96 protein-coding genes and 1 pseudogene (1 of these 97 only partly in view) are annotated in these 114720 nt (G+C 72.7%); 45 read left to right on the forward strand and 52 right to left on the reverse strand.

Annotated elements, in window-relative coordinates:
* Window positions 1–162 precede the first annotated feature (162 nt).
* The 4 genes from ACFYZR_RS29115 to ACFYZR_RS29130 all read right to left on the reverse strand — a co-directional run bounded on the left by ACFYZR_RS29115 (window position 163) and on the right by ACFYZR_RS29130 (window position 4354).
* Entirely contained in the window at window positions 163–1647 is a 1485-nt protein-coding gene (locus tag ACFYZR_RS29115; RefSeq protein ID WP_391915563.1) for an MFS transporter, read from the reverse strand.
* A 537-nt stretch (window positions 1648–2184) separates the two neighbouring features.
* Complete coding sequence (locus tag ACFYZR_RS29120) at window positions 2185–2676, reverse strand: NUDIX domain-containing protein (protein ID WP_391915565.1); 492 nt, start codon at window positions 2674–2676, stop codon at window positions 2185–2187.
* Between the two features lie 189 nt (window positions 2677–2865).
* Complete coding sequence (locus tag ACFYZR_RS29125; protein ID WP_391915568.1) at window positions 2866–3477, reverse strand: hypothetical protein; 612 nt, start codon at window positions 3475–3477, stop codon at window positions 2866–2868.
* 79 nt (window positions 3478–3556) lie between these two features.
* The gene (locus ACFYZR_RS29130; RefSeq protein ID WP_391915570.1) at window positions 3557–4354 is read right to left on the reverse strand and encodes a glutamate racemase; all 798 of its coding nucleotides are present in this window, start codon (window positions 4352–4354) and stop codon (window positions 3557–3559) included.
* Window positions 4355–4413: 59 nt separating this feature from the next.
* On the opposite strand from ACFYZR_RS29130, the gene ACFYZR_RS29135 reads away from it, so the two are divergent.
* A complete protein-coding gene (locus ACFYZR_RS29135) occupies window positions 4414–5583 on the forward strand; it encodes a glycosyltransferase (RefSeq protein WP_391915572.1) in 1170 nt (389 codons plus the stop codon).
* 91 nt (window positions 5584–5674) lie between these two features.
* On the opposite strand, the gene ACFYZR_RS29140 is transcribed toward ACFYZR_RS29135, so the two are convergent.
* Entirely contained in the window at window positions 5675–6937 is a 1263-nt protein-coding gene (locus tag ACFYZR_RS29140) for a TerD family protein (protein ID WP_391915574.1), read from the reverse strand.
* Window positions 6938–7104: 167 nt separating this feature from the next.
* Between ACFYZR_RS29140 and ACFYZR_RS29145 the strand changes: the two genes are divergently transcribed.
* The 5 genes from ACFYZR_RS29145 (at window position 7105) to ACFYZR_RS29165 (ending at window position 12922) form a co-directional block, all read left to right on the forward strand.
* A complete protein-coding gene (locus tag ACFYZR_RS29145; protein ID WP_391915576.1) occupies window positions 7105–7650 on the forward strand; it encodes a DUF6643 family protein in 546 nt (181 codons plus the stop codon).
* A gap of 76 nt (window positions 7651–7726) precedes the next feature.
* On the forward strand, window positions 7727–8563 hold the full coding sequence (locus tag ACFYZR_RS29150) for an MOSC domain-containing protein (RefSeq protein ID WP_391915578.1): 837 nt from the start codon (window positions 7727–7729) through the stop codon (window positions 8561–8563).
* 178 nt (window positions 8564–8741) lie between these two features.
* Window positions 8742–9401: a hypothetical protein gene (locus ACFYZR_RS29155; RefSeq protein ID WP_391915580.1), complete on the forward strand. Its 660-nt coding sequence runs from the start codon at window positions 8742–8744 to the stop codon at window positions 9399–9401.
* A gap of 110 nt (window positions 9402–9511) precedes the next feature.
* Window positions 9512–11923 (forward strand): right-handed parallel beta-helix repeat-containing protein, encoded by a 2412-nt coding sequence (locus tag ACFYZR_RS29160; RefSeq protein WP_391915583.1) that lies wholly within the window; start codon window positions 9512–9514, stop codon window positions 11921–11923.
* A 153-nt stretch (window positions 11924–12076) separates the two neighbouring features.
* Window positions 12077–12922, forward strand: coding sequence for a DeoR/GlpR family DNA-binding transcription regulator (locus ACFYZR_RS29165; RefSeq protein ID WP_391915586.1), 846 nt, complete (start codon window positions 12077–12079; stop codon window positions 12920–12922).
* 34 nt (window positions 12923–12956) lie between these two features.
* Here ACFYZR_RS29165 and ACFYZR_RS29170 read toward each other — a convergent pair whose 3' ends face one another.
* Window positions 12957–14066 (reverse strand): PLP-dependent cysteine synthase family protein, encoded by a 1110-nt coding sequence (locus ACFYZR_RS29170; RefSeq protein WP_391915589.1) that lies wholly within the window; start codon window positions 14064–14066, stop codon window positions 12957–12959.
* A 138-nt stretch (window positions 14067–14204) separates the two neighbouring features.
* On the opposite strand from ACFYZR_RS29170, the gene ACFYZR_RS29175 reads away from it, so the two are divergent.
* Complete coding sequence (locus ACFYZR_RS29175) at window positions 14205–14543, forward strand: hypothetical protein (protein WP_391915592.1); 339 nt, start codon at window positions 14205–14207, stop codon at window positions 14541–14543.
* A gap of 197 nt (window positions 14544–14740) precedes the next feature.
* A complete protein-coding gene (locus ACFYZR_RS29180) occupies window positions 14741–15346 on the forward strand; it encodes an ATP-binding protein (protein WP_391915595.1) in 606 nt (201 codons plus the stop codon).
* A 28-nt stretch (window positions 15347–15374) separates the two neighbouring features.
* Here ACFYZR_RS29180 and ACFYZR_RS29185 read toward each other — a convergent pair whose 3' ends face one another.
* Window positions 15375–16595 (reverse strand): ROK family protein, encoded by a 1221-nt coding sequence (locus ACFYZR_RS29185; RefSeq protein WP_391915597.1) that lies wholly within the window; start codon window positions 16593–16595, stop codon window positions 15375–15377.
* A 17-nt stretch (window positions 16596–16612) separates the two neighbouring features.
* Here ACFYZR_RS29185 and ACFYZR_RS29190 point away from each other — a divergent pair, with 17 nt between their 5' ends.
* On the forward strand, window positions 16613–17920 hold the full coding sequence (locus ACFYZR_RS29190; RefSeq protein WP_391915599.1) for an MFS transporter: 1308 nt from the start codon (window positions 16613–16615) through the stop codon (window positions 17918–17920).
* Between the two features lie 43 nt (window positions 17921–17963).
* Window positions 17964–18851 carry a DUF2797 domain-containing protein gene (locus ACFYZR_RS29195; protein ID WP_391915602.1) on the forward strand — a complete coding sequence of 296 codons (888 nt, stop codon included), beginning with the start codon at window positions 17964–17966 and terminating at the stop codon, window positions 18849–18851.
* 130 nt (window positions 18852–18981) lie between these two features.
* Here ACFYZR_RS29195 and ACFYZR_RS29200 read toward each other — a convergent pair whose 3' ends face one another.
* On the reverse strand, window positions 18982–20169 hold the full coding sequence (locus ACFYZR_RS29200; RefSeq protein ID WP_391915824.1) for a geranylgeranyl reductase family protein: 1188 nt from the start codon (window positions 20167–20169) through the stop codon (window positions 18982–18984).
* Between the two features lie 193 nt (window positions 20170–20362).
* On the opposite strand from ACFYZR_RS29200, the gene ACFYZR_RS29205 reads away from it, so the two are divergent.
* Window positions 20363–21748 carry a dipeptidase gene (locus ACFYZR_RS29205; protein WP_391915605.1) on the forward strand — a complete coding sequence of 462 codons (1386 nt, stop codon included), beginning with the start codon at window positions 20363–20365 and terminating at the stop codon, window positions 21746–21748.
* Between the two features lie 105 nt (window positions 21749–21853).
* Here ACFYZR_RS29205 and ACFYZR_RS29210 read toward each other — a convergent pair whose 3' ends face one another.
* Both ACFYZR_RS29210 and ACFYZR_RS29215 read right to left on the reverse strand, forming a co-directional pair.
* Window positions 21854–22891 (reverse strand): NUDIX domain-containing protein, encoded by a 1038-nt coding sequence (locus ACFYZR_RS29210; protein ID WP_391915608.1) that lies wholly within the window; start codon window positions 22889–22891, stop codon window positions 21854–21856.
* Between the two features lie 207 nt (window positions 22892–23098).
* Window positions 23099–24097 carry an ROK family protein gene (locus ACFYZR_RS29215; RefSeq protein ID WP_391915610.1) on the reverse strand — a complete coding sequence of 333 codons (999 nt, stop codon included), beginning with the start codon at window positions 24095–24097 and terminating at the stop codon, window positions 23099–23101.
* A gap of 321 nt (window positions 24098–24418) precedes the next feature.
* On the opposite strand from ACFYZR_RS29215, the gene ACFYZR_RS29220 reads away from it, so the two are divergent.
* A complete protein-coding gene (locus ACFYZR_RS29220; RefSeq protein WP_391915826.1) occupies window positions 24419–25408 on the forward strand; it encodes a LacI family DNA-binding transcriptional regulator in 990 nt (329 codons plus the stop codon).
* A 90-nt stretch (window positions 25409–25498) separates the two neighbouring features.
* Here ACFYZR_RS29220 and ACFYZR_RS29225 read toward each other — a convergent pair whose 3' ends face one another.
* Window positions 25499–26776, reverse strand: coding sequence for a DUF6986 family protein (locus ACFYZR_RS29225; protein ID WP_391915612.1), 1278 nt, complete (start codon window positions 26774–26776; stop codon window positions 25499–25501).
* A 143-nt stretch (window positions 26777–26919) separates the two neighbouring features.
* Window positions 26920–27132 (reverse strand): hypothetical protein, encoded by a 213-nt coding sequence (locus ACFYZR_RS29230; RefSeq protein ID WP_391915615.1) that lies wholly within the window; start codon window positions 27130–27132, stop codon window positions 26920–26922.
* Between the two features lie 284 nt (window positions 27133–27416).
* On the opposite strand from ACFYZR_RS29230, the gene ACFYZR_RS29235 reads away from it, so the two are divergent.
* The 5 genes from ACFYZR_RS29235 (at window position 27417) to ACFYZR_RS29255 (ending at window position 42334) form a co-directional block, all read left to right on the forward strand.
* On the forward strand, window positions 27417–28667 hold the full coding sequence (locus tag ACFYZR_RS29235; RefSeq protein WP_391915617.1) for a neprosin family prolyl endopeptidase: 1251 nt from the start codon (window positions 27417–27419) through the stop codon (window positions 28665–28667).
* 148 nt (window positions 28668–28815) lie between these two features.
* Window positions 28816–29325, forward strand: a complete 510-nt coding sequence (locus tag ACFYZR_RS29240; protein WP_391915619.1) for a BMP family ABC transporter substrate-binding protein — start codon at window positions 28816–28818, stop codon at window positions 29323–29325.
* Window positions 29326–29486: 161 nt separating this feature from the next.
* Window positions 29487–40505 (forward strand): LamG-like jellyroll fold domain-containing protein, encoded by an 11019-nt coding sequence (locus ACFYZR_RS29245; protein ID WP_391915621.1) that lies wholly within the window; start codon window positions 29487–29489, stop codon window positions 40503–40505.
* Window positions 40502–41071: a hypothetical protein gene (locus ACFYZR_RS29250; RefSeq protein WP_391915623.1), complete on the forward strand. Its 570-nt coding sequence runs from the start codon at window positions 40502–40504 to the stop codon at window positions 41069–41071. The genes ACFYZR_RS29245 and ACFYZR_RS29250 overlap by 4 nt, the downstream gene beginning before the upstream one ends.
* Window positions 41072–41215: 144 nt before the next feature.
* Window positions 41216–42334 (forward strand): hypothetical protein, encoded by a 1119-nt coding sequence (locus ACFYZR_RS29255; protein WP_391915626.1) that lies wholly within the window; start codon window positions 41216–41218, stop codon window positions 42332–42334.
* A gap of 62 nt (window positions 42335–42396) precedes the next feature.
* On the opposite strand, the gene ACFYZR_RS29260 is transcribed toward ACFYZR_RS29255, so the two are convergent.
* The 4 genes from ACFYZR_RS29260 to ACFYZR_RS29275 form a co-directional block, all read right to left on the reverse strand.
* Entirely contained in the window at window positions 42397–43359 is a 963-nt protein-coding gene (locus ACFYZR_RS29260) for an electron transfer flavoprotein subunit alpha/FixB family protein (RefSeq protein ID WP_391915630.1), read from the reverse strand.
* Window positions 43360–43453: 94 nt separating this feature from the next.
* A complete protein-coding gene (locus tag ACFYZR_RS29265; protein ID WP_391915634.1) occupies window positions 43454–44242 on the reverse strand; it encodes an electron transfer flavoprotein subunit beta/FixA family protein in 789 nt (262 codons plus the stop codon).
* Window positions 44243–44431: 189 nt separating this feature from the next.
* A complete protein-coding gene (locus ACFYZR_RS29270; protein WP_391915637.1) occupies window positions 44432–44938 on the reverse strand; it encodes a flavin reductase family protein in 507 nt (168 codons plus the stop codon).
* A gap of 72 nt (window positions 44939–45010) precedes the next feature.
* Window positions 45011–45352, reverse strand: a complete 342-nt coding sequence (locus ACFYZR_RS29275) for a TlpA family protein disulfide reductase (RefSeq protein WP_391915639.1) — start codon at window positions 45350–45352, stop codon at window positions 45011–45013.
* Between the two features lie 245 nt (window positions 45353–45597).
* Here ACFYZR_RS29275 and ACFYZR_RS29280 point away from each other — a divergent pair, with 245 nt between their 5' ends.
* Entirely contained in the window at window positions 45598–46326 is a 729-nt protein-coding gene (locus ACFYZR_RS29280) for a lysophospholipid acyltransferase family protein (protein WP_391915642.1), read from the forward strand.
* Between the two features lie 82 nt (window positions 46327–46408).
* On the opposite strand, the gene ACFYZR_RS29285 is transcribed toward ACFYZR_RS29280, so the two are convergent.
* The 4 genes from ACFYZR_RS29285 to ACFYZR_RS29300 form a co-directional block, all read right to left on the reverse strand.
* On the reverse strand, window positions 46409–47500 hold the full coding sequence (locus tag ACFYZR_RS29285) for a low specificity L-threonine aldolase (protein ID WP_311614157.1): 1092 nt from the start codon (window positions 47498–47500) through the stop codon (window positions 46409–46411).
* Window positions 47479–48243, reverse strand: coding sequence for an SDR family NAD(P)-dependent oxidoreductase (locus ACFYZR_RS29290; RefSeq protein ID WP_391915645.1), 765 nt, complete (start codon window positions 48241–48243; stop codon window positions 47479–47481). Before ACFYZR_RS29290 ends, ACFYZR_RS29285 begins: the two co-directional genes overlap by 22 nt.
* Before the next feature lie 26 nt (window positions 48244–48269).
* Window positions 48270–49745: a DUF6421 family protein gene (locus tag ACFYZR_RS29295; RefSeq protein WP_391915647.1), complete on the reverse strand. Its 1476-nt coding sequence runs from the start codon at window positions 49743–49745 to the stop codon at window positions 48270–48272.
* Between the two features lie 187 nt (window positions 49746–49932).
* Window positions 49933–50484, reverse strand: coding sequence for a GNAT family N-acetyltransferase (locus tag ACFYZR_RS29300; protein ID WP_391915650.1), 552 nt, complete (start codon window positions 50482–50484; stop codon window positions 49933–49935).
* Window positions 50485–50608: 124 nt separating this feature from the next.
* Here ACFYZR_RS29300 and ACFYZR_RS29305 point away from each other — a divergent pair, with 124 nt between their 5' ends.
* The 3 genes from ACFYZR_RS29305 (at window position 50609) to ACFYZR_RS29315 (ending at window position 52848) form a co-directional block, all read left to right on the forward strand.
* Window positions 50609–51001, forward strand: a complete 393-nt coding sequence (locus ACFYZR_RS29305) for a VOC family protein (protein WP_391915652.1) — start codon at window positions 50609–50611, stop codon at window positions 50999–51001.
* Window positions 51002–51206: 205 nt separating this feature from the next.
* Window positions 51207–51797, forward strand: coding sequence for a DUF5134 domain-containing protein (locus ACFYZR_RS29310; RefSeq protein ID WP_391915654.1), 591 nt, complete (start codon window positions 51207–51209; stop codon window positions 51795–51797).
* 109 nt (window positions 51798–51906) lie between these two features.
* Window positions 51907–52848, forward strand: coding sequence for a M56 family metallopeptidase (locus tag ACFYZR_RS29315; protein WP_391915657.1), 942 nt, complete (start codon window positions 51907–51909; stop codon window positions 52846–52848).
* 22 nt (window positions 52849–52870) lie between these two features.
* Here the strand turns inward: ACFYZR_RS29315 and mtnK are convergent, their stop codons facing one another.
* A complete protein-coding gene (gene mtnK / locus ACFYZR_RS29320) occupies window positions 52871–54115 on the reverse strand; it encodes an S-methyl-5-thioribose kinase (RefSeq protein WP_391915659.1) in 1245 nt (414 codons plus the stop codon).
* Between the two features lie 58 nt (window positions 54116–54173).
* Window positions 54174–55712, reverse strand: coding sequence for a flavin monoamine oxidase family protein (locus ACFYZR_RS29325; protein WP_391915662.1), 1539 nt, complete (start codon window positions 55710–55712; stop codon window positions 54174–54176).
* A gap of 112 nt (window positions 55713–55824) precedes the next feature.
* On the opposite strand from ACFYZR_RS29325, the gene ACFYZR_RS29330 reads away from it, so the two are divergent.
* Both ACFYZR_RS29330 and ACFYZR_RS29335 read left to right on the forward strand, forming a co-directional pair.
* The gene (locus ACFYZR_RS29330) at window positions 55825–56493 is read left to right on the forward strand and encodes a hypothetical protein (RefSeq protein WP_391915664.1); all 669 of its coding nucleotides are present in this window, start codon (window positions 55825–55827) and stop codon (window positions 56491–56493) included.
* On the forward strand, window positions 56493–57560 hold the full coding sequence (locus tag ACFYZR_RS29335) for a hypothetical protein (protein ID WP_391915667.1): 1068 nt from the start codon (window positions 56493–56495) through the stop codon (window positions 57558–57560). The genes ACFYZR_RS29330 and ACFYZR_RS29335 overlap by 1 nt, the downstream gene beginning before the upstream one ends.
* A gap of 3 nt (window positions 57561–57563) precedes the next feature.
* Here ACFYZR_RS29335 and ACFYZR_RS29340 read toward each other — a convergent pair whose 3' ends face one another.
* Together ACFYZR_RS29340 and ACFYZR_RS29345 are read right to left on the reverse strand one after the other, a co-directional pair.
* The gene (locus ACFYZR_RS29340) at window positions 57564–58988 is read right to left on the reverse strand and encodes an APC family permease (protein WP_391915669.1); all 1425 of its coding nucleotides are present in this window, start codon (window positions 58986–58988) and stop codon (window positions 57564–57566) included.
* Window positions 58989–59012: 24 nt separating this feature from the next.
* Window positions 59013–59978, reverse strand: a complete 966-nt coding sequence (locus tag ACFYZR_RS29345) for a pirin family protein (protein ID WP_391915671.1) — start codon at window positions 59976–59978, stop codon at window positions 59013–59015.
* A gap of 195 nt (window positions 59979–60173) precedes the next feature.
* On the opposite strand from ACFYZR_RS29345, the pseudogene ACFYZR_RS29350 reads away from it, so the two are divergent.
* The 3 genes and pseudogenes from ACFYZR_RS29350 to ACFYZR_RS29360 form a co-directional block, all read left to right on the forward strand.
* Window positions 60174–60299: pseudogene (locus ACFYZR_RS29350) on the forward strand (agmatine deiminase family protein); the annotation flags it as partial.
* A gap of 184 nt (window positions 60300–60483) precedes the next feature.
* Entirely contained in the window at window positions 60484–60795 is a 312-nt protein-coding gene (locus ACFYZR_RS29355) for a hypothetical protein (RefSeq protein WP_391915674.1), read from the forward strand.
* Entirely contained in the window at window positions 60776–62194 is a 1419-nt protein-coding gene (locus ACFYZR_RS29360; RefSeq protein ID WP_391915677.1) for a hypothetical protein, read from the forward strand. The genes ACFYZR_RS29355 and ACFYZR_RS29360 overlap by 20 nt, the downstream gene beginning before the upstream one ends.
* Here the strand turns inward: ACFYZR_RS29360 and ACFYZR_RS29365 are convergent.
* The 9 genes from ACFYZR_RS29365 to ACFYZR_RS29405 all read right to left on the reverse strand — a co-directional run bounded on the left by ACFYZR_RS29365 (window position 62145) and on the right by ACFYZR_RS29405 (window position 73717).
* Window positions 62145–62543, reverse strand: coding sequence for a hypothetical protein (locus ACFYZR_RS29365; RefSeq protein ID WP_391915680.1), 399 nt, complete (start codon window positions 62541–62543; stop codon window positions 62145–62147). The genes ACFYZR_RS29360 and ACFYZR_RS29365 overlap by 50 nt on opposite strands.
* Window positions 62544–62686: 143 nt before the next feature.
* Complete coding sequence (locus tag ACFYZR_RS29370) at window positions 62687–63235, reverse strand: glycoside hydrolase family 25 protein (RefSeq protein WP_391915682.1); 549 nt, start codon at window positions 63233–63235, stop codon at window positions 62687–62689.
* Window positions 63236–63367: 132 nt separating this feature from the next.
* Entirely contained in the window at window positions 63368–64195 is an 828-nt protein-coding gene (locus ACFYZR_RS29375) for a RimK family alpha-L-glutamate ligase (RefSeq protein WP_391915685.1), read from the reverse strand.
* Entirely contained in the window at window positions 64192–65076 is an 885-nt protein-coding gene (locus ACFYZR_RS29380; RefSeq protein WP_391915687.1) for a RimK family alpha-L-glutamate ligase, read from the reverse strand. Before ACFYZR_RS29380 ends, ACFYZR_RS29375 begins: the two co-directional genes overlap by 4 nt.
* Before the next feature lie 240 nt (window positions 65077–65316).
* Window positions 65317–66306, reverse strand: coding sequence for a methylmalonyl Co-A mutase-associated GTPase MeaB (gene meaB / locus ACFYZR_RS29385; RefSeq protein ID WP_391915690.1), 990 nt, complete (start codon window positions 66304–66306; stop codon window positions 65317–65319).
* A gap of 4 nt (window positions 66307–66310) precedes the next feature.
* Window positions 66311–68512 carry a methylmalonyl-CoA mutase gene (scpA, locus tag ACFYZR_RS29390; protein ID WP_391915693.1) on the reverse strand — a complete coding sequence of 734 codons (2202 nt, stop codon included), beginning with the start codon at window positions 68510–68512 and terminating at the stop codon, window positions 66311–66313.
* Window positions 68512–70395 carry a methylmalonyl-CoA mutase family protein gene (locus ACFYZR_RS29395; RefSeq protein WP_391915696.1) on the reverse strand — a complete coding sequence of 628 codons (1884 nt, stop codon included), beginning with the start codon at window positions 70393–70395 and terminating at the stop codon, window positions 68512–68514. Before ACFYZR_RS29395 ends, scpA begins: the two co-directional genes overlap by 1 nt.
* 82 nt (window positions 70396–70477) lie before the next feature.
* Window positions 70478–71506, reverse strand: a complete 1029-nt coding sequence (locus tag ACFYZR_RS29400) for a CinY protein (RefSeq protein WP_391915698.1) — start codon at window positions 71504–71506, stop codon at window positions 70478–70480.
* Window positions 71507–71629: 123 nt separating this feature from the next.
* Window positions 71630–73717 carry a SpoIIE family protein phosphatase gene (locus ACFYZR_RS29405; protein WP_391915700.1) on the reverse strand — a complete coding sequence of 696 codons (2088 nt, stop codon included), beginning with the start codon at window positions 73715–73717 and terminating at the stop codon, window positions 71630–71632.
* A gap of 114 nt (window positions 73718–73831) precedes the next feature.
* Between ACFYZR_RS29405 and ACFYZR_RS29410 the strand changes: the two genes are divergently transcribed.
* On the forward strand, window positions 73832–75262 hold the full coding sequence (locus ACFYZR_RS29410) for a lipase maturation factor family protein (RefSeq protein ID WP_391915829.1): 1431 nt from the start codon (window positions 73832–73834) through the stop codon (window positions 75260–75262).
* Between the two features lie 233 nt (window positions 75263–75495).
* Here the strand turns inward: ACFYZR_RS29410 and ACFYZR_RS29415 are convergent, their stop codons facing one another.
* Entirely contained in the window at window positions 75496–76917 is a 1422-nt protein-coding gene (locus tag ACFYZR_RS29415) for an NAD(P)/FAD-dependent oxidoreductase (RefSeq protein WP_391915703.1), read from the reverse strand.
* A 160-nt stretch (window positions 76918–77077) separates the two neighbouring features.
* Between ACFYZR_RS29415 and ACFYZR_RS29420 the strand changes: the two genes are divergently transcribed.
* Both ACFYZR_RS29420 and ligD (ACFYZR_RS29425) read left to right on the forward strand, forming a co-directional pair.
* On the forward strand, window positions 77078–78109 hold the full coding sequence (locus ACFYZR_RS29420) for a PHP domain-containing protein (RefSeq protein WP_391915705.1): 1032 nt from the start codon (window positions 77078–77080) through the stop codon (window positions 78107–78109).
* A 35-nt stretch (window positions 78110–78144) separates the two neighbouring features.
* Window positions 78145–79068: a non-homologous end-joining DNA ligase gene (ligD, locus tag ACFYZR_RS29425; RefSeq protein WP_391915831.1), complete on the forward strand. Its 924-nt coding sequence runs from the start codon at window positions 78145–78147 to the stop codon at window positions 79066–79068.
* Window positions 79069–79183: 115 nt separating this feature from the next.
* Here the strand turns inward: ligD (ACFYZR_RS29425) and ligD (ACFYZR_RS29430) are convergent, their stop codons facing one another.
* Window positions 79184–80089: a non-homologous end-joining DNA ligase gene (gene ligD, locus ACFYZR_RS29430; RefSeq protein ID WP_391915708.1), complete on the reverse strand. Its 906-nt coding sequence runs from the start codon at window positions 80087–80089 to the stop codon at window positions 79184–79186.
* A gap of 32 nt (window positions 80090–80121) precedes the next feature.
* On the opposite strand from ligD (ACFYZR_RS29430), the gene ACFYZR_RS29435 reads away from it, so the two are divergent.
* On the forward strand, window positions 80122–81114 hold the full coding sequence (locus ACFYZR_RS29435) for a Ku protein (RefSeq protein ID WP_391915711.1): 993 nt from the start codon (window positions 80122–80124) through the stop codon (window positions 81112–81114).
* Between the two features lie 81 nt (window positions 81115–81195).
* On the opposite strand, the gene ACFYZR_RS29440 is transcribed toward ACFYZR_RS29435, so the two are convergent.
* The gene (locus ACFYZR_RS29440; RefSeq protein ID WP_391915713.1) at window positions 81196–83991 is read right to left on the reverse strand and encodes an ATP-binding protein; all 2796 of its coding nucleotides are present in this window, start codon (window positions 83989–83991) and stop codon (window positions 81196–81198) included.
* A 386-nt stretch (window positions 83992–84377) separates the two neighbouring features.
* Between ACFYZR_RS29440 and ACFYZR_RS29445 the strand changes: the two genes are divergently transcribed.
* The 5 genes from ACFYZR_RS29445 to ACFYZR_RS29465 are packed head-to-tail and all read left to right on the forward strand — an operon-like array spanning window position 84378 to window position 88721.
* Window positions 84378–85895 carry an ATP-binding protein gene (locus ACFYZR_RS29445; protein ID WP_391915715.1) on the forward strand — a complete coding sequence of 506 codons (1518 nt, stop codon included), beginning with the start codon at window positions 84378–84380 and terminating at the stop codon, window positions 85893–85895.
* 28 nt (window positions 85896–85923) lie between these two features.
* The gene (locus ACFYZR_RS29450) at window positions 85924–86310 is read left to right on the forward strand and encodes a roadblock/LC7 domain-containing protein (RefSeq protein ID WP_229353828.1); all 387 of its coding nucleotides are present in this window, start codon (window positions 85924–85926) and stop codon (window positions 86308–86310) included.
* Complete coding sequence (locus tag ACFYZR_RS29455; RefSeq protein WP_391915717.1) at window positions 86307–86681, forward strand: DUF742 domain-containing protein; 375 nt, start codon at window positions 86307–86309, stop codon at window positions 86679–86681. Before ACFYZR_RS29450 ends, ACFYZR_RS29455 begins: the two co-directional genes overlap by 4 nt.
* Entirely contained in the window at window positions 86662–87285 is a 624-nt protein-coding gene (locus tag ACFYZR_RS29460; protein ID WP_391915720.1) for an ATP/GTP-binding protein, read from the forward strand. The genes ACFYZR_RS29455 and ACFYZR_RS29460 overlap by 20 nt, the downstream gene beginning before the upstream one ends.
* 35 nt (window positions 87286–87320) lie before the next feature.
* Complete coding sequence (locus tag ACFYZR_RS29465) at window positions 87321–88721, forward strand: cytochrome P450 (protein WP_391915835.1); 1401 nt, start codon at window positions 87321–87323, stop codon at window positions 88719–88721.
* Window positions 88722–88835: 114 nt separating this feature from the next.
* Here the strand turns inward: ACFYZR_RS29465 and ACFYZR_RS29470 are convergent, their stop codons facing one another.
* Window positions 88836–89879 carry a hypothetical protein gene (locus ACFYZR_RS29470; protein ID WP_391915723.1) on the reverse strand — a complete coding sequence of 348 codons (1044 nt, stop codon included), beginning with the start codon at window positions 89877–89879 and terminating at the stop codon, window positions 88836–88838.
* A 939-nt stretch (window positions 89880–90818) separates the two neighbouring features.
* On the opposite strand from ACFYZR_RS29470, the gene lnt reads away from it, so the two are divergent.
* On the forward strand, window positions 90819–92363 hold the full coding sequence (gene lnt / locus ACFYZR_RS29475) for an apolipoprotein N-acyltransferase (protein ID WP_391915726.1): 1545 nt from the start codon (window positions 90819–90821) through the stop codon (window positions 92361–92363).
* Here lnt and ACFYZR_RS29480 read toward each other — a convergent pair.
* Window positions 92312–93532, reverse strand: coding sequence for an FAD-dependent monooxygenase (locus tag ACFYZR_RS29480; protein ID WP_391915729.1), 1221 nt, complete (start codon window positions 93530–93532; stop codon window positions 92312–92314). The genes lnt and ACFYZR_RS29480 overlap by 52 nt on opposite strands.
* Window positions 93533–93631: 99 nt before the next feature.
* Here ACFYZR_RS29480 and ACFYZR_RS29485 point away from each other — a divergent pair, with 99 nt between their 5' ends.
* The 3 genes from ACFYZR_RS29485 (at window position 93632) to ACFYZR_RS29495 (ending at window position 95582) form a co-directional block, all read left to right on the forward strand.
* Window positions 93632–94243 (forward strand): TetR/AcrR family transcriptional regulator, encoded by a 612-nt coding sequence (locus tag ACFYZR_RS29485; protein ID WP_391915731.1) that lies wholly within the window; start codon window positions 93632–93634, stop codon window positions 94241–94243.
* Between the two features lie 41 nt (window positions 94244–94284).
* Window positions 94285–94800: a DinB family protein gene (locus tag ACFYZR_RS29490; protein ID WP_391915734.1), complete on the forward strand. Its 516-nt coding sequence runs from the start codon at window positions 94285–94287 to the stop codon at window positions 94798–94800.
* A gap of 83 nt (window positions 94801–94883) precedes the next feature.
* The gene (locus ACFYZR_RS29495) at window positions 94884–95582 is read left to right on the forward strand and encodes a hypothetical protein (RefSeq protein WP_391915737.1); all 699 of its coding nucleotides are present in this window, start codon (window positions 94884–94886) and stop codon (window positions 95580–95582) included.
* Between the two features lie 31 nt (window positions 95583–95613).
* On the opposite strand, the gene ACFYZR_RS29500 is transcribed toward ACFYZR_RS29495, so the two are convergent.
* The 5 genes from ACFYZR_RS29500 to ACFYZR_RS29520 all read right to left on the reverse strand — a co-directional run bounded on the left by ACFYZR_RS29500 (window position 95614) and on the right by ACFYZR_RS29520 (window position 99533).
* The gene (locus tag ACFYZR_RS29500) at window positions 95614–96300 is read right to left on the reverse strand and encodes a uracil-DNA glycosylase (protein WP_391915740.1); all 687 of its coding nucleotides are present in this window, start codon (window positions 96298–96300) and stop codon (window positions 95614–95616) included.
* 88 nt (window positions 96301–96388) lie between these two features.
* Window positions 96389–97186 carry an SDR family oxidoreductase gene (locus tag ACFYZR_RS29505; protein WP_391915743.1) on the reverse strand — a complete coding sequence of 266 codons (798 nt, stop codon included), beginning with the start codon at window positions 97184–97186 and terminating at the stop codon, window positions 96389–96391.
* Window positions 97187–97228: 42 nt separating this feature from the next.
* Window positions 97229–97990 carry a 3-oxoacyl-ACP reductase FabG gene (fabG, locus tag ACFYZR_RS29510; protein ID WP_391915746.1) on the reverse strand — a complete coding sequence of 254 codons (762 nt, stop codon included), beginning with the start codon at window positions 97988–97990 and terminating at the stop codon, window positions 97229–97231.
* Window positions 97991–98292: 302 nt separating this feature from the next.
* Entirely contained in the window at window positions 98293–98709 is a 417-nt protein-coding gene (locus ACFYZR_RS29515) for a DUF3037 domain-containing protein (protein ID WP_391915749.1), read from the reverse strand.
* Window positions 98706–99533: a HipA family kinase gene (locus ACFYZR_RS29520; protein ID WP_391915752.1), complete on the reverse strand. Its 828-nt coding sequence runs from the start codon at window positions 99531–99533 to the stop codon at window positions 98706–98708. Before ACFYZR_RS29520 ends, ACFYZR_RS29515 begins: the two co-directional genes overlap by 4 nt.
* A gap of 104 nt (window positions 99534–99637) precedes the next feature.
* On the opposite strand from ACFYZR_RS29520, the gene ACFYZR_RS29525 reads away from it, so the two are divergent.
* Window positions 99638–100201, forward strand: coding sequence for a Rieske (2Fe-2S) protein (locus ACFYZR_RS29525; RefSeq protein WP_391915755.1), 564 nt, complete (start codon window positions 99638–99640; stop codon window positions 100199–100201).
* Here ACFYZR_RS29525 and ACFYZR_RS29530 read toward each other — a convergent pair.
* Entirely contained in the window at window positions 100188–100889 is a 702-nt protein-coding gene (locus tag ACFYZR_RS29530) for a cysteine hydrolase (RefSeq protein WP_391915757.1), read from the reverse strand. The genes ACFYZR_RS29525 and ACFYZR_RS29530 overlap by 14 nt on opposite strands.
* Window positions 100890–101071: 182 nt before the next feature.
* Between ACFYZR_RS29530 and ACFYZR_RS29535 the strand changes: the two genes are divergently transcribed.
* On the forward strand, window positions 101072–101539 hold the full coding sequence (locus ACFYZR_RS29535; RefSeq protein WP_391915760.1) for a pyridoxamine 5'-phosphate oxidase family protein: 468 nt from the start codon (window positions 101072–101074) through the stop codon (window positions 101537–101539).
* 97 nt (window positions 101540–101636) lie between these two features.
* On the opposite strand, the gene ACFYZR_RS29540 is transcribed toward ACFYZR_RS29535, so the two are convergent.
* Complete coding sequence (locus ACFYZR_RS29540; protein WP_391915763.1) at window positions 101637–102542, reverse strand: LysR family transcriptional regulator; 906 nt, start codon at window positions 102540–102542, stop codon at window positions 101637–101639.
* A gap of 75 nt (window positions 102543–102617) precedes the next feature.
* On the opposite strand from ACFYZR_RS29540, the gene ACFYZR_RS29545 reads away from it, so the two are divergent.
* Window positions 102618–103640, forward strand: a complete 1023-nt coding sequence (locus ACFYZR_RS29545; RefSeq protein WP_391915766.1) for a DMT family transporter — start codon at window positions 102618–102620, stop codon at window positions 103638–103640.
* On the opposite strand, the gene ACFYZR_RS29550 is transcribed toward ACFYZR_RS29545, so the two are convergent.
* Entirely contained in the window at window positions 103631–104962 is a 1332-nt protein-coding gene (locus ACFYZR_RS29550) for an aminotransferase class I/II-fold pyridoxal phosphate-dependent enzyme (RefSeq protein ID WP_391915770.1), read from the reverse strand. The two genes, ACFYZR_RS29545 and ACFYZR_RS29550, sit on opposite strands and share 10 nt — an antisense overlap.
* A 35-nt stretch (window positions 104963–104997) precedes the next feature.
* Here ACFYZR_RS29550 and ACFYZR_RS29555 point away from each other — a divergent pair, with 35 nt between their 5' ends.
* On the forward strand, window positions 104998–105690 hold the full coding sequence (locus ACFYZR_RS29555; RefSeq protein WP_391915772.1) for a pyridoxamine 5'-phosphate oxidase family protein: 693 nt from the start codon (window positions 104998–105000) through the stop codon (window positions 105688–105690).
* On the opposite strand, the gene ACFYZR_RS29560 is transcribed toward ACFYZR_RS29555, so the two are convergent.
* The 4 genes from ACFYZR_RS29560 to ACFYZR_RS29575 all read right to left on the reverse strand — a co-directional run bounded on the left by ACFYZR_RS29560 (window position 105677) and on the right by ACFYZR_RS29575 (window position 110887).
* Window positions 105677–106750 (reverse strand): DMT family transporter, encoded by a 1074-nt coding sequence (locus tag ACFYZR_RS29560; protein ID WP_391915774.1) that lies wholly within the window; start codon window positions 106748–106750, stop codon window positions 105677–105679. The two genes, ACFYZR_RS29555 and ACFYZR_RS29560, sit on opposite strands and share 14 nt — an antisense overlap.
* 347 nt (window positions 106751–107097) lie before the next feature.
* Window positions 107098–107625 (reverse strand): Clp protease N-terminal domain-containing protein, encoded by a 528-nt coding sequence (locus ACFYZR_RS29565; RefSeq protein ID WP_391915776.1) that lies wholly within the window; start codon window positions 107623–107625, stop codon window positions 107098–107100.
* Between the two features lie 125 nt (window positions 107626–107750).
* A complete protein-coding gene (locus tag ACFYZR_RS29570) occupies window positions 107751–110144 on the reverse strand; it encodes a glycoside hydrolase family 3 N-terminal domain-containing protein (protein WP_391915778.1) in 2394 nt (797 codons plus the stop codon).
* Between the two features lie 113 nt (window positions 110145–110257).
* Window positions 110258–110887, reverse strand: coding sequence for a PadR family transcriptional regulator (locus tag ACFYZR_RS29575; RefSeq protein ID WP_391915780.1), 630 nt, complete (start codon window positions 110885–110887; stop codon window positions 110258–110260).
* Between the two features lie 142 nt (window positions 110888–111029).
* Here ACFYZR_RS29575 and ACFYZR_RS29580 point away from each other — a divergent pair, with 142 nt between their 5' ends.
* Both ACFYZR_RS29580 and ACFYZR_RS29585 read left to right on the forward strand, forming a co-directional pair.
* A complete protein-coding gene (locus tag ACFYZR_RS29580; RefSeq protein WP_391915782.1) occupies window positions 111030–111464 on the forward strand; it encodes a VOC family protein in 435 nt (144 codons plus the stop codon).
* 115 nt (window positions 111465–111579) lie between these two features.
* Entirely contained in the window at window positions 111580–112395 is an 816-nt protein-coding gene (locus tag ACFYZR_RS29585; RefSeq protein ID WP_391915784.1) for a PhzF family phenazine biosynthesis protein, read from the forward strand.
* A gap of 104 nt (window positions 112396–112499) precedes the next feature.
* Here the strand turns inward: ACFYZR_RS29585 and ACFYZR_RS29590 are convergent, their stop codons facing one another.
* Window positions 112500–113294 carry a CPBP family intramembrane glutamic endopeptidase gene (locus tag ACFYZR_RS29590; protein ID WP_391915838.1) on the reverse strand — a complete coding sequence of 265 codons (795 nt, stop codon included), beginning with the start codon at window positions 113292–113294 and terminating at the stop codon, window positions 112500–112502.
* Between the two features lie 145 nt (window positions 113295–113439).
* Window positions 113440–114720, reverse strand: the 3' portion of a protein-coding gene (locus ACFYZR_RS29595) for a glutamate--cysteine ligase (RefSeq protein ID WP_391915788.1). 225 nt of this gene lie beyond the right edge of the window; 1281 of the gene's 1506 nt are visible here — the last part of the coding sequence; its start codon lies off the right edge, out of view; the stop codon is at window positions 113440–113442.

The following is a 114720-nucleotide window of genomic DNA, read 5'->3' on the forward strand; positions in this document are numbered from 1 at the left end:
CCCGCCGGCGCCGCCCCTGGGCTACCCGGCCCGGGGGGGCCCGCGCCCCCCTGTGGGTGGGGGGGCGGGGGGGGGCCCGGGGGGGCCCCCCCCCGGGGGGGGGGGGGGGCGCACCGTCCCCCCACACCACCCTCAGGCTTCTCTCCCGCTATCTCGGCCCCGCTATCTCGGCGGCTGGTCGGAGGCCTCGTCGGTGGCTCTGGACGGGCCCGGCAGCCGGGCCGGGTCGTGCGGCCGGAGGGCGTCGTTCGCCGGGGCCGCGGCCTCCCGGCCGGGTACGGGGGTGCCGGCGGCCTGCGAGCCGGAGGGGGCCACGGGGACCACGGGTGCCGCCGCGCGCTTGATGACGGCACCACCGGAACCCTTGGCCACCACCGGCCCTTCCACCACCGGCGCTCCGGACGGCACCTGCAGTCCCGGCAGCATGCCGCCGCGCTGGAGCAGGGCCACCGAGGCCGCCGAGGACAGCCCGAAGGCGAGGCAGACCAGCCAGGGCACCCACCACAGACCGGTGCGCCCGCCGAAGTCCATGGCCCGGCCGACCACGGCGTTGCCCGCGGTGGCCGCGAGACCCGAGAAGACGTAGAAGAGCCCGAAGTACGTACCGGTCAGGCTCTCCCGCCCGAACAGCGGCACCATCTCCAGCACGGTCGGGTGGGCGACCATGATGCCGAAGAAGAGCAGCACCGAGCCGACCACCATCACGGTCATCCGTGCCACCGCCTCGCTCGTACCGGCCGGGGCCTCGCCACCGCAGACGAGCAGCGGGGGCAGGAAGCTGAGGCCCATCACGACCAGGCCGGAGCTGATCCACCGGGTGCCGCCCCCGTTGCGCTGGAGCGCTCTGGTGATCCGCAGCTGGAACAGCATGTTGGCGAGGGCGCCGGCGGCCAGCAGCACCCCGGCCGAGCCCTTCCAGCCCGAGGCGCTGAGGGCTCCTTCGGGCAGGAGGAGGTAGAGCTGGTTCTCCATCGTGAACATGCCGATCGTGGAGAACGAGAACAGCAGGAACCGGCGGTTGCAGAAGGCTTCGCGCCAGTCGCCGAGGACGGTGGCGGAGGGTCCGCGGGGCGGCTCCCCCTTTGTGGGCAGGACCAGCGCCTGGGCGACCGTCAGTGCCCCGAAGGCGGCCGCGGCCACCACGGCGCACAGCCGGAAGTCCGTCAGGAACAGCACGCTCCCCAGCAGCAGCCCCATCAGCGAGCCGATGGTGGCGTAGACGTTGAGGAGCGCGAACGACTCGGCCTTGCGGTCGCCCGATTCGAAGGCGACGTAGGTGCGTACGGCCGGGTAGAAGAGCGCCGCCGCCAGCCCGGTGAGCACGGAGGCGCCGAGCAGCAGAGGCAGCGAGTTGCCGAAGGCGAAGAGGGAGAAGCCCACGGTGCGCAGGGCACAGCCGGTGATGATCACCACGCGTGGCCCCAGCCGGTCGGTGGCGGAGCCACCGAGGATGAACAGGCCCTGCTGGCTGAGATTCCGCGCCCCGAGCACCAGCCCGATGAGCGCGGCCGACATTCCCAGGCCCTGCTCCAGATATGCCGCGAGAAACGGCATCAGGAGGTAGAAGCCAATGTCGATCCCAAACTGATTGAGCAATAGCAATCGCAATGCGAGTGGAAACTCGCGCGTCGCCCGAATGTTTCTCATGCGCGTTCCTGAATCCAGCCCGGGCAGGCTGAAGCACCCTGAACCAAGGTGCGCCACGCTCCGGGGGTTTGACTGTGCGTCAAGCGGCAGGGACGGCGGCCAGGGGGCTACCCTTGGACTTCTTCCTGATCAGAAGCCTGATCAAGGGCCAGAGCGCCCCGGCGTCCAGATCGTCGGCTCGCTTTCCCGTCCATGGGAACGGTCGCACTCGCTGACGGTGAGAGGGCGGTCGATCATATGCTTTTGCGATGCATCCTCACTGACCCCCGACTGCTCTCGGAAGAATGAGCAGGGGACACTTTAGCAAAGCAGCCTCTTTCCCAACAGTGCGCGCGTACAGCCTGGACGAACGCCTGGATCAAAGGATCTGGAGCGAATTCACCACCCCGGCTTTTTCTTCGAGCGCTGGAACGAGGGTGCTGACGAACTGACCTACGATCACACCGGGCCGCGCCCCGGAGCGCACGCCGGGGGGCGGACTGCCTGACAGGACGTCAGGTGCCTGACAAGGCATCAGGGGCAGTGAATGACGAGCCGTCAGCCATCGCCCAACTCCCCGCCGCACCCCGCGAACCACGTCGGCTCGTCCATCGCGGCCTGCTTGATCCGCGCCACCGCGAACGGCTCCATCGGCGGCAGCGCGTCCACCGCGAACCAGCCGACCTCCAGCGACTCGTCGTCGTTGACGCGCGCCTCCCCGCCCACCGCGCGGGCCAGGAAACAGATGTCCATGAACTGGCAGACGTCCCCATTGGGATAGACGACCCGTTGCAGGGCCTCGACCAGGAGCACCCGCTCCGGCACACACCGGACCGAGGTCTCCTCGAACACCTCGCGCACGATCGCCGCGGCGGGCTGCTCCCCCGGCTCGGGAATGCCCCCGATGATCGACCACTCCCCGGTGTCGGAACGCAGCCCGAGCAGCACCCGGCCCTCCTCGTCGAGGACGACGGCGCTCGTTCCGGGCATCCACAGCAGCCTGTCGCCGATGAGGGTCCGGAGCTCGCGGATGAAGTCGGGGATCGCCATGCGCCGAGGCTAACCAACGGGACCGGGACGGGACGCGTCCACCCCGCGAACGCACCCATGGGGGCGCGCACAGGGGGCGCCCGGGACCGTCCGCGCGCCGGGCCGGGTCGGCGTCAGCCGGGCCGGGTCAGCGTCAGCCGACCCGAGTCACGCGTGAGCCGGGCCGGGTCACGCCTGAGCCGGGCCGGCTCACGCGTGCGCGGAGCGGCCGCCCAGCATCCGGAGCCGGTCGCGGATCACACGCACGGCGGCCTCGGCGTCGTCCACGGTGACCGTGTACATACGACCGTCCCCGAGCCGGACCACAAAGCCCTCGCCCCGCCGGACGACCACACCCGTGCCCTTCTCCGGACGCCAGCGATAACCCCAGCCGCCCCACTGGCGCGGTGTGACACGGGGATCGAAGTCCGCGCCGACCACATGGGTCAGCGGAATGCGGGTGCGCGGTACGCCGATGTGACCACAGCGGATCTCCAGGGTGTCCTTGTCGACGCGCACGGCCACATGCACGAAGGCGATGGTGCCGTACAGCATCAGCAGGCCCGCCGCCACACAGCCGACGACGGCCATCACCAGGGGGGCGAGCCCGGACGTCCACGCGCTGTCGACGGCGAGGTCGACGCCGAGCGCCACGCACGCGGCGCCGGCGGCGGCCAGCAGCCACTGGACGCGATTGGTCGCGCGCCCCGTCCAGACGGCGGGCGTCGCGGGACCGGGCTGCCCGGGCGCTTCCGGCCGCTCGTCGCCACCGGGGCTCGACGCGCCCGCCGGCTCCCGCGGGTCCTCGCAGTGGTCCCTCATACCGGGCAGCCTACTCACGTTCCGCCACGGCGGCAGGGGTGCGCGCGGACTCGACGCGAACGGGACGTAAAAGGGCGAGTCAGGAGCGCGCGGCGCTCACGGGGCCGAGCGAGCGGCCCTCGGCGTAGCTCAGCGAGGCCGCCCCCAGCTCCCCCTCGCGGCCGGTGAGCAGCACGGTCAGGCCGCCCGTGGGCGCGGCGTCGGGGTCGGGCGCGGTGCCGGCGCGGCGCAGCGCCTGGGCGGCGACGGCCATGGCGGAGCCGTACAGCTCCACCGGCCGGGCACCGGGGCCCTGGATCTCGGCGACGGCGGCGCGGATGCGCTCGGCGACCAGCTCGTAGTGGGTGCAGCCCAGGACGAGGCCGCGCACGTCGGCGGGTGTGTTGGCGGCGGCGGCGCGCACCGCGGCGGCGATGGCGTCGGCGTCGGCGTGCTCCACGGCGTCGGCGAGGCCGGGGCAGGGCACCTCGGTGACCTCGACCCCGGAGGCGAAGTCACGGATCAGACCGCGCTGGTAGGGGCTGCCGGTGGTGGCGGGGGTGGCCCAGATGGCGACGGGGCCGCCGTCGGCCGCGGCGGGCTTGATCGCGGGGACGGTCCCGATGACGGGGAGGCCGGGCTCCAGCTCGGCGCGTATGGCTTCCAGCGCGTGGACCGAGGCGGTGTTGCAGGCGACGATCAGCGCGTCGGGCCGGTGCGCGGCGGCCGCGCGGGCGCAGGCCAGGGCGAGCCGGGTGAGGTCCTCGGGGGTCCGGGGGCCCCACGGCATGCTGGCGGGGTCGGAGGAGAGGACCAGATCGGCGTCGGGACGCAGCCGGCGCACGGCGGCGGCCGCTGCCAGCAGGCCGTTTCCGGAGTCGATGAGCGCGATCTTCACCCGGTCACTTTAATCGATGTGCCCGGCGGGCCCGGCCCCGCTGCGGCAGACTGCGGCGGGTGAGCGCGCTGACGTGGATCGCGACGGGTTCCCTGGCCGCGTGGGGCTGGCTGCTGCTGGGGCAGGGTTTCTTCTGGCGTACGGACGTCCGGCTGCCGCCCCGCACCCCGCCCGCGGACTGGCCCGCCGTCGCGGTCGTCGTGCCCGCCCGGGACGAGGCGGAGGTGCTGCCGATGAGCCTGCCGTCCCTGCTCGCACAGGACTATCCGGGCCCGCTGGAGGTCTTCGTCGTCGACGACGGGAGCACCGACGGCACGGGCGATCTGGCCCGGGCCCTCGCCGAGGAGCACGGCGGGCCGCCGCTGACCGTGGCCTCGCCCGGGGATCCCGCCCCCGGCTGGACCGGGAAGCTGTGGGCCGTGCGGCACGGCATGGCGCTCGCCCTGGACCGCACCGACGCCGAGTACCTGCTGCTCACGGACGCGGACATCGCCCACGGCCCGGACAGCCTGCGGGAACTGGTGGCGGCGGCCCGCTCCCGGGGGCTGGACCTGGTCTCGCAGATGGCCCGGTTGCGGGTCACCACGTTCTGGGAGCGGATGGTCGTCCCGGCCTTCGTGTACTTCTTCGCCCAGCTGTACCCCTTCCGCCGGGTCAACCGCCCCGGCGGGCGGACGGCCGCGGCGGCGGGCGGGTGTGTGCTGCTGCGCCGCGAGGCCGCGCTGCGGGCCGGGGTGCCGGAGAGCATCCGGCAGGCGGTGATCGACGACGTGTCCCTGGCGCGGGCGGTGCGGCGCTCGGGCGGCCGGATCTGGCTGGGGCTGGCGGACCGGGTCGACAGCGTCCGGCCGTATCCGGGGCTGGGGCCGCTGTGGCGGATGGTCTCGCGCAGCGCCTACGCCCAGCTGCTCTACAGCCCGCCGCTGCTGGCGGCCACGGTCGCCGGGCTGGGGGTGGTGTACCTCGCGCCGCCGGTGGCCGTCGTGGCGGGCGCGCTGACCGGCGCCGTCGTACCGCTGGTGTGCGGGGGCCTGGCGTGGGCGGTGATGGCGGGGACGTACGCGCCGATGCTGCGCTACTACCGGCAGCCGCTGTGGCTCGCCCCGCTGCTGCCGGTCACGGGGCTGCTGTACCTGCTGATGACCGTGGACTCGGCGGTCCAGCACCACCGGGGCCGGGGCGCGGCCTGGAAGGGACGGACGTACGCCCGCCCGGAGGCCGCGCCCTGACCGGACGGCGCCGGCGGACGGCCCGGATATCGGCTTGGACGACCCGGGTGCCGGCTCGGACAGCCCGGGTGCCGGCTCGGGCGGCCCGAGGTCATTTGCGGCCCGGGGTCCAGTTCAGGCCCCAGTCGTAGGCGCGGTCCAGGGTGCGCTGGGGGCTGACGCCACGGTCGGGCACGAGATAGCGGGCCTCGCGCTGGACGACGAGCTCGCCGCCGCTGTTGGTGATCAGGGCGAGGGCGCAGACGTTGGAGGCGACGACGCACTCGTCGAGCGAGAAGTCGACCGGTGCGCCGTGCTGCGGCTGGAGGGTGACGGTGGCGTGCAGGCCGGCGAAGCTCGTGGCGCCCTCGTAGATCGTGACGAAGACGAGGATGCGCCGGAAGGCGGCCGCCTTGTCGAGGTTGACGGTCAGGTTCTCCCCCGATTCCACCGCCCCGGTCCGGTCGTCGCCGTCGAGGTGGATGTACGGGGGCCGGTGCAGCGAGCCGAAGGAGTTGCCGAGGGCCTGCACCACGCCCTTGGTGCCGTCGGTGAGCTCGAAGAGGGCGCCCAGGTCGAGGTCGATCCCGGGCTGGAACGCCATGCCCAGCCGCCGTCCCCAGGTCCTGGTCTGCTGTCGCGTCGTCCAGTTGAGATTGACCCGCAGCGCGCCGGACGTGCCGCCCTGCTTGGCGAGGGAGACCCTCGGGGCCTCCTTGGTGAGCGTGACCTTGGTCAGCCGCACGGGCCGCTCGGGCGCCGGCGCGGTCACGGGGGCCGGCGCGGGTGCAGGAGCCTGGGCCTGGGCCGGGGCTTGAACCGGGGCCGGGGCCGGGGGCACCGGGGCGGCCGGCCGGTCGACGGTGATGCCGTAGTCCGTCGCCAGGCCCTCCAGACCGCTGCTGTAGCCCTGCCCCACCGCGCGGAACTTCCACTCCCCCTGCCGCCGGTAGAGCTCGCCCAGTACGAAGGCGGTCTCGACGGTCGCGTCGCGGCTCTCGAAGCGCGCCAGCTCCGTACCGGCCGTCGCGTCCAGGACGCGGATGCCCAGCCCCGGCACCCGCCCGAAGGCACCGCCGTCGGCGGAGGCCGCGAGCACGACCGACTCGACGGCGGGCTCCAGGGCGGCCAGATCGACGGTGAGGGTGTCGCTCACCGACCCGTCCGCCGTGCGCTTGCCGTCGTGCCGCACGGCGCCCGAGGGATGGACCGGCTGGTTGTAGAAGACGAAGTCCGCGTCCGACCGGACCCGGCCCGCCGAGAGCAGCAGCGCCGACGCGTCGACGTCGGGCACTCCCGGGCCCGTACGCCAGCACAGCTCGATCCGTACCACCTGCGAAGGTATCCGGACATTGGCACCTTTGAGCATTTCCATCCTCAACCCCTCCGAAATGACCCGGCTCTTTACACGATCCCAACGTACCTTGACGACCGATTTCCCCAGGTTCGATGGGATTGGCAAAGCGCCACCCCTCCGGGCATCGCGAACAACCCCCGTACCCGTCTCCCCAACCGGCACAGCATGGGCTTAACTTATGGGCTATGACCTCCCCCCGCAGCACCTACGGCGGTGGCTACTACGCCTCGTCGTCGTTCCCGGACACCCCCATCTACGACAGCCTCGTCGCCGAGCGGGGCACCCCGCAGATCGCGCCGATCCGGGTGTCCTCCCCGTACGACTTCGGTGGCGCGCCCGCCCCGGTCCAGAGCAACCTGCCCGCGCTGCCGGCCCTGCCCTCCGGCCCCTCCTCCCACCAGGCCCCGCCCGCCGGCTACGCCGCGCCCGCGCCCGCCCCGCAGTACGGCGGCCAGCCCATGGGCATGAGCCAGCCCGCGCCCGCACCCGCTCAGGGCCCCGGCCCCGGTCTCCAGCAGACGCCCGCGCCGTACATTCCGCAGCAGGCCGCCACGCCGCGCGCCGGCTACGCGGGGCAGGCGCCGCAGCCGGCGCAGCAGCGCCCGGGTGCCGCGTCCATGAGCCCGGCCGGGTTCGACGCGATGCGTCCCGTGGCGCCCCGCCCGGCGCAGGCGCAGTACGAGGACCCGTACGGCGGCGGCCGCCCGTACCCGGAGCAGCGCGGCTACTGACCCGCGCTCGACCCGCGCCCCGGGCGCCGGTCCACCGGGGCGGCCAACTGTCATATCCGGCTGGCAAGATGGACGCATGTCCACTTCCGTGCTGTCCTCGGTCCATTTCTACCCGGTGAAGTCGATGGCGGGGTGTGCTCCCGGCGAGGCGGCCGTGGAGCCTTGGGGGCTCGCCGGGGACCGCAGATGGCTCGTGGTGGATCCGGATCACCGGATGATCACCCAACGTCAGGAGCCGCGGCTCGCGTTGGCCGCGGCCGAGCCGCTGCCGGGCGGCGGGGTGCGGCTGACCGCCCCCGGCGCCGGGCCATTGGAGGTGGCCGTGCCCGCCCCGGCCGACGGGCCGGGCGGCACGGTCGTCGCGGAGATCTTCCGCGACAAGGTGGAGGCGGTGCCCGCGGGCGGGGCCGCCGAGGCCTGGCTGACGGCGTTCCTGGGCACCGGCGCCCGGCTCCTGCACATGGACGACCCGGCCCGGCGCCGCCCGATCGACCCGGACTACTCGCGCCCGGGTGAGACGGTCAGCTTCGCCGACGGCTATCCGCTGCTGGTCACCACGACCGCCTCGCTGCGCGAGCTCAACTCCCTCATCGCCCGGGGCGACCGCGCCGCCGAGGGGCCGCTCCCCATGAACCGCTTCCGCCCCAACCTGGTCGTCGACGGCACCGCGCCCTGGGCCGAGGACGAATGGCGCCGGGTGCGCATCGGCGAGGTGACCTTCCGCGCGGTCAAGCCCTGTGCCCGCTGCATCGTGACCACCACCGACCAGGGGACGGCCGAGCGCGGCAAGGAGCCCCTGCGCAGCCTGGCCCGGCACCACCGCATCGGCGGCAAGGCCGTGTTCGGCAAGAACCTGATACCCGAGCACACCGGGACCCTCCGGGTCGGCGATCCGGTCGAGATCCTCGACTGAAAAGCCCTTCCCGTCCCGGCCTGTCCGGCTCGCCCGTCCCGTCCGGCTCGTCCTTCGTCGTCCCGTCTTCCGTCAACGTGCCGCCGCGCACAGCAGCCGCGGGGGGTGATTTTCCGCTCTCCGCCGCCTTCTTCCGCATGCGGCGCCCGGTGTGAGGTATTTACGGACGCGTAAGGGGGTGAACACCATACGTGCGACGCTTTCCTTCTGGTTGTCCCTGTGGCGCCGGCGGCGCAGTCCGCTGCGGCGCCGGAGCGATGTCCTCGAGGCCTGGGCGGGGGTGGCCGCCGTGGTGCTGATGCTGCTCGTGGGTCCGGCCCTCGGCTGGACGGCGGGCTCCCTCGCCCACGAGGCGCTCCGGGAGACCGTCCGGGACCAGCACCTGCACCGCCATCTGGTGACGGCCACCGCCCTGGCCCCGGCCTCCGGGAGCGCCGAAGGCGACGGCCACGAGGCCGGGGCCGGGCGGGAGGCCGGTGCGGGGCGCGACGGTGGTGCCGGGCGCGACGGCTACCGGCGGGTCCTCGCCCGCTGGCGGGGCCCGGACGGCCTGGAGCGCACGGGCCTGGTGGCCGTCCGTCAGTACGCGCGCCCCGGCGAGCCGTTCCCGCTGTGGACCGACGACCGAGGCGCCGCCGCGAGCCGTCCCATGGACGGCGCGGCCGCCGCCGTCCACGCGGTGCTCGCGGGCCTGGGGGCGGCGGGCGCCGCCGCCGGCCTGGTCGAGGGGGCCCGCAGGCTGGTCGTCTGGCGGCTCGCGCGCCGCCGGTACGCGGAGTGGGACCGGGCCTGGGAACGCGCCGGGCACACCTGGGGACGGGCCGACGCGGGAAGCTGACGAGGGTCCCGGACAGCCAACTCCCGTGCCCCACGCGCGCTACGGTGGTGCGGCCGGTACTCCTCCGTCCCGGATGCACACACACGCGAACGTGGGGGCACAGCAGCACCATGGCACAGGGTTCGAGCACGGGATCGGTCCAGGTGACGCACACGGGCACATCGCGCTGGCGGCGGCGTACGGGCGAGTACGACTCGCTGGCCTCCGCCCTGGAGGCGGCGGCCGACGGCGATGTGCTGTCCGTCGCCCCGGGGACATACCGGGAGAATCTCATCGTCTCCCGGTCCGTCACCCTGCGGGGCGGCGAGGGCGGGCGCGGCGCGGTGCGGATCGCCCCGACCGAGGGCGTCGCGGTGACCGTGCGCGCCTCGGCGACGCTGCGGGATCTGCTGATCGAGGGCCATGACGCGTCCGCGCCGGCGCTGCTCGTCGAGGACGGGGCGCCGGAGCTCGCGGACCTGCGGGTGGTGACGCGCTCGGCGGCGGGCATCGAGGTGCGCGACGGGGCCCGGCCGACGGTGCGCCGCTGTTCGGTCGACAATCCCGGGGGCGTCGGCATCAGTGTGCTGGACGGCGCGGCCGGGCTCTTCGAGGACTGCGAGGTGGTGGCGGCGGGCCAGTCGGGGGTCACGGTGCGCGGCGGCGCCGCGCCGCGGCTGGAGCGCTGCCGGGTGCACCACACCCGGGGGGCGGGTCTGTCGCTGACGGGCGAGGGCAGCACCCTGGAGGCCGTCGGCTGCGAGGTGTACGAGATCCAGGGGACGGGCGTCCAGCTGACCTCGCGCGCCACCGGGCTGCTGACGGACTGCCGGGTGCACCGCACGTCCGCCGACGGCGTGACCCTGGACACCGACGCCGTGCTGTCCCTGACGGACTGCGACATCCATGACGTCCCGGAGAACGCGATCGACCTGCGCTCCCGCTCGGTGCTGACGATGACGCGCTCGGCGGTGCGCCGCTTCGGCCGCAACGGCCTGTCGGTGTGGGATCCGGGCACGCGGGTGGAGGCCGGGAGTTGCGAGATCCACGACAGCACCGGCGACTACCCGGCGGTGTGGGTGAGCGACGGCGCGGGCGCCGAGCTGGTCTCCTGCCGGGTGCACGACGTGCCGGACGCTTTGTTCGTCCTGGACCGGGGGTCCAGCGCGGATGTCACCGACAGTGATCTGGCGCGGGTGCGCGGTACGGCGGTCTCGGTGAGCGGCGGGGCGACCGCGCGGCTGGCCGACTGCCGGATCCGGGAGGCGACCACGGGCGTCTGGTTCCGGGGCCACGGCAGCGGGGGCACCCTGAGCGGCTGCGCCGTCGACGCGACGTCGACCGGCGTCATCGTCACCAAGGGCGCGGACCCGGTCGTCGAGCGCTGCACGGTGACCTCGCCCCGGGAGGCGGGCTTCTACGTCTCCGCAGAGGGGCGCGGCACCTTCGACGGCTGCCGGGTGACGGGCAGCGCCGGCTACGGCTTCCACGTCATCGACGGCTGCCGGTCGACGCTGACGGCCTGTCGCACGGAGCGGTGCGCGCGCGGCGGCTACGAGTTCGCCGAGGACGGCCCGGTCAGCCAGGGCTGCACCAGCGACGAGGACGCCGTGCGGCACCGGGCCGCGGTGCCCGCCGTGGAGAAGGCGGCGCGGCCGCCGGAGCGGGCGGTGCCGGGAGTGCCGGCGCAGCGTTCCCCCGCCGTCGCCGACCCGCCGCCCGCCGGGGCCTCGCGCACGGCTTCGGCGGCGCTGGCCGAACTGGACGCGCTGGTGGGCCTGGAGAGCGTCAAGCGCGAGGTGCGGGCCCTGACGGACATGCTGGAGGTCGGGCGGCGGCGCCGGCTGGCCGGGCTGAAGGCCGCCTCGCCCCGCCGGCATCTGGTCTTCACCGGCTCTCCGGGCACGGGGAAGACCACCGTGGCCCGGCTCTACGGGGAGATCCTCGCCTCCCTCGGGGTGCTGGAGCGCGGCCATCTGGTGGAGGTGGCCCGGGTGGACCTGGTGGGCGAGCACATCGGCTCCACGGCCCTGCGCACCCAGGAGGCCTTCGACCGGGCGCGGGGCGGGGTGCTGTTCATCGACGAGGCGTACGCGCTGTGCCCCGAGGACTCCGGGCGGGACTTCGGCCGTGAGGCGATCGACACGCTGGTGAAGCTGATGGAGGACCACCGGGACGAGGTCGTGGTCATCGTCGCCGGCTACACGGCCGAGATGGACCGCTTCCTGACCGTCAACCCCGGTGTGGCGTCCCGGTTCTCACGCACCATCACCTTCGGCGACTACGAGCCGGAGGAGCTGCTGCGCATCGTGCGGCAGCAGGCCGACGAGCACGAGTACCGGATCGGCGAGGAGGCGGCCGGGGCGCTGCTGCGGTACTTCACCGACATCCCCAAGGGGCCGGCCTTCGGCAACGGCCGTACCGCCCGGCGGACCTTCGAGGCGATGGTCGAGCGGCACGCGGGCCGGGTGGCGCAGCTGACCGCGCCCAGCACGGACGACCTCACCCTGCTGTACGCGGAGGATCTGCCCGAATTGCCGTGAGCCGGGGCGCCGGGGCAAGCAGGGTGGCACCGAGGGGTGATGGGCGAAAAAGGGGAAGACGGAAGGGGCTTGAGCGAAACCGATCGCTGTCGTTCGCGCGTGGGAGTATGTGTGCGCATCAAGGGCGGCGGTCGACCGGAAAGGAGGGGCCGCGTGAGTGACCAGCAGAATCTCCTGGCGGAGCAGCGGCGTGCCCTGATCCTCGACGAGGTCAGGCGGCGCGGTGGGGTACGGGTCAATGAGCTGACGCGGCGTCTCAACGTCTCGGACATGACGGTCCGCCGCGATCTGGACGCGCTGGCCCGGCAGGGCGTCGTGGAGAAGGTGCACGGCGGCGCGGTGCCGGTCGCGGAGGCGACCACGCACGAGCCCGGCTTCGAGGCGAAGTCGGCGCTGGAGCTCAGCGCCAAGGAGGACATCGCCCGGGCGGCGGCCCGGATGGCCGCGCGCGGCGCGGCCATCGCGCTCGCGGGCGGGACGACGGCCTTCGCCCTGGCCCAGCATCTGGTGGACATCCCGGATCTGACGGTCGTCACCAACTCGGTACGGGTGGCGGAGGTGTTCCACACCTCCCAGCGCACGATGTCGGCGTCCGGGCCGCAGGCCCGCCCGGGCGCGGCCACGGTCGTCCTGACGGGCGGGGTGCGCACCCCCTCGGACACGCTGGTGGGGCCGGTCGCGGACGCGGCGATCCGGTCGCTCCACTTCGACGTGCTGTTCATCGGGGTGCACGGCATATCCGTGGAGGCGGGGCTGTCGACGCCGAACCTCGCGGAGGCGGAGACCAACCGCCACTTCGTACGCTCCGCCCGGCGCGTCGTGGTGCTGGCCGACCACACCAAGTGGGGCACGGTGGGGCTCAGCTCGTTCGCCGCGCTGGACGAGGTCGATGTGCTGGTGACCGACGCGGGCCTGCCGCCGCGCGCCCGCGCGGAGATCGCCGAGCGGCTGCCGGAGCTGGTGGTGGCCGGCGCCCGGGGCAACGGCGCGGACGTCTGAGCGGTACGGGGCGTCGTACGGGCCCGGCCCGTGCTCAGTCGGGCCAGCGGCCGGTCGCCAGGAAGGCGTCGATGGCCATCGCGTAGGGCTGGATGTCCAGCCCCTCCGCCGCGAGCCAGGCGTCGGAGTAGTACTTGTCGAGGTAGCGGTCGCCGGGGTCGCAGATGAGGGTGACGACGCTGCCCGCGCGGCCCTCGGCGACCATCTCCGCGACGATCTTCAGCGCGCCCCACAGGCCGGTGCCGGTGGAGCCGCCGGCCTTGCGGCCGAGGGCCGTCTCCAGGGCGCGTACGGCCGCGACGGTGGCGGCGTCCGGGACCTTCATCATCCGGTCGATCGCGGCGACCAGGAAGCTGGGTTCCATGCGGGGCCGGCCGATGCCCTCGATGCGGGAGCCGCGCTCGCTGGTCGCGTCGGGGTCGTGGTCCCGCCAGCCCTCGAAGAAGCAGGAGTTCTCCGGGTCGGCGACGCACACCCTGGTGTCGTACTGCATATAGCGCGTGTAGCGGGCGATGGTCGCGGAGGTGCCGCCGGTGCCCGCGGTGGCGACGATCCAGGCGGGCTCGGGGTGGCGCTCCAGCCGCAGCTGGCTGTAGATCGACTCGGCGATGTTGTTGTTGCCGCGCCAGTCCGTGGCCCGTTCGGCGTAGGTGAACTGGTCGATGTAATGTCCGCCGGTCCGCTCCGCGAGGGCCGCGGCCTCCGCGTACATCGTCCGGGGGTCGTCCACGAAATGGCACCGGCCGCCCTGGAATTCGATCAGCCGGCACTTCTCCCGGCTCGTCGTGCGCGGCATGACGGCGACGAAGGGGACGCCGATCAGCTGGGCGAAATAGGCCTCGGAGACGGCGGTGGAGCCGCTGGACGCCTCGATCACCGAGACCTCGGGGCGGATCCAGCCGTTGCAGAGCCCGTAGAGGAAGAGGGAGCGGGCGAGGCGGTGCTTGAGGCTGCCGGTGGGGTGCGTGCTCTCGTCCTTCAGATAGAGGTCGACGCCCCACTCCCCGGGCAGCGGGAATCGCAGCAGATGGGTGTCGGCGGAACGGTTGGCGTCCGCCTGGACCTTGCGGACCGCCTCCTTCAGCCAAAGGCGGTAGGACGCGTCGCCGCGGTCCACGTCGATGGTGCGCACGGTGCCGGTCACACGCCGCTCCTCATGGTTCCGGATGGGGACTCACACGGATCACCCGGGCGTTTCGATCATAAAGGGGCACTGGTGCGCGGGCCTGCTCACGGGCAGACTGCGCACGGGACAGCGATTTCGGCCGAGAGGCGGTGCACCGTGACGGAACCGGAGTTCAGCGCGACAGGGGTGCGGATAGAGCGCGCGCACCGCAATCTGACCCGGGCCGGCCAGGTGAGGATCCAGGACGGCCGGCTACGGCTGCTGACCAGCTACGGCCGGGAGATCGACAGCGCGCCGGTGGACTCGGTGCGGGCCGGCAAGCCGTGGTTCGCCGCCCGGGACCGGGCCCGCGCGACCGTCAACGGCAATCGCTACGTACTCACCCTGGGCGGCCCCGAGGACGCCGGGGAGCCGGGCTCTACCACGGGCGAGGCGGAGGTCAACCGCTTCCTCGAGGTGGTGCGGTCGGCGCACGGAAGCACGGTGAAGCACTGACGGGTGCAGGAGTTGCGAACACGGCCGCGAGAGTCGACCCTTGACTCATATTGGCATCACCGAGGGTCCATCGGCGGTCACCCAAGCGGTCCGGGCCGCCGGGCGGGCCTGCCGGAGGCGCCACCGGACCGCGTCGGGCGTGTGTCGCACCGTCCATCGGAATCAGGCTAGCCCTACTTCTTCAGGGAGTCGCAGCCGTGATCAGCCGAGTGAACAAGCACTGCACCGTTGAGCTCCAGGCCCTCCCACCGCGCATCGGGCAAGTGCGCAGAATCGTATCTGCGCAGTTGCGGTACTGGCATCTCGACGCCCTCATCGACCTTGCCGCGCTCGGCGTCACCGAGCTTCTGACCAATGTTCACCAGCATGCCGAACCGGACAAACGCTGCACCGTGGAGATCGACCTCGTACCGTCCCGGCTGACCGTCTCCGTACGGGACCACGATCCCCGGCTGCCCTCCCTCGGCGATGCCGACGCCGGCAGCACCCATGGCCGGGGGCTGGCGCTCGTCGCGGCGCTCAGCTCCAGCTGGGGGGTGCAGCAGCGGCAGGACGGCGGGAAGGTCGTCTGGTTCACCCTCGCCGTTCCGGCCGCCGCCCCGGCGGCGGCGCCGCGCTCCGCGCGGAGCGCGGGCACCGTCACCCCCTTCGCACGGCCCGGGCACGCGCGGCCGGTCCGGGGCGGGCCCGTCCTGGAGGATCTGGACGAGCTGGAGGACCCCGCGTTCACGGGGACGGCGGCCGGGCAGCGCCGCGCGGCGCTGCGCGAGCACTCCCCCGTACGGTCCGCCGTCCCGGGCTGAGGCGCGGGACGGCCGGCCGGACGGGCCGTCAGCCGAGCAGGGCCAGCGGGTCGTCGAGGACGGGCTGCCAGGCCGCTTCGGCCGCGCCGATGAGGCTGTTGAAGTCCAGGGTGCAGGGGAGGATGGGGACGCCACCGCTGCGACCCCACAGGCTGCGGTCCGCGACGACCGCGCGCAGCCGCTCGGGGTCGGCCTCCAGCAGCTCGCGGTGGAGTCCGCCGAGGAGGATGCGGTCGGGGTTGAGGATGTTCACCAGCCCGGCCAGGCCCAGGCCCAGCCGGTCGACGATCAGCTCGGCGGCGGCCCGCACGGACGGGTCGTCGTACTCCGAGCGCAGCAGGTCACGGGCCTGCTGGAGCAGCGAGACGGTGGGACCCGGGGTGCGCCCGGCGGCGCTGAGGAAGGCCAGCGGATCGGTCTCGACGTCGAGGCAGCCGCGGCTGCCGCAGTGACAGGGCAGACCCGCGGGGTTGACGGTGAGGTGCCCCACCTCCAGGGCCAGTCCCGAACTGCCGCTGTGCAGACGGCCGTCGAGGACGAGCGCGCCGCCCACGCCCCGGTGGCCGGTGGCCACGGTCAGCAGATGGCGGGCGCCCCGGCCCGCGCCATGGCGGTGCTCGGCGAGGGCCGCGAGATTGACGTCGTTGCCCGTGACGCCCGGGACGGGTGAGGCGTCCGGGCCCAGTACCCCGGACTTGGCGAGGGCCTCGGTGAACAGCTCGCGCACGGGGGCGCCGACGGGCCAGGACAGATGCAGCGGGTTGAGGGCCGTGCCCTCGGGCTCCGCGACGGCCGACGGCACGGCGAGCCCGGCGCCCAGACAGCGCCGCCCGGACTCCTTGAGCAGCCCGGCCCCGGCCTCGACCACGGCGTCGATGATGTGCGAGGGATCGGCGGGCACGTCCATGCAGCCGGGCGCCGTGGCGACCATCCGGCCGCCCAGGCCGACCAGCGCCGCGCGGTAGCCGTCGGCGTGGATCTGCGCGGCGAGCACCACGGGCCCGTTCGGCGCGATGGACAGCCGGTGGGAGGGCCGCCCCTGGGAGCCGGCGGCCACCGGACGCGGGTCGACCTGGATCAGGCCGAGCGCCTCCAGCTCCGCGGCCACGGCACCGGCGGTCGCCCGGGTCACCCCGAGTTCGGTGGTGAGCACCGCGCGCGTGGGAGCGCGACCGGTGTGTACGAGCTCCAGGGCGGGGCCGAGGGCGCCCCGTCCCCGCTCCAAACGTGTTGTCCGAGTCTGCGTCACGCCTCTATTCTGACTTTGTGCCGACGCTAAACAAAATACGGACGGCCATCCTCGGAGGACCGCGAGTAACCTCCGGCACCGACGCCCTCCGTCCCCTTCGTTCCTCCCTGACCCTTTTCTTCGCCCTGGACGGCTTCCTCTTCGCCGGCTGGGTGGTCCGCATTCCCGCCATCAAGCAGCAGACGGGCGCCTCCGAAGGCGCTCTGGGCCTCGCTCTGCTCGGCGTGTCGGCCGGAGCGGTCGCCACGATGACACTGACCGGACGGCTGTGCCGGCGCTTCGGCAGCCACCCGGTGACCGTCGCCGCCGCCCTGCTGATGTCCCTCGGCATCGCCCTGCCCCCGCTGACGCGCTCCACGCTCGCCCTCGGCCTGGTGCTGCTGGTCTTCGGCGCCGCCTACGGCGGTCTCAACGTCGCGATGAACAGCGCGGCCGTCGATCTCGTCGCGGCACTGCGCAGACCCGTGATGCCCAGCTTCCACGCCGCGTTCAGCGTCGGCGGCATGCTCGGCGCCGGGCTCGGCGCCCTGCTCGCCGGCCGGCTGTCCGTGACCGCCCACCTGCTGCTGCTCACCGCGACCGGCCTGGTCGTGGCCGCCGCGGCCGGCCGCACCCTGCTCGCCCACACGCTGCCGCCCCTCAGGGGGCCCGAGGAACCGCGCCGGAACACAGGCCGCCCCGAAAGGGGCGCGGGGAACTGCGCGACCAGCCGCCGACGGCCCGCACCCGTCGTCACACAGACCGACTCCGGGCGACGCGGGAAACCGCGCGAACGGCGCCTCGTGACCGTCTTCGGCCTGATCGCCCTCTGCACCGCCTACGGCGAGGGCGCGCTCGCGGACTGGGGCGCGCTCCATCTGCGGCAGGACCTCGCCGCCCCGGCCGGGCTCGCCGCCCTCGGCTACTCCGTCTTCGCGCTCGCCATGACGCTCGGCAGGCTGAGCGGCACCGCCCTCCTGGAACGGCTGGGGCAGACGAGGCTGCTGGTGGCCGGCGGTACGACCGCCGCGCTGGGCATGCTGCTGGGCTCGCTGGCCCCGTCGCTCTGGGCGGCCCTCGCCGGATTCGCGATCACCGGGCTGGGCCTGGCCAACATCTTCCCGGTCGCGGTCGGCAGGGCCGGGGAACTGGCCGGTCCGGGCGGTGTCGCCGCCGCCTCCACCTTCGGCTACGGCGGCATGCTGCTGGGACCACCGGCCATCGGGATCCTCGCCGACCGCTTCTCGCTGCCCCTGGCGCTCACCACGGTCGCCGCGCTCGCGGGCGTCTCGGCGCTCGTCGCCCACGTCACCCGCCGGACGGGCACCACTGTCAGTGCCGGCTGACACCATGGAGGACGACACTCGGCGACCGAAGGGGGTGGGCGCGATGAGCGGCCGGGACGAGGGCTGGCTCTGCGCCGGCCCGCGGTGGAGCGCCTCGGGCCCGGCGCTGGTCTGGCGGCATCCACGACACGGGGAGCGGCTCTCCCCCCTGCCGCCGGACCGGCCGCTGGCCTTCACCACCGGCGACGAAAGACGCTGCGTCGGCGTGCGCAGAGGCGGCCTGCACACCCCCTGCCCGACCGGCGCCGCGATCTCCGAATCGGCGGTCTCGGCGCAATGCCAGGAATGCGCCCGGCTGGACCGCGCCCACTCGGTGGCGGCGGACACGATCGCCGACGACCCCCGCCCGTACGACCTCTATCTCGCCTGGTTCGCCCCCGGCCTGATCAAGGTCGGCATCACCGCCGCCGAACGGCAGGGGGTCCGCCTCCTGGAGCAGGCGGCGCTGTCCTCCGCGCTGCTCGCCCGCGGCCCGCTGATGGCGGCGCGCCGGGCGGAGGCGGTGCTGGGCGCGGCGCTCGCGGTCCCGGACCGCTTCCCGTACGCGGCGAAACGAGCGGCACGCCATCCCGTGCCGCCCCAGGAGTCGCGCACGGCGGAGCTGGCCCGGCTGCACGGCCGGGCCTCGGCCCTGCTGCCGGAGTCCCTGACACCCCGCCCGTTCTCCCCGGCGCACCACGACACGACGTACCACCTCGACCGGATACGCCCGGGCCAGGCGGTCGTCGAGCTCGCCCCCGGCCGCACGGTCGCGGGCCGGGTGGCGGCGGTCGCCGGCCCGGACGTCTACCTGGAGGCGACGGACGGGCGCTCCCTGCTGCTGGACACCCGCCGGCTGGCGGGCTGGCCCCTCACCGCCGCGGATCCGTCCGCCCCGACGACGGCGACGGCCCGGCCGGGGACGGCGGGCCCGCAGGGAGCCCTGTTCTGACGCCCCGCTCCACGACCGCTCCAAGGGCCGGGGACACCTCCGAAGCCGGGGACACCTCCGAAGAGCCATCCCCGGCGCCTACCTCCCCGCCGGGAAACCGGATCAGCCCCGATCGACGGCGCTCACCGGGTCAGCCCCGGTCGACGGCACTCAGCACCCGCCGGGCCACGGGGTGCGTCCGTACGATCTCGGCGAGGGTGGTCGAGCCGCGGGTGATCCTGGCGAACGCCTGCCAGGCCGGGCGGAATCCGGTGACGGCGGCGTGGATGAGACCGGGGCGGCGCTCGAAGACCGCGAGCATCCGGCGTCCCACACCCATCTCCACGCCCAGCCCCGCCTTGATGGCGAAGGCGTAGTTGAGGGCCTGGCGGCGGGCGTCCACTGCGTCCTGCGCCTCGGCGATCCGCACGGCCCACTCCCCCGCCAGCCGCCCGGAGCGCAGGGCGAAGGAGATGCCCTCGCGCGTCCACGGCTCCAGCAGCCCCGCCGCGTCGCCGCAGACGAGCACCCGGCCCCGGGACAGCGGCGAGTCGTCGGCCCGGCAGCGCGTCAGGTGCCCGGACGAGATGCTGGGCTCGAAGCCGGCCAGCCCCAGCCGGGCGATGAAGTCCTCCAGATACCGCTTGGTGGCCGCGCCCTCGCCACGCGCCGAGATCACCCCGACCGTGAGGGTGTCCCCCTTGGGGAAGACCCACCCGTAACTGCCGGGAATCGGGCCCCAGTCGATCTGGACGCGCCCGGCCCAGTCCTCGGCGACCGTCGCGGGCACCGGGATCTCGGCCTCCAGGCCCAGGTCCACCTGCTGGAGCTTCACCCCCACGTGTGCCCCTATGCGCCCCGCGCTGCCGTCGGCGCCCACCACCGCGCGGGCCAGCACGGTGCTCCCGTCACCGAGCACGACGGCCACGGTGCGCCGGTCGGGCACGGCCGGGCCGTGCTGCTCCACCCGGGAGACGGTCACGCCCGTGCGCACCTCGGCCCCGGCGGCCTTGGCGGTCTCGACCAGGGCGGCGTCGAACTCGGGCCGGCTGATCAGCCCGAACAGCATGTGCCTGGACCGCCGCGTCCGCGTCATCCGCCCGTTCAGCGAGAACGTGACGGCGTGCACGCGATCGCGCAGCGGCAGCTCGAAACCGGGCGGCAGCGCGTCGCGCGAGGGGCCGATGATGCCGCCTCCGCAGGTCTTGTAACGCGGCAGCTCGGCCTTCTCCAGGAGCAGCACCCGGCGTCCCTCGGAGGCTGCGGCCCGCGCGGCCGAGGCTCCGGCGGGCCCCGCTCCGACCACCACGACGTCCCACACCGGCCCGCTGTCCCCCATGGCTTCCCGGGCTGCGTTGTCGCTGCTCACCTGTGCTTCTGCTCCCCTCGAACACCGGCTAAGGCTGTCGCCCGCATCCTAAGGCCCGCCATCGGGCGGCCCACCGGCCGGACCCGGCCGACCGCCATGGGAGGATCGGGGACGATATCGCCCGTACGTACGGACTCAACGCCGCGCCCCCAAGGAGCGTTCCATGGACACGTCCCCGACCCGCCAGCCGGACCCGGCCGCGCTCGCGGCGACCGTCGCCGGCCTGCAGGCCCGCGCCCGGACCGAGCTGGCCGAGCTGGTCGCCTTCAAGTCGGTCGCGGACGAGGCGCAGTTCCCCAAGAGCGAGTGCGAGGCCGCCGCCCGCTGGGTGGCCGACGCGCTGACCGCGGAGGGCTTCCAGGACGTCGCCACCCTCGACACCCCCGACGGCACCCAGTCCGTCTACGGCTACCTCCCCGGCCCGGCCGGCGCCCCGACGGTGCTCCTCTACGCGCACTACGACGTGCAGCCGCCGCTGGACGAGGCCGCCTGGATCTCTCCGCCGTTCGAGCTCACCGAGCGCGACGGCCGCTGGTACGGGCGCGGCGCCGCCGACTGCAAGGGCGGCCTGATCATGCACCTCACCGCCCTGCGCGCCCTCAAGGAGCACGGCGGCATCCCGGTCAACGTCAAGGTCATCGTCGAGGGCTCGGAGGAGCAGGGCACCGGCGGCCTGGAGCGCTACGCCGAGGCCCACCCGGAGCTGCTGACCGCCGACACCATCGTCATCGGCGACGCGGGCAACTTCCGCCTCGGGCTGCCCACCGTGACGGCGACCCTGCGCGGCATGACGCTCGTCCAGGTCCGGATCGACACCCTTGAGGGCAACCTCCACTCCGGCATGTTCGGCGGCGCCGCCCCGGACGCGCTCGCCGCGCTGATCCGCGTCCTGGACTCGCTGCGCGCGGAGGACGGCTCCACGACCGTCGCCGGCCTGGAGGCACAGGGCACCTGGGAGGGCCTCCAGTACCCGGAGGAGGACTTCCGCCAGGACGCGAAGGTCCTCGACGGCGTCGGTCTCATCGGCGACGGCACGGTGGCCGACCGCCTGTGGGCCCGCCCGGCCGTCACCGTCCTCGGCATCGACTGCCCGCCGGTCGTCGGCGCCACCCCGTCCGTCCACGCGAGCGCCCGCGCCCTGCTCAGCCTGCGCGTCCCGCCGGGCGTGGACGCCGCCGAGGCGACGAAGCTGCTGCGGGCGCACCTGGAGCGGGCGACGCCGTGGAACGCCCGGGTGACCACGGAACAGGTCGGCCAGGGCCAGCCCTTCCAGGCCGACACGGACAGCCCGGCGTACACGTCGATGGCCGAGGCCATGCGCATCGCGTACCCCGGTGAGGAGATGCAGGCGGCGGGCATGGGCGGCTCGATCCCCCTGTGCAACACGCTCGCCACGCTGTACCCGGAGGCGGAGATCCTCCTCATCGGCCTGAGCGAGCCGGAGGCGCAGATCCACGCGGTGAACGAGAGTGTCTCTCCGCAGGAGCTCGAGCGGCTTTCCCTCGCGGAGGCGGTCTTCCTGACGAAGTACGCGGAGAGCAGGGCGTAGCCCTGCCCTCCGGGGGGCGCCGGCTTTCCGGTTGCCCGCCGGTGGGGGTGCCCGCGCCTGACGGCGCGGGATTTCGCCCACCCACCGAACCAACCGGTCAGGCCGTCACCCCACCGGCACCCCCGCCTCCAAATTCATCACCCGCCCCGTCTCCCGCGCCCGCAACGCCCACCTGAGCCGCCGCAACCGCACCGGCGGCAACATCGTCGACGCCTCGTCCTCCGTAACGAACCGCCACCCCCGCAACTCCGCCCCCGGCAGCAACAACCGCCGCGCGTCGGCCGAATTCAGCCGCCCCCCGTCGAACAGAAACCGCAGCCCCCCAAAACCGGGCGGCTTCGGCGGCTCCCAGTCGACGACCAACAACCGCGGCACGGCGCTGAGCTCGATCCCGATCTCCTCCGCCACCTCCCGCATCCCGGCCCGCGCGGGCGCCTCCCCCTGCTCGACGACGCCACCGGGAAACTCCCACCCCGGCTTGTACGTGGGGTCGACGAGCAGCACCCGGTCCTCCTCGTCGAAGAGCAGCACCCCCGCCGCGAGCGTCGCCGCCTTCGGCTCGGGCGTCTGGACGATCGGGCAGTACCCGGCGGAGCCGTCGCGCACGGCCTCGGCGATGCGCTCGGCCGTCTCGAGCGGGGTCAGCCCCCCGTTGTCGACGACGAGCGCGTCCCCCCGCAGCCACGCCAGCGCTTCCCGGTACGGAACAACATGGTCGCGCGCCCACTGCCGCACGGACTCACTCCGCACGGCGTCGTCCGGAAACTCGACACGGCTTTCGATCCGCGCCCGAAGGATCGTTTCCTCAGACGTCAGCACCACATGCCGCACCCGGATCGCCCGCGAGGCCAGCGCCCCGAAGATCTCGTCCCGGTACTCCTGCCGCAGCAGCGTCATGGGCACGATGAGCACCCCGCCCACCTCGGCCAGCAGCGCCGACGCGGTGTCCACGACCATCCGCCGCCAGATCGGCAGGTCCTGGTAGTCGCAGACCTCGCTCAGTCTCTTCGGCGGCAGCAGATACCGCAGCGCCCCGCCGGTCACTTCGGGGTCGTAGAGGGTGCTGCCCGGGATGAGCCGGGTCAGTTCCTTCGCCGTGCTGGTCTTGCCCCCACTGAACGCGCCGTTCAGCCAGACGATCACGGTTCCCCCTCCTCCGTAGCCCCCGGTGACGGCCCCGGCCCCGTAGCCCCCTGTGACGGGCTCGGGAACACAGTGCCCGCACCACCTTGCCACGGAAACGTGTACGAGCGGCATGGGGCGCGGTCCCGGCCACGGGCTGCCGGCGGGGTGCCGGGGGACCACCGGCGGCCCCCACGGCGAGCCACCGGACCGGGGCCTGAGCAGCCGTCACATGCCGCTGGCGGTTCCCGGGCCCGTTCCCCCCGTTCCCCCGGCCGGCCCCCACAGCCCCGCCGCCGCGGCGGCCGCGGCGGCCGCGCCCACCACGCCCGCGTCGGAGCCGAGCCGGGCCGGGAGCACCTCGACGCCCGAGGCGAAGGACAACGCCGCGTAGTCACGCAGGTGCGCACGGAGCGGCGCGAAAAGGACGTCGCCGGCGCCGGCGACACCGCCGCCTATGACCGCCACCTCGATCTCCACGAGCGTCGCGGTGGCGGCGATGCCCGCCGCGAGCGCCCGCGCCGCGCGGTCGAAGGAGGCCAGCGCGACGGGGTCGCCCGCGCGGGCGGCCGCCGCGACGCCGGCAGCGCTCGGATCCCCGCCGGATCCGGGCCGCCAGCCGGCCTCGAGGGCGCGGCGGGCGATGTTCGGACCACTGGCGATGCGCTCCACGCACCCCCGCGACCCGCACGGACAGGCATCCCCGTCCAACTCAACACTGATATGCCCGATATGGCCGGCGTTACCGGTGGGCCCGGACCGCAGCCGCCCGCCGAGCACCAGTCCCCCGCCGACCCCCGTGGAGACCACCATGCAGAGCGCGTCGGCCCGTCCCCGGGCGGCGCCCTGCCAGTGCTCGGCGGCGGCCATCGCGACCCCGTCGCCCACCAGCGTCACCGGCAGTCCGCCCACCCGCCGGGTTACCTCGGCGACCAGCGGAAACCCGCGCCACCCGGGCACGTTGACGGGGCTGACGGTCCCCGCGGAGGCGTCGACCGGGCCCGCGCTGCCGATGCCCACCGCCCGGACCAGCGGCCACTCGGCGGATCCGGCCAGTTCGTCGAGGACGGCCGCCACGGCGGCCATGACCGTTCCGCCGTCCTCCCGCGCCGGGGTGGGCCGACGGGCACGGACACGCAGCCGCCCCGCACCGTCGACCAGCGCCCCGGCGATCTTGGTGCCGCCGATGTCGAGAGCGGCGACGAGGTCGCCGGAGTCGGTGTGCACGGTGCCGGTCTCTCTCCTGTTCCACGGATCCTGTAACGACCCTCACCCACACGAGTCCTGACACACGAGGAATGAAGGGGTTCACCGCAAGGCTGCCGCAATCGCGACCGGGTCGACGCGACCGCCACAAGCTCGCCGCAAGGCCGCCGCAGGGTTTTCGGGACGTCAGTCTCTCCAGCGTTGACAACGTTGTCCAGGCCCTATGCTCGACGTCACTCCGCACATCGGACGCATGGCTCAGCCGCCCCTCCGCGCAAAGGACCAGCGATTGTGAACGACGCCGCCACCGGCCGGCTCCCCCGCTACGGCACCCGGCCCACCATGAAGGACGTCGCGGCCCGCGCCGGGGTGGGCCTGAAGACCGTCTCCCGCGTGGTGAACGGCGAGCCGGGCGTCACCCAGGAAACCGAGCGGCGCGTCCAGGAGGCGATCACGGCGCTCGGCTTCCGGCGCAACGACAGCGCCCGTGTCCTGCGCAAGGGCCGCACCTCGTCGGTGGGCCTCGTCCTCGAGGACCTCGCCGACCCCTTCTACGCGCCGCTGAACCGTGCCGTCGAGGAGGTCGCCCGCGCCCACGGCGCCCTGCTCATCAACGGCTCCAGCGCCGAGGACCCCGAGCGGGAACGGGAGCTCGCCCTGGCGTTCTGCGCCCGCCGTGTCGACGGCCTGATCGTCATCCCGGCGGGCCACGACCACCGCTATCTCGAACCCGAGATCGCCGCCGGCGTCGCCACGGTCTTCGTCGACCGCCCGGCCGGGCGGATAGCCGCCGACGCGGTGCTCTCCGACAACCACGGCGGCGCCCGCGCCGGAGTCGCCCACCTGATCGCCCACGGCCACCGCCGTATCGGCTTCATCGGCGACCGGCCGCACATCCACACGGCCGGGGAGCGACTGCGGGGGTATCACGCCGCGATGGCCGACGCCGGGCTGCCCGTCTCCGATGCCTGGGTGTCCCTCGGCCCGACCACCCCCGAGCGCGTACGGGCCGAGGCGGAGCGCATGCTCTCGGGCGAGCATCCGGTGACAGCGTTCTTCACAGGAAACAACCGGGTGACGGTCACGATCCTGCGTGTCGTCGCGCAGCTGGCCCACCCCGTGGGGCTCGTCGGCTTCGACGACCTCGAACTGGCCGACCTGCTCTCCCCCGGTGTCACGGTCGTCGCACAGGACGCGGCCCGCCTCGGCCGCACGGCGGCGGAGCTGCTGTTCCGCCGGCTGGACGGCGCGGAGGACACGCCCCGCCACGTCGAACTGCCGACCCGTCTGATCGTCCGGGGCTCGGGCGAACTCCCGCCGGTCGAGCGCTGATCCGCCGGGACCGCGGAATCGGGACCGCGGAAACGGAAGCGGGGCCGAAAGACAAAGCTCTCCGTCATCCCCGTCAGACGGCCCGCCCTGTCAGACAGCCCGCCCCGTCAGCCGCTCCAGCGCGGCCCGGTCCAGCCCGGTGAGCCCGGTCACCTCCGCGGTGTCCACGGCCCCGCAGTCCAGGCCGCGCAGCAGATGGCCGCTGAGCGCCCGGGCGGTGGCGGGCTCGTCGAGCACGTCGCCCCCGGCCCGTTCCGTCGTGTACGCCACGAGGCGGGCGGCCGCCCGCTCCAGCCCCTCGCGGTAGTAGGAGTACACGGCGGCGTAGCGGGTCGGCAGGTGTCCGGGGTGCATGTCCCAGCCCTGGTAGTACGCGCGGGCCAGCGACCGGCGGACGAGCCCGTGGTGCAGCCGCCACGCCTCGTGGACGCGCGCGGTCGTGCCGACGGGCAGCACGTTCGTCGAACCGTCCGAGAGGCGGACGCCCGTGCCGGCGGCCGCGACCTGCATGACGGCCTTGGCGTGATCGGCCACCGGGTGATCGGGGGCCTGGTGGGCGGCGCCGACACCACAAGCCGCGCTGTAGTCGAAGGTGCCGTAGTGGAGCGCGGTGACGCGTCCGCCGCCGGCGTCTATCAGCCGGGCGACGGTGGCCCGGCCGTCGGCCCCGAGGACGGCCTGGGTGGTCTCGATCTGTATCTCGAAACGGATCCGCCCCTCCGGCAGCCCGTGCGCCGTCTCGAACTCCTCGGCCAGCCGCGCCATCGCGACGACCTGTTCGGGATAGGTGACCTTGGGCAGGGTGAGCATCAGCCCGTCGGGCAGTCCGCCGGCCTCCATCAGCCCTGTGAGGAAGATGTCGAGGGTGCGGATGCCCCGTTCGCGGACGGCGGCCTCCATGCACTTGACGCGCACACCCGTGAAGGGGGCCGCCGTACCGTCGGCGTACGCCTGCGCCACCAGCCGGGCCGCGCGGGCGGCGGCCGCGTCCTCCTCGGCGTCGGGGCGCGGCCCGTACCCGTCCTCGAAGTCGATCCGCAGGTCCTCGACGGGCTCGCGCTCCAGCTTGGCCCGCACCCGCTCGTACACGGGCCCGGCGAGTTCGCCGGGCAGCCCGAGCACGCCGGCGAACGCCTCCGCGTCGGGGGCGTGCTCGTCGAGGGCGGCGAGCGCCCGGTCGCCCCATTCGCGGACGGTACCGGCGGTGAAGGTGTCGGCCGGGACGTAGACGGTGTGCACGGGCTGGCGGGTGCCGGCGTCGCCCGGATAGCGCCGGGCGAGCTCGGCGTCGACCGCCGCGAGGGAGTCGCCTACGCTCTCCCGCACCGCGCTGGTGAAGGTCGTCGCGACCGTCGTCCGCTGCCCCATGGATGCCCTCCCCGACCACCGTGACCCGCCACCGCGACCCGCCACCGCGACTTCCGCTGCGCGGAATCGACCATCCGTGTCGCGAAGTTAGCCAGCGGAACGCCGGCGGGTCAACACCCCTGCGCACCGGGGCGGTCCGTCGCTCAGAAGTAGTCCCGGACCACGTGCTCGGCGGCCCTGTTCTCCGCCGTGGCCGGGTCCAGTTCGCTCAGCGACAGCAGATCGGTGTCGTCGCGCAGGTATCGCTCCCACTCCTCGGCCATCTTCTCCTGCTGCTCGCGCGGGAGCTGTTCGACGTCTTCTCGGCTCGCGGGGCTCAGGGCATGGAGGAACCGCGTCAGGCTGTCAGTCTGCATGCCGTATCTCTTCCAACGCCCGGTCACGGCGGACACCCCGGCCTCCGCCCACATCACCCGAACGGCGGCGGACCCGGCGACGGAGCGGCCCCGACGACGGCACGGACCCGGAGCGGACTGGACCGTTCGGGTGAACTTTCCACTGAACGGGTGATTCCAGGGGGATCGCCTCAGCAGAGGCCGCGCGCTGCGCGCCCGCACAGATCAAAACGGATCGGAACGCATCGGAACGCATCGGAACGAATCAGAACGCATCGAAACAGATCGGAACGGAGAGCCCGGTCATGTCTCCTCGCAACGAGCCGCATTTCCCCGACTTCTCCACCTTCATCGGCGGCGTGCGCGCCATGGATCACACGCTGTTCAGCGCCGCCCGCCCCACCACACCCGTGGGCGCCGAGGAATTCGACGCGATGAGGGCGCACATCCAGTCGCTGTACGCCGGCATCGAGGACGTCCCCCATACCTTCGTGGACGACAACGGCCAGATCTTCGACTGCGTCCCCGTCGAGAGCCAGCCCGCCCTCCGGGGCGTCACCGAGCCCCCGGCCGCCCCGGTCGACGCCCCACCCGCCCCCGGCCCCGGCGTCACCCCGCAGAGCCTTCCGCTGCCGCCACAGCTGCGATCGGACCGCATCGACAAGTTCGGGCACGCGATGGCGTGCCCGCCGGGCACGGTCGCGCTGCGCCGGATCACCCTCGACGAGCTGGCCCGGAGGGGCACCCTCGGGGACTTCTTCCGGAAGAGCCCCCTGGGCACCGGCCGCCACCCCCGGCTCAGTCCGCCCGCCGTGCAGGCGGGTGTCCACAAGTACGCCCATGCCTATCAGGTGGCCGGCAATCTCGGTGGCCACAGCTTCATCAATGTCTGGGACCCGAATGTCGGCTCGCAGGTCTTCTCGCTCTCCCAGCAGTGGTACGCCGCGGGTTCGCCGGTGCAGACGGTCGAGTGCGGCTGGCAGGTCTTCCCGGGGAAGTACGGCACCACCCAGCCGTGCCTCTTCATCTACTGGACGGCCGACGGCTATCAGCGCACCGGCTGCTACAACCACGACTGCTCCGCCTTCGTCCAGACGAACCCCAACTGGGCCTTCGGCGGCACGCTGGGCCCGGTGAGCGTGCTGGGCGGCGCGCAGTACGAGCTGGAGGTCACCTGGTACTTCAACGGCGGCAACTGGTGGCTCTACCTCGGGGGCACCACGGCGGGCAACGCCGTGGGCTACTACCCGGGCTCGCTGTTCGGCAGTGGCCCGCTCGCCTCCGGCGCGGCCTCCGACGTGGACTACGGCGGCGAGGTCGTGGACAGCACGGCCTGGCCCCCGATGGGCAGCGGCCTGTTCGCCTCGGCGGGCTGGCAGTACGCCGCGTACCACCGCGACGTCGTCTACTACCCCACCGCGGGCGGCGCGGTGCAGGCCTCCCTGACGGCGTCCCAGCCCTCCGCGAACTGCTTCACCTGCGAGGTGCGCCACGCCGCTCCGCCATGGAACGAGTACTTCTTCCACGGCGGCCCGGGCGGCACGGCCTGCACCTGACGGTGGCGGTACGGCCTGCACATGACGACCTGACCGCCTGACGACCTGACGGCTCCCCCGGCCGGAGCAGCGGATTCCCTTTGTGTCTATGCTCGCGCGGATCCATGACCGGGCAGCGGGCCCGGTCCCACGCGAGAGGAAGCGCGCGATGCGTCGCACATCATGGCTGGCCACCGGGGCCGGAGCGGTGCTGCTGGTGGGAGGGGTGATCGCGGCCGTCGTGCTGAGCGGGGACGATGACGAGGCCCCCGCGCCGAGAGCCCGTCAGTACAGCGCCCACAGCGCCTGTCTGCTGACCGACGAGCACGGGGTGGCGGGAAGCGAGGCGGCCCCGGTCTGGGCGGGCATGGAGGACGCCTCCCTCGCCACCAAGGCGAAGGTGATGAATCTGCCGGTGTCCGGCCCGGACACCGTGGCGAACGCCGTGCCCTATGTGAACACCCTCGTCCAGCGGCGCTGCGATGTCGTGATCGCGGTCGGCGGGACGCAGGTGGCGGCGACGCGTGACGTCGCCGGGCGGACGCCGAAGACGCGGTTCGCGGTCGTCGGGGAGGGCGACGCCAAGGGCAATGTGACGGTGATTCCGCGGACGGAGGGCACCCGGGCCGCCGTCGCGCGGGTGGTGAAGGACGCGGTGAAGGACAAGCCGGAGGAGTGACCGATTGGTGTAGACCACGTCTGAAAGATCCTGTTTTCGCAGGTCACCCCAGGTTTTGGAGAGATAAAGAAAGCTTAAGATCATGTTCATGACTCTGGCTTGAAACAACCTCCATCGAGGAAAGTTCGGCTTGTTTTTTAGTTGATCTTCGATGGAGACCCATGCTTTCCCGTCCCTACCGCCGTTCCACACGGTGGAGACGTCTGTACGACAGCCTCACCCGCGGCCTGGCCGTGGTCGCGCTGGCGACCCTGGCCATGGCCCTGACCTGTGGTCAGGCCGCCGCGACCGGCGCGACCCTGACGCCCGTTCCGCTCCCCTCCCTCGGCTCCCTGGCCTCCTGGCTCACCGGCCACAAGGCACCCGACTGGGGCCGCCTGCCGCACCAGGCCACGGGCAGCGCCGCCGACCGCGGCCACAACGCCTCGACGGGCTCGACCCGGGCGGGGCACGGAGCCGGGCAGCGACCCGCTCCGGGCAAGGGCGAGCTGCCCGCCTACGAGCCCTACGCGCGCAAGGCCACCAAGGGACCGAGCGCGGGCGGGCTGGGCTTCAACGCCAGGACCAGCAAGCGCGTCGCCTCGAAGTCCACGGCCACCTCGGACTACTACCAGAACGAGGACGGGTCCTACACGAAGAGCCTGTCGCCCGTCCCCGTCAATTTCCGCGACGGCGGGGGTGACTGGCAGCGCATCGACACCACGATCCACAAGGGCTCCGACGGGCGCCTCCACCAGGAAGCGAACTCCTTCGCGGTCGACTTCGCACCCCGCGCGGCCGACTCCGCGCTGGCGCGTGTGGCCCCGGACGGCAAGCACGCGGTCGCGTACGGCCTCCAGGGGGCGGCCGCCGTGGAGCCGGAGGTCTCCGGCTCCACGGCGCAGTACCGCGGTGTCCTCCCGGAGACCGACCTCGAACTCCACTCGGTGCGGTCCGGCCTGAAGGAGTCGGTCGTCCTCCACTCGGCGAAGGCCGGCAACGAGTGGACGTTCCCCCTGGACACCCAGGGCCTGCGGCCCGTCCTGGCCAAGGACGGCTCCGTCCAGCTGCTGGACGGCTCGGGCAAGGCCTCGGTGGTGATCCCGCCCGCCTACGCGTACGACGCCGGCGTGGACCGTGCCTCAGGTGACCACGCCACCACTCACGCGGTCAGCTACAGGCTGGTGGAATCCGGCGGGAAGACGACGCTCCGGATGACGTTGGACGCGTCCTGGCTGCACGCCAAGGAGCGCGTCTTCCCCGTGGTCGTGGACCCGTCGTACCACAACGTGCAGCCCGGCAGCACGTACGCGGAGTCCGGTGAGCCGGGCGACCACTCGATGGAGCTGACCACGAAGGTCGGCTCCTGGGACTCCGGCCCGCACTCCGCGGTCTCCTACTTCCAGTTCCCCACCCTCGGCCTGGACAACTCCCAGGTCACGGTGACGGCGGCGGAGCTCGACCTCTACGCCGTCTGGTCGTCCACGTGCACCCCGCAGCGCTTCGACGTCGCGCCGGTCACCAAGGCGTGGACGCCCCAGCAGGTCACCAGCTGGCCGGGGCCGTCCTACGGCTCGTCGATCGGCAACCTGACGCCGAACGTGCCCGTCAGCTGCAACAACAAGGCCGGGGACCTGTCCAAGGGCGACTACCTGAAGGTGCCCCTGTCGACGGCGGTGTTCAACAAGTGGGCTTCCGCCACCGGAGCCACTGACGACTACGGTCTGGCCGTCTCGGCGTCCACGTCGGACAACCTGCACTGGAAGCAGTTCGGGTCGGTCAACAACCCGGACGCGATGCCGAACCTGTTCCTCACCTACACCGGAGCGCTGCTGCCGCAGGTGCTCTCGACGTCCCCGGCGAACAACGCGCCGGTGAACACCCTGACCCCGCAACTGACGGCGGTCGGGTCCCTCGACACCCATCTCGGTACGCGTCTGAAGTACGACTTCCAGGTCTACGACACCGACGGCAACAAGCTCGCGGACTCCGGCCTCACGACCACCGACTACTTCAACGTGCCCGCCGGCAAACTGAAGTGGGGCAAGTCGTACTACTGGGAGGTGCAGTCGTACGACGGCACCAACTACTCGGCCGGCCCGAACTGGCAGCTGATGACCACACAGGTGCCACAGCCCGCCGTCACGTCGAGCCTCTCCCAGAACACGGACGGCCACGGCTACAGCCCGGCCATCGGCAACTACACCACCTCGGCCGTCGACGCGAACGTCTCGACCCCCGGCCCGTCCCTGACGGTCACCCGGGACTACAACTCCCGTGACCCCCGGGTCACCGGCGCCTTCGGAGCGGGCTGGTCCAGCGTCTTCGACGCCAAGGCCGCCGAGCAGTACGACGCCACCGGCGCCGTGACCAGTGTCCAGGTGACCTACCCCGACGGATCCGCCGTCGGCTACGGCAAGAACCCGGACGGCTCGTTCGCCCCACCGCAGGGACGTTTCGCCACCTTCGCGCCCGTCTCCGGCGGCGGCTACACCCTCACCGACAAGAGCGCCACGGTCTACGCCTTCACCCAGGCCCTGGGCTCGGGCGCGTACGGTCTGACGTCGATCACGGACGCCAACGGCCGCACCACGAAGCTCGTGTGGTCCTCGGGGCGCGTCACCACGATGACCTCGGCGGTCTCCGGCCGGTCCCTGTACCTGACCTGGTCCACGCCCTCGGGCGCCACGGCCGCGCACGTCGCGACCGTCGCCACCGACCCCGCGACCGCCGGACAGGCGTCGACCGCGTCGACCTGGACGTACTCCTACACCGGCGACCAGCTGAACCAGGTGTGCTCCCCGGTCGACACCAGCGGCTGCGCCCGCTACGGCTACGCTTCGGGCTCCCAGTACCACAACCAGGTGCTCGACCAGGGCCCCAGCTCGTACTGGCCGCTCGCCGAGAGCTCCGGCACCACGGCCGCCAGTTCCGTGCTCGCCCGCGCCGGCGCGGACAACGCCACCTACAGCAACGTCACCCTCGGACAGCCGGGCCCGCTGGCGGGCAGCGGCATGACCGCCGCCGACTTCAACGGCACGTCCTCGTCCGTCAAGCTGCCGAACCTGGGCATCGGGTCCAGCACGGCCCAGTCGGTCTCGCTGTGGTTCAAGACGTCGACCACCGCGGCCGGCGTCCTGTTCTCGTACTCCGACATGCCGGTCAAGGACACGGCTACCAAGGGCGACTTCATGCCGTCGCTGTACATCGGCAGCGACGGCAAGCTCATGGGCCTGTACTGGTACGGCCCCGAGAATCCCGTGCCGATCACCACGTCCGGGGCGGTGACCGACGGCAAGTGGCACCACGTGGTGCTCGCCGGTTCCTGGTCCGCGCAGACCATGTGGCTGGACGGCAACAAGGTCGGTACCGCGCCGGGCTCCGGGACGGTCGGTCCCGAGGGAACCATGCCCTGGCTGTACCGCAATGTGTACCTGGGTGCCGGCTATCTCGGGGCCAACTTCCCCGACCAGCCCCACTACGGTTCGCAGACCCTCTACGGCACCTACTTCAAGGGCTCCATCTCCAGCGCCTCCTACTTCGAGAAGCCGCTGACCCAGGCCAACGTCACCGACCTCTACCGCGCCGGCACCAAGCCCGCCGGCCTGCTGAGCTCGGTCACGCGCCCCTCCGGCAAGACCTTCGCCTCGGTCTCGTACGACCCGGTCACCGCCGACGTCACCCGGCTGACCGACTCCAACGGCGGCACCTGGACCATGGGCGCTCCCACGGTGCAGGGCTCCAGCGAGGTCTACCGCGCGTCGGTGCTCGGCACCGCCCCGGCCGCCTACTACCGGCTCGGTGACCCGGCGGGCGCGGGCCAGGCGGTCAACGAGGTGAACTCCGGCGCGGCGACGTACGCCAACGCCACCCTCGGCTCCGAGGGACCCTTCACCGACACGACCGGGGCGGCCTTCAACGGCTCGTCCTCGTTCGTCCAGCTCCCCGCGAGCCAGCAGGTGCAGACCGGGCCCAACTCCGTCGAGATGTGGTTCCGGACCCCGGCCGGCAGCACCGCCGGCGGTGTGCTCTTCAGCCAGTCCGGCGCGGCCGTGAACGGGCCGAACCCCACCGCCAACGACTGGACGCCCGCGCTCTACGTCGGCACCGACGGCAAGGTCCACGGCAAGTTCTGGGACACCAACGGCGTCGCGGGCGGCATGGTCTCGTCCGCGCTCGTGAACGACGGCAAGTGGCACCACACCCTGCTGACCGGATCCGCCAAGGGCCAGCACCTGTACGTCGACGGCGTGCAGGCCGGCTCCACCACCGCCGCGCTCAAGGGCTCGGCCGCCGGCTACAACTACATCGGCGCGGGTGAGTCCAACGGCTGGCCCGCCCGTCCCACCAACGCGCTCGGCTATTTCTCCGGTTCGATCGCGGAAGCCGCCTTCTACCGGTCCGAGCTCAGCGGCGGCGACGCGGCGGCCCACTGGTCCGCCGGGCGCAGCTCCAACGGGCTGTCCCCGCTGAAGGTCGTCAAGGTCACCGACCCCGGTACCAGGACGGTCACCTACCAGTACGACCTGTGGAACGGCAACCGCGCCGTCGCGCAGATCGACGGCCGTGGGTACAAGACCACCTACGGTTACGACACGGCCGGTTTCCAGCACACGGTCACCGACCCCAACGGCAACGTCGTCACCACCGGCCACGACGTGCGGGGCAACGAGGTCGCCAGGACCACGTGTCAGAACCAGGCGGCGCAGGCCTGCTCGACCACGTACACGACCTATCTGCCCGACGACACCAGCACTCAGCTGACGCCGAACCCGCAGAACGACCTGCCGGCCACCGTGCGCGACGGGCGCTCGTCCTCCGCGACGGACAACACGTATCTGACGTCATTCTCCTACGACGCGGCCGGAAACCAGACCGGTGTGACGACCCCGGCCGTGCCGGGTTCCCCGAACGGTCGCACGACCACGATCGCGTACACCGACGGCACGTCGATCGCGGCGGCCGACGGCGGTTTCGCCCCCAAGGGCCTGCCGTACAAGACGGTCTCCCCGGGCGGCGCCACGACGACGATCACCTACTTCAAGAACGGTGACGTCGCCTCCACCACCGACCCGAACGGTCAGGTCACCGGCCTCACCTACGACAACCTCGGCCGGCCGGTCAGCAAGAAGGTCGTCTCGGACACCTTCCCTGGCGGCCTCGTCACGCAGTACAAGTACGACGCCGAGTCACAGGTCGTGGAGCAGACCGATCCGGCGGTGACCAACCGCGTCACCGGTGCCGTCCACCAGGCGAGGACCAGTACGGTCTACGACGCGGACGGACTGGTCACGTCCCAGACCGTCGCCGATCTCTCCGGCGGTGACGCGTCGCGCACCGTCTCCTCCACGTATAACCAGTACAACCAGCTGGAGACGAACACCGACGCGACGAAGTCGACGACGTCCTTCACCTACGACGCGTACGGCAACAAGGCCACCGAGCGCGACGCGCTCGGCACCACCCTCGCCTTCGCCTATGACGCCGAGGGTCACCTGCTCACCCAGACCCTCAAGGACTACACGGGCGACCCGGCCAACCCCTCGCCGGCTAAGGACCTGGTCCAGTCCTCCCGGGCCTACGACCCGGCCGGGCGGCTCCAGTCCATCACCGACGCGATGGGCAACACCACGTCGTACACCTACACGGACAACGACCTCACGGCGACGATCACCAAGTCCGACCCGTCGGGGAAGAACACCTTCGTCCAGCAGGCCAACACCTATGACGCCGCCGGCAACCTGATCGAACAGGCGACCAACAACGGCGCCACGGTCACGAAGTCCACCGTCGACGCGGCCGACCGCGTGGTCGCGACGACCATCGACCCGACGGGTGTCAACCGCACGACCACCGTGTCGTACACGCCGGACGACAGGGTCGCCACCAGCACCCTGAGCGACGGCAGCGGCACCACGCACACCACCAGCTCGGCCTATGACGCGATGGGCAACCTGACCAGCCGCTCCGTACGGCAGGACGGCGTCGGCCGTCCGACCGGCTGGTGGCCGCTGAACCAGACGTCCGGCACCACCGTCACCGACGCCTCCGGCACCGGCAACACCGCCGTCGCCAAGGACGTCACCTGGAACGACGGAGCGGCCTCGTTCAACGGGACCACCAGCGTGATCGGCGCCAACGGTCCCGTGCTCGACACGGCGTCGTCGTACTCCGTCTCCACCTGGGTCAAGCTGAACAGCCAGACGGCCGACAGCCAGACCCTCATCGGTCAGGGCGGTGCCGACCACCAGTCCTTCTACCTCAACTACAGGGCGAGCACCAAGGCCTGGGCCTTCGTCACCAGCACCAACGACGGCTCCACCGCCGACTACCCGGTCGCGTTCTCGCCGGCGGGCAGCGCGGCCGCCGGAACCTGGACGCATCTGGTCGCGACGTTCGACTCGGGCACGGGTGCGATGAAGCTCTACGTGAACGGCCAGCCGGCCGGCACGGCGACGAACTCCAGCCCGTGGAACGCCCCCGGTCAGACGACCTTCGGCGCGGTCCACACGACCAGCGGCGGCCTGTACAACCAGTTCAGCGGCGCCCTCGACAACGTCCAGACCTACCCGCGTGCCCTCTCCGGCGACGAGGTCGCCCGCCTCTACGGCGCCGACCGCTCCGGCGGCACCACCGCTTCCAGCGGCCAGGCGACCACCAGCTGGAAGCTGGACAAGCGGGGTCTGCCGGTCAGCATGACCGACGCCGACGGCAACGTCACCGGCTACGCCCACGACGAGGCCGGTCACCAGACCGTCACCGTCGCTCCGGCGGTCAACGCGGAGATCAACGGCGGGGCGCCGGCCCTGGTGCACCCGACCACCACGGTCGGCTACAACACCTTCGGCGACCAGTCGGAGGCGCAGGACCCGAACGGCAACACGGTCACCACGGCCTATGACGCCGAGGGCCGCAAGACGGCCCAGACCCTGCCCGACTACACACCGCCCGGTGGCGGCACCCCCATCGCCGGCGCCACGACCAACTGGACGTACGACGCGCTCGGCAACGTCACGCTGGTCACCGACCCGCTGCGGCACACCACCGGCTACGTCTACGACCAGCTCAGCGACGTCGTGCAGGTGACGGACGCCAACAAGGGCGTCACGCGCACCGTCTTCGACGCCAACGGCGACGCCCTGTCGGTGACGTCACCGTCGGGCGCGCAGACGCAGGCGACGTACGACTTCATGGGCCGCAAGCTCACCACGACGACCCTGGAGCGCTTCCCCAGCCCGGTCACGTCGACCACGACCCACTCGTACGCGGCCTCGGCGGCGAACCCGGGCGGTGCTTTCCTGGCGTCGACCACGACCCAGAACGGTGTGACCACCAGCTACGGCTACAACCGGGTCGGCGAGATCACGCAGGTCACCGACGCGGCGGGCAACACCACCCAGAACACCTACGACCTGAAGGGACAGAAGACGGCCGTCGGCCTGCCCGACGGCACCTGGAACACCGTCACCTACGACCAGCTGGGCAACCCCGTCCGGACGCAGTCGCTGGACACCGACAAGCAGACGGTGCTCTCCACGCGCTCGGCGACGTACAGCGCCGCCGGTCAGCTGCTGTCCTCCACGGACGCCAACCAGCACACCACCACCTTCACGCGCGACGCGCTCGGCCAGGTCACCGGTGAGGTGCAGCCGGTCGACGCGACGCACTCGATCACGACCGGCTTCGGCTACGACCAGGCCGGCCACCGCACCCGTTTCACCGACGGTCGCGGCAACGCCCGCTACTACACCTTCAACTCCTGGAACCTCCCGGAGTCGGTCATCGAGCCGCCGGTGTCGACGACCGCGTACTCGTACACGAGCGCGGCGGACTCGACGTTCACCACGTCCTACGACGCGGCGGGCCGCGCGGTGACGCACACCGCGCCCGGCGGGGTGAAGGTCACCTCCGACTACGACGCGCTGGGCAGCCTGACCACGCAGTCCGGCAGCGGGGCCGAGATCGGCACGGCGACCCGTAGCTTCGGCTACGACGCCGAAGGCCGCATGACCTCCGCCGCGACCAGCGCGATATCCGGGACGCCCGTCCCCGCGACATCGAACACCTTCACCTACAACGACCGGGGCCTGCTGCTGACCGCTGCCGGAACGTCCGGCTCCAGCTCCTTCGCCTACAACGGCGACGGCCTCGTCACAACCCGCACCGACGCCGCCGGCACCACCGGCTACGGCTACGACAACGCCGGCCGTCTGTCCACCCTGACCGACCCGGCCACCGGCACGCAGCTCACCTACACCTACAACAACCTCTCCAAGCCGACCCGTATCCAGTACACGCAGGGCGGCAAGGACGGCAATGTCCGGAGCTTCGGCTACGACAAGCTGCACCGGCTGACCAACGACACCCTCAAGACCGCCGCGGGCAACACCGTCGCCTCCATCGGCTACGGCTACGACACCAACGGCAACCAGACGAGCAGAACCACCACCGGCCTGGCCGGCCCGTCGAACCACACCTACACCTACGACTGGGCCGACCGCCTCACCTCCTGGAACGACGGCAACACCACGACCGCGTACGGCTACGACGACTCGGGCAACCGCGTCCGGGTCGGCTCCAACGTCTACGCGTACGACGCCCGCGACCAGCTGACCAGCGACGGAGTCAACACCTACCGGTACAGCGCCCGAGGCACCCTGACCCAGCAGTCGACGGCCACCGGCACGCCGACCGTGTTCGCCTCCGACGCCTTCGACCAGCAACTCACGCAGGGCACCCAGACGTACGTCACCGACGCCCTGGGCCGGGTCGTCACCGCGAATGGAGCGGGCGGAGCCAAGCTCTCCTTCGCCTACACCGGCACGGGCAACACCCTGGCCTCGGACGGCGGCAACACCTACACCTGGACCCCTGACGGCGGCCTGATCGGCATCGGCACCCCCGGCGGCTCCGTCCCCGGCGCGCTCGCCCTGACCGACCAGCACGACGACGTCATCGGCAACTTCACGGCCGCGGGCACGGATCTGAGTGGCTCCACCGCCTACGACCCCCTGGGCAACCCCACCGGCACGACCGGCGCCCCACTCGGTCACCTCGGCTACCAGTCGGGCTGGACGGACAACACCACGGGCAAGGTCAACATGGCCGCCCGCTGGTACAACCCGGCCGCCGGCCAGTTCATGAACCGCGACACGATGGCCTTCGACCCGGTCCCGAACTCGGTCACGGCCAACCCGTTCGCGTACGTGGACGACAACCCGCTGAAGGGCACGGACCCGTCGGGCCACGGCTTCTGGGGCAACCTCAAGAGGTCTTTCTCCAGCGGCCTGCACAGCGTGACGTCATACGCGTCGAGCGCCTACGACTCGTTCTCGTCGTGGACGTCCAGCGCGTACGACACCGTCTCGTCGTGGGCGTCCAGCGCCTACGACACCGTCTCCAGCTGGAGCTCCAGCGCGTACCACGCCACGACGTCGTACGTGAAGCGCGCGTCCCACGTGGTGTCGCACTACGTGCACAGGGCGGTCTCCCGGGCCAGCCGGGCGATCCATGACGGCTACCGGCACATCAGACGCGCCGCCGGCCACGCCTACCACGCGACGAAACATGTGGTGAGCCACGCGTACCACCACACCGTCCAAGCGGTGAAGACCGCGTACCACGCGACGGCCAAGGCGGTGAACACGGCTGCGGCGTACGTCAAGAAGCACGCGGGGGCGATCGCTTCCTTCGTGGCTTCGGCCGCTGTCTTCGCCGGCTGCGAGGCCGCACTCGGTGCCGCTACCGGAGGCGTCGGCGCGGTCGTCGGCGCGGCGGGCTGTGGCGCGCTGGCCGGCGCGGTCGGCGGCGCGATCAACCAGGGCGCGAAGTGCATGTCCGGCCAGTCCGGTGGCTGCTCGGTCGGCGCATTCGCCGGCGCGGTGGGCATCGGTGCCGTCGGCGGCGCGATCGGTGGTGCGCTGGGCGGCGCGCTCGGCGGCAAGCTCGCCGAGTCGGCCCTGGGGAAGGCCCTGCCGAAGGTGGTCACCGGCGCGCTGGAGGGCGCCGCCATAGGCGGCATGACCGGCGGGGCCGTCGGCGCCGCGGGCTACGGCATCGCCTGCTCCCGCAGCGGAGCAGGCTGTTCCTGGTCCGGTGCGGGCAGGGCGGCTGCCGAGGGCGTGCGGGAAGGCGCGGTCGACGGTGCGGCCATGGGCGCCGTCGCGGGCGCCATGCGTCATTCGACCTGCGGGGACCAGGCGCACAGCTTCACGGGCGAGACCCGCGTGGCCATGGCTAATGGTTCGTCCAAGCGCATCGACGAGGTCAAGGCCGGCGACGAGATCAGGAACGCGGTACCGGGCAAGCCCGGCGCCACGGAGACCCACAAGGTCGACAAGGTCATCGTCACCCGCACCGACCGCGACTTCGTGGACGTCACGGTCGCCCCGACCACCAAGACCGGTGGCCTGGGTGCCCGTGCCCTGAAGAAGGCCGCCGCAGGCCTGACCGCCGCGGCCGCGGCCGCGGCGGTCCTGGCCCCGACCACGGCCACCGCGTCGACGCCTTCGGCGTCGACCATCACCACCACCTACCACCACCCCTTCTACGACCAGACAAGGTCCGCCTTCGTCGAGGCCAAGGATCTCCACGAGGGCGACCTTCTGGAGACCGAGAACGGCAGCGTCGAGGTCAAGACGGTCCGGCTGTACCACGCGGACGCCGTCACGTACGACCTCACGGTCGACGGGCTGCACACGTACTACGTGCTGGCCGACACCACCCCGGTGCTCGTACACAACTGTGAACTCAGTGATCGAGCCCAGGACATCAGGAATGTCATCCATGACGGGTCCAAGGGCGGTGGCCGACCGTACAAGAATCAGACGGTTGCCGTCATTCGCGCCGACAAGGGTGACGGAACACCGGTAGATGTGGTTGCTGCCAGTGGCGACGGCCTGACCAGTGCCCAGCTCGGGGCCCTGAAGTCCGGTGAAGAAGCCGCCGTGAATGACCCCTCACTGCACGCGGAAACCAACGCGATGCAGCACATCAGCAACAACAACTGGACTCTTTGGAACGGCGGTGCGAGCAGAAACGTCTGCCCCTACTGCGAGAATTCGATTCGGAGCGAAGGCGGAGAATTGACCGGTCCATCCGCCTGGAAGGGCAGAGTCAACTACACTCTCGACGAGAAAAACCGGTTCCAGTTCCGGTGGGGACAACGTTCATTCACATTTGGAGGAGGTGGGGGCGAATGACCGGTTCCCCAGAACTCTCGCAACGGATCCAGCGCGCACGCCTCGCGATTGCCCGATTCGGCCCGATTGTGAATTCTGATCTGTCGGACGGATGGATCGACACTGTGTCAGGCGAACCGGGGTGGCTGGCCTGGAACGAACTGGTGCCGACGGCCGTCGATGAGACCAAACCGATGGATGCAGGAGAAATCACACGTCTGCTTGACAGTGTGTCCAGTCTCCTCGACCTCTTCGATGAGGAGCCCATGGGGCCCGACTACTACCCGTTCAAGGCTGCGGAACTCATCGAGCTGCACTGCCGCATGGTGACCGGGGATCTTCCGGACGACGCGCCGGTCGGGCTCGACGAATGGGTACGTCGCTTCGCCGACCATGTCGACTGGCAGCTCGACAAGAGCGGCGTCACTGCCGGGGGGCCGCAGCACTTCAGAAGTCGGGAGGCCCAGCTGGCGCTTCGGCAGCAACAGCTCACCGGGCCTGATGGCCCGACTCTGCACGAAGTGATGGCAGACGCCAAGAGCGTTGGATCCCTTTACGTGGAAGCGCTTGTGACTGCACTCGCATAGCACCCCGACATCAATGGGAACTTCGAAGCCCCGCCGAGAGCACTCGGCGGGGCTTCCTGGGTCCTGCGGACCAGGACCCGAACTTCATCCGCACACCCGCACCAGGTCCGCACACAAGCCGGGCCCGCATCACCCGAGGAACATATGGAACCCCTCACCCTCATAGGCGGCGGCGTACTCGCCTCATCGCTGATCACCGTCCCCGTCATGGCCGTCAAGAACCGCCACCTGCACGGAGAGAAAACCTCCGACGCCGTCCTCAGCGCGCGCAGGGCCATCGACCCGGCCAAGTACGGCCTGGTGCCGGCCGGGCAGCTCGACGCCCGGTACGCGGGGCCCGATCCGGAGGCGGACGCGGTCAGGGAGGCCGTCCTCGCGGGGGATTGGCGGACCGCCGCCGGGTGGTTCGCCCAGACCGGGCGGGACGACTGGGATCTGCGGTGGTACCGGCTGGGGGTCCTCGCGTACGCAGCCGCCGAGGACGACCGCTGGCTGCGGGCCTGGTACGCCGAGTGCCCGGGCGATCCGGCGGCCGCTCTGGTGTACGCCGACATGCTCGTCGTGCTGGCCGGGCAGGCCCGTGGCGCCGCGCGGGCACGGCACACGAGCGCCCGGCAGTTCGCGGGCTTCCACCGGCTTCTGGAGGAGGCGCTGCCCGCCTGCCGGGAGGCGGCACGGCTGGCGCCGGACGACCCCAGCCCCTGGGTCGTACAGATCACCATCGCCCAGGGACTGGGTTGGTCACACCAGGGCTTCCACGCTCTGTGGGCGCAGATCACCGCCCGCGATCCCCACCATTTCGGAGCGCATATGTCCGCGCTTCAGTACTGGTGCGCCAAGTGGCGGGGCTCCCGGGAGGCGATGTTCGGCTTCGTCGATCAGGCCGCCGCCTCGGCCCCTTGGGGCAGCCTGCTCCCCGCGCTGCGGTTGTACGCGGTGGTCGAGCAGGAGCTCGCGGACAACAGCTTCCGGATCTATCTGAAGCCGTACACCACGGCCGCCGTGGACGCCACCCTGCGCGCGCTCGATCAGGCGCCGCCCGGGCATCACCGGATTCCGATGGTCAGACACCTCTTGGCGCAGTGCTTGTTCATGACGCGCCGATACGCGGAGGCGGTCGAGCAGTTCCGCGCCGTCGGCGGGTACGTCGGCGGCGTGCCCTGGACGTACTCCGCCGACCCGGTCAAGGCGTTCGTCCACGCACGGACCCACACCTTCCACAGGTGGGAGAAGGCGGGACGGCCCAACCCGCCTCGCCGGTAACGGCGCAGGGCCCTCGTCCCGGCGCGCGGCCGGGGCGAGGGCCCTGTCAGGAGCAGGTGGGATCAGCCCTTGCGGGCCTTGATCTCCTCCGTCAGCTGCGGGACGACCTCGAAGAGGTCGCCCACGACGCCGTAGTCGACGAGCTCGAAGATCGGGGCCTCGGCGTCCTTGTTGATGGCGACGATCGTCTTCGAGGTCTGCATGCCGGCGCGGTGCTGGATGGCACCGGAGATGCCCGCCGCGATGTAGAGCTGCGGCGAGACGGACTTGCCGGTCTGGCCGACCTGGTTGGTGTGGGGGTACCAGCCGGCGTCGACCGCGGCGCGGGAGGCGCCGACCGCCGCGCCGAGGGAGTCGGCGAGGGCCTCGACGATGGTGAAGTTCTCGGCGCCGTTGACGCCGCGGCCGCCGGAGACCACGATCGCGGCCTCGGTCAGCTCGGGGCGGCCGGTGGACTCGCGCGGGGTACGGGAGACGACCTTGGTGCCGGTGGACGCGCTGCCGAAGGAGACGGCCAGCTGCTCGACGGCGCCGGCGGCCGGGGCGGCCTCCGGGGCGGCGGAGTTGGGCTTGACGGTGATGACCGGGGTGCCCTTGGTGACACGGGACTTGGTGGAGTACGAGGCCGCGAAGACGGACTGCGTGGCCACCGGGCCCTCGTCGCCGGCCTCCAGGTCGACGGCGTCGGTGATGATGCCGGAGCCGATGCGGACGGCCAGGCGGGCCGCGATCTCCTTGCCCTCGGCGGAGGACGGGACGAGCACGGCGGCCGGGGAGACGGCCTTGTACGCGGCCTCGAGCGCGTCCACCTTCGGTACGACGAGGTAGTCGGCGAACTCGGGGGCGTCGGCGGTGAGGACCTTGACCGCGCCGTACTCGGCGAGCGTCGCGGCGGCGGTGTCCGCGCCGGCGCCGAGGTGCACGGCCACGGGCTCGCCGATGCGGCGGGCGAGGGTCAGCAGCTCGAGGGTGGGCTTGCGGACGGCGCCGTCCACGTGGTCGACGTAGACGAGAACTTCAGCCATGGTGTTGCTCTCCTGCAAGTACGAAGGAAGGAACGGTGGGCGTTCGGGCTCAGACGCTGTGCCGGCCCGGGGGTGACCCCCGGACCCCCAGCCGTCAGACGAACTTCTGGCCCGCGAGGAACTCGGCGAGCTGCTTGCCGCCCTCGCCCTCGTCCTTGACGATCGTGCCGGCGGTACGGGCCGGGCGCTCCGTGGCCTCGTCGACCGTGGTCCAGGCGCCGTCCAGACCGACCTCGTCGGCCTCGATGCCCAGGTCGGAGAGGTCCAGGGACTCCACCGGCTTCTTCTTGGCGGCCATGATGCCCTTGAAGGACGGGTAGCGGGCCTCGCCGGACTGGTCCGTGACGGACACGACGGCCGGGAGGGACGCCTCCAGCTGCTCGCTCGCGGCGTCGCCGTCACGACGGCCCGTCACCTTGCCGCCCTCGACGGCCACCTCGGAGAGCAGGGTCACCTGCGGCACGCCCAGGCGCTCGGCGAGCATCGCCGGGACGACACCCATGCCGCCGTCGGTGGAGGCCATGCCCGAGATCACCAGGTCGTAGCCGACGTGCTCCAGAGCCTTGGCCAGCACCAGCGAGGTGCCCAGCGCGTCGGTGCCGTGGAGGTCGTCGTCCTCGACGTGGACGGCCTTGTCCGCACCCATGGACAGCGCCTTGCGAAGGGCGTCCTTGGCGTCCTCGGGGCCGACGGTCAGAACGGTGATCTCCGCGTCGTCGTCGGCCGCTTCCTTGATCTGGAGGGCCTGCTCGACCGCGTACTCGTCGAGCTCCGAGAGCAGACCGTCCACGTCGTCGCGGTCGACGGTCAGGTCTTCGGCGAAGTGCCGGTCGCCCGTGGCGTCAGGCACGTACTTCACAGTGACAACGATCCTCAAGCTCACGCCGGCTCTCCTACTGCATCGTCTCTATCAAAGCTGCCTTCGCAGGCAGCATAGGCGCCTGGTGGGGCGGACCCCGATCGGTACGGCTCCCGCCCTCGACCGGAATGTTACTCGTCAGTACATCGAGGCTGTTCACCGAACGCAAGGCCGGTCGACTGTGATCTGCCCAACGCGGGGAGAAGGGATTCCTCAGTCGCGCAAACCGTTGAAGCGACCCTGGTGGTACAGCAGTGGCCGGCCCGTACCCGTGGGGTCTCCGGCGACCGCCTCGGCGAGCACCAGGCGGTGGTCCCCGGCCGGCACCCGGGCCACGACGCGGCAGACCATCCAGGCCAGGACACCCTCCAGCAGCGGCACTCCGTGCGGGCCGGTCCGCCAGCCCGTGGCCGCGCCGAACCGGTCGGCGCCGCTGCGCGCGAAGGTGGCGGCCAGCTCCCGCTGGTGCTCGCCGAGTATGTGGACGCCGACGTGCTCGGCCTCCGCCAGCACGGGCCAGCTGGAGGAGCCGGTGCCCACGCCGAAGGAGACGAGCGGGGGCGTCGCCGCCACCGAGGTCAGGGAGGTGGCGGTGAAGCCGACCGGGCGGGCGCCCTGCGCGGTGATCACCGCCACACCGGCCGCGTGCCTGCGGAAGACCGAGCGCAGCAGCTCGGGACCGGCGGGATCCGCGGCGTCGAGTCCGGGAGAGACCGTCATGGGGTTGCCCTTCTGCCGAAGCGGGCGGAGTGGATGGAGCGGACGGAGTGGATGGAGCGGAGCACGGCGTGTTCAGACCGCCGCGCCCAGTGCCGCGATGACATCGGCCCGCCGCGGCTGCCCGGCGGCACGCCGTACGACGCGTCCCGCGCCGTCCAGGACGAGCGTGGTGGGGGTGGCCGTGACGCCCAGGGCGCGGACGAGCTCCAGCCGGGCCTCCGCGTCGACCTCGACGTGCGCCACGCCGTCGACCATGGCCGCGACGTCCGCGAGGACGCGCCGGGTCGCACGACACGGCTGACAGAAGGCGCTGGAGAACTGGACGAGCGTGGCCCGCTCCCCCAGCTCCGCCACTCCGATCTCGGCGGCGCTCAGCCGCTCCGGCGCGCCTTGCCGTTCGTCCCCTGCGGGCACGCTCACCCTCCCTCGTCCATAACCGGTGTCCACCTCCGGTCGCTGCTTGCAGCATCATCGCCCACCGGGAAATTTCCCGACGTGACGAGGATCTCGTGGACCCCGGGGGCACCCGGCTGGCTCCTCGGCGGGCATTCAGGCACGATCTGGCGAAAGCCAACCCTACGTACGCGTAACTTAGGCGCTTCAGCACATCAGCGTTTCAGCCGGGAGCACCCTCCCCAGGCCGGAAGGATCTTCCCGATATGGCAGAGCTCGTCTACCCCCCGGTGATCGGTATGGCACGCACCATGTTCAAGGCGCTCGACCTGCGCTTCGACATCCAGGGCAGCGAGCACGTCCCGTCACGTGGCGGGGCGGTCCTGGTGAGCAACCACATCGGCTACCTCGACTTCGTCTTCGCCGGGCTGGCCGCCCGGCCCGCCAAGCGGCTGGTGCGCTTCATGGCCAAGGAGTCCGTCTTCCGCCACAAGGTCTCCGGGCCGCTGATGCGGGCGATGAAGCACATACCCGTCGACCGCTCGGCCGGCCTCGACGCCTACAAGCACGCGCTCACCGCCCTGCGGTCGGGCGAGATCGTCGGCGTCTTCCCCGAGGCGACGATCTCCACCTCCTTCACGCTGAAGAACTTCAAGTCCGGCGCGGCCCGGCTGGCCCAGGAGGCCGGGGTGCCGCTGGTGCCGGTGGCGCTGTGGGGCACCCAGCGGCTGTGGACCAAGGGCCACAAGCGCGATCTGCGCCGCAACCACATCCCGGTGACCATCCGGGTGGGCGAGCCGGTGACCGCGGATCCGGCCGAGCCCGCCGAGCAGGTCACCGCGCGCGTCCGCGCCCGGGTCCAGGACCTCCTGGAGGCCGCCCAGCGCGCCTATCCGGTGCGTGCGGAGGGCCCCGGCGACAGCTGGTGGATCCCCGCCCACCTCGGCGGCACGGCCCCCGCCCCGGCGGTCGCCGCGGCGGACGGACGGCGCTGACCGGAAGACCTACGCGAATGGGTGCGGGGTACGTACGTCACCGTACGTACCCCGCACCCGTAGGTACCGATGGCGCCGACCGCTACCGCTTGGCCATTTCCTCCGCGATCGCGGCGGTGAAGGCGTCGATGTCGGCCTCTGTGGTGTCGAAGGAGCACATCCAGCGGACGTCCCCGGCGGCCTCGTTCCAGAAGTAGAAGCGGTAGCGCTTCTGGAGGCGCTCGCTCACGTCGTGCGGCAGCCGGGCGAAGACGGCGTTGGACTGCACCGGGTGGAGCACCTCGACGCCCTCGATGCCGCGGACGCCCTCGGCCAGCCGCGCCGCCATGGCGTTGGCGTGCCCGGCGCTGCGCAGCCACAGGTCGCCGGAGAGCAGCGCCTCGAACTGCACGGAGACGAAGCGCATCTTCGACGCGAGCTGCATCGACATCTTGCGCAGGTGCTTCATCGCCCGCACCGCGTCCGGGTTGAGGACGACGACGCACTCGCCGAAGACCATGCCGTTCTTGGTGCCGCCGAAGGAGAGCAGGTCGACCCCGGCGTCCGTGGTGAACGCGCGCAGGGGCAGGCCCAGGGAGGCCGCCGCGTTGGCGATCCGGGAGCCGTCCAGGTGGACCTTCATGCCCCGCTCGTGGGCGTGGTCGCAGATCTCCCGGATCTCCTCGGGGGTGTAGCAGGTCCCGAGCTCGGTGGTCTGGGTGATCGAGACGATCTGCGGCTGGGCCCGGTGCTCGTCCTCCCAGCCGAACGCCTCACGGTCGATCAGCTCCGGGGTGAGCTTGCCGTGCTCGGTGGGCACGTGGAGCAGCTTCAGCCCGCCGACGCGCTCGGGCGCCCCGCACTCGTCGACGTTGATGTGCGCGGAGGAGGCGCAGACGACCGCGCCCCACCGCTCGGTCGCGGCCTGGAGGGCGACGACGTTGGCACCGGTGCCGTTGAAGACGGGGAAGGCCTGGGCCGTGGGCCCGAAGTGGGCCCGCATCACGTCCTGGAGATGGGCGGTGTAGTCGTCCTCGCCGTAGGCGACCTGGTGGCCGCCGTTGGCGAGGGCGAGCGCCGCGAGGATCTCGGGGTGCGCGCCCGCGTAGTTGTCGCTGGCGAAGCCGCGCACCTCGGGGTCGTGCCGGCGTATCGCGTCGGTCACGGGCGGGGTCACGGTTGCGGGGTCAGCCACTGACGGGTTCCGTTCACTTCCTGGGCGGGCTTGTCCCAGACGCCGGCGATGGCCTGGGCCAGGTCCTTGACGTCGGTGAAGCCCGCGAATTTCGCGGTGGGTCGTTCGGCGCGCATCGCGTCGTGCACCAGCGCCTTGACCACCAGGACCGTGGCGGCGGCCGGCGGGGCGTCCTCGCCGCCCGCCTTGCGGAAGGAGTCGGCGAGGGCCAGGGTCCAGGCCTCGGCGGCGGCCTTGGCGGCGGAGTAGGCGGCGTTCCCGGCGGTGGGCTTGCTGGCGCCCGCGGCGCTGATCAGCACGTAGCGGCCGTTGCCGCTGCGGGCCAGGGGGGCCTCGAAGGCCAGCGAGGTGTGCTGGACGGTCTTGACGAGCAGCTTCTCCAGCACCTCCCAGTCGGCGAGGTCGGTCTCGGCGAAGGTCGCCGAGCCGCGCCAGCCGCCGACCAGGTGGACCAGGCCGTCGATCCGCCCGAACTCCTTCTCGGTGCGGTCCGCCCAGGCCCGGGAGGCGCCGAGGTCGAGCAGGTCCACGGTGTCGCCGGTGACGGTGGCGCCGCCGTGGGCGTAGCGGGCGGCGTCCACGGCCTCGGCGAGGCGCGCGGCGTCCGCGTCGGCGGCGACGACGATCGCTCCGGCCTCGGCGAGCCGCAGCAGGGTCGCCCGGCCCGCCGGGCCGGCCGCTCCGGCCACCGCCACGACGGCACCGTCCAGCGGTCCGCCGTTCCCGTTCGTCGCAGTGCTCATGCCCGTCGCCTCCTTCTCGCGCTCACTCACGCCGCCACCTGCTCAGCGCCGGCCGCGGTGATCCCCTTGGTCGAGGCGATCACGCCGCGCAGCTTCTTGGCAAGGGCCTCGAAGAACATGCTGAGCGGGAATTCGTCCGAGAGCACCTCGTCCACCAGCTTGCGCGGGGGGAGGGTGAGGTCGAGGGCGTCGGGGCCCTTGGCCCACACGGAGCCGGGGTGCGGCGCGAGGTAGGTCGAGACGAGCTCGTAGGCGGCGAACCAGTGGACGAGCTTGGGGCGGTCGATGCCGTCGCGGTAGAGCTTCTCGATCTCGCCGCACAGCTGGTTGGTGACCTGCGGGGCACGGTCCCAGTCGATGTGCAGGGTGTTGTCCGTCCAGCGTACGACGTCGTGCTTGTGGAGGTACGCGAAGAGCAGCTGGCCGCCGAGGCCGTCGTAGTTGCGGACGCGGTCGCCGGTGAGCGGGAAGCGGAACATCCGGTCGAAGAGGACGGCGTACTGCACGTCACGGCCCTGGGCGTAGCCGTCGCCCTCCAGCTTCACGGCCTCCTTGAAGGCGGTGAGGTCACAGCGCAGCTCCTCCAGGCCGTACATCCAGAACGGCTGCCGCTGCTTGATCATGAAGGGGTCGAAGGGCAGGTCGCCGTGGCTGTGGGTGCGGTCGTGGACCATGTCCCACAGGACGAAGGCCTCCTGGCAGCGCTGCTGGTCGTGCAGCATGGCGGCGATGTCGTCGGGGAGCTCCAGCTTGAGGGTCTCCACGGCGGCCTCGGTGACCCGGCGGAAGCGGGCGGCCTCGCGGTCGCAGAAGATGCCGCCCCAGGTGAAGCGCTCGGGGGCCTCGCGCACGGCGATGGTCTCCGGGAAGAGGACGGCGGAGTTGGTGTCGTAGCCCGAGGTGAAGTCCTCGAAGGTGATGCCGAGGAACAGCGGGTTGTCGTAGCGGGTGCGCTCGAGCTCGGCGAGCCACTCCGGCCAGACCACGCGCAGCACGACCGCTTCGAAGTTGCGGTCGGGGTTGCCGTTCTGCGTGTACATGGGGAAGACGACGAGGTGCTGGAGGCCGTCGGCGCGCTGGGCGGCGGGCTGGAAGGCCAGCAGCGCCTGAAGGAAGTCCGGGACGCCGAAGCCGTCGTCGGCCCAGCGGCGCAGGTCGGCGACGAGCGCGGCGTGGTACTCCGCGTCGTGCGGCAGGAGCGGCGAGAGCTGCTCCACGGCGGCTATGACCACCTCGACCTCGGCGCGGACCGTCTCGCCCGGTGGTGCGCCCTCCGCGGCGAGGTCGATGGAGCCGTCGGCGGACTGCCAGGGCCGGATTGTCTCCACGGCGCTCTTGAGGGCAGCCCACGCGGGATGCTCGACAACACGATCCACAGACAAAATGTCGGCTTGCGTTGCCGTCGACGCAAAGATTTCCGTCACGACTAACCCTCCTCTGGAGAACCTGGCGTTAAGACACCGTATCCATGCGAGGTTCTCCGGCTCAAGAGGTGCAGCCATAAATTATCCTGCCGACCCCCCGGTGACGCCGCTGTTTTTCCTGTCGGCCTCCTCCGTCCGGGGCATCAGCTCCGATCATCCGTCTCTCCGGCCTCTGCCGCCACCGGGGCCGTTCTAGGCGTGTTCCGGCCATCTTCGGGTGCGGCCCCCGGTGATCGCCAGGGGCCGTGCGCCGGGGCCGCGGCACTCAGGCGGCGAGTTCCTTGATCAGCAGCTCGAACTCCAGGTCGTCGCGCTGCGGGACGCCGAAGCGCTCGTCGCCGTAGGGGAACGGGCTCATCTCGCCGGTGCGCCGGTAGCCGCGGCGCTCGTACCAGGCGATCAGCTCGTCACGCTGCCTGATCACGGTCATGTGCATGGCGAGGGCGCCCCACTCGGCGCGGGCGACGCGCTCGGCCTCCGCCATGACGAGCTTGCCCAGTCCGCCGCCCTGGGCGGTGGGCCGGACCGCGAACATGCCGAAGTAGACGTGGTCGCCCCGGTGCTCCAGCTGGCAGCAGGCGAGCAGCTCGCCGTCGCGCTCCGCGATCATCAGCCGGCTGTTCCCGTCGGTGATCACGGCGAGCACGCCCTCGGGGTCGGTCCGCTGGCCGTCGAGCAGATCCGCCTCGGTCGTCCAGCCGGCCCGGCTCTCGTCGCCCCGGTAGGCCGACTCGACCAGCCGGACGAGCGCCGGTACGTCATCGGCGGTCGCGATCCGGAAGGCCGGCTCGGTGGTGGGGCGGCTGGCGGTCTCCATGGGCTCCCTGATCCTCTCCTGCGGTTCCCCGACCGTCCGGTGCGCGCGCCCTGATACGCGCGTCCTGGTGGGTTTCGGGCGTATGAACGACCCTAACGGAGGGGGTGTGCGTACAGTCGCGGGCATGGTGCATGTACTGAGCAGCAGGTTGTTACTGAGACCGACCGATCCCGAGCGGTCGCGGCGGTTCTACGGCGAGACCCTGGGGCTCGCGGTCTACCGGGAGTTCGGCACGGGAGCGGAGCGCGGTGTCGTCTACTTCCTGGGCGGCGGCTTCCTGGAGGTGTCGGGCCGGTCGCGGACGCCTCCCGCGCCCGGGCTCGAGCTCTGGTTCCAGGTGGCGGACGCGGCGGCGGCGTACGCGGAGTTCCTGGAGCGGGGCGTGGTGGTGCTGGAGCCGCCGGAGAAGAAGCCGTGGGGGCTGATCGAGATGTGGATCGCGGACCCGGACGGCGTGCGCATCGCGGTGGTGGAGGTACCGGAGGGGCACCCGATCCGCTACCGGCCGACCGTCTGAACGTCCTCCGAGCGCCCCCTCCCGCTGAGCGACCCCTCCCGCTCTCCCCGCGACTCCCCCGCCCGGCGCACCGCGGTCGCGCACCGGCGCTGCGCGGGCGCGCGTACGGCCCTCTCCGTGCTACGGCCGTGCGCCTGTGCGCTCCCGTGTGCGGCGTCCGGCCCGGGCATCCTCCGGAGGGAGAGACCGCGTCGGGAGGTGTGCCGTGCACGGACCGCCGCTGGTCGGCTGGTCGCTGGTCGCGCTGTGCGCCGCCGCGGGCGTGTACTGCCTTCTGCGGGCGCGGCCCGGCGCGGCGGGGGAGCGCCGGGCCGCGGTCGCGGGGGGCGACGCCGTCATGGCCCTGGGCATGGCGGCCATGGCCGTGCCCACGGCCGTCCTGGACACCCCGCCCTGGGGTCACGCGCTCCTCGCCGCGCTGTTCGGGGCGATGGGGCTGCACGCCCTGACCGCCGCCCGCGCGGCTCCCGGCCCCCATCATCTGCACCACGCGGTGGGCGCGTTCGCGATGGTCTACATGGCCCTCGCCATGGCGGCCGTCCCGGCCGGCGCCCACGCGGGCCATACCGGCGCGGACCACCCGCCCGCCGGGACACCGCTGCTCACCGGGCTGTTGCTGGTGTACTTCGCGGTGTACGTGGTCCGTACGGTGGCGGGTGTCGTCCCCGTCCCGGCCGGGGCGCCGGTGGTACGGGGCGGCGCGGCGCGCCCGGAACCGCCCGTCGGGGCCGGGGTGGCCACGGCGTGCCGGCTGTCGATGGCCATAGGGATGCTGGTCATGCTCCTGACGATGTGACAGGCGGCCCGATGCGCGGTCCGACGGGCTGACCGCGGGCCGCGTGTCCTGTGTCACTTCGGCACACTGCCCGTATCCGGGCACGGCACGGCCCTCATAGGCTGACACCATGATGGTCCCGCTCGCGCTGCTGGTCCTCGGCGGCCTGGTCGCGGCGCTGGCGCCGCGTGTGCTGACACGTGCCGACTGGCCCACCCGGGAACCCGTGCTCGCGTTGCTCGTGTGGCAATGCGTCGTGGCCGCCGTGCTGTTGTGCTGCGCGCTGGCCATGGCGCTGAGCGCGGCCGCCGCGTGGGAGGCGGTGCGCGGTCATGTGTTCGCGCCCGCTCCGCGCGGGGTGATGGAGGCGTACGCCCTGACCGGGTACGGCACCTGGGCCGCTCCCCTGGCCGTCGTCCTCGCCTGCGGGGCGGTCCGGACGGCGGCGATGCTCACCCACGAGATCCGCACCGCCCGGGCCCGGCGCCGACGGCGTCGCGCGGACCTCCTCGTCCGCGCGCCCCTGCTGCCCGGGGAGGAGCGCGGCGGTGAGCGGCTCGTGGTGCTGGAGGGCGAGCGGGCCGAGGCGTGGCTGCTGCGGGGCGGCGCCGCGCCCCGGCTGGTCATCACGACGGCGGCGCTGCGGCGGCTGAAGGGCTCCCAGCTGGACGCGGTCCTCGCGCACGAACAGGGGCACGCCCGGGCCCGGCACGACTGGCTGCTGCACGTCTCCTCCGCGCTGGCCAAGGGCTTTCCCCGGGTGCCGGTGTTCGCGGCCTTCCGCGACCAGATGCACCACCTGGTCGAGCTGGCGGCCGACGACTCGGCCTCCCGGCGCTTCGGCCGGCTGACGACCGCGCTCGCGCTGGTCGAACTCAACGAGGACCGGGGCGTGTTCGGCCCCTGCCCGGCCGGGGTCTCACGGCTCCCGGACCGGGTCGACCGCCTGCTGGCCCCCGCGCCCCGGCTGACGGCCCTCCAGCGGCTCCGCCTCACGGCGATGGCGGCGCTGGTGCCGGTCGTCCCCGTGCTGGTGACGTTCGTACCGGGGCTGAGCGCGCTCGGCGGGTGAGAGTGCGCTTGCCGACGACGCGTCAGCTGTCTCGCGCGGCCGCGGTGAGGTCGGCGGCGGAGCGGTGGGCGGTCGGCGCCGTCGTCAGGGCCCGGGCCAGCGCGAGTGCCCGCCGCTCGGCCGCGGCGCGGTGGGCGGAGTCGGTGATGGTGGTGAAATCGGCGGGTCGGGCGAAGCCGACGACCCGGCGGATGATCTCGGCGCCACAGAATCCGAGGGTCTCGGTGAACAACTCGTCGAGGTAGCACCGCCGTTCGGCCTCCAACGCGGGCGCGGCGGACCCCGTGAAGAGGGCGGGCGGGTAGCCGTCGCCGTCGGCGTGGTCTCGCCACAGCTCGGTGAAGTGCGTCCGGAAGCCGTCCCAGAGCTGTTCGACGGTGGACAGCAGCCACTCCTGCTGGGCGGCCCGGTCCGGTCCGCGCGCGCCGGCGGCGAAGTAGGCGATGAGCAGGTGGGCCAGGAGGGTTCCCAGGTCGAAGCCCATGGGGCCGTAGCAGGCGAATTCCTGGTCGATCACGCCGAGGGATTCCTCGGAGACCATGATCGAGCCGGTGTGGAGGTCTCCGTGCAGGAGCGCGTCGCGGGAGGTGAGATAGCGCTGCTTCAGCCGGGACACGGCGAGTTTCAGCTCGGTGTCCCGCTGGAGACGCCGTACGTCCTCGTCGAGTTCCGGGCTGGTCCACCGGTTGCGCGGGTGGGGCAGGAAAACCTCGGTGAAGACCATGTCCTCCATGATCTGGCACATGGCCGTGTTGGTCTCGAAAAGTGACGCCAGTTCCCGTTTGCGCCCCGCGGGCAGCGCGAGGTCCGAGGTGAAGAAGAGGGTGCGCGCGAGATAGCGGGCGATCTGTCCGGCGAAGTGCGGGTAGCGCGCGCCGGCCGTGAGGCCGCCGCGCATGACCGTGTGCCCTTCGAGGTACTCCACGGTGAGCAGATGCTCCTCCGGATCCACGTGCAGGGGCTCCGGAACGTACGGGCCGGCGTGCCGCCGGTGCTCGACCAGGGCACGGTGTTCGAACAGGACCCGCCGGGGCGTCAGGGGCCAGCTCGGGCCGGCCGCCCGCACGTACGGCGGGGCCTGCTTGACGCACACGGCTCCGGCCGGGCCGTGGACGGCGAAGACGAGGTTGACGTTGCCGTCGCCGATCTCCCGGGCGGACCACTGGTCCCGGGCTCCGCCCAGCCGGCGCGCGAGTGCGGGCTGCCGGGCGAGGTGGTCGAGCAGCTTCGCCATGTCGGGTTCGACGACGGAGACGGACGCGGTCATGCTTCCTCCTGAGGTGAGGACCTGAGCGGCGCTGTGGGCGGTGGGCGAGGCGCGGGACTCACGAAGGCCAGGGCGGCCGGGGCAGCGCGAGGTGCTCCCGCAGGACCTGTTCGGCGCAGCCGAGGGTGCCGGGTATCGAACCGGGGTCCGCGGTCCAGCAGTCGCTGACGACGTACAGGGCCCCTCCTGGCGCGGGGGCGCGCATACGGGCCGCGACCTCCTCCGTGGCCCGGCCGGTCCGCCATATGTGCCAGGCCGCCGGGTGCGGCGGGCGCCCCCAGTCCTGCCGGCAGGCCGCCACCGGTGGGCGCGCCCGGACCCGGTGCATGTGACACAGCAGCCGGTGGGCGTGCGCCACGGCGGCGGCCGGGGCCGGCGGACCTCCGCCGAACGTGTCCGCGCCGCCGGGCACGTGATACGACGGGCCCGCGCCGAAGCGATCCCAGAACGCGGCGGACGGGCCGCTGGGATAGGCGGCCAGCAGGAGCCGGGAAGCCCCTCCGGGCGCGTACCACAGTTGCCGCAGGGGAAGATCGGTGGTGCTGCGCCCGGTCTCCACGCCGCACCCACGCCACCACGGCTCGTCGTAGGCGAGGAACAGCTTCGCGGCACGCACCGGCTCGACCGCTTCCAGATCGTCGTGCCAGCAGGGGCCGAAGATCCCCGGTTCGGTCCGGATACGGCGCAGGGCGTCCTGGGGCAGCGCCAGGATCACCGTCCCGGCCCGTACGCGCTCCCGGCGTCCGGTGTCCCGGCCCGTACGGTCCTCGAGGGCGAACGTCAGCTCGTACGGGCCGCCGACCCGGTCGGCGAAGGCGATGCGGCACAGCCGACGGCCCCAGCGCGTCCGGCCGCCGGCCGCCTCGAACGCGCTGTGCAAGGCCCTGGGCAACGACTCCATCCCGCCGGCGAGCGTGACGTACTCGGCCCGCGGCGGGGTGTGGAAGAGGACGTCGATCCATTCGGCCGCGCCGCCCGCGTGGACGTCGTACCCACCGGTGTCCGCGACGAGCCGTAACGCCTCCCGGTCCAGCGCCGCCGCGAGGACCCGTGGCCAGGAGACCTTCTCCAGCGGCTCGCCCCGCACGAGCGCCGTTCCGCGTGCCGACCGGTACCGGGCCCGCGCCGACGCGGCCTCGGCGGGGCGCCGCTCCCGCACCGCCCGGTGATATGTCTCCCGGAGCCGTTCGAATCCCGGCACGGCCGACTCCACCGCCTCAAGGGTCAGCCCGTCCGCATTCGTCTCGCGGCTTCGCCTTCTCACCGCGTAAGGAATGCGAACCGTGTTGGCGAAATCCCGTTGACGGAGCAGTTTTCCCCGGGCCTCGACGAAATTCTCCGGCCTGCCGAAAGGGAAGGGCGTCAGTGAATCGGCCAGGCCCAGATGGTTCAGCAGCGCCATCACCGGCGCGGCTTCCCTGTTCAGTCGCATGGCACCCAGTTCCGCCCAGCCTCCGCCGCGCACCGGCACGGACCGGATCCTACCCCCGGCCCGATATCCGCTCTCGTACAGCGTCACGTTCCGCGAGCCCGTCACCAGCCGGAAGGCGGCATAACAGCCGCCCACCCCCGCGCCGATCACGACCACACCGCCCACGCGTCACCCCACCCGGTTCGAGCCAATCCGACTTGTCACTCTTTACCGCTCTGCACAGGAGCTGGAACATCGGGTGAACAGCCAAGCGGCCGTCGTGACAACAGGAGACCACGTGATCTTCAGGACCGACGTTCTCGCCCAAGCACCCTCCGCCTACGATGCGTTGTCCGAATACTTCCGGGACATCCGCGCCTTCTACGAAGTGATCAGCGTCCGCTTCGCCATCCCCGAATACGGCGTCCGCCTCACCCCCGTGGCCGGAAACGAACTGCACTCCAACGCCAACAGCTACCTGCTGTCCGACAACAGTTCCTACCCCTTCTACCTCTGGCTGCCCACCTGGCTCGGCCGCTTCTACATCGACCCCGAGCGCATCCCCCCGGACTGTTCGGCGGACGACTGTCCCACCGACAAGGCCGGTCTCATCGCCTTCGTCTGGCCCTGGCTGGGCTTCAACGACGCCTACGTCAAGGACGCCGACGGACCCGAGTGCTGGTTCGGCGTGGCCGACCCGCGCCCGGACGACCCGCAGGAGACGGTCCGCGCCACGGCCACCAGCCTGTTCAACTACTTCCGCGTCGAGCGCACCCTGGACGACGAGAAGGACGGCTGGGCCACCGGCACCTTCGCCGGCCGCGACATCGGCTGCAACCTCACCGGCCGCTGGCACCTGCGCCGCGCCCCCATGGCCGCGCTGACCAGCTACTACGAGGTCGAACGCAATATCATCAGGCCACTCGGGGAGAAGTTCACCGCCCTGGCCACCGCCACGAACGCCTGATGGCCGGACCCACCGCCCCGAGCCTCGACGACACCGAGGTGCTCACCGCGACGACCCGCGTCGCCGACGAACTGCTGCGCCCCCTCGCCGACGGGACCGCACGCGAGGGCGTGCCGCGCGGCCATCTGGACGCGCTCGCCGCGGCCGGCGCCCTCGGACTGGCGACCCGCGCCCCGGCCCTGCTCCGCCAGGCGACGGAGATCATCTCGGCGGCCGACGGCGCCACCTGGTTCGTCTACGCCCAGCACCATCAGCCCGTACGGGCGGTCGCCGCCAGCGACAACCAGGCCCTGCGGGAGCGGTGGCTCACCCCCCTGCTCACCGGACGCGCCCTCAGCGGCCACGCCATCTCCCATCTCGCCCGCCCCGGACCGCCCGCCGTCACCGCCGCACCCGGCACCGGAGGCGGCTGGGCGTTGAACGGCCGCATCGCCTGGCTCACCGGTTGGGGGCTGGCCGACGTCGTCCTGGTCGGCGCGCTCGCGCCCGACGACCGCGTCCTGTTCGCCCTGCTCCCGGCCGAAGACCTCGACTCGCCCCGGACGGCCGTACACCGGCACAGCCTGTGGAGCATGCACGCCACCCGCGCCGTCGCCATCGACCTGACCGACGTACCCGTCGGACGCGACCAGGTCGTGAGCATGCCCCGGCGCGCGGACTGGCTGCGCGCCTACCTGAACCACAATGCCGACACCCACCCGGCCGTCTTCGGATCCCTGCGGGCGACCAGCCGGTTCCTCGCCCAGCACGAGGCGTTCAAGGCATGCTCCGACAGCGCGAAGCTGCGGGCCGGGCAACTGCGTTCCCGCGCTTACGGCTTGATCGACACCCGGCCGCCCGGCGAAGCGATCGACGAACGGCTCGCGACCCGGGCGGCCGCCGTCGACCTGGCGCTGCGCACCGCCGCCGCCTGCGTCGCCGCGACGGGTGCCCGCGCCATGTCCTCGGACACCACCGCGGCACGCTTGATGGCGGAGGCGTCGTTCCACCTGGTCCACGGCCAGACGCCCCAGGCCAAGGACGCCTACGCGCGACTCGCGGGTGCGCCGGGCGGGTCCGCGACATGACGTCTACCGACGGCGGCCGCCTCCCGCACCGCCCGGCCGGCGTGCGACGGCGTAACCGGCGACGGCGATCACGCAGACGACGCCCACGATGAGCAGATCACGGGCGGCCTGCTGGGTCAGCGCCACGGCCACGCCCGCGACCACGACCAGCGGCGGCACCGGCCACAGCGGCATGCGGAACGGCGGCCGGTCACCGGGGGCGGCCCGGCGCGCACGGACCCGGCACACCAGCGCCGCCACCGCGACCAGCAGGCACACGGTGACGACCACGACACCGGTGAAGGTGATCAGGTCGTTGAGCGAACTGAAGACGCACAGGACGCCGTTGCCCACGAAGAGGAACGCGAAGCCGTACACCGGGACCCGGGAGCGCGGCGAGGTGTACCCGAAGAACCGCCCCAGCGGCCCGGGCAGCATGCCGTCGCGCGCCGCCGCGTAGTAGACGCGGGCGTAGCCGAGGTTGGCCGACAGCCCGGTGTCGAACATCGCCACCACGACCCCGGCCAGCAGGACGGTCGCTCCCGTCGACCCCATCACCTGATGGGCGATCAGTGACAACGGCGAGCCGTCGGCCGCGGTCCGGCCGACGTCCCGTACGGCGAAGGTGGCCGCCGCCACCGCGAACACTTCCACCACCACCGCCACCCCCGCCGCCCACACCACCGCCCGCGGCAGCGCGCGCCGCGACCCGCGGGCCTCCTCGGCGAAGTACAGCGGCCAGTCATAGCCGTTGAACGCGAACAGCGCCGGCACCACCGCGGCGATCAGCCCCGACGCGCCGGGCACCACCGGATGGGTGAACGGATGGCTGTCCGGGGCGACGTGGGTCAGGGCGCAGACGGTGAAGGCGAGGATCACCACGAGTTCCAGGAGCAGCATGGCGGTCGCGACCCAGCTCGCCGGTGCGATCCGGCCCATCGACAGCGCGGTGATCGCGGCCAGCATCGCCAGGGCGGTCCAGCCGGCCGGCGGCCCACCGGGCACCAGCCCGGACAGATAGGTCGCGGCGGCGGTGCACACCGAAGCCGTGGTCACCAGCCCGAGCAGCAGGAACAGCACGGTCGCCAGCCCGCCCCACACCGGCCCCAGCGCCCGGTGCACGATGGTGTACGCACCGCCCGCGGACGGGAAGAGCGAGCCGGTCTCGGCGTAGCACACCGCCATGGCCAGCACGATCACCGCGCCGATGAGGAAGGCGTGGACGACGCCGGTGCCGGCCGAGGCGAGCCCGGTGCCGTAGACGAGGAAGACCGAGGTCGTCGGCGAGATCGCCGAAACCGCGATCGCCAGCACGTTCAGCGGCCGCAGCGCCGAGGCCTCCAGCCCGGCCGGGGCCTGTTCCGCCGATTCCTGTTTCCCGGGGGCCTGTTCCACCGGCGCCTGTTCCGCCGGCGCCTTCCCGGCGATCGCCGTTCCGTCCTCGGTCACGCCGTCTCCCTGGGCCGCTGTCGTTCAGCGTGCCCTTCCTCGTGGTTTGAGCGCCACCGGGGGCAGTCCGGGAGCGGGCAGCCGGTCCCCCGCGTAGCCGTGCACCTCGCCGAAGCGGGAGCCGGTCATCCAGTCGGAACGGGCCTGCGCGATATCCTCGTGAGAACGACCGACGAAATTCCAGAACATGACGATCTCCTCCTCGAAGGGTTCACCTCCCAGGAGCATCAGCCCGGCGTCCGACTCGGCGTGAACCGGCAGTTCGGTGCGCCCGCATCCGAGATAGAGCATGGAACCCGGCAGAACGGGGACGCCGTCCACCCGCGCTTCGCCGGACATGCCGAGTACCGCGTACTCGAAGTCGGGTTCCACCGGCAGGCTCGTCCGCGTCCCACCGGCGAGGGCGATGTCGGCACCGACAAGAGGGCTGTAGGTGGTGCCGGGCGAGGCAGCGCCGTCGAGCTCGCCCAGAATCACCGTCGCGGTCACGCCCGGCGCGCCGACGGTCGGCAGGTCGGGATGGTGCTCGAAGTGCGGTGCCACGTGCCGGTGGGCGTCGGGGAGGGCGACCCAGAGCTGCGCGCCGTGCAGATAGCGGGAATGCGGCCGGGGGCTCTCCTCCGAGTGCGCGATGCCACGGCCGGATGTCATCAGACCGAGTTCCCGGGGGCGAACGGTCTGCAGGCTGCCGACGCTGTCCCGGTGGAGCACTTCTCCCTCGTGCAGCCAGCTGACGGTCTGCAGCCCCATGTGCGGATGCGGCGGAACCTGCATCCCCGGCTCGTCGGCGATGTCGTCCGGGCCGTAGTGGTCGACGAAGGCCCATCCGCCGATCATGCGCCGTCCCAGGTTCGGGAGCAGCCGGCGGACGTACGTGGATTCGCCGAGCGGCACTCGTTTGGGTTCGAGCAGCTCGTGCACGGGTCCGCCGGGGGTGTCGGCGCGTCCGCCGCAGAGGGACGGGGCGGGATGGAGGTCGAGGTCGCTCATGGCGACAACGTAGCCGCAGTGAGCTCTCATTGGGACGACCAGAGCCCGGCCTCGCACGGCGGAGGGCCCGGGCGGATCAGCCGTCGTCGCGGTACTGACTGGGGGAGACGGTCACCCGCCCCGCCTCCGGGAACGGCTTCGACCAGCCTCGCGATCACGATGTCCCGGACGTCGGCGCTGCGGACGCGGAACACGAAGGGCATCCTGCGGGACCACTTCCCCAAGCGGGACATCGTGCAGGTGAAGATCGACGCCATCGCCTCGGGCGGCGGCGGGATCCACTGCTCGACCCACGATCAGCCGGGCAAGCCTGCCACGTGACGGGACCGGTCGCGACGCGGCGTCTCCCGCCTTCACCCATTCGGCCCAGCGCGCTTTCCCTTCTCGTGGCTCCTCTCGTGGCTCCCTGTCGTCCGAGCCGGAGCGGGCGGCCGCACGGCGCGCCCGCGGCGGGAGGGTCACGGCGCCGCGCGCGCCCGGCCGCCCGTCGTGGTCCCCTGTGAGGGTGGTGAACGACCGACCCGGCACCGGCCCCGCCACAGGCGACAAGACGGGGTCGAACGGGCACGAGAGGCACCTCGCCGCCGAGGAGCTCGGCGCGCTGTACGCGGTGGCGAAGGAGGCCGTGGACTGCCTCGACTTCGGCATGTCCGTCAAGGAGGCCGTCCAGCAGGCCCGTACGGCCGCCCCGGGAGGGCGGCACTTCACACCGCAGCAAGTGGTGCAAGGGGCGCACGACATCATCAGCGCCGGCCCGGACGAGGAGCTGGACACCGGGCCGGGCACGGACGGCGGCCATGGGCCCGCGACACGATGACCTCCGCGCCGCAACCGGCGTCGTGGAGGCCGCCGTCGGCCGGTTCCACGAGCTCCTCGGCCGCGACCGCGACGCCCAGGTCACCCACCACCGGCTGCTGAAGCATCAGCACGACGCGAACATGACGCCCGACGGGCGACCGCTGACCCACATGCTGCGGCCACGCTTCATGAGCGAGACGGAACACGCCCAGGGGTGCGCGGACGGCGCCCTGCTCGCGCGGGCGATCCACCGGCTGGCCGCGTACGCCCTGCGGCCCGGAGAGGCGGGCGACCTCGTACGGCGTCAACTGGCCCTGACCGACGTGGAGAAGGCGCTGGTCGCGATGGCCCCCACGGCCGGCGATCCCGGCTCGCACTCCCGGCTCGACGGGTTCCGGGCCGCCGGGCGGACGCTCTTCGTCGAGTACAACTCCCACAGCCCCGCCGGGATCATCTCGCAGGACCTGCTGGCCGACGCCTTCATGGACACCCCGGTGATGGAGGCGTTCGCCCGCGAGTACACCGTGCGGCCCGTGCCGGGCCTGTGGCGCATGGCCGACACCCTGGTGCGCGCCTGGGCCGCCGGAGGCTCCCCGGGCGGGGCGCCCCGGGCGGCCATCGTCGACTGGAAGCCCAAGCTCCGCTGGGAGTTCGACGCGCTCCAGGCGCAGCTGCGGCGCCGCGGGGTGCCGACGGTGGTGTGCACGCCGGACGATCTGCACTACGACTCCGGGCGGGGCCTGTTCACGCGTGACGCGGACGGGCGGCCACGGCCGGTGACGGTGGTCCACCGGCGCGCCGTCCTCACCGACCTGCTCTCCCGCTACGGTCACGCCTTCACCGAGCATCCGATGACACGTGCCTGGGCGAGCGGGGCGTGCGTCATGGTCAACCCGTACACCAGCAACCTGGCGAACAAGAAGTCGGCTCTGGGGCTGCTCACCGACCCGCGCACCCGGTGTCTCCTGCCGGCGCCGGAGGCGGTCGCCGCCGGCGCCCTCGTGCCGTGGACGAGGCTCGTGCGCCCGGGGCCCACGGCCTGTCCCGACGGGCGTGTGGTGGACCTCCTGGACTTCGCCCGCGCCCGGCGCGAGCATCTGGTGCTCAAGCCCAACGACGACTACGGCGGCAACGGCGTCGTGTGCGGCTGGCTCACCACGGACGCGGCCTGGCGCGGCGCCCTCGGCCGGGCCCTGGCGACCCCGCACGTCGTTCAGGAGCGCGTGCCGATCCCGACCGCTCCCTACCCCGTCCTCCAGGGCGGCCGCCTGCGCGTCGAGCGGTCCTGGGAGAGCACCGACCCGTTCCTCTTCGGCGCCGACGCCACGGGCTGCATCTCGCGGGTGTCCACCGCCTCGCTGATCAACGTCAGCACCGGCGGCTGCCCCGTTCCCGTCTTCCGTATCGCGCCTCGGTGACCCGCGAGTACACCGTGCCGTCCCCGGTCGTCAGCCGGCACACCTGACGGCCGGCGCCGTCGAGGACCGCGGTCAGCCTCATCTCGATCACCGGCGTGCGCCCGAACCGGTGCAGGCCGAAGGCGACGGTCCCGGCGGGCACGGGCGGAGGGACGGGTTCCAGCCATACACGGACGTCGGTGCCGTCGACGGCGTACTCTCCCCGGGTGCGGCGGTCCGCGCCCGTGCCCGCCCGGTCCTGGATCCGGTGGAACGCGCGGGCGCCGTCCAGGCGGAGCTCACAGCGCAGGCCGTCCCTGACGGCGGTCCGGTACAGGCCGTCGTACACGGACGGCCCGGCCTCACGCACGGCCCTCGTCCGGCATCGGTGTCCTCCTCGCGGTCCGGCGGCCCGGCAGAAGAACGGGTACCACCGACCGCCCACCGCGTAACACCTGCCGGCCCCGGCCGCCGGGGGCGGGCCGGGGCCCGTCGTCACCGCGCGGCCCGCGGCTACGCGCCCGCCCACTCCCGCAACGCCTCGCGGGTCTCGAAGCGGGCGACGTTTCGGTCCAGGCCGCCGGCCCAGCTGTACTGGTGGAAGGTCCACGGGTGCTGGACCGCCGGGCGGCCGGGGGTGTGGTCCGGGTCGGCTATCCACAGGCCGTCGCCGGCGTTGTCGGTGGTGTCGCGGTTGAACCAGTAGTCGCGGTTGCAGTAGAGGACGACGCGGTGCGCGGGCGCCGCGTCCTTGACGTCCTCCAGCCAGCGGTCCTTGTCCAGGCACCAGACGTCGGGGTGTTCCCAGTCGAGGGCGAGCACGTCGCCCGCGCGTAAGGCGATCTTGTCGAGGAAGTAGCCGGCCTGGGCGGACATCGAGCCGGGTGTGACGTAGTGGTAGTAGCCGACGACGAGCCCGGCGTTCCGGGCCCGGTTGCGCTGGGTCACCCACTTGGGGTTGGTGTACGAGGTGCCCTCGGTCACCTTGACGAAGACGAAGTCCAGTCCCTGGACCGCGTAGTTCACGCTGTTGTGGCTGCTGACATCGATGCCGTGAAGCATGGCGCTCTCCTCCGGGTACCGCGGACGACGGAGCGTCCGCAGTATCGGCCCGGACCGTCGCGACAGCGAGAGTCACGGGCCGGAAAGTTCGAAGGAAGTTCCGGATACGGGCGGATACAGGCCGGTACGGGCCTATGGGGCCGCCGGAACGCGCGGCCGGCGGCTGCCCGCGGCGGTGCGCAGCGCCAGCGCGGCCAGGGCCTCGGGGGCTCCGCTCTGTCCCCGGATGCCCGGGAAGGCGTTGATGTCGACGATCACCGGTGCTCCCCCGGCGTCCAGCAGGTCCACTCCGTAGACGTCCAGCGCGAAGACCTCGCCCACCCGCCGGGCCAGGTCCGCCCATCCGGCCGGCAGCTCGCCGGGCCCGAGGGGGCGGGTGCGCCCGCCCGGGACGGAGTCGGCCAGCTCGGAGCGGCGCAGCGCGGCGAAGACCTGGTCGGCGACGACCCACAGCTTGTGGTCCCAGCCGTCGTTGGGGGTGAAGGGCTGGACGACCACGGGCTCGTCCGGCCAGCGCCCGGCGAGCTCCCGCAGCCGCGCGGCGTCGTCGACCCGGGCGACCAGGTCGTGGCGGCGGCTGTGGCGGCTCTTGACCACGACGGGCGCCGCCGGTTCCCCGGCCGCCACCAGGGGGGCGAGCGAGGGCTCGGTGCGGGTGGCCACGAACGGCAGTCCGGCGCGGCGGGCAACGTCGGCCATGGCGGTGCGGTCCTGGCAGAGCTCGGTGGCCGAGGCGGAGTTCAGCACGGGCGCGCCGTGCTCCTCCAGGTGGCGGGCGAGGGCCAGGGCGCGGGGGGTGCGGGTCTTCAGGAGGTAGACGTCGGCGAGGGACGAAGGGTCGGGAAAGCCCTCGAACCCCTGCGGATCCAGCCATTCCACCCGGTGGCGGGGCGTCAGCAGGGCGGTGGTGGCGGCCAGCAGCGGGTGGTGCGGGTCGGGCGTGAGCAGGCAGATCCTCATGCGCCGCCGCCGATCGCGCGCGCGGGCGCGGTCATCGCCGGGCGGGGCATCGGTACGACGTGGGCGGTGCCGCCCGCCTCGGCCAGCCGCAGGACGGCCCGGGCCACCCGGGCGACGGCGTCGGGCACCTGGCGGAAGCTGGGGAAGTCGTTGACGTCGACGACGACGGGGCCGTCGGGGCCGAGGACGATGTCGACCCCGTACAGGTCGAGGCCGAAGACGGCGCCCACCTCGGTGGCGATGGCCGCGACCTCGGGCGCGAGAGGGACCTGGCGCTCCGTGGGCGGCCGGTCCGGGTGGAGGGGGCTGCGGCGCTCGGTGGCGTACAGCTCGCCGTCGAGGCAGTACACCTTGAGGTCGACGCCCGAGTTGGGCACGTACGGCTGGGCGATCAGCAGACCGTCCCCGGCGGGTCCGGCTCCGGGGACGGTGAGGTGTCCGGCGTCCGGGACGAGCCGCACGGCCCGTCCCGAGCTGCCGTCGGCGGGCTTGACCACCAGCGGGAAGGCGTCGGCGGGCAGCTCCGTGAACTCCTCGGCGCGGGCGGCGGCGTAGGTCACGGGGACCGGCAGTCCCCGGGCCTCGGCGATCACGGCCGCGAGCGCCTTGTCCCGTACGCCCCGGATCGCCCGGGCGTCGTTGACCGTGGTGAGCCCCATGGCGGCGGCGCCCTCCAGGAGGGTGAGCCCCGGGCCGCCGGAGACCGTCTTGAGCACCCAGGCGTCGTGGTGCCCGGAGCGCACGGTCTCGGAGAGCCGGATCAGCGAACCGCCCGGCCGCAGCACGTCCACGCGGTGTCCCCAGGCGGTCAGTTGGCGGATCACGTCCACCGGCATGCCGTCGTGCCGGTACTGCTCCTCCACCAGGAAGCAGAGTCTCATGTGCTGCATCATCCTCGAAATCCCCGACGTCCGCCGTTCCCGCCCCGGCGGGGCGTGACGGCTCAGGATGTCATGGGCGCGGGAGCGTTCCGCACCGGGCGGCCCCGGCGCCGGGCGTCCCGCTGGAAGTGCCACGACGGGTCGTCGGTCGGCTGCGGTGCCGCCGTAGCTGGTCGCGCCCACGCGGCGGTAGCCGCATGTCGACACGGCCCGCGCCCCTTCGGGGCTCTACCGAACCGCTCAGTGTGGCGGACGGAACGCCTCCAGCAGCCGCTCGGCGGCCAGGGCCGCCGTCAGGGTGCCCTCGCGCACGTGTTGTTCCAGGCCGGGGGCGAGCGCGCGGACGTCGGGGTGGTCGCGCAGCTCGGCCAGGAGCCGGTCGCGGACCATGCTCCAGACCCAGTCGACCTGCTGCTCACGGCGGCGGGCGGCCAGGCCGCCGGTGGCCTCCAGGACGCCCCGGTGGGCCTCCACCCGCTCCCACAGGGTGTCCAGGCCGGTGCTCTCGCGGGCGCTGCACGTGAGGACGGGCGGGTTCCAGGCGGCGTCGTGGGAGTGCATCAGGCGCAGCGCCCCGGACAGTTCACGGGCGGCGGCCTTGGCGTCGCGTTCGTGCGGTCCGTCCGCTTTGTTCACGGCGATGACGTCGGCGAGCTCCAGGACGCCCTTCTTGATGCCCTGGAGCTGATCGCCGGTGCGGGCGAGGGTGAGCAGCAGGAACGTGTCGACCATGTCGGCGACGGCGGTCTCCGACTGGCCGACGCCGACGGTCTCCACCAGGACGACGTCGTAGCCGGCGGCCTCCATCACCACCATGGTCTCGCGGGTGGCCTTGGCGACCCCGCCGAGCGTGCCGGCGGTCGGCGAGGGGCGTACGAAGGCCGCCGGGTCGACGGCGAGCCGCTCCATGCGGGTCTTGTCGCCCAGGATGCTGCCGCCGGTGCGGCTGGAGGAGGGGTCGACGGCGAGCACCGCGACCCGGTGGCCGAGGCCGGTGAGCATGGTGCCGAAGGCGTCGATGAAGGTGGACTTGCCGACGCCGGGCACGCCGGTGACACCGATCCGGCGCGCCCCGCCCGAGTGCGGCAGCAGCTCGGTCAGCATCCGCTGGGCGAGCTCCCGGTGGTCGGCGCGCCGGGACTCCACGAGCGTGATGGCTCGGGCGATGGCCGCCCGTTTGCCGTCCAGCACGCCCTTGACGTAGGCATCCAGGTCTATCGCGCGGACCATGGGCTCACAGCTCGTGGCCGAGGACCCCGGCGAGGGTCTTCAGCAGGTCGTGGGCGGCGTCCGGGATGACCGTGCCGGGCGGGAAGACCGCGGCGGCGCCCATCTGACGGAGTGTGGGCACGTCCTGCGGCGGGATGACCCCACCGACGACGATCATGATGTCCTCGCGGCCCTGTTCGGCGAGTTCCTCGCGGAGCGCCGGGACGAGCGTGAGGTGACCGGCCGCCAGCGAGGAGACGCCGACGATGTGGACGTCCGCCTCGACCGCCTGCCGGGCGACCTCGGCGGGCGTCTGGAAGAGCGGGCCGACGTCCACGTCGAAGCCGAGGTCGGCGAAGGCGGTGGCGATGACCTTCTGGCCGCGGTCGTGGCCGTCCTGGCCCATCTTGGCGACCAGGATGCGCGGGCGGCGGCCGTCCTCCCGCTCGAACGCCTCGACCAGCGCGCGGGTGCGCTCCACGCCGGACGACATGCCGGCCTCCTCCCGGTAGACGCCGGAGATCGTACGGATCTGCCCGGCGTGGCGTCCGTAGACCTTCTCCAGGGCGTCGGAGATCTCCCCGACGGTGGCCTTGGCGCGGGCGGCGTTCACGGCGAGGGCCAGGAGGTTGCCCTCCAGGCCGGGGCCGGGGCCGGCCTCGGCGGCGCGGGTGAGGGCGTTCAGGGCGTCCTGGCAGACGCTCTCGTCGCGCTCGGCGCGCAGCCGGCGCAGCTTCTCGATCTGCTGGGCACGCACCGAGGAGTTGTCGACCTTGAGGACCTCGATCTGCTCGTCGCTGTCGACCCGGTACTTGTTGACGCCGATGACCGGCTGGCGTCCGGAGTCGATACGGGCCTGGGTGCGGGCCGCGGCCTCCTCGACACGCATCTTGGGGATGCCGGCGTCGATGGCCTGTGCCATGCCGCCGGCGGCCTCGACCTCCTGGATGTGCTGCCAGGCGCGCCGGGCGAGGTCGTGGGTGAGCCGTTCGACGTAGGCGCTGCCGCCCCAGGGGTCGATGACCCGGCAGGTCCCGGACTCCTGCTGGATGAGCAGCTGGGTGTTGCGGGCGATGCGGGCGGAGAAGTCGGTGGGCAGGGCCAGCGCCTCGTCGAGGGCGTTGGTGTGGAGGGACTGGCTGTGGCCCTGGGTGGCGGCCATGGCCTCGACGCAGGTGCGCGCCACGTTGTTGAAGACGTCCTGGGCGGTCAGCGACCAGCCGGAGGTCTGTGAATGGGTGCGCAGCGACAGCGATTTACTGTTCTTGGGGTCGAACTGTTTGACGAGTCTGGCCCACAGCAGCCGGGCGGCCCGGAGTTTGGCGATCTCCATGAAGAAGTTCATGCCGATCGCCCAGAAGAAGGACAGGCGGGGCGCGAAGGCGTCCACGTCGAGCCCGGCGCCCTGGCCGGCGCGGAGGTACTCGACGCCGTCGGCGAGGGTGTAGGCGAGCTCCAGGTCGGCCGTGGCCCCGGCTTCCTGGATGTGGTAGCCGGAGATGGAGATGGAGTTGTAGCGCGGCATCTTCCGCGAGGTGTACGCGAAGATGTCGGAGATGATCCGCATCGAGGGCCGGGGCGGATAGATGTAGGTGTTGCGGACCATGAACTCCTTGAGGATGTCGTTCTGGATGGTCCCGGCCAGCTTCTCGGGCGGTACGCCCTGTTCCTCGGCGGCCACGATGTAGAGCGCGAGGACGGGCAGCACCGCGCCGTTCATGGTCATGGAGACGGTCATCTTGTCGAGCGGGATGCCGTCGAAGAGCTGCCGCATGTCGTAGATCGAGTCGATGGCGACGCCCGCCATGCCGACGTCGCCGGTGACACGCGGGTGGTCGCTGTCGTAGCCGCGGTGGGTGGGCAGGTCGAAGGCGACGGACAGGCCCTTCTGACCGGCCGCCAGATTGCGGCGGTAGAAGGCGTTGGACTCCTCGGCCGTGGAGAAGCCGGCGTACTGCCGGATGGTCCAGGGCTGGTTGACGTACATCGTCGGGTACGGGCCGCGCAGATAGGGCGCGATGCCGGGGTAGGTGGCGAGGAAGTCCAGCCCGTCGAGGTCCTCGGCGGTGTAGAGGGGTTTGACGCCGATGCCCTCGGGGGTCTCCCAGAGGAGGTCCTCGGCGCTCTTGCCGGTGCTCTCCTTCAGCGCGGCGCGCCAGGCTCCGGGGTCGGCGGGGCCGCCGGCGGCGGGGCCGAGGTCGATGCCGGAGAAGTCGGGGATCCGCATCACGCCACTCCCATGCGGTCGAGGACGGAGGAGAGGACGGCGACGGCGTCGCCGCCGGCGAAGACGAACGCGTCGACTCCCGCCCGCTGACAGTCTTCCCTCAGTTCGCCCTTGGGCTTTCCGGCGAGGAAGACGGTGGTGGCGCCGGCGCCCTTGAGCGCCGCGGCGACGGCCGTGGCCTGCTCGGCGTAGAGCGCGTCGCTGGAGCACAGGCAGACGGTCGTGGCGCCCTCGGCCGTGAGGGCGTCGGCGGCGTCCTCGGCCGTGACCTGGCGGGTGACGGGCTCGATGCCGCCCGCCTGGAAGAGGTTGGCGGCGAAGGTGACCCGGCCGGTGTGGACGGCGGCGGGGCCGAGAGCCGCGAGCAGGACGCGGGGCCGGGCGCCGGTGGCGGCGAGGTGGGCGTCCGAACGGGCGCGCAGCGCCTCGTACGCCTCGTCGCGGCGGACCTTCGGCAGTCCGCCGGAGGGCGCGGGCGGGGCGGGTTCGCGGTGGACGGGCGCCTCGCCGAGGTGGGGGAACTCGCTGACGCCGGTGATGGGTTCGCGGCGGGTGGCGAGGTCGGCGGAGCGGCTGCGCCAGGTGTCGGCGAGGCGTTCGGCGAGGAGTCCGGAGCGCAGGGCGGCGGCCTGGCCCCCGGCGCGTTCGAGGTCCTGGAAGAAGGCCCAGGCGGCGTGGGCGAGTTCGTCGGTGAGCTTTTCCACGTACCAGGAGCCGCCGGCGGGGTCGACGACGCGGGCCAGGTGGGATTCCTCCAGCAGGATCGAGGAGGTGTTGCGGGCGATCCTGCGGGCGAAGGCGTCGGGCAGGCCGAGGGCCGTGTCGAAGGGCAGGACGGTGACGGCGTCAGCACCGCCGACGCCGGCGCCGAGGCAGGCGATGGTGGTGCGCAGCATGTTCACCCAGGGGTCGCGCCGGGTCATCATCACCGAGGAGGTGACGGCGTGCTGGCGCTGGGCGCGGGCGGCGGGCGTGGCGCCGCTGACCTCGGCGACGCGGGCCCACAGCCGGCGGGCTGCGCGGAGTTTGGCGATGGTGAGGAACTGGTCGGCGGTGGCGGAGTAGCGGAACTCCAGCTGGGAGCAGGCCTCGTCGACGGTGAGCCCGGCGGCGGTGAGTACGCGGAGGTAAGCGACGCCGGTGGCCAGGGAGGCGCCCAGTTCCTGGGCGGGTGAGCCGCCGGCCTCGTGGTGGGGCAGCGCGTCGACGGTGAGGGCGCGCAGGCGCGGGTGGTCGCGGACGCACAGGGCGGCGAGGCGGGCGGCGGCGTCCAGGGCCCCGGCGGGGTCGGCTTCGGTGCCGGTGCGGGCCAGGGTGCCCAGGGGGTCGGCGCCGAGGTTGCCGGCGGCCGCGTCGCGCGGCAGACCGCGCTCGGCGTACAGGCCGAGGAGCTTCCGCGCGGCGGGCTCGAACTCCTCGCCCGCGTCGAGGACGACGGGGGCGAGGTCGAGGTAGACGCCGTCCAGGACGGTGGGGAGGGCCTCGACGGGCAGTCCGGCGCCGCCGACGGTGAGCCACAGGGAGGTGACGCCGTTCTCGAGGTCGGCGAGGACGGCCTCGTTGGTCCGCCGGGGGTCGGGGCCGCCGCCGTGGTGCTGGCGTACGTCCCAGCCGGTGAGCGCGGTGCCCTCCGGCCGCCCGCCGCGGACGAACGGGGGGAAGCCGGGCGGGCCGGGCACCGCGCCGCCGTCGTCGGCGGTGTACAGGGGACGGGTGGCGAGCCCGTCCTGGAGCGCGGTGGCCAGTGCGTCCTCGGCCGCCGGCCCCTCGGCCGCGGTGCCCGTTTTGCTCAGCACGCCTGTGACAAGGCGCTGCCACTGCTCACGGGTCGCGTCCGGGAACTCGGCAGCCAGGTGGAAGCCGTCGTCGGGCAGGACCGTCATGGGGGGAAGGCTAGTGAGCGGTCGCGCTCGGTAGCAGGGGCAACCGTTGTGACCTTGGCCTCTTCCCGGTGGAACGCGGGATTCAGCTCTTGGGCGCGCAGTCGCGGGCGGGGGTGTCGTGGGTGAGGGCGCAACCGATGGTCTCCGCGCGGTCCTTGCCGTACGCGGCCGTCAGGGCGGCGCGGAAGTCGGCCCACTGGCGGCGGGTGTCGGCGATGGCCGCGTGGACGGCGCGGTCGAAGTTCCCGGCGACCTTGCCGCGGGGTGTGGTGGGGCCGCTGGTGGCTCCGGTGGCCGGGTCGATGACGCCGGTGTCCTTGTTGAGGCCCGCGTGCTGGACGTGGCGGGCGCAGCCGAGGGGGAGGAGGGAGAAGCAGCCGGTGGTCAGGTCGGCGGGGACGGCCGAGGCGGCGGGCGGGCGGCCGGTGCCGAGGGCGAGGAGGGGCGCGGGCGCGGGGCGGTCGAGGCCGGGCGGGTTGTCCTTGCCGAGGGGGCCGGCGGCGGCCTTGTCGGTCCAGTTGCTGTGCGAGTAGAAGTCCTGGACGCCGTGGAGGGCGCGGCCCAGGCCCTCGATGGCCTCGCACTTGTTGCGTCCGGGGACGCCGAGGGTGAAGGTGCAGCTCTTGGTGAGGTCGGTCTCGCCCGGGGCGACCTTGCCGTCCGCCCCGATGGTGCCCGCGGCGGCGGTGACTCCTTCGGTGAAGCGCGTCTGGAGCTTGGCTATGCAGGTCAGCAGCTGCCGGGTGGCGTCGACGCGGTCGCGCGGGTAGCCGGGGGCGGCGAGGAAGTCGGCGTTGTCGCAGTGGGCGGCGGAGACGACGATCTCGTCGGTGTCGGGGGCGCCGACCGCGCCGAAGGTGCCCTTGCCGCCGGCGAGCTGGTCCAGGGAGCGGGGCTCGAAGCAGCTGCCGTCGGACCGGGCGCCGGGGGCGCAGGCCAGGGCGGCGCGGGTGATCGCCTCGTGTTCGGCGTGCTGCCCGAACGTGCTGACGGTGCCGAAGGCCCGGGCGGGACCGGCCTGGGCGGTGAGCAGCACGGCGGGGGCGAGGGAGGCGACGCCGAGGAGCTGGACGGCTCTGCGGCGGAGGGTGTGGCGGCGGGGGGTTCCCATCGATTTCGGCCTTTTCGACGATCCGTCAGTTAGGACTGCGCCAACAGTTGATCCAAAAAGACCGGAATTTGCAATTCCTTTACACCGGAGGGTGTATAGGGCATGAACTCCCGGACAACCGGCTCAGTCGCCGGCGTCCGGGGCCGTGTGCCGGTCGGGCACCACGAACTCGCACCAGACGGACTTGCCGGTCCCGCGCGGCTCCACGCCCCAGACGTCGGCCAGCCGGTCCACCAGCAGCAGCCCGCGCCCGGACACCCCCGCCTCGCCGGGTTCGCGGCGGCGCGGCAGGGCGCTGGACCTGTCCTCCACCTCGACCCGCACCCGCCGTTCGGGCCCGGTCAGCATCCGGATGGTCACGACGGCCGCGCCGTCGGTGTGCAGCAGGGCGTTGGTCACCAGCTCGTCGGCGACCAGCTCGATCTCGTCCGAGCGCTCCCGCGCGCCCCATGCCCGTACCGCCGCGCGGATCATGTGCCGGCCGGCCGAGAGGGCCTCGGGGTCCGCGGGGGCGATGTGCTGCTGGAGCCGACCGCCGCCGCGGGTGGCCGGTCCCTGGCGGCGCAGCAGCAGGACGGCCAGATCGTCCTCGCCCATCCGTTCGCCGACCACGCCGCACAGCAGGTCGGCCAGCTTGTGGAGGTCGTAGGGGCCCTCGCGGACCAGGGCCCCGAGCCGGCGCATGCCCTCGTCGAGATCGGAGCCGGGCTGCTCGACCAGGCCGTCGGTGAACATCAGCAGGGTCTCCCCCGGGTCCAGTTCGACGGTCGTCACCGGGTAGTCCAGCCGCCCGAACTCGGCGGACAGGCCGAGCGGCAGCCCGCCCGAGACGGGCAGCCGGCGGCAGGTGCCGTCGGCGTGCCGCAGCATGGGGTCCACATGGCCGGCGCGGACCAGCTGGACGAGCCCGGTGGCGAGGTCGGCCTCCGCGTAGGTGCAGGTGGCGAAGCGGTCGGTGTCCAGCTCGTGGAGGAAGGACGAGGCGCGGGCCATGACGGTGGCGGGCGAGTGCCCCTCGGTGGCGTACGCCCGCAGGACGATCCGCAACTGGCCCATCACGGCGGCGGCGTGGGTGTCATGGCCCTGGACGTCGCCGATGACCGCCCCGACCCGGCCGCCGGGCAGCGGGATGGCGTCGTACCAGTCGCCGCCGATGTCCCGGCCCATCCGGGCCGACCGGTAGCGCACCGCGATCTGCGCGCCGGGGACGTCGGGGATGCGGCGCGGCAGCATGGACTGCTGGAGGCCCTCGGCGAGGTCGTGCTCCTGGTCGAAGAGCATCGCCCGGGCTATGGCCTGCGCCAGGCTGCTGCTCAGCGCGATGTAGAGGTTGCGCTCCTGCTGGGTGAAGCCGCGCGCCTCGCGGTAGAGCAGCCCCAGCGCGCCGATGGGCCGGGCCTGGGCGATCAGCGGCAGATAGGCGGCGGAGCTGATGCCGATGTCCTTGATGCGCTCCCACAGCCAGGGGTAGTGGGTGGAGAACTCCTCCGGCGACTCGATGAACCGGGGCGAGAGGGTGCGGATCACCTCGCTCATCGGGAAGTTGTCGTCGATGCGCGTATAGCGGGTCCCGGGGATGAAGTGCTCCGAGGGCCCCTCCGCGACGAGGTGGATGCGGCCGGACTCCAGCAGGCCGAGGACGAGCAGATCGGAGCCCAGATGATCGACGGCCCGGGTGTCCCGGAAGAAGTCGATGACGTCCTGGACGGTCCGGGCGTGCGCGAGGGCGGCCGTCGTGGTCTCCACGACCGTCGTCTGGTGGCGGCGCTCCTCGTCGGTCTCGCGGGGCCCGGTGCGGCCCAGCTCCTCGGTGGCGTCACGGACGATACCGATGATCCGGCAGGGCCGCCCGTCGGCGTCGCGCCGGATGCGCCCCTGGGTGTACGTCCAGCGCTGGGAGCCATCGTCGGAGCGGACCAGGTAGTAGCCGCCGTAGCTCTCGCTGCCGTCCTTCAGCGCCCGGGCCACCATGCTGTCGAGCCGGGCGGCGTCGGGGCGCGACACGCGGTACGACAGATCGGTGATCCGGCCGTGGAACCGCTCCGGCGGCACCTCGAGGAGCTCCAGCGCCTGCGGGTCCAGGTGCAGCCGTCCACTGATCAGGTCCCAGTCGAAGCCGCCCATGCGATTGAGGGCGAGCACCGTCTCCGGGCGGGCGGGCCAGTCGTCCGGCGGCGGTACGGCGGCAGGCGTCGCTCCCCGATCAACCATAGAGTCACTCTGCCATCTTTTGTCTGTTTCTTCGATGTGACTGCATGGTCCGGAGGATTGCATGGTCCGGAGGACTGCGTGGTCCCGAGGGGCGTGAGCGGTACGGAGGGCGCCATGGAGTGGTTCACGGCATCCGGGTACTGGCTGAGCCGGCTGTTCCTGACGCGGGCGCTCGCCGCGATCTACCTGGTCGGCTTCGTCTCGGCGGCCCTCCAGTTCCGCGCGCTCATCGGGGAGCGGGGCATGCTGCCCGTCCCCCAGTACGTCGCGTACGTTCCGTCGCGCCGGGCACCCAGCGTCTTCCAGTTCCACTACTCCGACCGTTTCTTCGCCGCCTGGGCCTGGACGGGGGCGCTGCTGTCGGCCGCGGTCGTGGCGGGCGCGGCCGACGCCGTGCCGCTCGGCGCGGCGATGGCGATGTGGGCCGCGCTGTGGGTGCTCTATCTGTCGATCGTCAACGTGGGCCAGACCTGGTACAGCTTCGGCTGGGAGTCCCTGCTGCTGGAGGCCGGCTTCCTGGCCGTCTTCCTGGGCAACGCCCGGACGGACCCGCCCGTGCTCACGCTGTGGCTGATGCGCTGGCTGCTCTTCCGCGTCGAATTCGGCGCCGGGCTGATCAAACTGCGCGGCGACCCCTGCTGGCGGGATCTGACCTGCCTGTACTACCACCACGAGACCCAGCCCATGCCGGGCCCGCTGAGCTGGTTCTTCCACCGGATGCCCAGGCCCCTCCACCGGGTGGAGACGGCCGCCAACCACGTCGCCCAGCTGGTCGTGCCGTTCGGGCTCTTCACCCCGCAGCCGGTGGCGAGCGTCGCCGCCGGGGTGATCATCTGCACCCAGCTCTGGCTCGTCGCCTCCGGCAACTTCTCCTGGCTCAACTGGCTGACGATCGTCCTCGCCCTCTCCGCCGTCGACGGCACGGCCCTGGCGGAGCTGCTGGGCCTCCCCCGGCACGCCCCGGCGCCACCCGCCCCGGTCTGGTTCGAGGTGCCGGTGCTCGCCGCGGCGGTGCTGGTGGCCGTGCTGAGCTGGTGGCCGGTGCGGAATCTGCTCTCCGCGCGGCAGCGGATGAACATGTCCTTCAACGCCTTCCACCTGGTCAACACCTACGGCGCTTTCGGCAGCATCAATCGCAGCCGCTACGAGGTCGTCGTCGAGGGAACGGATGAGGAAGGGCTCACCGAGGACACGGTGTGGAAGGAGTACGGCTTCAGGGGCAAGCCCGGCGACCCCCGCCGGCTCCCCCGCCAGTTCGCGCCGTACCACCTGCGGCTCGACTGGCTGATGTGGTTCGCCGGGATCTCCCCCGGCTACGCCCGCGAATGGTTCGGCCCCTTCGTCGAACGCCTCCTGACGGGCGACCCGGCGACCCTGCGCCTGCTGCGCCACAACCCCTTCCCCGCCCGGCCCCCCACCCACGTCCGCGCCCGCCTGTTCCTCTACCGCTTCACGACCTGGCGCGAGCTCAGGGAAACGGGCTGCTGGTGGCACCGGACACTGGTACGCGAATACCTGCCGCCGGCACGGCTGGCACGGCCGTGAGGCGTATGGGCGCCGCCGCGCGGGGGGTCCGGGGGCCGAGGCCACCAGGCCGGGGCCCGGGGGTCCGGGGGCTTGCCCCCCGGGAAACGGGAAGGGGCGGGTCAAGGGCCTGTCTCCCGCCGCGACGGCGACCAGCCACATGAGCGCGGCCCGGCGGTGCCGACCCGCCCGCGGAAGCCGCCCGCGGAAGCCGGGGGCGGACGCCGGGCCGGAAGGCCGCCACCGGCCACGCGTCACGCGGGCGCCACACCCGCCCGGGCCAGCTCCGCCGCCGTGATCGGCGGCCCCGGCGGCGGCAGCCGCCGGGGACCACGCGCCACCCGTGCCACCACACCCGGCGTGAACAGCGCCGACATGGGCGCCGACAGGGTCATCACATCCACCATGGCCCGGGTCAGGCCCGGGTCCACGGTCGCGGTGAGCATCATCCGCTGGACATAGCCCCGCAGCAGCCGCGCCACGGCCGGCGGCCGCTCCCCGATCGCACCCGGGTAGTGGATGTCCTCGCCCACGGCCATCGCCCAGGGCCCGTCCACCGTACGGGCCACCGCCCGCTGCGCCCGCCGGGCCAGCCGGGGGTCGCCGAGCACCTGCCCGTCCAGGACCTCGCCCAGCGCGACCGCGCCGTGCGCGGCGACCGACATCCCGTGACCGTAGATGGGGTTGTACGCCGCCACCGCGTCCCCCGTGACGACGAAACCGCCCGGCCAGGACGCCATCCGCTCGAAGTAGCGGCGGCGGTTCACCGTGGAGCGGTTGAGCCGCACCTCGGTCAGCGGCTCCGCGCGGGCGATGAGGTCGGCCACCAGCGGATGCCTCAGCCGGCGCGCGAACGGCTCGAACTCCCCCGCCTCCCGCGAGGGTTCACCGCCCCTCGTACCGGACACCGTCACCAGCCACCGCCCGCCCTCCACCGGATGCATCGTCGCGCCCTGGCCCGGCAGCAACGAGTCCGGGCGGGGGGTGACGCTCACGACGGGGAAGTCCTCCGCGCCCGGGGGCGCCCGGAAGAGGCGCGTCGCGTAGACGAGGCCCGAGTCGACGGTCTCCTCCCGGACGGCGGGGAGCCCCAGCTCCGTCAGCCACCGCGCCGCCTGTGAACCCCGCCCGGTCGCGTCGACGACCAGCGCGGCCGGGAGCGGCCGCGCCTCGCGCGCGCCCACCTCGCCGATCCGCACGCCCGTCACCCGCCGGGCGTCGCCCAGGAGCCCATGGACCTCGAAGCCGTCCCGGAGCGTGATCCGGGGACGCTCCAGCACCCGCTCCCGCACCACCGCGTCCAGCAGGTCCCGGCTGCACGCGATCAGGAACTGCATTTCGGGCGTCCGGGGGAGCCAGCCCTGCGACGACAGCGACACCAGCGCCGTCGGCAGCGCCACCCGCCGGGCGCCCGCGGCCAGCCACCGGTCGGTGATCCCGGGCAGCAGCGACTCCACCGCCCGCGCCCCGCCCGCGAGCATCAGATGCGCGTGCCGGGCCTGGGGCAGCCCCTTGCGGGGCAGGGCCCCGGACGGCAGCCGGTCCCGCTCGACGACCACCACCTCGTCGGCGTGCTCCGCCAGCACCGAGGCGGCCAGCATCCCCGCCATCCCGCCGCCCAGCACCACGGCCCGGCGCCCGGGAACGACGCCGCCGTCACTGTGCGCATCGCTCATGCCCGCTCCTCCTCGTCACGGTGGGGACAACGCGTGCACCGCATGCTCTGCCCACACCGCATGCTCTGCCCACACCGCATGCTCTGCCCATACCGCGCGCGCCCGGAACACATGCGCGCCGCTCCCCCGTAGCGCACGGTGGTGGTGTGGAGGTGGTGCCATGGAGCCCGTGGAGGCGCTGGAGCGCGTCGCGTTCCTGCTGGAGCGCTCACAGGCGCCGACGTACCGCGTGAAGGCGTTCCGGACGGCCGCCGCCGTGATCCGCGAGCTGCCGGACGGGGAACTGCGGCGGCGCGCGGCCGACGGCTCCCTGACGGCGCTGGGCGGCATCGGCCCCAGCACCGCCGGCGTGGTCACCGAGGCCCTCACGGGCCGGACGCCCGGCTATCTGGCACGGCTGGAGGAGGAGACGGGCGGCCCGCTCACCGAGGGCGGGCTGGCCCTGCGGAAGGCCCTGCGCGGCGACTGCCATCTCCACTCCGACTGGTCGGACGGCGGCAGCGGCATCGAGGAGATGGCCCGCGCCGCCCGCGCGCTCGGCCACGAATGGGCCGTGCTCACCGACCACTCCCCCCGGCTCACGATCGCCCATGGGCTGTCCGCGGAGCGGCTGCGGCGACAGCTCGACGTCGTCGCCGAAGTGAACGCACGGCTGGATGACGACCGGCTGGACGACGACGGCTTCCGGCTGCTGTCGGGCATCGAGTGCGACATCCTCGACGACGGCGCACTCGACCAGGAGGAGGAGCTCCTGGCCCGGCTGGACGTGGTGGTCGCCTCCGTCCACTCCAAGCTGCGGATGGCGGCGCCGGCCATGACCCGGCGGCTGGTGGCCGCCGTCGCCAGCCCCCTCGTGGACGTCCTGGGGCACTGCACCGGACGGCTGCACGGCGGGCGGGAGCGGCCGGAGTCGGAGTTCGACGCGGACATGATCTTCGCCGCCTGCGCCCGCTTCGGCACCGCCGTGGAGATCAACTCCCGCCCCGAGCGGCTGGACCCGCCGCGCCGGCTGCTGCGCCGGGCCCTGGACGCGGGCGTGCTGTTCGCCATCGACAGCGACGCCCACGCGCCCGGCCAGCTCGACTGGCAGATCCACGGCTGCGCCCGCGCCGAGGAGTGCGGCGTGCCCGCCGACCGGGTCATCACCACCTGGCCGGTGGACCGCCTGCTGGACTGGGCCGGTTCGAAGTGAACGCCCCGCTGCCCGAGCGCCCCTCGATCCGGCCGATGCTGGCCACCCCCGGGCCGCTGCCCGTCGAGGGCGAGGACGTCCACTGGGCCTTCGAGGTCAAATGGGACGGTGTCCGCTGCGTCGCCGACACGCCCGGCGACGGCACCCTGCGCCTGGTCACCCGCACGGGCAACGACGCGACCCGCACCTACCCCGAGCTCCAGGCGCTCGGCGAACAACTGCACGGCCGGCCCGTGGTGCTCGACGGCGAGATCGTGGTCCTGGACGCGGAGGGACGCCCCGACTTCGGGCTGCTCCAGCGCCGGGTGGGCATCGGCAACCCGCGCCGCGCGGCGCACCTGGCGATGGAGTACCCGGTGCACCTGATGGTCTTCGACATCATGTACCTCGACGGCGTCCTCCTCACCGACCTCGCCTACCGCGAGCGCCGGGCCGTGCTCTCGGGGCTGGGCATCGGCGGCCCGAACTGGTCGGTGCCCGCCTACCTCGAAGGCCAGGGCAGACGGGCCTGGGACGCCACCCTGAGCAGCGGCTTCGAGGGCGTGATCGCGAAACGGCTGATCTCGCGGTACGCGCCGGGCCTCCGGTCACCCGACTGGCGCAAGACCAAGCATGTGATCACGATCGACGTCCTCATCGGCGGCTGGACCGAGGGCCAGGGCCGGCTGACGGGCCTGCCCGGCGCGGTCCTGGCCGGGCTGCGCGAGCCCGAGGGCCTGCGCTACATCGGCTCCGTGGGCTCGGGCCTCGCCGAGCGCGAACGCGCCGACCTGGCCCGCTATCTGACGGTGGTTCAGCGCCCCGACTCGCCGTTCACGGGCCCGGTCGACGTACCGGCCGCGCACTGGGCCGAGCCCCGGCTGGTCGCCGAGGTCGTCTTCAGCGGCTGGACGGCGGCAGGAAAGCTCCGCCACCCCACATGGCACCGGCTCCGGCCGGATCTGACGGACCTGGCGTAAGCGGTGCCGCCGTGAGCGGCATCCCGGCACCCCGTTATCCCGGCCCCGGTCTCCCGGCCCGACGGGCCGACGGGCCCTCCGGGCCCCGGCGCGCGGGCCCCGGGGCGCCGCCGGCTCACGGCAGCGGGGCGCGCCCGCGTCCTCCCCCCAGTCCCGCCAGCGGGTCGCCGTGGTCGGCGACGCGGTCGAGGACCTCCTCCGGGCCGAAGGTCAGCCCGGCCGGATCCGTACAGCCGGCGACCTCGTCCCAGCCGACCGGGGCGGCGACACCCGGACGGTCCGGTGTCAGACGCACGGAGTACGGCGCCACCGTCGTCTTGGCGCTCGCGTTCTGCGACCAGTCGATGAGGACCTTGCCCCGGCGCTCGGCCCGCGCCATGGAGACCACCACCAGCCCGGGATGCTCGCTCATCATCCGCCCCGCCAGTTCCTTGGCGTACCGGGAGGCGGCCCGGCCCGACGCGGGCCGGATGGGCGCGTAGAGGTGCAACCCCTTGGACCCGGAGACCACCGGGTACGCGGTGAGCCCGTCGGCGTCGAGGAGCTGGCGCAGCCGCTGGGCCACCCGGCAGCAGATGACGAGGTCGGTGCCGGGGCCGGGGTCCAGGTCCAGGACGAGGCGGTCGTGCCCGTCCGGGCCCGCCCCGGCCGTCCACTGGGGCACGTGCACCTCGTACGCGCCCAGGTTCACCATGGCGACCAGCGCGGCCGTGGAGTCCAGCACGATCTGCTCGGTGACCCCCTCCCGGTGTTCCACCGGCACCCGGGGCACCCAGTGGGGGGAACCGCCCGGCGGGTTCTTGGCGACCCAGCTCTGCCCCGCCGGGCCCTCGGGCGCGCGGACGAACGAGGCGGGACGGCCGCGGGCGTGCGGCAGCAGCGCCGGGGCGATCCGGGCGTAGTACCGCAGCACCTGCGCCTTGGTGTGCCCCGACCCGGGGAAGAGCACCCGGTCCAGGTGGGACAGGGCCAGCCGGTGGCCCTCGACCTCCACCACCTGCCGGTCCGATGAGTCGGGCATAAGGTAGGAATTCCCCGTGGAGGGACGGATCCATGCGGACCATGTGGAAGGGTGCCATCGGCTTCGGCCTGGTCTCCGTGCCCGTACGGCTCTACGCCGCCGTCCAGGAGCACGGGCTCAGACTGCATCAGGTCCATGACGAGGACGGCGGCCGCATCCACCTCAAGCGCGTCTGCGACGCGTGCGGCGAGGAGATCGACTACGAGCACGTCGCCAAGGGCTACGAGGACGACGAGGGCAACACGGCCGTCGTCACCAGGAACGAGCTGGCGGGCCTGCCCCTGCCGAGCAAGAAGCTCATCGACGTCCTGGCGTTCGTCGACGCCGACCGCATCGACCCGCTGCGGCTCTCCGGCGCCTACTACCTCGCCCCGGAGAGCGCGGCCGCCGACAAGCCCTACGTCCTGCTGCGGGAGACGCTGAAGCGGACCGAGCGGGTCGCCGTCACCAAGATCGCGCTACGGACCCGGGAGTCGCTGGCCCTGCTGAGGGTCCACGAGGACCTGCTGGTCCTCCACACCATGTACTGGCCGGACGAGATCCGCGACAGCCAGGGCCTCGCCCCGTCCTCCTCGGTCACCGTGCGGCCGCAGGAGCTCAAGATGGCCACGAGCCTGATGGACACGCTGTCGGAGGACTTCGACCTCGGCGCACTGGAGGACGAGTACGAGATCGCCCTCGGCGAGCTCATCAGCGCTCATCTGGATCACCGGCCGGCGCCCCGGAAGAAGACCACGACCGCGCCCGACAATGTCATCGATCTGATGGCGGCCCTCCAGGCCTCCATCGATTCGGCGAGCGGGAAAGGCGCCCCCGCGAAGGCGGCGGCGAAATCCACGCCGTCAGCCACGCCGTCCGGGCGTGCGAAAAAGGCCGCCGAATCGAGCAGAGGTGCGAGCAAAAAGGCCGTGGCCAAAAAGACCACGGCCCGGAGCACCACCGCGAAGAGCGGCACTGCGAAGACGGCGACGGCGAAGACGGCGAAAAAGACCGCCGCGAAGAAGACGGGCCGCCGCGTCTCCTGAGCCTGTCGCCCCGGGCCGACGGCCCCTCTTCACACGGTGACGTCACACCCGGACGTCAACCCACTGCGTCAACACAGGAACTCACTCCGTGGGCTCGGCCTCCTCCTCGGCGCCCAGTTCCACGAGCCCTGCCCGTGCGATACGGACGAGCCCGTCCGCCCCGCAGCGCTCCGAGAGCTCCAGGCCCTCCCGCAGCCGCGCCACCGCCTCCGCCTTGTCGCCGGACTCGCGCAGCGCGACTCCATGGTCGACCAGAGCCGCCGCGAGCTCATAGCGGCAGGGCGACATCCGCAGATGGGCGACGGCCTTGCTCAGCCGGGCCAACCGCTCCTGCGGCGCGTCCACCTTCGCCGCCATGCGCAGCGCCTCGCCGATGGCCGTGTCGGTGCCGAACCGCATCGCGTGCTGGAGCGCCTGGCCGACCAGGGTCCGGGCGCGCTCCGGCTCTTCGTCCTTGATGGCGACGGCGAGGTCGAATGCCCAGGGTGCCCAGAGGGTGTTGCGCCGTCCACGCTCCTCGAGTCGGCGCCCGGCCGCCTCCAGCTCGGCGATGGCCTCCTTGGTCTGGCCCCGGGCAAGCAGCAGCCTGCCCGCCAGACAGGCGGCCTCCGGAAGGACGATCGCCGGTGAGTACGGCGGGAGGAAGGAGTTGGCCTCCGCTACCTCCTGGGCCTCGTCGACCTTGCCGCGGGCGAGCAGCGTGTCGATCAGCATGCACGTGCCGTCCCACTGGATGGGAAGCCCCGGACCCAGCCGGTGGGCCAGACCCAGCCCCTTGCGCAGGGCCTTCTCGGCCTCCACCAGATCGCCGCGACGCCGGAAGACCAGCCCCCGGAAGTCATGGGCGAAAGCGAGGTGGGCACCGCTCCAACCGGCGATCTCGAAGGCGCGCACGGCCTCGTCGAAGAGGTCCCCGGCCTCGTCGAGCTGGTCGGCGTAGGCACAGACGACTCCGATGAGGCTGGGGATCTCGAAGCCCCACTCCGCATTCGTCCAGCCCAGACCATCGGGCAGCTTGCCGTCCACCAGGACGCGGTCGATGAACTCGGTGACCTCCAAGGAGTTCTCACTGCGGATCAGGCCGTCGAACGCGCGAAGGACCAACAGGGCGCGCTCGGCGTTGTCCCGGCCTTCGAGATCGCCGGCCAGTTCTGCGATACGGCGGGAGTGGGCGAGGGCGTCCTCCTCCTCGACCTGGATGCCTTTGTACATGTAATGGGCCGCCTGCAGCCGCATCTTGCCCGGACCCGGCGGAGTCCGGCTCGCCTGGTCGGCGACCACCTTGGCTGCCTCGCTGAGCTGGTTGTTGTGCGCGTAGGCCTGGGAGAGCCGGAAAGTAGCGTCGATGCGCAGCTCTTCGCTGAGATCCGGCAGGTGCAGGGCGGCACGGAGGTGGTTGACCGTGGTCTGCGGCGAGGTCAGCAGAGCCGCGCAGCCCAGCTCGTAGAGCAGCATGGCCCGCTCCTCCTCGGGCGGGGGCTCCATCAGTGCCCGCTCCAGACAGCGACGAGCCGCGTCGGGGGCGCCAACGGCAAGGTGTTCCCTGGCCGCCGCGCGCAGCTGGCCGACCACCTCGGTGTCGGAGTCGGGGTGCACTTCCAGCAGGTGCCGGGCCACCACGGCGACCCCTTTGCCCGCATCGCCGCAGAGCCAGGCGGCCTGCCCGTGCATGGCGGTGCGGGTGCCCGTCGGGATCGCCCGGTAGACGGCGGTGGCGATGAGCGGGTGGACGAACTCCAGCGTGGTGGTGCCGGTGAGGATCCGGGCCTCCCGCAACTGGTCGGCGCGCTGTTCGGCCTCGGCGGGGCCCATGCCCGCCAGGTTGGCGGCGAGCCTCGGCTCGATCTCCGTGCCGAGGACGGCCGCCGCGTAGGCGAACCGCGTGACAGCCGAACCCAGCTGCTCGAGCCGGGCGACCAGGCCCGGGCCCCGGGCGGCGGCGCCGAGGGCGCGCAGCAGCGCGGCCGACTCCTCGACCGGATCCATGTCGCGGTCCCGTGCCTTGGCTATCAGCTCGACGGCCTCATAGGGATTTCCGCCGGTGACCGCCCAGACCTCCCGGCAGAACGGATCGTCCGCGCCGGGGCCGAGGGCTTCGCGCACCAGCCCGGCCACCGCCTCGGGGGTCAGGGCACGCAGCTCGACGGGGCGGGCCGCCCGCCCGGCGACCAGATCCTTGAAGCCCGGGGTGTGGTCGGGCAGTTCCTCCGGCCGGTAGGCCAGCACGATGAGGAGCGGCATCTCCCGCAGCCGTACGGCGAAGGAGGTGATCCAGGCCAGGGACTCGGGGTCGACCCAGTGGGCGTCGTCGACGATGACGATCAAAGGCTTGTGGTTGAGGGCGAGTTGGGTGATCACCCAGTCGAGTCCGTCGCGCACGCCCTGGGGGTCGGCCTGCGGGCCGACGGGCGGGGTGATGCCGAGCGCCGGGCCGGCGATGTCGTGCCAGTCGCCGAGCAGCGCCCGCCGGGCCTCCTGGGTCATCGCGGCGAGCTCGGGCTGGAGGAGCTGCCGGACGACGGTGAAGGGCACTCTCTCCGCGGACTTGCTGCCGCGCCCGAAGAGCACGGTGCAGTCGTCGCGCTGGCCCGCGATCCGGCGCACATGCGTGAGCAACGACGTCTTGCCCACGCCTGCTTCACCGCTGACGAGAAGCAGACCGCCTTCCCTTACAGCCTTGGTCCCGCCGGCCTCACCGACACGACCGGCTTCGGCCTCGAGGACCTCCTCAGCCCCTTCGGCCTCTTCGTTCTCAGTGCTCTCCTTCTGGGTCTCACGGCCGCAGAGGCCGTACCCCGCCCGCTCGACGACGGATAGCTCGCGCTCTCGCTCGAACAGGGCGGCAGATAGGACGCGTTCACGCTGTTGCCCCGACATGACGGTGTCTCCCCGGAGGATGTGGTGGAGCGAGCCTAGCCCCGTCCACCGGCCAAGGGGCAGGGTTCGGTGGACGGACCACCCGTGAGCGTGACCTTCGCTCCGGGCCGAACGCGCCCCCTGTCATTCGGAAATACATTCGCCCACTGGGGCGTGGGCCATTATGAAGCCTTTCGAATTCGCTCGTCATCTCATTCCGCGAATATGACAAGTTCGCGCCGGGAGCGTCCGGCGACCGGCTACGCTCCATGTCGCGCAGCGGACCGCCGTGAGTACGGCCCGCCGCGATCAAGTGCTGTGCTGCCGCCGCCTTTCCCGCCCAAGAAGCGAGGAAAATGCCGCGCTCCGGCCCCCACTCCTTTGTCTCAAGAGTTCCGAGGATCTCGATGGTTGGTACAGGCTCGTCGGCAACCAGGCGGCCCGCCTCCGCGCTCATATGGCTGATCTCCCCACTGGTGCTGGCCGTGTGCGCGGTCACGGCGGTCCTCTCCGTGGCCCCGGCGGCGCGGGCGCCCGTGGCCTGGTGCGGAGCGGCGGCCACCGTCGCGGTGGGGCTGGCCTCCACCGAGGCGGCGCGGCGCGGCAGGGTGATCGCGGGGCTGCGCCGGCGCCTGGCCGAGCGGGAGGCGCTGCTCCAGCGCCGGCTGGATCAGCATGACGCCGAGACCTGGCGCTTCGCCCGGGACGTCCTCCCCGAGGCGCTCAAGCTGATGCGCCGCGGCGCCCCCACCGACCAGGTCGTACGGGTGACCGTCCCGGCCCATGAGCTGGAGCCCGGTTTCGCCGCCGCGCACCGGGCCGTGGTGCGGTCCGTCATCGAGGCGGTGCAGCAGGAGGAGGCGCTGCGTGACGCGGCCCACCGCGCGTTCGTCAACATCGCCCGCCGTATGCAGGCGATCGTGCACCAGCAGGCCTACGACATCCGGGAGATGGAGCACAAGCACGGCAACAACCCCGATGTCTTCGGCGATCTGCTGCACCTCGACCACGGCAACGCCCTGACCGGCCGTCTCGCGGACAGCATCGCGGTCCTGGGCGGCTCGCGCCCGGGCCGTCAGTGGCGCTCCGAGATCCCGCTCTACAACGTGCTGCGCGGCGCGATGTCCCGCATCCTCGAGTACCGCCGCGTGGACCTCCACTCCGTGGCCGACGTCGCCGTGGTGGGTCCCGCCGTCGAGCCGGTCATCCACGCGCTGGCCGAGCTGCTGGACAACGCCACCCGCTACTCGCCGCCGCAGACCCGGGTCCATCTGACCGCCGTCGACATCCAGTCCGGGATCGCGGTCGAGATCGAGGACGCCGGGGTCGGCCTCACCGACGAGGCCCGCCGCCGCACCGACCGGGTGCTGTCCAAGGAGGGCGGCCTGGACCTGGACGACCTCGGCGAGTCCCCGCGGCTGGGGCTGGCGGTGGTCAGCCGGCTGGCCAACACCTATGACTTCATCGTGTCCCTGCGGCCCTCGGCCTACGGCGGTGTCCGCGCGGTGCTGGTCATCCCGCCGAACCTGATCACCGCGAGCAGGTTCCCCGGAGGCGATATCGCCCGTGCCCCCAAGCTTCCGCCCGCCAAGAAGAAGCGGCGCCCCGGTTCCATCCCCGCCCAGCCGTCCTCGACGCCGATGATGGACAGTCCCGTCCCGCCACCGATGGGCGACACCGGTCTGCCCCAACGCCGCCGGCGGCGCGGGCCGGCCCCGCTCCCCTTCGGCCGGGGCGCGGCCGCCGAGCGGGCCCGGAACGCGGCGACCGAGCGGCGCAAGCCCGTCCCGTCCACGCCCGAGGAGCCGCCGCAGCCCGGACTGTGGCTGGCCGCGTTCACCAGCGGCATCAACGGCGAGCTGCACGAGCAGCACGAGCGGAACGGGCGGCCCATCACCGACAACCCGTCAGACAAGGAAGAGTAGCCAAGTGACGCAGCAGCCGCGGTTCAACATGGACTGGATGCTCAAGGACCTGGCCACCAGCGTCCCCAAGACCCGCCACGTGATCGTGCTGTCCTCGGACGGCCTGCGGATGGCCCAGTACGACACGGAACCGGAGGTCGCCGACCGTCTCGCCGCAGCCTGCGCCGGACTGCAGAGCCTCTCGGCGGCCATCGCCCAGGAGTTCCCGCACGGGGACGGGGAGATGCGCCTGGTCGTGATCGAGGTCGACGGCGGCTTCTTCTACCTCATGGCCGCCGGGGCCGGGGCGTATCTGGCCGTGCTGGCCGACGACGACGTGGACGCCGGGCTGATGGGCATGAAGATGCGGGACCTGGTGGCCCGCATCGGCTCCCATCTCACCAGCCCGCCCCGGGTCGGCGGGGCGGCCACGTGAACGGTTCCCGACCCGATGACGAGCCCGGAGCGGAGCCGCCCGGCAACCCGGACCGGCTGTACATCCTCAGCACGGCGGAGACCCGGGCCAGGACCTCGACCCACCTCGACCTGGTCACCCTGATCGTCTCCCGCGCGGAGCCCGACCCCGGTCTCCAGCCCGAGCACGCCGCCGTCGTGCGGATGTGCGACTTCCCCCTCTCGGTCGCGGAGATATCCGCCTATCTGGAGCTGCCGGTGAGCACCCTGACCCCACTCCTCACCGAACTGCTCGCAAACGGAAAGGTCGAGGCCCGGCCGCCGGTGCCCGCGGCCGCGCTGCCCGACGTCCGAATCCTTGAGGCGGTGATGCATGGACTACAGAAGCTCTGAGAACTACGCCGGGCCGCGCAGCGAGGACATCCTTCCCGCCACCGCCACCGCGGCCGTCAAGGTCGTCATCGTCGGGGGCTTCGGGGTCGGCAAGACGACCCTGGTGGGCTCGGTCAGCGAGATCCGACCGCTGACCACCGAGGAGACGATGACCCAGGCGGGGGTCGGCGTGGACGACCTCGCCGGCATCGAGCAGAAGACCGAGACCACGGTGGCCATGGACTTCGGCCGCATCAGCATCAACGACCAGCTGGTGCTGTACCTGTTCGGCACGCCCGGCCAGGAGCGGTTCTGGTTCCTGTGGAACGGCCTCTTCGAGGGCGCCCTCGGCGCGGTCGTCCTCCTCGACACCCGCCGGATGGAGGTCAGCTATGACGTGATCGGCCGCCTGGAGGAACGCGGCGTCCCCTTCGTCGTCGGGGTCAACGCCTTCCCCGGTGCCCCCAGGTACCCCGTGCCGGAGCTCCGGGCGGCGATGGACCTGGACGACTCCGTCCCCATGATCGACTGCGACGCCCGCGACCGCGCCTCCTGCCGCGACATCCTGATGGCGCTGATGCGCTATCTGTACACCCTCACGACCGTCTCCACGGAGCCACAGTGACCAACTCCCCCGAACCCACCCACACCGACTCCCTCATGGCCCCGCCGCCGGGATGCCCGGCACACCTCGGCGCGTCCCACGCGGGCGCGTCCCGGCTGTACGGCCCGGAGGCCGAATCGGACCCGTACGGGCTGTACGAGCGGCTGCGCGCCAAACACGGTCCGGTGGCGCCGGTGCTGCTCTCCGGAGATCTGCCGGCCTGGCTGGTGCTGGGGTACCGGGAGAATCTGGACGTGGCACGTACGCCCTCCCGGTTCTCGCGGGATTCCCGGCACTGGCGAGAGTTCCGGGAGGGAAGGGTCCCTCCCGATCACCCGTTGGCGCCCGTCACCGCCTGGCAACCGATCTGCGTCTTCGCCGACGGTGAGCAGCACGAGCGATGGCGCGGTGCCGTGAACGACAGCATCGCGCGTTTTGACAAGAGGGGTATCCGCCGCCATGTGACGCAGTGCGTCAACCAGCTGGTCGACCGCTTCTGTGCCGACGGCCGCGCGGATCTCGTGAGTCAGTTCGCGGAATATCTGCCGATGATGGCGATGACCCAGCTGCTCGGCATGCCCGAGGAGGACAGCCCCCGGCTGGCCAAGGCCGCCCTCGACATGCTCAGGGGCACCGAGACGGCGGTCGCGAGCAATGAGTTTCTTCAGGACACGCTGCGCAAGCTTGTCGCACGGAAGCACTCCCAGCCCGGCGCCGACTTCACCTCCTGGCTGCTGGAACATCCCTCTGGCCTTTCGGACGACGAGGTACAGCAGCATCTGCGGCTCGTCATGATCGCCGCCTACGAATCCACTGTGAATGTCATCGCGAACACCCTGAAGATGGTGCTCACCGACATCCGCTTCCGGGCCTCCCTGGCGGGCGGGCATATGACGCTGCCCGATGCCGTAGAGCAAGTACTCTGGGACGAACCGCCGTTCATCACCATCCTGGGCCGCTGGGCGACTCAGGACACGGAGCTCGGTGGGCAGCACATCAAGTCGGGCGACGCGCTGGTCATGGGGTTGGCTGCCGCGAACATGGACAAGGTGGTCCGACCCGACCTCGACGCGCCCATCCACGGCAACCGCGCCCACCTCGCCTTCAGCGGCGGAGCACACGAATGCCCCGGCCAGGATGTGGGACGAGCCATCGCGGGCACGGGCATCGACGCCCTGCTGTGGCGACTTCCCGACCTCACGCTCGCCTGTGAGGAGTCCGAACTCACCTACCTCTCAGCCATGATGAGTCGCCGCCTGACCGAGCTGCCGGTGAAGTTCACGCCGCATCAGCCGCAGCTCCCGGATCTCGCCGACTATGAGATCCCGTCCGCCCGGCCGGATGCCCTGGGGAACGGAGCGACCGCTCCGACAGGGACTTCTGAGGATTCGGCGCCGGCACGTTCCTCGTGGTGGCGGTCGATCACTCAGTGGCGGTGGCTGCGCCGCCGCCACTGAGCTTGATCGCGACACCGGAACGCCTTCCAGATGCCTCCCTGCACACCGGATCCGTACGGGGGGGCATCTGGTGGTCGGCTGTCAAGCGCCGTATCCGTCCAAACGCCTGAGCGGTCAGCCGACCGGCACAGCCTCGGCGGTCGGGTGCCGCTCTGCGAGCGGCCCGCCTTCCGGAACGTAGCGGCGTGCGCTGGTGTACCAAGCGTAGAGGCCTGCCAGGAAACCGAGGGCTCCCTTCAGCCATGCCTCCAGGTCGGCGCGCTCGCCCGGGTCCAGCCCGGCTTGCCGGATGACCGGGGGCAGTTCGGTCTGCGCGAGATGCTCGAAATAGCGGAGCCTGGCATCGACCAGATCGGCCGCGGCGTACAACGCCTCCTGCACCGAGACACCCAGGGAGGCTTTGAGGACGACCACGAGGTTGTTGACGTCGTGTTCGTCATCGACTTCCCGCTGGTAGGAGACTATGTCGTTCGCGAGTCCCATGTGGTCCATAAAAGCATCGAACAGGGCGGATACGGTCCGCGTGTGCTTGATGCTCTCGGGGATCGCCGCTCCGGTGGAGAGCTCGACAAAACACGGGGCGGTGTAAGCCGCGAAGCTTTCACGCCGGAACAGGGCATACTCAATGAGGTCGGGGACACGACCCGCGAGGTTGTTGACCAGCTCCTGCACGCCCGCGTCGACATACCTCCGCAGGGCTCGGTTCAGCTCCTGCCGCATGTGCACTGGTGTGGAGCGGAGCAGGTCGTACTGGAGGTCGACCAGCCCTTTTTCTACGGAGTTGACCGGATCGGGCACCGCCGCACCAGGAACCGGCGACAGGAAGGAGTGCAGGCGGGCAGTGAAGGCCCGCGCCCCCGACAAGTCGCCCGTTCGTTTGAACTTGAAAGCAAAGTGGTCGTCCCAGGCCAGCGTCCAGAGCATGAGCCTGTGAACGAGTCGAAGGTCGGCCAGTGAGGCGTCGGGCACGGTCCACGCCGTCAGTCGGTCAACGGCCATGGCGTGAAACTGGGACGTATCCCAGATGGCACCACAGTCGAGCATGCCCATGCGACGGGCCCACGTCTCATTCTCCTCGCGTAGAGCCGGGAAGTGGGAATTCACGTGCGCGGGATACGGCATCCGCAGCTGCGGGAGCTCGATGGTCTGTCGTGTCACGGGGCCCCTCCTACCGGGCTTCCATCCTGATTTCGGCTACCGACTGTCATGATTCCCGGCACCCACCGTATTTGAGGGGGTGTCGGCCGGGAAGCATCGGGACTCCTTCCGTTTCCTGGCACTCGCGGACTTCTGACAGCTCCCACTCACCGCAACGGCAGGAGGCGCGAAGACCGCACACCGACTGCGGGAGAGATATAGGATGCGGTTTCTCGGCAGACCACTACACCCGGTTCGGGATCACGCAGAGGCCCGGCGATCCACCCCTCTTGGGCCCGAGCGTTTCATCCAGGAGGAATATGCCTGCCGCCAGGCGGGATTCAAGAGCTGCACGACCGAGAAGCCCGGGCGATCTGGTGCTCATGAGACCCCCCACCATGAGTACGGAAAGTGCAGCCCATACTCTCCAGGCACCTCAGGTGTCCGATAGGCGGAGTGAAAGAGCAGAGAACAAGGCTGACTACTCCGACAGGTGAGGCGAAGTATTGACTGCTGGAGCGCCGTTCATCGACACCGTCTGCCCCTGGCAGTGCTTCTCGCCGCCTGTTTGAGCTGACATCCATGCGCGATGAGTCCTGCCTGCCGAGAGGAAGCCGCCCATGGAGTGAAGACCCTTCGGGGAGACGCGGAGATTTGCATGATGCCTCGCATTATCTGCAAATACGCTTACCCCTCTGTGGGGCACTTTGCTCTCATGCCTGGAACACAGGCCATGAGGATGTCCCGATCTCGGTCAGGACACGACCGAATACCTCCTTGACACCGGTGGAGTCGGCACTGCGCGTCCAGATCAAGACCACTGGCGAAGTCACCCAACCATCTGGCCTCATTGGTAAACAGGATTCCCGACGCGGACAGGATCTGCGCATGCGTGGTGACTCAGGCAAACGACCGGGCATGTCCCACACTGATGATCAGCACGCTTGAGGGAGGTATGTGATGACGATGCTGTCGTCAACAGAGCGGCTGAGACGGCTTCTCACCTCGCCGTGGTGGCGGGCCGGTCTGGCGGTCCCCACCGGCGCCCTGCCCGCCCTGGCCTTCCCCGCCCCCTCCCTGTGGTGGCTCGCCTGGGTGGCGCTCGTGCCGTGGATGCTGCTCGTACGGGGGGCGCCCACGGCGCGGCGGGCGGCGGTGGAGGGGTGGCTGGGCGGGGCCGGGTTTCTGCTGGCCGTGCATCACTGGCTGCTGCCCAGCCTGCATGTGTTCATCCTGGTGCTGGCCGCGCTGCTGGGTTTGTTGTGGGCGCCCTGGGGGCTGCTCGTGCGCCGGTTGCTGGGGGCCGGGCCGGGGGCCGGGCGGGTGGCGGCGGCCCTCCTCGTCGTGCCTTCCGGGTGGATCGGCGTCGAACTCGTGCGGTCCTGGGAGTACTTGGGCGGGCCCTGGGGGCTGCTCGGGGCCAGTCAGTGGCAGGTCGCCCCGGCGCTGCGGATGGCGTCCGTGGGGGGCGTCTGGCTGGTCGGGTTTCTGATCGTGGGCGTCAACACCGCTATCGCCGCGCTCGTTTCGGCGCCCCGCGCTCGCGCGGTGGCCGTCGCGGGGCTGCTCGTCTGCGCGGCGGCCGTCGCCGGGGTGTGGGGGTGGGCGCCGGTGCCGGAGCTCGCGGGGACGGTGCGGGTCGCGGTCGTGCAGCCCGGCGTCGTCGACGGGGTGGGGAGCGTGCAGCGGCGTTTCGATCGGGAGGAGAAGCTCACCCGCGAGCTCGCCGGGCAGCGGGTGGATCTCGTCGTGTGGGGCGAGAGCAGCGTGGGGCAGGATCTGGGGAGCCGGCCCGACCTGCGCGACCGGCTGGCCGCGCTCTCCCGGACCGTCGGCGCGGACCTGCTGGTGAACGTGGACGCGCGGCGGTCGGACCGGCCGGGGATCTTCAAGAGTTCGGTGCTGGTGGGGCCCGACGGGCCCACCGGGGACCGTTACGACAAGATGCGGCTGGTGCCCTTCGGCGAGTACGTTCCGGCCCGTTCGCTGCTCGGCTGGGCGACGTCCGTGGGCAAGGCCGCCGGTGAGGACCGGCGGCGCGGGGACCGGCAGGTGGTGATGCGGCTGCCGGACACCCGGGGCCGGGGGCTGCTCGTCGGGCCGCTGGTGTGCTTCGAGTCGGCCTTCCCGGACATGAGCCGGCAGCTGTCCGGGGACGGGGCCCAGCTGCTCGTCGCGCAGTCGGCCACGTCCACCTTCCAGAGCAGCTGGGCGCCCGCCCAGCACGCCTCGCTCGCGGCGCTGCGGGCCGCCGAGACCTGGCGGCCCATGGTGCACGCGACGCTGACGGGCGTGAGCACGGTGGCGGACCCGCGGGGACGGATCGTCGGCGAGCGGCTGGGCACGGAGCGGAGCGCCGCGGCCGTCTACGACGTGCCCCTGGCGCGCGGCACCAGCCCGTACGTCCGGGCCGGCGACTGGGCCGTCTACGGCTCGTTGACGGTCCTGGCCCTCTACGGGGTCGTGGAGCTGCTCGTATGGCTCGGCTTGAGGTCCGCCGCCTGACGTCCGGGCCGCGCGGGCGGTCGCCAGTCGGCCACGCCGTCCAGACTGCGCAGGGCGACGCGGGGGCCGAGGCGGTTGACGGTGGCGAGGACGCCGGTGCGCAGGGCGCACGCGAGGGGTGAGGAGAGGCGGGTCAGGCGGGCGACGCGGGCCGAGCGGCGGACGACGGCCGTGGTGCGCGACAGGCGCTGCCGGGTGTACTCGGCCAGGGCCTCGCAGGGGTCGGCGGCGCTCAAGGCGTGGGCGAGGACGACGGCATCCTCGATGGCCTGACAGCCGCCTTGGCCGAGGCTGGGGGCCATGGCGTGGGCGGCGTCGCCGAGTAGGGCGACCCGGCCCTGATGGAAGGCGGGCAGGGGGCGGGTCGTGGTGTGGACGTCGTTGCGCAGGATCGCGGCGGGGTCGGCGGCGTCGAGGATGTCGGGCACGGGGTGGTGCCAGTCGCCGAAGAGGCGGCGGAGCTGGGCGAGTTCGCCGCCCGGTGAGACGGCCCGGGCGGGGGCCACGGCCTGAGCGTAGGCGTAGACGCGGCCGTCGTGCAGCGGGACGGTGCCCCACAGCCGGCCGGGTCCCCAGGTCTCGTGCGCCGGGAAGGGCGTGGCGGGGCGGGGGACGACCAGGCGCCAGACGGTGGCGCCGGTGTAGCGGGGGGCGGGGTGGCCTGGGAAGAGGGCGGCGCGGACGGCGGAGTGGATGCCGTCGGCCGCGACGACGAGCTCCGCCTCCAGGTCGCCGTCGGGGGTGGTGACGCGGGCGGGGCGGTCCGGTGCGCCGGGGTCGGCGAGGGTGGCGGGGCTGCCGGTGCGTACGGACCCTTGGGGGAGGCGGGCGGCGAGCAGGCCGACGACGTCGGCGCGGTGGGCGACGACGACCGGGCCGCCGAAGCGCCGGGCGGCGGCCTCGTTGCTCGTACGGGAGAGCCAGCGGCCGTCGGGCAGCCGCAGGCCGCCGTCGGCCTGCCAGCCGGACAGGGCGCGTACGGCGTCGCCGGCGCCGAAGCTGTCGAGGGCGCGCTGGGCGTTGGGGGCCAGCGCGATACCGGCGCCGACGGGTTCGAGGGCGGCGGCGCGTTCGAGGACGGTGACGGTCCAGCCGTCGTGGTGCAGGGCGCAGGCCGCGGTGAGGCCGCCTATGCCGCCGCCGATGACGACGGCGCGGGGCTGTGCCATGGATCCTCCCGACCGGGAAGCAGGAACAGGAAACAGGGAACTACAGGTGTAGTGACAGCCAGGCTACTACAGCTGTAGTGCGGGCGGTAGATTGGCGTCGTGCGCCCCGAGAAGACCGCCCCCGCCCCCGCCCGTCCCCGCGCCCAGCTGATCGCGGACACCGCGCTCACCCTGCTCGCCGAGCGCGGCATGCGGGGCCTGACCCATCGCGCCGTGGACGAGGCCGCCGGGCTGCCGCCCGGCTCGACGTCGAACCACGCCCGTACCCGTGCCGCGCTGCTGGAGGCGGCCGTACGGCGGCTGGCCGAGCGCGAGGAGGCGGTGCTGACGCCCCGTGAGATGCCGGACCCGGCGGGGGCGGACGGGCTCGACGCGCTCGCCGACGCCCTCGCGCTCGCGCTCCACCGCTCGCTGACCGGGCAGCGCGAGCTGCTCCTCGCCCGCTACGAACTGGCGCTGGAGGCGGCGCGCCGGCCCGAGCTGAGGGAGATCTACGACGCGACGGGCCGGGGCCGTTTCCGCGCTCCGGTGATCGCGCTGCTGACGGCCGCGGGCTCCCCCGAACCGGAGCGGCACGCGCTGTCGCTCATCGCGTGGTGCGAGGGGCTGATGTTCTCGTGCGCGGCGGGCTCCTACCACGCCGAGACGCCCGGCCGCGCCGAACTGCGGCAGGGGTTCAGGGAGCTGCTGCGGGGAGCGCTGGGGCGATAACCCCCTGGCGTCGATTCGAACCGCGCAGCGATGATGACAGCATGACGATCAATGAGCGCCCCATGCCCTCGACCACCGCGGGCGAACGCGAAATGCTGGAAAGCTGGCTGGACTTCCACCGGACCACGCTGGCCATCAAGTGCGCCGGCCTGGACGACGAGCAGCTGCGGACGGCGTCCGCGCCGCCGTCCATCATGTCCCTCATGGGGCTCGTGCGGCACATGGCCGAGGTGGAGCGCCACTGGTTCCGGCGGGTGCTGTCCGCGGAGGACGCGCCGCCGATCTACTACGACGAGACCGACCGCGACAAGGACTTCAAGGTCACGGAGAAGGACACCGGCGAGGAGGCCCTCGCCACCTGGCAGGCCGAGGTCGCCAAGGCGCGGGAGCTCGCCGCCGCGCGGGCGCTGGACGACACCGGCACCGGTGTCGGGTTCCACCCGGGCCGGCCCTTCAGCCTCCGCTGGATCCTCATTCACATGATCGAGGAGTACGCGCGGCACAACGGTCACGCCGACCTCATCCGCGAGCGCGTCGACGGCGCGACCGGGGCCTGAGCGGAGCGCGGCCGGGGCCGTGAACCCATGTCACCCCTGCGGGGAATTCCCCATGTCCCTTGGCGGGCAGCAGGGTTGGCCGAATGCATCGAGTGCCCTCAGCCGCCGTCCTGGTGGCGGTGGCCATGTCGGCCGCGGTCGGCTGTGTCTCCGTCTCTCCCCACCCCCTCGCGCCCGGCTCGCCCGGCGGGTCCCGGGCCGTTCAGGGCCCGGCCCGTGAGTCGCTGACCGTCACGGGCCCGGGCGCCTCCCGGTCACCCTCACCGGACGGGAGGCCGGCGCCGGGGGCGGACGGGACACCGGGCCGGACGGCGGACCCCTTCCGGAAGGGCCCGAACGACCCGTACAACCAGTACGCCCCGTACGACCCGAAGAGCCCGGCGGGCCCCAAGGACCCGGCCGATCCGACCATGCCCTGGGACCCTCCGGTGCCCTCACGGCCGGCCGGTGGCGACCAGGGGGCGCGGCGCTCCCCGGACGCGCCGTCGCTCGTCGCTCCCCCGCCCGCCACCGATCCGGGCGGCGCCTGGCGAGCCCCCTCCCCGGAGCGGCGGGCCGAGCGTCAGGAACCCGCCCCGGCGCCGCCCGAGCCCGAACGCCCGGCCCCCCGGCCGGCGCCCGAACCGGAGGAGCGCCACGCGGCCCCGGCCCCTGCCCCCGCACCGGCCCCGGCGTCACGGGGGCAGCAGGGCAAGGGCCTGTGCGCCCTCGGCGACACCTATGGGAAGTGGGAGAAGGGCGGCGACGCGTCGCGGATCTGCCACCAGGTGTACGGGCGTTGATCCACGCCGGGCAGGCGGAAAGGCTCGCCCGTCAGACCGCGAGGCCCGGGATCCGCCAGTCGATCGGCTCGTGGCCCTGGGCCGCCACCGCCTCGTTGATCTGGGTGAAGGGGCGGCTGCCGAAGAACTTCTTCGCCGACAGCGGCGAGGGGTGGGCACCCTTGACGACGACGTGCCGCTCCTCGTCGATCAGGGGCAGCTTCTTCTGCGCGTAGTTGCCCCAGAGGACGAAGACGGCCGGGTCGGGGCGGGAGGCGACGGCGCGGATGACCGCGTCGGTGAACTTCTCCCAGCCCTTGCCCTTGTGGGAGTTGGGCTCGCCGCCCCGGACGGTCAGCACGGCGTTGAGCAGCAGGACGCCCTGCTCGGCCCACGGCAGCAGGTAGCCGTTGTCCGGGATGTCGTAGCCGAGCTCCTCGCGCATCTCCTTGTAGATGTTGCGCAGCGACGGCGGGGTCCTGACGCCCGGCCGCACCGAGAAGGACAGGCCGTGGCCCTGGCCCGGGCCGTGGTACGGGTCCTGGCCGAGGATGAGGACCTTCACCCGCTCGTACGGGGTGGCCTCCAGGGCGGCGAAGACCTCCCCGCGCGGCGGATACACCGGGGCCTTCACCCGCTCCTCCTCCACGAACTCGGTCAGCTCCTTGAAGTAGGGCTTCTCCAGCTCTTCGCCGAGGACACCGTGCCAGGACTCGGGCAGCACGTCGGTGACGGTCACGTCGACAACCTCCGGGGTTCGTTCCGTTCTCGCCGGAGAACTTACCGCCGACCACTGACAACGGCTGCCGCAGGGGAGAGCGAGGCCCTCAGACCCCCGCGTTGAGGAAGAGCCCGCCGTCCACGACGAGGGTCTGGCCCGTGATCCAGCCCGCGGCGTCCGACAGGAGGAAGGCGGCCGCGCCGCCGATGTCCTCCGGTACGCCCAGCCGGCCGAGCGGGTAGGAGGCCACGGCCTCCTCCTCGCGTCCCTCGTAGAGGGCGGCGGCGAACTTGGTCTTCACGACGGCCGGGGCGATCGCGTTGACGCGGACGCCCGGGGCGAATTCGTGCGCGAGTTGCAGGGTGAGGTTGACCATGGCGGCCTTGCTCATGCCGTACGCGCCGACGAAGGGCGAGGCGGCGACCCCGGCGACGGAGGCGATGTTGACGATCGCGCCGCCGTTGTCCTTCTGCCAGGCGTGCCACGTCCGCTGGGCGAAGCCGAGCGCGGAGACGACGTTGGTCTCGAAGACCTTGCGGGCCACGGCGAGGTCGAGGTCGGCGATGGGGCCGAAGACGGGGTTGGTGCCCGCGTTGTTGACGAGGTAGTCCACACGGCCGAAGGTCTCCATGGCGCGTTCGACGGCGAGGGCCTGGTGGGCCTCGTCGTGGGCCTTGCCCGGGACGCCGATGGCCCGGTCGGGGCCGAGGGACTCGACGGCCTGCTTGAGGGCGTCCTCGTTGCGGCCGGTGATGACGACGCGGTCGCCGCGGGCCACCAGGGCCCGGGCGATGCCGTGGCCGATGCCGCGGCTGGCACCCGTGACGAGGGCGACCTTGCCGGAGGGTTCGCTTTCCCGAGCGGGCACGGGGGGCGTGGCGGGTGTGGAGGGTGTGGCGGGCATGCTGTCCGTTCTCCTTGGTTTCTCCTCGGGCGGCCGGCCGGGTCAGTCGAGCGGGCCGCCGGCCACGTACAGCACCTGGCCGGAGACGAAACCGGCCTGGTCGCCGGTGAAGAAGGCGATCGCGTTGGCGATGTCCTCGGGCTCGCCGACGCGCTGCACGGGGATCTGTGTGGCCGCGGCGGCCTGGAGGTCCTCGAAGCTCATGCCGACGCGGGCGGCGGTGGCCGCCGTCATGTCGGTGGCGATGAAGCCGGGGGCGACGGCGTTGGCGGTGATGCCGAACTTGCCGAGCTCCTTGGCGAGGGTCTTGGTGAAGCCCTGGAGGCCGGCCTTGGCGGCCGCGTAGTTGGCCTGGCCGCGGTTGCCGAGGGCCGAGCTGCTGGAGAGGTTGACGATCCGGCCGAAGCCCGCGTCCACCATGTGCTTCTGGCAGGCGCGCGACATCAGGAACGCGCCCCGCAGGTGCACGTTCATGACGGTGTCCCAGTCGCTCTCGCTCATCTTGAACAGCAGGTTGTCCCGGAGCACACCCGCGTTGTTGACCAGGACGACCGGCGCGCCCAGCTCGGCGGCGACGCGGGCCACCGCGGCGTCCACCTGGGCGGCGTCGGAGACGTCGCAGCCCACGGCGAGTGCCCTGCCGCCCGCCGCCGTGATCTTCTCCACGGTGTCCGCGCAGGCCGCCTCCTCGAGGTCGAGGACGGCGACCGCGCGGCCCTCGGCGGCCAGGCGCACCGCGGTGGCGGCGCCGATGCCGCGGGCCGCGCCCGTGACGAGGGCGACGCGGGGTTCGGTGGTGGACATGCGGGTTCTCCTCACCTCGAAGGCGGCTCGCCCCGGCGGCGCGCTCCGGCCAGGGGAGCGGCGGCGGGGTGAGCAACCGCTCAGTAGCTCGGTCGATCAGACGCTAGAAGTCCCGCCACGCGCTGTCAACGCCTCACCGCACGCCCCTCGTCCCGGGCGTCCCCGCCACCGCGCCGGCGCCGTCCCACCAGCGCTGAGCGCTCCGCCGGAAGTCCGGTACGCCATCTGCGGGTGCGTCGTGGCCGGTCGCGCCCACACGGCGGTAGCCGCACATCGACGCTGTCCCGCGCCCCTTCGGGGCGCTACCGCACCAGCAGATCGAGCAGGCGTTCCGACTCGCGCTCCGCGTCGGCTGTCAGCCCGGTGTGCACCGGTCCCGGCTGTACCACCGTGCTGCGCGGCGCGATCAGCCAGCGGAACCGGCGGCCGGCGTCGTCGCAGGCCGCCTGCCCGGCCCGGTCGCCCCCGGCGCAGACCCCCTCGACGGCGTGCAGCGCGGCCCGGACGCCGGCCACGTCCGCCGCCGGGTCGAGGGCCAGCAGCCGGTTCTCGTCCAGGTGGACGCGCGCCGTCACATACGACTGCGCCTGGCAGTAGACGACCACTCCGGCGTTGATCTGCTCCCCGCGCTCGACGCGGGGGACGACGCGCAGCAGCGCGTACTCGAAGACGTCGCGCTTCGCGCCGTCACGGCCCTTGTGGTCCTTGTGGCCCGTCACTTCGCGGCGCCCTTTCCGTCCAGCCTGACACGTACCCATTCCGGCGCCTGCGACGGTTTGTCCGCGGTGCGTTCGCCCATGGTGATCCTCTCGCCGATGGTCGCCGCGCGTTCGAGCAGCACCTCGACGTACGCCCGGCGCAGGGCGTCCGGGCTGTCGAAACCGGGCTCGTCGGCGAGCCATTCGTCGGGGACGTCGGCGGCCGCCTCGGCCAGCAGTTCCTCGGTGACCCGGGGGGCCAGTTCGGCCGCCGCCCCGGCGATGTCCGGGGAGAAGGTGGCGAGGACGTGGTCGGAGGCGTTGTACGGCTTGCCGGCGGCGGTCGCGGCGCCGGGCCAGTTGTGGTGCCAGATCATGGTGGCGCCGTGGTCGATCAGCCAGAGGCGGCCGTGCCACACCAGCAGGTTGGGGTTGCGCCAGGAGCGGTCGACGTTGTTGATGAGCGCGTCGAACCAGATCACACGGCCGGCTTCGGCGGCGTCGGTCTCGAAGGCGAGCGGGTCGAAGCCGAGCGCCCCGGGCAGGAAGTCCATGCCGAGGTTGAGCCCGCCGCTGGCCTTGAGCAGCGCTTGGACCTCCTGGTCCGGCTCGGCGCGGCCGATGACCGGGTCCAGCTGGATGCGGGCCAGCTCCGGGACGCGCAGGCCGAGGCGGCGGCCCAGCTGCCCGCAGATGACCTCGGCGACCAGCGTCTTGCGGCCCTGGCCGGCGCCGGTGAATTTCATGACGTACGTGCCGAGATCGTCGGCCTCGACGATGCCGGGGAGCGAGCCGCCCTCACGCAAGGGCGTGACATAGCGGGTGGCCGTGACTTCGGGGAGCATCGCCCCAGATTAATCGCCCGGGGGTGACCGTCTGAACGCCGGGCGCGGCGCGGCCGTATGAGTCCTCGAACCAGCTGATGCGAAGCGACAGCAAAGGAACGATCATGACGCATTCGTCACCCGCGCCATCCGCCCCGTCCGATCCCGCCGATCCCGCTGCCCCGGCCGGCCCGTCCCGCGCCACCCGCCGTGCCGTCGTCGCGGCGACCGGAGCCGCCGGTCTCGCCGCCGTCCTCGCCGCGTGCGGCGGCTCCGACGACGCGGGATCGGGCTACTCGGGCGATGCGCCGGACACGTCGGGCGCGTCGAAGGGGACGCCGGGGCAGGCGGCCGGCGACAAGGGCACGCCCGGGACGGGAGCCACGTCCGGGGCGGGTGCGGGTGCGGCCCTGGCCCGGGCGTCGGAGATCCCCGAGGGCGGCGGCAAGGTCTTCCCCGACCGGAAGGTCGTGGTCACCCAGCCGGCGAAGGGGCGGTTCAAGGCGTTCTCGGCGGTCTGCACCCACCAGGGGTGCGTGGTGAAGGACGTCGCGGACGGCACCATCAACTGCCCCTGTCACGGCAGCAGGTTCTCGGTCGCCGACGGGGCCGTACGGGGTGGCCCGGCGCAGAAGCCGCTGCCCGAGGAGCGGATCTCGGTGAACGGCGACTCCATCATCCTGGGCTGACCCCTGGGCTGAACCCCGGGCCGAGCCCATCGGGGCCGGGCGCCCGGCGGGGACGGCCCCGCCGGCGCCAGCCGCGCAGGACGGCATCGGTCGTGGTCACGGTGGCGACCAGCGCGAGGGTGTGGCGCACCATCGCCGCCGTGTAGTCGGCGGGCACCCCGGCGATGGCGTCGGAGGGGACGACGGCCGTGTAGCCGAGGTTGACGGCGTCGAAGACGGCGTTGGGGATCCCGACGTTGGCCGACACGCCGGTGACGATCAGGGTGCGGCAGCCGATGTTGCGCAGCAGGGCGTCCACGCCCGTCCCGGCCAGCGGCGAGAGCCCGTGCAGCCGGCGGACGATCAGGTCCCCCTCGCCGACGGGTACGGGTTCGGCCACCCGGACGGCGTGGGTGCCGGTCAGCTGTTGCACGGGCAGTCGTTCGGCGACGCGGAAGAGGTGGGCGTTGCGGCTGGCGCCGCGGCCGTCCGGGCGGCGTTCGGCGACGGCGTGCACGACCTGGACGCCCGCCTCGTGCGCTCCGGCGACGAGGCGGGCGACATTGACCAGGGCCCCGGAGGCGCGGGCGACGGCCGCGAGTTCGGGAAGCGCGCTGTCGGGGCCGACGACCCCGCGCTGGCATTCGACGGTCAGCAGCACGGTGCTCGCCGGGTCGGTCTCCTCGGCGAACGGGTCCTGAGTGGCCATGGTGTTCCCCCGCTCCCTGTTTCCCCGGCGACGGTCCGTACTGGTAACCGGGCCTCGTCGGGGGGCGCGCGTGAGGCTAGTGGGCATTGCGGTGCCGGGGAAGAGGCCCCATCCTTCTGGCGAGCGGTCAGGTCAGTCCGTGTGGTCGCGTACGTCGGATCCGGAAGGCGGGTGGCGCGGGGATGACCGTCACACAGCGGCGGGGCCGCCGGATCATGATGACGCGGGCCGAGCTCGACGCCTTCCTCGCCGGGCGGCGCACCTGCCGGGTGGCGACGGCCGGGCGGGACGGGCGGCCGCACGTCGGCCCGCTGTGGTACGTCTGGGACGGGCGGGCGCTGTGGCTGTACTCCCTGGTCCGCAGCCGGCGCTGGGCCGATTTGCGCCGCGACCCCCGGGTGGCGGTGGTGGTCGACGACGGCGAGGAGTACGAGGAGCTGCGCGGCGCGGAGCTGGCGGGCACGGTGACCGTGGTGGGCGAGGCCCCGCGCCGGGGCGTGGCCTGCCCGGAGCTCGTGGCCCCCGAGCGGCTGTTCGCGGAGAAGTATTTCGGCTCGACGGCGATGCCCCACGACGGCCGGCACGCCTGGCTCCGGCTGACGCCGGACGCCGTCGTCTCCTGGGACTTCCGCAAGCTGGGGAAGGGGTGACCCGGTACGGGTGGGCGCGCCGCCCGGCCCGTACGCCCCGTCCGTCAGCCCCGTAGTCCGTCGCCCCTGCCCGTACGCCCCCGTACGCCCCCGTCCGTCACCCCTGCACGCCCCCGGCCGCCGCCCGCAGCGCGTCGGCCATCGCGCGGATCGAGGGTCTGCGGTCCGCGTCCGCGCGCCAGATGGCGAAGACGTGGCGGCACATCGTCTTCCGTACGGGCACCGCGCGCACCCCCTCCGGCAGGGGGCCACGGCCGAGCCGGGGGGCGACCGCGATGCCCAGGCCCGCGGCGACCAGGGCGAGCTGGGTGGCGTGCTCCTCGGCCATGTGCGCGATCCGGGGCTCGATGCCCTGGCCGCGCAGCGTGGACAGCAGCCAGTCGTGGCAGAACTCGCCCTTGGGCCAGGCGATCCACTCGTCCTCCGCGAAGTCCGCGAGGGAGACGTCCGCCCGGTCGGCGAGCGGATGCCCGGCGGGGACCGCGACGTCCACGGGGTCGTCCAGGACCGGGGCCCTGACCAGCTCGGCCGGTACCGGCAGCGGTTTGTTGTACCAGTCGAGGACCACGGCGAGGTCGATGTCGCCGCGCACCGTCCCCTCGACGGCCTCCTCCTGCTCCATCTCCACCAGCCGGGCGCGCAGCTGCGGATGGTCCGCGCGCAGCGCGGTGAGCGCGGCCGGGAACAGGCCGCGGGCGGCCGTGGGGAAGGCGCCGAGCCGCAGCTCGCCGACGGCTCGGCCGCGCTGGGCCTCCAGGTCGGACTGGGCCAGCTCCACCTGGGAGAGGATGCGCCCGGCGTGCTCGGCGAGCAGCCGCCCGGCGTCGGTCAGGCGCACGCCGCGGCCGCACTTGGCCAGCAGCCGCTGCCCGGCCTCCCGCTCCAGCTTGGACAGCTGCTGTGAGACCGCCGAGGTCGTCACGTGCAGCCCTTCCGCCGCACCGCTGACGGAGCCGTGGCGGGCGACGGCGTGAAGGGTGCGCAGGCGCTCCAGGTTCAACATGTAAGCGATGCTACGCGATGGTCCATAGAATTATTTGCTTGTTCTAAGACTTATGGTCCCTGCATGGTAGTCGTCATGAGCACCGTCGCGACGCCGAAGCAATCCCCCTCCCCCGCCCTCTCCACCACCGTCACGCCGGTCACCGAACCGAAACGCCGGGGCCTCGACTGGCGGATCAACTTCGCCGTGCTCTCGGTCGTCTGGGGATTCAGCTTTGTCTTCATCAAGCTCGGCACCGATGGCTTCGCGCCGCCCTATGTCTCCTTCGGCAGGATGTTCTTCGGCGCGGCCGTGCTCGTCGCGGCCCTGGTGATCAAGCGGCAGCGGCTGCCGCGCTCCCCGCGCACCTGGGGTCATCTGGCCGTCGCGGCCTTCTTCTGCAACGCCTTTCCGTTCACGCTCTTCGCCTACGCCGAGCTGACGATCCCCACCACCCTCGCCGGGGTCTGCAACGCCACGACTCCGCTGTGGGGCATGGTGCTCTCGCTCGTGGCGCTCTCCGAGGACCGGCCGACGCGCCGCCGCTTCGCGGGGCTCGGCCTCGGCTTCATCGGGGTGCTCGTGGTGCTCGGGGCCTGGCAGGGCTTCTCGGGGCAGGACCCGAAGGGCACCGCCATGGCCCTGGTGGCCTCGGTGAGCTACGCCCTGGGCTGGATCTACGTCCGGCGCACGCTGTCGGGCACCGGCGACGGGCACCTGGCACTGTCCGGCGGCCAGCTGCTCATCGGCGCGCTCCAGCTCGGCATCGCCGCACCGCTGCTCAGCCCCCTGCCGTCCGCCCTGCCCGCCGTGCCCCTGCTCGCGATCTTCGCCCTGGGCGCGCTCGGCACGGGGCTCGCCTTCCTCCTCCAGTACGGGCTGGTCGCCGAGGTCGGCCCGACGACCGCGACCATGACGACGTATCTCATCCCGGTCGTGGCGACCGCGGCGGGCGTCACCCTGCTCGGCGAGAAGCTCACCTGGAACACCCCCGTCGGCGCGCTGATCGTGCTGGCCGGAGCGGCGCTCACCCAGAGCAGGAGCCGCCGCTCCTCCCGGACCGGCCGGACCGTGGCGGAGGGGGACGCCACGCAGAGGGACGCGGCCACTCAGTCGTAGCGCCCCGCCGGCACCGGGCCGGTCGCGGACGCCAGCGCGTCCGCGACCGGCCCTATCTCGTGCATCTCCAGTGCGGACACGGTCAGCCGCACCCCGGGCGGCGACGCGAGCCGGAACCGCGCCCCCGGCGCCACGGCCCAGCCCGCCTGGAGCAGCCGGGCCACGGCCCCTGTCTCGTCCGGCACGGGCAGCCACACATTCATCCCGCTGCGTCCATGCGCCTCGACGCCCCGCTCCCGCAGCGCCGCGACGAGCGCCTCGCGCCGCCGGCCGTACGAGGCGGCGACCTCCGCCGCGTCCACGGCGCCGGCGCGCCACAGATGCACCACCGCGTCCTGGAGCACATGGCTCACCCACCCGGGCCCGAGCCGCTGCCGGCCGCGCACCCGGTCGACGGTGACGGCGTCCCCGGTGAGCACGGCGAGGCGCAGATCCGGCCCGTAGGCCTTGGCGACGGAACGGACCAGCGCCCAGTGGTCGGTGACCCCGGCGAGGGGGCACAGCGGCAGATCGACGATGCCGTGGCCGTGATCGTCCTCGATGAGCAGCACCCCGGGGTGGCGGGCGAGCACGGCCCGCAGCTCCCGGGCGCGCGCCTCGCCGATCGCGGCGCCCGTCGGATTCTGCGCGCGGTCGGTGACGACCATGGCCCGGGCGCCCCGGCGCAGCGCCCGGTCGGCCTCCTCCGGCAGCGGGCCGTCGTCGTCGACGGCGACGGGCGCGGCGCGCAGGCCGAGCGCGGGGATGAGATCGAGCAGGCTCCCCCAGCCCGGGTCCTCTACGGCGACGGTGTCGCCCGGCCGCAGATGCGCGCTCAGCACCCGCTCGATGGCGTCGAGCGAGCCCGAGGTGACGGCCACCGGACCCTCCGGGACGCCCTCGGCCGTGAAGGCGGCGCGGGCCATGCGCTCCAGGTCGGTGTCGACGGCAGGGTCGCCGTAGAGCACCGGTCTGCGGCGGGAGCGCACGGCGGCCGCGGCGAGGGCCTCGCCGAGCGGGGGCAGCAGCGCCGGGTCGGGATTGCCGGCGGAGACATCGCGCACGCCTTCCGACGCCTCCACCCGGATGAGCTCGCGGTGGGTGCTGGCCGGGCGCTCGCGCACCCGGCTGCCGCGCCGGCCCGCCGTCTCGATCACTCCGCGGTCGCGCAGCGTGCGGTAGGCGGCGGCGACGGTATTGGGATTGACCCCCAGCTCCACCGCCAACTCCCGCATCGGCGGCAGGAGTTCGCCGGGGGCGAGCTTTCCCGAGCCCACGGCGCGCTCCACGCTCGCGGAGATGTCCACCGCACGACGGCCTTCGATCCGATACTCTCCTAGCACAAAGCCAACTATGCACTAGTGCAATGGAGAACGCAATGCCTTCTTCCACGGTCGCCGCGCCGGTCCCCGGGGCCGGGCAGTACGAGCGGACCGAGCGCACGACCCCCACCCGCTACCGCGACCGCGCGTCCTACGACCGCGACCTGGTGCACGGGATACTCGACGCGGGCTACGTCTGCCATCTCGGCTTCGTCCGCGACGGCGCCCCCGTCGTCCTGCCCACCCTCTACGGGCGCGTGGGCGACCGCCTCTACGTGCACGGCTCCACCGGCTCCCGGCCCCTGCGCTCGGCGGGCGAGGCGCGGGATCCGGGCATGCCCGTCTGTGTGACGGTCACGCATGTCGACGGGCTCGTCCTGGCCCGTTCCGCCTTCCACCACTCGCTCAACTACCGCTCGGTCGTGGTGCACGGCACGGCCCGGCGGGTCACCGACCCCGCCGAGCTGCGCGATGCCCTCGACGCCCTGGTGAACCAGGTCGTGCCGGGACGGGCGGCGGACTCCCGGCCCGCGTCGGCCAAGGAGCTCGCCGCCACGGCCGTGCTGCGCGTCGACCTCACCGAGGTCTCGGCGAAGGTCCGCCACGCTGGCCCGGCCGACGACGAGGAGGACACGGCCCTCCCCCACTGGAGCGGGGTCGTCCCCGTGACCACGGCCTACGGCACCCCCGTCCCGGCGGACGACCTCGCCCCCGGCATCCCCGTGCCGGACTACCTCACCGGCCGCTGACCGGCCGCGACCGAGCGGCCCCGGCCTCCGCCGCGGCCCCGTCGCCCGTCACCGTCGGCCCCGGCCGCCGCCCGCCCCCGCCGGCCTCGGCGAGGGCGAGCGCCGCGACCGCGCCCAGCAGCACGCACGTGCCCAGCGCGGTCGCGGCGGTCAGGCGCTCACCGAGCAGGGTCACGGCGATCGCCGCCGCCGTGACCGGCTCCAGCAGGGTGATCACCGAGACCGTCGTGGCCCGCACGGCCACGAGACCCGCGAAGAACAGCCCGTACGCCAGCGCCGTCGGCACCGTCACCAGATACCCCAGCAGCCACAGCGTGCGCCCCAGTTCCTGCGCCCGGGGCCACAGCCCCTCGGCCGCGGCGAGCGGCAGGAGACAGACCGCGCCCACGGCGAAGGAGGTCAGCGTCGTGGTGAACGGATCCGTGGCCCGGCCCTCGCGGCCGAGGCGCCGGGTGTAGAGGGTGAGCAGCGCGTAGGCCGCGGCCGACACCAGCCCCCAGGCCACTCCGGCCGGCCGCACGGTGCCCGCGCCGTCGCGGCCGAGCACCAGCACCACCAGCCCGGTCAGCGCCCCGGCCACCGCGACCCGGCCTCCCGTGCCGAGCCGCTCGCCCATGAAGAGCCTGCCGGCCAGCGCCACCAGCACCGGCGCGGCTCCCTGGGTGACGACCGTGCCGACCGCCAGACCGGTCCCGTCGACCGCCGCGAAGTAGGCGGCCTGGAAGACGGCGAGACCACCACCGGTGACCAGGAGGCGGGTCGCCCGGCGCCGCTTGGTCTCGGGCGCACGCAGGGGACGGACGGGCCGGGGCCGCAGGGCCCGCACGGCCAGCAGCAGGACGAGGCCGCCGACCGTGCGCCAGAAGGTGAGGGCGACGGGTCCCAGGCCGCTGCTGGCCGAGGCGAGCGCGGCGGTGGCGCCCGCCGTGCCCCAGGCGACGCCCGCGACGACGACGCAGGCCAGCCCCTGGTTGACGGAGAGTCCGGGGCCGGTGTGCGAGGGCACGCCGTCGGACGGCCCGCCCGGAACGGGGCAGGCCGGAAGAGAGGAGTTGCGCATGACTGTTCTGTTCTCCCGCGGAAGACTTCGGTGATCGCTCGCTCCGTCTGCGGGCAGCGGCGATCGGCCCGTGACCCCTCAGGGCCCGGGTCCTCCGGGAAGCGGCCGCCCGCGCTAGGCGGCGGGAGGCGGAAGAACAGCGGTCGTCGGCATGATCGGCACCCTAGGCGGACGGGCGGCCGCGGGGCAACCCCCTCGGCGGGGGCCTCGCCGGGGCCCTTCGCATCGCGGGAGCCCTCCCCGAAAACCTTCGCGGGAGCCCTCTTCGAACCTTCGCGGGAGCCCCTCCCCGAACCCCCTCAAGGGAGCTCTCGGCGGAAAGGGCGCGAAAAGGGTGCGGAAAGGATTCAGCCGCGCTCGCAGTGGGCGGCTCCGTCCAGTCGCGCGCCCAGCGCCGCCGGGTCGACGCCCGCCCGGCGCAGCACCTCGACCGCCCGGCAGCGGGAGTCGCGCACCAGGGCGGCGAGCAGATCGGTCCCCGCCACGTGTGCGGCGCCCCGGGCGCGGGCCCGGGCATGGGCCTCCCGCATGGCACCGGCGGCCGCGGGCGACCAGCCGGGCACGGGGCTCCCGGCGAGCGAGGGGAGGGCGCCGGAGTCCTCCACCGTGCCGCTCCAGCGCAGGCCGTAGCCGATGGTGCGCTGGACGAGATAGCCCAGCAGCCGGGCCACCTGGGCCGGGCCGCCCTCGAAGGCCTGGCGGGCGGCGGGGTCGGCCTCCAGCAGGGTGTGGAGGAGGTGGGCGGTGTCGACCTGCCGGTCGCCGTCGCGCGCGGCCCTCCTGCGGGCGCCCAGGACCGCCGTGGCCAGTTCCGCGCTGAGCGGATCCTCGCCCGGGGCCCCGGCCCGTCCGGTGTCAGGTGTACGGCTTCGCACCCTTCCCACCCCATCAGTCCCGAGTGATGAGAACATCCCCGGAAGGTTGCATTCGCGCATCCGACGCGAGTTGGGCACGGCCTGCCGAGGCGTCATCCTTCAGGAGGAGGGTGGCCGGATCCGTCTCAGGGGCGCACGGACTTCCCTTGGGAGCGCGCACCCTCTCCCGGGCTCCCGGTGATCTCCAGCGTGGCTGTCCGCGCCCCGGCGCCGAAGACGTACGGCCCGGGCTCGACGCGCGGCGGACCGGCCCCGTCGACGTCGCCGGGGGTGACCGCGAGCACCTTCGACGGCACGGTCAGCCGCACGGATCGCGTCTCCCCGGCCTTCAGGCGCACCTTGGTGAAGGCCACGAGCCTGCGCGGCGGCGACAGTACGTCGCCGACCGGCCGTGAAACATAGACGGGGATGATCATTTCGCCGTCGCGGGGCCCGGTGTCGCGCACCCGCACCGTCATCGCGACGTCCGCGCCGGCCGGGACGGCGGGTGCGTCGAGCGCGAGCGACTCGACGCGGTAGGCGGTGTACGACAGGCCGTCCCCGAAGTCGTACGCCACGTCGTGCCCGGACTCGGCGCCCGCGTTGGTGCCCGGCAACTGCTGGTAGTACAGGGGCTCGTTGCCGGCCCGCCGGGGCCATGAGACGGGCAGCCGGCCGCTCGGGCCGACCGCCCCGAACAGGACGTCCGCGACCGCGTGCCCGCCCTCTCCGCCCGGCAGCCAGGACATCAGCAGCCCTTCCGTGCCGTCCGCGTCGCCCAGCACCAGCGGGCGCCCGGCGAGGACGACCACCACGACCGGGCGGCCGGTCTTCTTCAACGACCGCACCAGCGCCCGCTGGTCCGCCGGGAGTTCGGGCCGGGGGCTGTCGGCCCCGCCCTCGGCACCCGGCCGCTCCCCCACCACCACGACCGTCGCGTCGGCGTCACGGGCCTGTGCCACGGCGTCTGCCGGGGCCGGGGCGTGGACGACGCGGGTGCCGGTGGGGGCCGCCCGCCGGATGCCCTCGAGCACGGTCGTGCCCGGGATCCGCACCCCGTCGGGGAGCCCCTGCCAGCCGACGGTCCAGCCGCCGGCCTGGGCGGCGAGATCGTCCGCGTGGGCGCCGGTGACGACGATCTTCCGCACGGACGGCCCGAACGGCAGGACGCCCTTGTCGTTGCGCAGCAGCACCTGTGAGGCGGCCGCGGCACGCCGGGCGAGCTCCCGCCCCGCACCCAGGACTTCCGTGTTCGCGCGCTCGGCGTCGACATACGGTCGCTCGAAGAGCCCCAGGGTGAATTTGAGCCGCAGGACGCGCCCGGCGGCCTCGTCGATCCGGCTGCCGGGCACCAGCCCGGTCCGTACGGCCGTGCGGAGCGCGTCGGCGAACTCCCCCGCCTCGTAGGGCTCCATGGCCATGTCGACGCCCGCGTCGACGGCGAGGGCGGCGGCGTGCGGATAGTCGGCGGCCACCTTGTACGTCGTCCACAGGGCCCGGATGTCCTGCCAGTCGCTGATCGTGACTCCGGTGAAGCCCCACCGTTCCCGCAGGACCGTGGTGAGCAGACGGCGGGAGGCGGTGACGGGGATGCCGTTGAGCGCGCCGGAGTTGACCATGACGGTCTTCGCCCCGGCCTCGACGGCCGTCTTGTAGGGGGCGAGGAGGGTGTCCTGGAGGTAGCGGGGGGAGACGTCGGCGGGCACACGGTCGTGGCCGTTGGACGGCTCGGAGTAGCCGGCGAAGTGCTTGACGGTCGCGGCGACGTTCTTGGCGCCGCCGGCGTTCTCGGTGCCGCGCACGGCCGCGGCGGCCAGGGCGCCGGCGAGCAGCGGGTCCTCGCCGAAGGTCTCGTAGTAGCGGCCCCAGCGCCGGTCGCGGGCGAGGTCGGCGACGGGGGCGAAGGTCCAGTCGACGCCGGTGGCGGCGACGGCCCGGGCGGTCGCCTCGGCGCAGGCCCGGACGAGCTCCGGGTCCCAGGTCGCGGCGAGGCCGATCTGGTGCGGGAGGACGGTGGCGCCGAGGACGTTGTTGTGGCCGTGGACGGCGTCGACGCCGTAGAGGACGGGAACGCCCAGCCTGCTGTGCCCGACCGCGTACTTCTGCACCGCGTCGACCATGCGGGCCCAGTCGCGCGGCGTGTTCACGGGCGGGCCGCCGCCACCGCCGGAGAGCACCGAGCCCACCGCGCGGTCGCGGAGCACGGCCGCCAGGCAGCGCTCGTTCAGCTCGCCGCCGCCGCTCTCCCCGCCGCCGTTCTCCGCGCAGTCGCCCTGGAGCTTGCCCACGGAGATCTGGGTCATCTGCCCGATCTTCTCGTCGAGCGTCATCCGGCGCAGCAGGTCGGCCACCCGTTCGTCCACGGGGGCACGGGCGTCGCGATAGCGCGGCCCGCCGGCCGCCACCCCGGCCGCCACCCCGCCCTCGGCCCCGGCCGGGGCTCCGGAGAGGGCCGCCGCCAGGCCCACGGCGACGGCCGCGAAAGCGAGAACGGGTACGAGAACGGGGACGGGGTGCCGGCGTCGCGACAGCGGGGGCATGGCCGGAGTCTCCCATTCCCCGACTCACCGTCAAGAAAGCGCGACGGGGCGGCCCAGGGGGATCCCCCGGGCCGCCCCGCCCTCGGCCTCGACTCCGGCCTCGACCCCCGGCCTCAGCCCTCGTCGGCCAGGATGAGGTACAGCTTCTTACGGGCGTCGTTGACGACCGCGAGCGCCTTCTCCTTCTGCTCGGCGCTGCCGGTCTTCCAGACCTGCCCGAAGGCCTCCATCAGCCCGAAGCCGGCCTGACGGATCTCCTGCATCGCCGCCCAGTCGATACCGCGCCCCGCGTCCTCCCAGGGGGTGCCCGGGCCGGACTCGGCCTCGGCACGGCCGTCCTCGGTGAGCGTGAACAGCTTCTTGCCGCCCTCGCTCGCGCTGCTGATCAGGCCCTCGTCCTCCAGCAGCTGGAGGGTGGGGTAGACCGAGCCGGGGCTCGGCTTCCAGGCGCCGCCACTGCGCTCGGCGATCTCCTGGATCATCTCGTAGCCGTGCATCGGGCGGTCCTTGAGCAGCGCCAGGATCGAGGCGCGCACATCGCCGCGCCGCGCCCTGCCGCCCGGGCCGCCCCGCCCGCGCCCGCCGAAGGGCGGGGCGCCGAACGGGGGCCCGAAGGGCCCGAAGGCCCGGCGCCCGCCGAAGCCGCCCGGCCCGGACTCACCGGGCCCGGCCCCCCGGCCGCGACCGGAGCCGGGGCCGTGGCCGTGGCCGTAGTGCTCATGACCGTGTCCTTGGAAGCGCATGATGTCGCTCCTTCCATCGTCGATCGTTCGCGATGCCTCAACGATATATCGGAACCGATCGGATGGCAATGCCCTTCCTCGGCCGGCGCGGCCATGGAAAATCAGGGTTCCGGTGCACAGCACGCGCCACTATGGTGGGCCGATGTCATCGATCAAGCAGTTCCAAGTCACCTTCGACTGCGCGGATCCTGAGCGCGTCGCTCGCTTCTGGTGCGAGGTGCTGGGGTACGTCGTACCGCCGCCGCCGGAGGGGTTCGCCACCTGGGACGATTTCGATCGCTCGCTGCCGTCCGAGCATCAGGGTTCGGCGTTCGCCTGCGTCGATCCCTCGGGTGTGGGCCCGCGGCTGTTCTTCCAGCGCGTTCCCGAAGGCAAGGTCGTCAAGAACCGGGTGCACCTTGATGTGCGGGTCGGCACCGGGCTCGTGGGCGAAGAACGCCTCGCCACGCTCGAGGCCGAGAGCGCACGGCTGGTCGCGCTCGGCGCGGTGGTCGTGCAAGTACTGCGTGCCGACGGCGTCAACGAGTCGTGCATCTCGATGCAGGACATCGAGGGCAACGAGTTCTGCCTCGACTGAGGGGCTCACGGGTGAGGGGCCACGGGTGACGGGCCATGGGCGCCGCGCGGCCCCGGTCCACCTTCCGGGGATTGGCCGTGTCCACGGCCCCCGCCGGGCCTCTACGTTCACGACCATGCGGATTCGAATCGTCGACGCCTTCACCGACCGCCCCTTCGCCGGCAACCCGGCGGGAGTGGTGCTCCTGGACTCCGATGGCTTCCCCGAGGACGCCTGGCTGCGGGGCGTGGCCACCGAGGTCAACCACCCCGAGACCGCCTTCGCCCACCCCCTGCCGCCCGGCTCGGACGCCGACTGGGCGCTGCGCTGGCTCACCCCGACCACCGAGGTCGACATGTGCGGCCACGCCACGCTCGCCACCGCCCACGTCCTGCACACCACGGGCACTGCCACCGGGACCGTGCGCTTCACCGCCCGCTGCGGCGTCCTCGTCACCACCGCCCACGAGGACGGCACGATCACCCTGGACTTCCCGACCGCGCCGCTCACCCCCACGGCCGTCCCCGACGGGGTGGACCGGGCCCTGGGCGCCACGCCCCGCTCGGCCCACGACACCGGACCGCACATCGGCGATCTGCTGCTGGAGCTGGCCGACGAGGCGACCGTACGGGGCCTTACCCCGGACATCGCGGCGCTGGGCCGGCACTCCCGCCGGGGCGTCATCGCCACCGCGCCGGCCGAGGACCCGACGCGCGGCTACGACTACGTCTCGCGCTGCTTCTTCCCCAACGTCGGCGTCGACGAGGACTCCGTCACCGGCAGCGCGCACACCGCGCTCGCCCCGTTCTGGTCCGCCCGGCTGGGCCGCGACGAGCTCACCGGCTTCCAGGCGTCCGCCCGCGGCGGCCTCGTGCGCACCGCGCCGCGCGGCGACCGGACCCTGCTGACCGGTTCCGCCGTGACGGTCATCGACGGCGAGCTGCTCGTCTGACCACCCCCGGAGCGGGGGCGGCGGGTCAGACCGTGGGCAGCCGCTCCCGGGTCAGACCGTGGGCAGCCGCCCCCGGGGGCAGACCGTGCGCAGCCGCCCCCGGGTCAGGCCGTGGGCAGCCAGCCCACCTTGCCCGCGAGCAGCGCGTAGCCGACGAACGCCACGATGTCGATCAGCGCGTGCGCGGCGACCAGCGGCCCGACGCGCCCCCACCGCCGGTAGAGCAGGACGAAGACCACGCCCATCACCGCGTTGCCGACCAGGCCGCCGATGCCCTGGTAGAGGTGGTACGAGCCGCGCAGCGCCGCGCTCGCCACGAGGGCGGCGGCCGGGGTCCACCCCAGCTGCCCCAGCCTGCGCAGCAGATAGCCGACGACCACGACCTCCTCCAGCACCGCGTTCTGCGCGGCGGAGGCGATCAGCACCGGGATCCGCCACCAGACGTGGGGCAGGTTCTCCGGTACGACAGTCAGGTTGAAGCCCGCCGCCCGTACGACGAGGTAGAACAGCAGCCCGCTGCCGCCGATGGCGGCCGCGACCGCCGCGCCCCGGGCCAGGTCGGCACCGGGCCGGGTCCGGTCGAAGCCGATGCTCCGCAGCCCCGCGCCCTCGCGGGTGAGCAGGTGCGCCACCAGCAGGACGGGCACGAGCGCCGTCGCGATGCCGAAGAGCTGCCAGGCGAGGTCGAGCCAGGGGCGGCCGGGCGCGTGCGAGGCGTTGAGGGTGGCCGCCTGGTTCTTGAGCCCGCCCGGCCGGGTGGCCGAGCCGACGAAGCTGATCAGCGCCGAGACCGCGCTGGCCCCCAGGGAGAGCGCCAGGACGATCAGCGTCTCCGAGCGCAGCGTGCGCCGGGCGGGCCCGTCGCCGGACGCCGGCCCCGAGGGCGCCTCCGGCCGGATGCCCGCGCCGCCGTCCCGAGCGTTGTGCCGCACCGTCGCCTCCCAGCTGCCCGTCCTCACGACGGTCACAGCTTGCCCGAAGCTCCCGTGCCCCCGCACACAGGGGTGCCACGACGCCCCGGACGCGACGCCCGGGAAGGAGAGGTCACAGGGCGGGCGCGTCCGTGGGCCAGGTGTGGACGGGGTCGCCGGTGTGCATCAGCTCGCGGTAGCGGCGGGTCGTGACGGCGAGGGCGCGCTCGCGGTCCAGGCCGTGCTCCAGCGCGCGGTGGTAGGTGGCGGCCTGCCAGGAGGCCCCGTTGACCCGGCGCAGACAGCGCTCCTCGACGACGCCGAGGTAGTGATCGCGGTCGGCGGGCTCCACCCCCCACGCGTCCAGCCCCGCCGAGGCCATCGGCAGCAGCTCCTCCAGCACGAGCCGGACGGCCGGGACCCGTGCGAGGACGCCGGCCCGGCCCGCCCGGGGCCAGCGCAGGACGGCGTCGATGCCGTCGCGGCAGGCGGTGTCGAAGTTGTCGGCGGCGACGCCGAACGGCATCCGGGACCACACCGGCCGGGGCTCCTCCGCGAGGGTGCGGACCAGCCCGTAGTAGAAGGCCACGTTGGCGATGACGTCGGTGACGGTGGGCCCGGCCGGCAGGACGCGGTTCTCCACCCGGAGGTGGGGGACGCCGTCGACGATGCCGTAGACGGGCCGGTTCCAGCGGTAGACCGTGCCGTTGTGCAGGGTCAGTTCGGCGAGCTCCGGGACGCCGCCCGCGTCCAGGACGCCCAGCGGGTCCTCGTCCCCGGAGATGGGCAGCAGCGGGGGGAAGAAGCGGAGGTTCTCCTCGAAGAGCTCGTACGCCGAGGAGATCCAGCGCTCCCCGAACCAGGTGCGCGGCCTGACCCCCTGGGCGCGCAGCTCGGGCGGGCGGGTGTCGGTGGACTGTACGAACAGCGGCGGCCGGGACTCGCGCCACAGCTCCCGGCCGAAGAGGAAGGGTGAGTTGGCGCCGACGGCGATCTGCACGGCCGCGACGGCCTGGGCGGCGTTCCACACGGCGGCGAACCGGCCCGGGGTGACCTGGAGATGGAGCTGGACCGAGGTGCAGGCGGCCTCCGGGGCGATGGAACGCGCGGTGCAGGTCAGCCGCTCCACACCCGCGATGTCGATGGCGAACTCCTCGCCCCGGGCGGCCACGACCTGGTCGTTGAGGAGGAAGTACCGGTCGGCGGCGGAGAGGTTCGCATGGACCAGGTCCCGGTCGGTGAGCGTGGGCAGTATCCCGATCATGACGATCCCGGAACCCACTTCCATGGCCCTGCGGTCCGCGTAGGACAGACCCGTGCGAAGTTCCTCGGCGAGCTGGTCGAGAACCCTTCCCGAGAGCCGGTGCGGGACGATGTTCACTTCCAGGTTGAAACGCCCGAGTTCGGTCTGGAA

The organism is Streptomyces sp. NPDC001678 (assembly GCF_042892945.1).
Lineage (GTDB): Bacteria > Actinomycetota > Actinomycetes > Streptomycetales > Streptomycetaceae > Streptomyces.

Bases quoted from the DNA above. Each gene is read 5' to 3' on its own strand.
- ACFYZR_RS29125 (WP_391915568.1), bottom strand. From the start codon at position 3,477: ATGAGGGACCACTGCGAGGACCCGCGGGAGCCGGCGGGCGCGTCGAGC.
- ACFYZR_RS29260 (WP_391915630.1), bottom strand. From the start codon at position 43,359: ATGGCTGAAGTTCTCGTCTACGTCGACCACGTGGACGGCGCCGTCCGC.
- ACFYZR_RS29420 (WP_391915705.1), top strand. From the start codon at position 77,078: ATGGAGCCCGTGGAGGCGCTGGAGCGCGTCGCGTTCCTGCTGGAGCGC.
- fabG (WP_391915746.1), bottom strand. From the start codon at position 97,990: ATGTCCACCACCGAACCCCGCGTCGCCCTCGTCACGGGCGCGGCCCGC.
- ACFYZR_RS29250 (WP_391915623.1), top strand. From the start codon at position 40,502: ATGACCGGTTCCCCAGAACTCTCGCAACGGATCCAGCGCGCACGCCTC.
- ACFYZR_RS29245 (WP_391915621.1), top strand. From the start codon at position 29,487: ATGCTTTCCCGTCCCTACCGCCGTTCCACACGGTGGAGACGTCTGTAC.
- mtnK (WP_391915659.1), bottom strand. From the start codon at position 54,115: ATGACCGCGTCCGTCTCCGTCGTCGAACCCGACATGGCGAAGCTGCTC.
- ACFYZR_RS29395 (WP_391915696.1), bottom strand. From the start codon at position 70,395: ATGACGGTCCTGCCCGACGACGGCTTCCACCTGGCTGCCGAGTTCCCG.
- ACFYZR_RS29195 (WP_391915602.1), top strand. From the start codon at position 17,964: ATGAGCGGCCGGGACGAGGGCTGGCTCTGCGCCGGCCCGCGGTGGAGC.
- ACFYZR_RS29145 (WP_391915576.1), top strand. From the start codon at position 7,105: ATGACCTCCCCCCGCAGCACCTACGGCGGTGGCTACTACGCCTCGTCG.
- ACFYZR_RS29490 (WP_391915734.1), top strand. From the start codon at position 94,285: ATGACGATCAATGAGCGCCCCATGCCCTCGACCACCGCGGGCGAACGC.
- ACFYZR_RS29270 (WP_391915637.1), bottom strand. From the start codon at position 44,938: ATGACGGTCTCTCCCGGACTCGACGCCGCGGATCCCGCCGGTCCCGAG.
- ligD (WP_391915831.1), top strand. From the start codon at position 78,145: ATGCTGGCCACCCCCGGGCCGCTGCCCGTCGAGGGCGAGGACGTCCAC.
- ACFYZR_RS29240 (WP_391915619.1), top strand. From the start codon at position 28,816: ATGCGTCGCACATCATGGCTGGCCACCGGGGCCGGAGCGGTGCTGCTG.
- ACFYZR_RS29205 (WP_391915605.1), top strand. From the start codon at position 20,363: ATGGACACGTCCCCGACCCGCCAGCCGGACCCGGCCGCGCTCGCGGCG.
- ACFYZR_RS29540 (WP_391915763.1), bottom strand. From the start codon at position 102,542: ATGTTGAACCTGGAGCGCCTGCGCACCCTTCACGCCGTCGCCCGCCAC.
- ligD (WP_391915708.1), bottom strand. From the start codon at position 80,089: ATGCCCGACTCATCGGACCGGCAGGTGGTGGAGGTCGAGGGCCACCGG.
- ACFYZR_RS29235 (WP_391915617.1), top strand. From the start codon at position 27,417: ATGTCTCCTCGCAACGAGCCGCATTTCCCCGACTTCTCCACCTTCATC.
- ACFYZR_RS29415 (WP_391915703.1), bottom strand. From the start codon at position 76,917: ATGAGCGATGCGCACAGTGACGGCGGCGTCGTTCCCGGGCGCCGGGCC.
- ACFYZR_RS29525 (WP_391915755.1), top strand. From the start codon at position 99,638: ATGACGCATTCGTCACCCGCGCCATCCGCCCCGTCCGATCCCGCCGAT.
- ACFYZR_RS29505 (WP_391915743.1), bottom strand. From the start codon at position 97,186: ATGCCCGCCACACCCTCCACACCCGCCACGCCCCCCGTGCCCGCTCGG.
- ACFYZR_RS29405 (WP_391915700.1), bottom strand. From the start codon at position 73,717: ATGGTTGATCGGGGAGCGACGCCTGCCGCCGTACCGCCGCCGGACGAC.
- ACFYZR_RS29290 (WP_391915645.1), bottom strand. From the start codon at position 48,243: ATGAGCACTGCGACGAACGGGAACGGCGGACCGCTGGACGGTGCCGTC.
- ACFYZR_RS29375 (WP_391915685.1), bottom strand. From the start codon at position 64,195: ATGAGGATCTGCCTGCTCACGCCCGACCCGCACCACCCGCTGCTGGCC.
- ACFYZR_RS29160 (WP_391915583.1), top strand. From the start codon at position 9,512: ATGGCACAGGGTTCGAGCACGGGATCGGTCCAGGTGACGCACACGGGC.
- ACFYZR_RS29115 (WP_391915563.1), bottom strand. From the start codon at position 1,647: ATGAGAAACATTCGGGCGACGCGCGAGTTTCCACTCGCATTGCGATTG.
- ACFYZR_RS29300 (WP_391915650.1), bottom strand. From the start codon at position 50,484: ATGGAGACCGCCAGCCGCCCCACCACCGAGCCGGCCTTCCGGATCGCG.
- scpA (WP_391915693.1), bottom strand. From the start codon at position 68,512: ATGCGGATCCCCGACTTCTCCGGCATCGACCTCGGCCCCGCCGCCGGC.
- ACFYZR_RS29535 (WP_391915760.1), top strand. From the start codon at position 101,072: ATGACCGTCACACAGCGGCGGGGCCGCCGGATCATGATGACGCGGGCC.
- ACFYZR_RS29200 (WP_391915824.1), bottom strand. From the start codon at position 20,169: ATGGGGGACAGCGGGCCGGTGTGGGACGTCGTGGTGGTCGGAGCGGGG.
- ACFYZR_RS29445 (WP_391915715.1), top strand. From the start codon at position 84,378: ATGGTTGGTACAGGCTCGTCGGCAACCAGGCGGCCCGCCTCCGCGCTC.
- ACFYZR_RS29335 (WP_391915667.1), top strand. From the start codon at position 56,493: ATGGCCGGACCCACCGCCCCGAGCCTCGACGACACCGAGGTGCTCACC.
- ACFYZR_RS29580 (WP_391915782.1), top strand. From the start codon at position 111,030: ATGTCATCGATCAAGCAGTTCCAAGTCACCTTCGACTGCGCGGATCCT.
- ACFYZR_RS29575 (WP_391915780.1), bottom strand. From the start codon at position 110,887: ATGCGCTTCCAAGGACACGGTCATGAGCACTACGGCCACGGCCACGGC.
- ACFYZR_RS29570 (WP_391915778.1), bottom strand. From the start codon at position 110,144: ATGCCCCCGCTGTCGCGACGCCGGCACCCCGTCCCCGTTCTCGTACCC.
- ACFYZR_RS29435 (WP_391915711.1), top strand. From the start codon at position 80,122: ATGCGGACCATGTGGAAGGGTGCCATCGGCTTCGGCCTGGTCTCCGTG.
- ACFYZR_RS29220 (WP_391915826.1), top strand. From the start codon at position 24,419: ATGAAGGACGTCGCGGCCCGCGCCGGGGTGGGCCTGAAGACCGTCTCC.
- ACFYZR_RS29410 (WP_391915829.1), top strand. From the start codon at position 73,832: ATGGAGTGGTTCACGGCATCCGGGTACTGGCTGAGCCGGCTGTTCCTG.
- ACFYZR_RS29495 (WP_391915737.1), top strand. From the start codon at position 94,884: ATGCATCGAGTGCCCTCAGCCGCCGTCCTGGTGGCGGTGGCCATGTCG.
- ACFYZR_RS29230 (WP_391915615.1), bottom strand. From the start codon at position 27,132: ATGCAGACTGACAGCCTGACGCGGTTCCTCCATGCCCTGAGCCCCGCG.
- lnt (WP_391915726.1), top strand. From the start codon at position 90,819: ATGACGATGCTGTCGTCAACAGAGCGGCTGAGACGGCTTCTCACCTCG.
- ACFYZR_RS29480 (WP_391915729.1), bottom strand. From the start codon at position 93,532: ATGGCACAGCCCCGCGCCGTCGTCATCGGCGGCGGCATAGGCGGCCTC.
- ACFYZR_RS29225 (WP_391915612.1), bottom strand. From the start codon at position 26,776: ATGGGGCAGCGGACGACGGTCGCGACGACCTTCACCAGCGCGGTGCGG.
- ACFYZR_RS29315 (WP_391915657.1), top strand. From the start codon at position 51,907: ATGATGGTCCCGCTCGCGCTGCTGGTCCTCGGCGGCCTGGTCGCGGCG.
- ACFYZR_RS29360 (WP_391915677.1), top strand. From the start codon at position 60,776: ATGGGCCCGCGACACGATGACCTCCGCGCCGCAACCGGCGTCGTGGAG.
- ACFYZR_RS29305 (WP_391915652.1), top strand. From the start codon at position 50,609: ATGGTGCATGTACTGAGCAGCAGGTTGTTACTGAGACCGACCGATCCC.
- ACFYZR_RS29440 (WP_391915713.1), bottom strand. From the start codon at position 83,991: ATGTCGGGGCAACAGCGTGAACGCGTCCTATCTGCCGCCCTGTTCGAG.
- ACFYZR_RS29530 (WP_391915757.1), bottom strand. From the start codon at position 100,889: ATGGCCACTCAGGACCCGTTCGCCGAGGAGACCGACCCGGCGAGCACC.
- ACFYZR_RS29255 (WP_391915626.1), top strand. From the start codon at position 41,216: ATGGAACCCCTCACCCTCATAGGCGGCGGCGTACTCGCCTCATCGCTG.
- ACFYZR_RS29520 (WP_391915752.1), bottom strand. From the start codon at position 99,533: ATGCTCCCCGAAGTCACGGCCACCCGCTATGTCACGCCCTTGCGTGAG.
- ACFYZR_RS29460 (WP_391915720.1), top strand. From the start codon at position 86,662: ATGGACTACAGAAGCTCTGAGAACTACGCCGGGCCGCGCAGCGAGGAC.
- ACFYZR_RS29560 (WP_391915774.1), bottom strand. From the start codon at position 106,750: ATGCGCAACTCCTCTCTTCCGGCCTGCCCCGTTCCGGGCGGGCCGTCC.
- ACFYZR_RS29465 (WP_391915835.1), top strand. From the start codon at position 87,321: ATGGCCCCGCCGCCGGGATGCCCGGCACACCTCGGCGCGTCCCACGCG.
- ACFYZR_RS29120 (WP_391915565.1), bottom strand. From the start codon at position 2,676: ATGGCGATCCCCGACTTCATCCGCGAGCTCCGGACCCTCATCGGCGAC.
- ACFYZR_RS29555 (WP_391915772.1), top strand. From the start codon at position 104,998: ATGCCTTCTTCCACGGTCGCCGCGCCGGTCCCCGGGGCCGGGCAGTAC.
- ACFYZR_RS29370 (WP_391915682.1), bottom strand. From the start codon at position 63,235: ATGCTTCACGGCATCGATGTCAGCAGCCACAACAGCGTGAACTACGCG.
- ACFYZR_RS29545 (WP_391915766.1), top strand. From the start codon at position 102,618: ATGAGCACCGTCGCGACGCCGAAGCAATCCCCCTCCCCCGCCCTCTCC.
- ACFYZR_RS29140 (WP_391915574.1), bottom strand. From the start codon at position 6,937: ATGGAAATGCTCAAAGGTGCCAATGTCCGGATACCTTCGCAGGTGGTA.
- ACFYZR_RS29295 (WP_391915647.1), bottom strand. From the start codon at position 49,745: ATGGCTGCACCTCTTGAGCCGGAGAACCTCGCATGGATACGGTGTCTT.
- ACFYZR_RS29380 (WP_391915687.1), bottom strand. From the start codon at position 65,076: ATGAGACTCTGCTTCCTGGTGGAGGAGCAGTACCGGCACGACGGCATG.
- meaB (WP_391915690.1), bottom strand. From the start codon at position 66,306: ATGGTCCGCGCGATAGACCTGGATGCCTACGTCAAGGGCGTGCTGGAC.
- ACFYZR_RS29585 (WP_391915784.1), top strand. From the start codon at position 111,580: ATGCGGATTCGAATCGTCGACGCCTTCACCGACCGCCCCTTCGCCGGC.
- ACFYZR_RS29280 (WP_391915642.1), top strand. From the start codon at position 45,598: ATGGCAGAGCTCGTCTACCCCCCGGTGATCGGTATGGCACGCACCATG.
- ACFYZR_RS29345 (WP_391915671.1), bottom strand. From the start codon at position 59,978: ATGAGCGACCTCGACCTCCATCCCGCCCCGTCCCTCTGCGGCGGACGC.
- ACFYZR_RS29450 (WP_229353828.1), top strand. From the start codon at position 85,924: ATGGACTGGATGCTCAAGGACCTGGCCACCAGCGTCCCCAAGACCCGC.
- ACFYZR_RS29400 (WP_391915698.1), bottom strand. From the start codon at position 71,506: ATGGGAACCCCCCGCCGCCACACCCTCCGCCGCAGAGCCGTCCAGCTC.
- ACFYZR_RS29150 (WP_391915578.1), top strand. From the start codon at position 7,727: ATGTCCACTTCCGTGCTGTCCTCGGTCCATTTCTACCCGGTGAAGTCG.